The sequence below is a fragment of the Microbulbifer sp. SE14 genome, assembly GCF_059834885.1.
The window spans coordinates 173,015-261,826 of sequence record NZ_JCBAJA010000004.1; the positions used below are offsets into that span (position 1 = coordinate 173,015).

General features: G+C 61.6%; 57 protein-coding genes and 2 tRNA genes (1 of these 59 running past the window's edge). 27 read left to right on the top strand and 32 right to left on the bottom strand.

The genetic code is table 11. The features are described 5' to 3' along the window. A protein-coding gene (locus tag AC6R19_RS04775) for an ESPR-type extended signal peptide-containing protein (protein WP_500578521.1) crosses the window boundary here: on the bottom strand, positions 1-1,281 show its beginning. The gene continues 9,645 nt to the left of window position 1, outside the view; the window shows 1,281 of its 10,926 coding nt (coding positions 1-1,281); it begins with the start codon at positions 1,279-1,281; the stop codon falls past the left edge of the window. Between the two features lie 696 nt (positions 1,282-1,977). Here AC6R19_RS04775 and AC6R19_RS04780 point away from each other — a divergent pair. From AC6R19_RS04780 to AC6R19_RS04795, 4 genes are all read left to right on the top strand, one after another. Then, the gene (locus tag AC6R19_RS04780; protein ID WP_500578522.1) at positions 1,978-4,320 is read left to right on the top strand and encodes a thioredoxin domain-containing protein; all 2,343 of its coding nucleotides are present in this window, start codon (positions 1,978-1,980) and stop codon (positions 4,318-4,320) included. A 26-nt stretch (positions 4,321-4,346) separates the two neighbouring features. Next, the gene (locus tag AC6R19_RS04785) at positions 4,347-5,858 is read left to right on the top strand and encodes a tryptophan halogenase family protein (protein WP_500578523.1); all 1,512 of its coding nucleotides are present in this window, start codon (positions 4,347-4,349) and stop codon (positions 5,856-5,858) included. 984 nt (positions 5,859-6,842) lie between these two features. Next, positions 6,843-7,877, top strand: coding sequence for a rod shape-determining protein (locus tag AC6R19_RS04790; RefSeq protein ID WP_500578524.1), 1,035 nt, complete (start codon positions 6,843-6,845; stop codon positions 7,875-7,877). 528 nt (positions 7,878-8,405) lie between these two features. Beyond that, positions 8,406-9,134: a TetR/AcrR family transcriptional regulator gene (locus tag AC6R19_RS04795; protein WP_500578525.1), complete on the top strand. Its 729-nt coding sequence runs from the start codon at positions 8,406-8,408 to the stop codon at positions 9,132-9,134. A gap of 91 nt (positions 9,135-9,225) precedes the next feature. Here AC6R19_RS04795 and AC6R19_RS04800 read toward each other — a convergent pair whose 3' ends face one another. Both AC6R19_RS04800 and AC6R19_RS04805 read right to left on the bottom strand, forming a co-directional pair. Beyond that, positions 9,226-10,116, bottom strand: a complete 891-nt coding sequence (locus AC6R19_RS04800; protein ID WP_500578526.1) for a helix-turn-helix transcriptional regulator — start codon at positions 10,114-10,116, stop codon at positions 9,226-9,228. Between the two features lie 1,193 nt (positions 10,117-11,309). Next, entirely contained in the window at positions 11,310-12,491 is a 1,182-nt protein-coding gene (locus AC6R19_RS04805) for an AraC family transcriptional regulator (RefSeq protein WP_500578527.1), read from the bottom strand. A gap of 246 nt (positions 12,492-12,737) precedes the next feature. Here AC6R19_RS04805 and AC6R19_RS04810 point away from each other — a divergent pair, with 246 nt between their 5' ends. Both AC6R19_RS04810 and AC6R19_RS04815 read left to right on the top strand, forming a co-directional pair. After that, positions 12,738-13,526 (top strand): TonB-dependent receptor domain-containing protein, encoded by a 789-nt coding sequence (locus tag AC6R19_RS04810; protein WP_500578596.1) that lies wholly within the window; start codon positions 12,738-12,740, stop codon positions 13,524-13,526. A 109-nt stretch (positions 13,527-13,635) separates the two neighbouring features. Next, complete coding sequence (locus tag AC6R19_RS04815) at positions 13,636-15,096, top strand: M20 family peptidase (RefSeq protein WP_500578528.1); 1,461 nt, start codon at positions 13,636-13,638, stop codon at positions 15,094-15,096. A gap of 69 nt (positions 15,097-15,165) precedes the next feature. On the opposite strand, the gene AC6R19_RS04820 is transcribed toward AC6R19_RS04815, so the two are convergent. The 9 genes from AC6R19_RS04820 to AC6R19_RS04860 all read right to left on the bottom strand — a co-directional run bounded on the left by AC6R19_RS04820 (position 15,166) and on the right by AC6R19_RS04860 (position 26,335). Then, positions 15,166-15,711, bottom strand: a complete 546-nt coding sequence (locus tag AC6R19_RS04820) for a hypothetical protein (protein WP_500578529.1) — start codon at positions 15,709-15,711, stop codon at positions 15,166-15,168. Between the two features lie 441 nt (positions 15,712-16,152). After that, positions 16,153-16,806, bottom strand: a complete 654-nt coding sequence (locus AC6R19_RS04825; protein ID WP_500578530.1) for a hypothetical protein — start codon at positions 16,804-16,806, stop codon at positions 16,153-16,155. A 363-nt stretch (positions 16,807-17,169) separates the two neighbouring features. Then, positions 17,170-20,034, bottom strand: coding sequence for an ExeM/NucH family extracellular endonuclease (locus AC6R19_RS04830; RefSeq protein ID WP_500578531.1), 2,865 nt, complete (start codon positions 20,032-20,034; stop codon positions 17,170-17,172). A gap of 185 nt (positions 20,035-20,219) precedes the next feature. After that, positions 20,220-21,182, bottom strand: coding sequence for a low temperature requirement protein A (locus tag AC6R19_RS04835; protein ID WP_500578532.1), 963 nt, complete (start codon positions 21,180-21,182; stop codon positions 20,220-20,222). Continuing rightward, positions 21,110-21,394: a hypothetical protein gene (locus AC6R19_RS04840; RefSeq protein ID WP_500578533.1), complete on the bottom strand. Its 285-nt coding sequence runs from the start codon at positions 21,392-21,394 to the stop codon at positions 21,110-21,112. The genes AC6R19_RS04835 and AC6R19_RS04840 overlap by 73 nt, the downstream gene beginning before the upstream one ends. 88 nt (positions 21,395-21,482) lie before the next feature. Further along, positions 21,483-22,064: a peptide-methionine (S)-S-oxide reductase MsrA gene (msrA, locus tag AC6R19_RS04845; protein WP_500578534.1), complete on the bottom strand. Its 582-nt coding sequence runs from the start codon at positions 22,062-22,064 to the stop codon at positions 21,483-21,485. Between the two features lie 126 nt (positions 22,065-22,190). Beyond that, positions 22,191-23,354 carry an iron-containing alcohol dehydrogenase gene (locus AC6R19_RS04850; protein WP_500578535.1) on the bottom strand — a complete coding sequence of 388 codons (1,164 nt, stop codon included), beginning with the start codon at positions 23,352-23,354 and terminating at the stop codon, positions 22,191-22,193. A gap of 90 nt (positions 23,355-23,444) precedes the next feature. After that, positions 23,445-24,830, bottom strand: a complete 1,386-nt coding sequence (locus AC6R19_RS04855; RefSeq protein WP_500578536.1) for an aldehyde dehydrogenase family protein — start codon at positions 24,828-24,830, stop codon at positions 23,445-23,447. A gap of 134 nt (positions 24,831-24,964) precedes the next feature. Beyond that, positions 24,965-26,335 (bottom strand): glutamine synthetase family protein, encoded by a 1,371-nt coding sequence (locus tag AC6R19_RS04860; protein ID WP_500578537.1) that lies wholly within the window; start codon positions 26,333-26,335, stop codon positions 24,965-24,967. A 177-nt stretch (positions 26,336-26,512) separates the two neighbouring features. Here AC6R19_RS04860 and ppa point away from each other — a divergent pair, with 177 nt between their 5' ends. Further along, positions 26,513-27,049 carry an inorganic diphosphatase gene (ppa, locus tag AC6R19_RS04865; protein ID WP_500578538.1) on the top strand — a complete coding sequence of 179 codons (537 nt, stop codon included), beginning with the start codon at positions 26,513-26,515 and terminating at the stop codon, positions 27,047-27,049. 157 nt (positions 27,050-27,206) lie between these two features. Here the strand turns inward: ppa and AC6R19_RS04870 are convergent, their stop codons facing one another. After that, positions 27,207-28,802, bottom strand: coding sequence for a sodium:solute symporter (locus AC6R19_RS04870; RefSeq protein ID WP_500578539.1), 1,596 nt, complete (start codon positions 28,800-28,802; stop codon positions 27,207-27,209). A 260-nt stretch (positions 28,803-29,062) separates the two neighbouring features. Between AC6R19_RS04870 and AC6R19_RS04875 the strand changes: the two genes are divergently transcribed. The 4 genes from AC6R19_RS04875 to AC6R19_RS04890 all read left to right on the top strand — a co-directional run bounded on the left by AC6R19_RS04875 (position 29,063) and on the right by AC6R19_RS04890 (position 35,327). Next, a complete protein-coding gene (locus AC6R19_RS04875; RefSeq protein WP_500578540.1) occupies positions 29,063-30,277 on the top strand; it encodes an ROK family transcriptional regulator in 1,215 nt (404 codons plus the stop codon). 270 nt (positions 30,278-30,547) lie between these two features. Then, positions 30,548-31,525 carry a family 43 glycosylhydrolase gene (locus AC6R19_RS04880; RefSeq protein ID WP_500578541.1) on the top strand — a complete coding sequence of 326 codons (978 nt, stop codon included), beginning with the start codon at positions 30,548-30,550 and terminating at the stop codon, positions 31,523-31,525. Between the two features lie 289 nt (positions 31,526-31,814). After that, positions 31,815-34,256: a TonB-dependent receptor domain-containing protein gene (locus AC6R19_RS04885; RefSeq protein ID WP_500578542.1), complete on the top strand. Its 2,442-nt coding sequence runs from the start codon at positions 31,815-31,817 to the stop codon at positions 34,254-34,256. A 120-nt stretch (positions 34,257-34,376) separates the two neighbouring features. After that, positions 34,377-35,327, top strand: coding sequence for an ROK family protein (locus tag AC6R19_RS04890; protein ID WP_500578543.1), 951 nt, complete (start codon positions 34,377-34,379; stop codon positions 35,325-35,327). 82 nt (positions 35,328-35,409) lie between these two features. Here the strand turns inward: AC6R19_RS04890 and AC6R19_RS04895 are convergent, their stop codons facing one another. From AC6R19_RS04895 to AC6R19_RS04905, 3 genes are all read right to left on the bottom strand, one after another. Then, the gene (locus AC6R19_RS04895; protein ID WP_500578545.1) at positions 35,410-35,913 is read right to left on the bottom strand and encodes a hypothetical protein; all 504 of its coding nucleotides are present in this window, start codon (positions 35,911-35,913) and stop codon (positions 35,410-35,412) included. A 31-nt stretch (positions 35,914-35,944) separates the two neighbouring features. Next, entirely contained in the window at positions 35,945-36,703 is a 759-nt protein-coding gene (gene cysE, locus AC6R19_RS04900; RefSeq protein WP_500578547.1) for a serine O-acetyltransferase, read from the bottom strand. 92 nt (positions 36,704-36,795) lie between these two features. Then, positions 36,796-37,512, bottom strand: coding sequence for a M15 family metallopeptidase (locus AC6R19_RS04905; RefSeq protein ID WP_500578548.1), 717 nt, complete (start codon positions 37,510-37,512; stop codon positions 36,796-36,798). Positions 37,513-37,758: 246 nt separating this feature from the next. Between AC6R19_RS04905 and AC6R19_RS04910 the strand changes: the two genes are divergently transcribed. The 4 genes from AC6R19_RS04910 (at position 37,759) to AC6R19_RS04925 (ending at position 40,536) form a co-directional block, all read left to right on the top strand. Continuing rightward, entirely contained in the window at positions 37,759-38,043 is a 285-nt protein-coding gene (locus AC6R19_RS04910; protein WP_500578549.1) for a TfoX/Sxy family protein, read from the top strand. Between the two features lie 107 nt (positions 38,044-38,150). Continuing rightward, a complete protein-coding gene (gene htpX / locus AC6R19_RS04915; RefSeq protein WP_500578551.1) occupies positions 38,151-39,029 on the top strand; it encodes a protease HtpX in 879 nt (292 codons plus the stop codon). A 73-nt stretch (positions 39,030-39,102) separates the two neighbouring features. Next, the gene (locus tag AC6R19_RS04920) at positions 39,103-40,158 is read left to right on the top strand and encodes a S1C family serine protease (protein WP_500578552.1); all 1,056 of its coding nucleotides are present in this window, start codon (positions 39,103-39,105) and stop codon (positions 40,156-40,158) included. Positions 40,159-40,191: 33 nt separating this feature from the next. Next, positions 40,192-40,536, top strand: coding sequence for a Rieske (2Fe-2S) protein (locus AC6R19_RS04925; protein WP_500578553.1), 345 nt, complete (start codon positions 40,192-40,194; stop codon positions 40,534-40,536). A gap of 153 nt (positions 40,537-40,689) precedes the next feature. Here the strand turns inward: AC6R19_RS04925 and sfsA are convergent, their stop codons facing one another. Then, entirely contained in the window at positions 40,690-41,409 is a 720-nt protein-coding gene (sfsA, locus tag AC6R19_RS04930) for a DNA/RNA nuclease SfsA (RefSeq protein ID WP_500578554.1), read from the bottom strand. Positions 41,410-41,701: 292 nt separating this feature from the next. Here sfsA and dksA point away from each other — a divergent pair, with 292 nt between their 5' ends. The 10 genes from dksA (at position 41,702) to AC6R19_RS04980 (ending at position 53,481) form a co-directional block, all read left to right on the top strand. Beyond that, a complete protein-coding gene (gene dksA / locus AC6R19_RS04935; protein ID WP_500578556.1) occupies positions 41,702-42,139 on the top strand; it encodes an RNA polymerase-binding protein DksA in 438 nt (145 codons plus the stop codon). Positions 42,140-42,317: 178 nt separating this feature from the next. Beyond that, the gene (gene gluQRS, locus AC6R19_RS04940; RefSeq protein WP_500578557.1) at positions 42,318-43,184 is read left to right on the top strand and encodes a tRNA glutamyl-Q(34) synthetase GluQRS; all 867 of its coding nucleotides are present in this window, start codon (positions 42,318-42,320) and stop codon (positions 43,182-43,184) included. Between the two features lie 291 nt (positions 43,185-43,475). Continuing rightward, positions 43,476-43,652: a hypothetical protein gene (locus AC6R19_RS04945; protein WP_500578558.1), complete on the top strand. Its 177-nt coding sequence runs from the start codon at positions 43,476-43,478 to the stop codon at positions 43,650-43,652. Then, the gene (locus AC6R19_RS04950; protein WP_500578559.1) at positions 43,642-46,659 is read left to right on the top strand and encodes an ATP-binding protein; all 3,018 of its coding nucleotides are present in this window, start codon (positions 43,642-43,644) and stop codon (positions 46,657-46,659) included. The genes AC6R19_RS04945 and AC6R19_RS04950 overlap by 11 nt, the downstream gene beginning before the upstream one ends. A 206-nt stretch (positions 46,660-46,865) precedes the next feature. Continuing rightward, a complete protein-coding gene (locus tag AC6R19_RS04955) occupies positions 46,866-48,257 on the top strand; it encodes a sigma-54-dependent transcriptional regulator (protein ID WP_500578560.1) in 1,392 nt (463 codons plus the stop codon). Positions 48,258-49,172: 915 nt separating this feature from the next. Then, entirely contained in the window at positions 49,173-50,525 is a 1,353-nt protein-coding gene (gene pcnB / locus AC6R19_RS04960; RefSeq protein ID WP_500578561.1) for a polynucleotide adenylyltransferase PcnB, read from the top strand. After that, on the top strand, positions 50,526-51,002 hold the full coding sequence (gene folK / locus AC6R19_RS04965) for a 2-amino-4-hydroxy-6-hydroxymethyldihydropteridine diphosphokinase (RefSeq protein ID WP_500578562.1): 477 nt from the start codon (positions 50,526-50,528) through the stop codon (positions 51,000-51,002). Between the two features lie 149 nt (positions 51,003-51,151). Further along, a complete protein-coding gene (locus tag AC6R19_RS04970) occupies positions 51,152-51,838 on the top strand; it encodes a deoxynucleoside kinase (protein ID WP_500578564.1) in 687 nt (228 codons plus the stop codon). A gap of 4 nt (positions 51,839-51,842) precedes the next feature. Next, positions 51,843-52,655: a 3-methyl-2-oxobutanoate hydroxymethyltransferase gene (gene panB / locus AC6R19_RS04975; protein WP_500578566.1), complete on the top strand. Its 813-nt coding sequence runs from the start codon at positions 51,843-51,845 to the stop codon at positions 52,653-52,655. A gap of 34 nt (positions 52,656-52,689) precedes the next feature. After that, positions 52,690-53,481, top strand: a complete 792-nt coding sequence (locus AC6R19_RS04980; RefSeq protein WP_500578568.1) for an acyl-CoA thioesterase — start codon at positions 52,690-52,692, stop codon at positions 53,479-53,481. Positions 53,482-53,682: 201 nt separating this feature from the next. Here AC6R19_RS04980 and AC6R19_RS04985 read toward each other — a convergent pair whose 3' ends face one another. The 12 genes from AC6R19_RS04985 to AC6R19_RS05040 all read right to left on the bottom strand — a co-directional run bounded on the left by AC6R19_RS04985 (position 53,683) and on the right by AC6R19_RS05040 (position 65,928). Then, positions 53,683-54,135: a YqhA family protein gene (locus tag AC6R19_RS04985; protein ID WP_500578569.1), complete on the bottom strand. Its 453-nt coding sequence runs from the start codon at positions 54,133-54,135 to the stop codon at positions 53,683-53,685. A 68-nt stretch (positions 54,136-54,203) separates the two neighbouring features. Continuing rightward, positions 54,204-54,668 carry a DUF3291 domain-containing protein gene (locus tag AC6R19_RS04990; RefSeq protein ID WP_500578571.1) on the bottom strand — a complete coding sequence of 155 codons (465 nt, stop codon included), beginning with the start codon at positions 54,666-54,668 and terminating at the stop codon, positions 54,204-54,206. Between the two features lie 83 nt (positions 54,669-54,751). Next, positions 54,752-55,624 (bottom strand): D-hexose-6-phosphate mutarotase, encoded by an 873-nt coding sequence (locus tag AC6R19_RS04995; RefSeq protein WP_500578572.1) that lies wholly within the window; start codon positions 55,622-55,624, stop codon positions 54,752-54,754. Continuing rightward, entirely contained in the window at positions 55,617-56,279 is a 663-nt protein-coding gene (locus AC6R19_RS05000) for a hypothetical protein (protein ID WP_500578574.1), read from the bottom strand. The genes AC6R19_RS04995 and AC6R19_RS05000 overlap by 8 nt, the downstream gene beginning before the upstream one ends. 274 nt (positions 56,280-56,553) lie before the next feature. After that, a complete protein-coding gene (gene pnp / locus AC6R19_RS05005) occupies positions 56,554-58,680 on the bottom strand; it encodes a polyribonucleotide nucleotidyltransferase (RefSeq protein ID WP_500578576.1) in 2,127 nt (708 codons plus the stop codon). Positions 58,681-58,869: 189 nt separating this feature from the next. Beyond that, positions 58,870-59,139: a 30S ribosomal protein S15 gene (gene rpsO / locus AC6R19_RS05010; protein ID WP_500578578.1), complete on the bottom strand. Its 270-nt coding sequence runs from the start codon at positions 59,137-59,139 to the stop codon at positions 58,870-58,872. Between the two features lie 79 nt (positions 59,140-59,218). Next, positions 59,219-60,160, bottom strand: coding sequence for a tRNA pseudouridine(55) synthase TruB (truB, locus tag AC6R19_RS05015; RefSeq protein ID WP_500578579.1), 942 nt, complete (start codon positions 60,158-60,160; stop codon positions 59,219-59,221). 3 nt (positions 60,161-60,163) lie between these two features. After that, on the bottom strand, positions 60,164-60,553 hold the full coding sequence (gene rbfA / locus AC6R19_RS05020; protein ID WP_500578580.1) for a 30S ribosome-binding factor RbfA: 390 nt from the start codon (positions 60,551-60,553) through the stop codon (positions 60,164-60,166). A 101-nt stretch (positions 60,554-60,654) separates the two neighbouring features. Then, complete coding sequence (gene infB / locus AC6R19_RS05025) at positions 60,655-63,381, bottom strand: translation initiation factor IF-2 (RefSeq protein ID WP_500578582.1); 2,727 nt, start codon at positions 63,379-63,381, stop codon at positions 60,655-60,657. Positions 63,382-63,507: 126 nt separating this feature from the next. Further along, complete coding sequence (gene nusA / locus AC6R19_RS05030) at positions 63,508-65,013, bottom strand: transcription termination factor NusA (protein WP_500578584.1); 1,506 nt, start codon at positions 65,011-65,013, stop codon at positions 63,508-63,510. A gap of 41 nt (positions 65,014-65,054) precedes the next feature. Further along, positions 65,055-65,519 carry a ribosome maturation factor RimP gene (rimP, locus tag AC6R19_RS05035; RefSeq protein ID WP_500578585.1) on the bottom strand — a complete coding sequence of 155 codons (465 nt, stop codon included), beginning with the start codon at positions 65,517-65,519 and terminating at the stop codon, positions 65,055-65,057. 332 nt (positions 65,520-65,851) lie between these two features. After that, a tRNA-Met gene (locus AC6R19_RS05040) sits at positions 65,852-65,928 on the bottom strand. Between the two features lie 380 nt (positions 65,929-66,308). On the opposite strand from AC6R19_RS05040, the gene AC6R19_RS05045 reads away from it, so the two are divergent. Further along, positions 66,309-68,414 (top strand): TonB-dependent receptor, encoded by a 2,106-nt coding sequence (locus AC6R19_RS05045; RefSeq protein WP_500578586.1) that lies wholly within the window; start codon positions 66,309-66,311, stop codon positions 68,412-68,414. Positions 68,415-68,463: 49 nt separating this feature from the next. Then, positions 68,464-69,609 (top strand): PepSY-associated TM helix domain-containing protein, encoded by a 1,146-nt coding sequence (locus AC6R19_RS05050; RefSeq protein ID WP_500578588.1) that lies wholly within the window; start codon positions 68,464-68,466, stop codon positions 69,607-69,609. Between the two features lie 186 nt (positions 69,610-69,795). Here AC6R19_RS05050 and AC6R19_RS05055 read toward each other — a convergent pair. From AC6R19_RS05055 to AC6R19_RS05065, 3 genes are all read right to left on the bottom strand, one after another. After that, positions 69,796-69,872: transfer RNA gene (locus AC6R19_RS05055), tRNA-Met, on the bottom strand. A gap of 192 nt (positions 69,873-70,064) precedes the next feature. Then, entirely contained in the window at positions 70,065-75,275 is a 5,211-nt protein-coding gene (locus AC6R19_RS05060; protein WP_500578589.1) for an OmpA family protein, read from the bottom strand. A gap of 101 nt (positions 75,276-75,376) precedes the next feature. Beyond that, complete coding sequence (locus tag AC6R19_RS05065) at positions 75,377-88,324, bottom strand: isopeptide-forming domain-containing fimbrial protein (RefSeq protein ID WP_500578591.1); 12,948 nt, start codon at positions 88,322-88,324, stop codon at positions 75,377-75,379. Positions 88,325-88,812: the final 488 nt, after the last annotated feature.

The window sequence follows — 88,812 nt, forward strand, 5'->3', positions numbered from 1 at the left end:
GGAAGGCGCACCGGTGGTCGGATCATAGCCGGCGACGCCGCCGGCGGTGGAGGCCACCGAGCCGTTGCCCAGGGCCACACCGCCGGCCACAGTCACGTCGGCGCCGTTGCCGATTACGAAGGCGTCCGCCACATCCACATCGTTGCCGTTGCCGATCACGCGGCTGCCGGTAGCGGCGGCCTGCAGGATATTATTGTTGCCGAAGGCGCCGGCGCTGTCGGCATCGACGGTATTGTCGTTGCCCAGCACATAGGAGCCGGCGCCGTTGATGGTATTGGGATCACCGATGGCGCCCGAGCCAGCGCCGTTGACGATATTGCCGGTGCCGATACTGATGGAATCCAGCCCGTTCGCCTGGGCGCCGTTGCCCATGGCGATGGCATTGTCGCCGGCGGCGACAGCATTGGTGCCCTGCGCTATGGAATCGGCACCGCTGGCCTGGGCTGTGTTGCCGAAGGCCATGGCGTTGACGCCGCTGGCCGCGCTGTCGCTGCCGATGGCCACAGAGGTATCCCCGCTGGCATTGGAGCGCACACCCATGGCGAGGCTCTCCAGACCACTGGAGGTGGCCAATGAGCCGATGGCTACGCTGGAAAGGCCGCTGGCCTCGGTGCTGGTGCCAATCGCCAGGCTGGCGGTGCCTGAAGCCAGGGCGGCCACGCCGAAGGCCTGGGCGGCGCCGGCAAGGGCGGTGGCGTTGGCCCCGAAGGCCACCGAGTAGTTGCCCTCCGTATAGGAGCCGCAGCCGTAGGCGAAGGAATAGACCCCGTAGGTCTGTGGTCGCACGGTTGTGGCACCACCGGTGGTCGCGCCCTGATAGCCCACGCCACCACCTGTTGTCCCGTTACCGGTCCAGTTCACAGCCGAAGTCGAAGTGCCGTAGGGCTGCATCCCGCCCCAGACAGCGTTGTCCACGAAACGCTGGTACTCCTCCGCCGCGGTAATACCGGCTGCCAGTCCCCGACGGCCAATCACATTGTCGGCACCACAGTAATCGTTGTTGTCACCGGCGAATGAAACGCTGCCGTTACTGGCCTGAGCCACACCCTGCCCGGCTGCGCTGCTTGAGCCGTTAAAGCCGCCATGCCAGGCAACGTTGGCCCCATAGACCGGCGAACAGATCGCCGCGGCCAGCGCAATGCCGACGGCACTGCCTACACCGAGGGCTGGCCGCTTCTTCGCACCGCTGCCACCGCGGCACTTGCGCGTACTGGCCAGCTCGGAGGCCACCACCATCTGTCTGTGGGTGGGGCTCCAGATCAATCGATAAACCCTGTTCATAGCGATAACTCCTTGCTTGTTAAGGGGACAGAGCCTGTTTGCGGATAAAGCGCTGCCGCGGCTTCCTCGCGATCAGTGAAATTACTGGGATTCGGATATTGATTTCCCGGCCACTCACGGCACTACGTGTCAGGATTCTGGGCGGGCATCCACCCTCCCCAACCGGGTGGTGCAGTGCAGATGGCCGCTTCTCGGCTGGCAGATAAAATGATCCGCAAAGATTGAGGGGCAGTTTGCGCGGGCGTGCGCGAGATTTTGGCTGAGCGATTAAAACCGCCTTGCCCCAGGCCAGGTATAACTTCGACCATTAGTTCCTTACTCTTTACTTCAAGAGATTCCATCGACACTACTTTTGAGGACGCAGTTTTTCGGGATTATTTCGGGTTTTCCCGCGCGCAAATCATGGAACTCAATTGCACTCCAAACCCATCCATGCATCGGAGTATTTTCTCTGGATAATTTCACGATAGTGCAAGCAAATTACGCATCCAGACCGTGGCGGAAGTTGTATCCAAGTTGTCCAGATAGGCCACTAAGGAAAAACAAAATGAATTATTTTTAGCCGGGGAAATCGTCCGGATTGGAAGATAGATTACCGGCATAATCGGACAGTCTCTCTTCCTCTTGCGAGTGGAATTCTATTTTTTCTACTACGCTTTTTCAGCGTTACGAATTCTCTGTCAGGGACAATGCAAAATGCACAAGGAAGTTTTTCTCGGCATCTGCACACTGGTGCTCCTGTGTAGTATTGGTGCCGGTAACAGCGCTTTCGCATCGGCGGAGAGCGACCGGCCCCAATCCTCCGACGCCTACCAGCTCGCCCTGCCGGGCGCCGAACCTTATGCCCCGCCATTGCGGAAATTACTGGCGGCCGCCTATCAAGGGAAGGGCGAAGACTACCGGCCGGGCACCCGCTACCTGAATCGCGACGGATCACCGAAGTACACCAACCGCCTGATCCTGGAACCCAACCCCTTCCTGTCGCAGCATGCCCACGATCCGGTGAACTGGTATCCCTGGGGCGAGGAGGCTTTCGCCGCATCGCGAGAACTGAAGCGGCCGATTCTGCTCGTCCTGGGCTACTCCACCTGCCTCTGGTGCCAGGTGATGGCGAGCGAATCCTTCGAGGACGGGGAAATCGCCGAATTCATCAACCGCTACTATGTTCCGGTGTTGGTGGACCGCGAGACGCGGCCGGAACTGGATGCAATCTATATGAGTGCACTGCAGGCACTCACCGGCAGCGGCGGCTGGCCGGCGCTGCTGTGGCTGACCCCGGAGGGCAAGCCCTTCCACGGCACCACCTATCTCCCGCCGCGGGACGGCCAGCGCGGCGCCGCCAGCGGCCTTCTTTCCCAACTGCGACAGGTGGCGGAAATCTGCCGCGGACAGCCGGAAAAAGTGGCCCGGTCAGCCGAGAAGTTGACCCTTGCTGTGCGGAAGGTACTCGAGCCGAATAACGGCGGCGACCTGCCAGGCGCCGGGCTGTTGCAAACCGCGGTGGACAGCTACCGGCAAAGCTACGACCCACAAAATGGCGGCATCAGCGGTGCACCCAAATTTCCCGGCGGCCTGCCCGTGCGCCTACTGCTGAGGCATTACCGGCACAGCGGCGACGGGGATGTGCTGGAGATGGTCACCAATACCTTGGGCAAAATTGCCGGCGGTGGCGTGCGCGATCAACTGGGTGGCGGTTTCCACCGCTACGCCCAAGACTCGACCTGGCAGCGCCCCTATTTCGAGACGAGCCTCTACGACAACGCGCTGCTGGCAATGACCTACCTGGAGGCCTTCCAGGTCACCCGCGAACCGCAATTCCGCGCGGTGGTAGAGGGCATATTGAGCTACGTGCAGCGGGACCTGAAGGCCCCCAGGGGGGCCTTCTACTCCGCCACCGGCGCCGCCAGCCAGGCACCGGCGGGGCAGTTCGAAGAGGGCCGCTTCTATACCTGGACACCGGCGGAAATGGACGCAGTACTGGACGGAGAAGAGGCACAGCTGGCGAAGTTCTATTACCAGGTGACGGACAGAGGCGATTTCCGCAACCGCAATATTCTGCGCGCGCCGCTGCCGCTGCCGCAGGTGGCGCAGGCCCTGAAAATGCCCCCGCACCGGGCGCACCTGCTGCTCGCCTCCGCGCGGCATAAGCTCCAGCGCGCCCGCGCACAGCGCCCTGGGCCCGTCCGCGACGAGAAAATCCTGACCGCCTGGAACGGCCTGATGATTTCCGCCTTTGCCCGCGCTGGCCTGGTGCTGGACGAGCCCACCTATATCCACACTGCGCGTATGGCGGCCAACTTCATCGGCCGCCACCTGCGGCAAGACAATCGCCTCTACCGCAGCTCCACAAAAGGCCGCGCGCAGCACAACGCCTACCTGGACGACTACGCCTTCACCATCGCTGCGCTGCTCGACCTCTACGAGGCCAGCGGCGAAATCGGCTGGCTGCACGGAGCACTGCTGCTGGACAAGAGCCTGGAAGAACTCTACGAGGACCGGGAGCGGGGCGGTTTCTTTATGACCAGCCACGACCACGAAAAGCTGATCGCGCGGCAAAAGCCGGCCCACGATGGCGCCGAGCCCTCGGGCAACTCGGTAGCATTGCTCAATCTCCTGCGCCTGGAACAGTTCACTTCCGACAAGCGCTTCCGCATACGCGCGGAAAGGGGGCTGCGCGCTTTTGCGGGCAACCTGCAGGCCAATCCCAAATCCCTGCCGGAAATGCTGCTGGCGCTGGATTTCTATCACGACAGGGCGAAGGAAATCGTTATTGTCACCCCGGAGGGACAGAGGGAAGACGCCGAGCCGTTGCTCGTGCAATTGCGTCGCACCTTCCTGCCCAACCGGACCCTCACGGTCGTGGAGCGGGGCAAAGCACTGGCGCGCCACGCACAATTCATCCCCCTGCTGCAGGGCAAGCAGGCCGTGGGAGACAGGGCCACCGCCTACGTCTGCACAGGGAGCAACTGCGGCCCGCCGCTGCAGGACCCGGCAATTTTCGCCCAACAGATCAGTGCAACGGACTCCGCTTGGGAGTGAGGCTTCCGACAGGGAGGAGAGCAAACATGACCGCTGAGCGCATTCAAAGTATCACCATTGTCGGCGGTGGCACTGCCGGCTGGATGGCGGCGGCGATGTTGTCCCACCACTATCACGAGTACCAACCGCGTATCCGGCTGGTGGAGTCGGAGCAGATCGGCACTGTGGGTGTGGGCGAAGCGACTTTGCCCAGCCTGATCGATCTGCACCAGGAACTGGGAATCCGCGAGGCGGACCTGATTGCCGCAACCGGTGCCACCTACAAGCTGGGCATCGACTTTATCGACTGGTACAAACCGGGGGACCACTTCTTTCACGCCTTCGCCGGCTACGGCGCGCCGCTGGCCGGGCTGCCGTTCTTCCCCTGCTGGCAGAAGCTGCGCCGCCTGGCGCGGGCGGCGCCCCTGGCGGAATACAGTCTCGCTGCGGCCCTGGCCAGAAGCGGTCGCTTCACCCAGCCCCACCCGGACACCACCCACCCCCTGGCTCAGTACAACTATGCCTACCACTTCGATGCCAGCCGTTACTCACGTCTTTTGCGGAGCTACGCCGAGGCCCGCGGCGTAGAGCGTTTGGAGGGCAAGGTGACGGACGTACGTTTGAGCCCGGACAGCGGCCATATCGACTGTCTGCTGTTGGACGACGGACGGCTGTTGGGCGGCGATCTGTTCGTGGACTGCTCCGGCTTCCGGGGCCTGCTGATCGAGCAGGCCTTGGGCGCCGGTTTCGAGGACTGGAGCCACTGGCTGCCAGTGAACAGCGCTGTGGCGGTGCAGAGCAAACGTCGCGGCGCCCCCCCCCCTTATACCCGTTCGATCGCCATGCCCGCCGGCTGGCGCTGGCAGATACCGCTACAGCATCGCAACGGAAACGGTTATGTCTACTGCAGCATGCACATCGGCGACGAGCAGGCCCACGAGACCCTACTCGCAGCGATCGACGGCGACGTCCTCGGTGAACCCCGCCTGATCCGCTTCAGAACCGGAATGCGCAAGCAGTTCTGGTACCGCAACTGCGTGGCCCTGGGTTTGGCCTCGGGCTTTGTCGAACCGCTGGAGTCCACCAGTATCTCGCTGATTCAGACCGGACTGGAAAAATTGGTGCAACTTATGCCCGACCTGGTGCCGGATCCTGCCAAAGTGGCCGAGGCCAACCGTATCAACCGCCTCGAATACGAGCGCATTCGCGACTTCATCATCCTGCACTACAAACTCAACCAGCGCGACGACAGCGACTTCTGGAGAGAGCTTCGCACCATGCAGGTACCGGACAGCCTGCAGTTCAAGCTGGACGCCTTCGCCGAAGACGGCAGTCTGTATATCACGGAACGGGAGTCTTTCAGGGAATCCAGCTGGCAGGCGATTTGCGACGGCATGCATTTCCGTCCCCGGCGTTACTGGCCACCGGTGGACCTCCTGGACGTGGACTGGATAGCACAGGAAGCGGAGGCCATGCGACACGCTATCGCCACCGGGATTCGGCGCGCGCCGCTGCACGGGGACTATCTCGCGCGGATACCCGCATTAACCCATCAGTAAAGTCGAAATTGCGGGACATAGCGACAACCGCGGCAGGGCCAGCTACAACCTCAATCTATCATGGGATAGAGGAAAGACTACCTGATAAACAGGGGCATAGCCGCCAATCGGTTGACAGCAAAGGAATACGGAGATTCACAGCCGGTCACCAGCAACAGCACTCCGAATGGGCACGCACAAAACCGCAGTTGGAAATGCGCATTCTATGATTATATAAACTTGCTCCTGACAAAAAAGTGTCTCCTAGGCTGCAAGATACGATTTTTTTCGTATACCCCTGCAGTCTCCTTAGCCCAGATATTTCTGGGCTTTTTTTCATAAACCGCCAGAATCACCTTACTCCCAGACCTATTCCATTACGGAAGCATGAAAAGACCACTATAGAAACTCTATTAGACATCAAGACAATTACTTAAATATCTATCATGATTTATCTATGAAATTACAAAATGGCACAATCGGACAAAATGAAAGAAAAAGCTGCCGATATATGGAAAAAATTCACTTTTCACTATAAATTAAATGAAACAGAAATATTCAGATCAGATCAATTCTGACTGGTGAAAGAGATTCCAGGACCCGCAGTTAGAGTAGTAGTCCGGAATAGGATTGCGTAAATATACGCGATCCATTGTTTGAGCCGGGGTAGAGGAAAGAGCTGTCTTTGTATTACCTCTGTCCCGGCTCCCCTACAAGACAGTTCAAAGTACCATTCATTCCAATATGCCACTCTCCCACTATCGAACCTGGGATGAGAGAGCCAGCAAACACCAGGCAAAGAACACTCCCTATCCAGGGTGTCGCTGTAGCAGCTATTCTTCCCAAATAGTATTAACCGTGCTCTCACCTAAGCCTTCCGTAGATCATGGATTACCACCTTATAAGAGGGACGTAGACCAATTTTGTACCGCCTCATGCCAATCCCATGTAGCGGTAGCCCCGTGATGCGGAAAACATAGCCCTCTAAGATTGGAAAGGAATTCAATGTTTAAACGTTTTCGCGGCATGTTCTCCAGTGATCTTTCCATAGACTTAGGAACCGCCAATACCCTGATCTACATGCGCGAGTATGGCATAGTACTTGACGAACCCTCAGTAGTCGCTATTCGCCGTTACAACGGCCAGAAGATCGTCGAAGCTGTCGGCGTCGAGGCCAAGCGTATGCTCGGTCGCACTCCCGGTAACATCACAGCCATACGACCATTGAAGGATGGCGTGATTGCTGACTTCCAGGTTACTGAGAAGATGTTGCAGCACTTTATCAAGAAGGTACATGAGCACAGCTGGATTTATCCCAGCCCCCGGGTACTGGTATGCGTTCCCTGCCAATCCACCGAAGTAGAGCGCCGCGCGATCCGCGAATCCGCCATGGGCGCTGGCGCGCGCGAAGTATGGTTGATTGAAGAACCTATGGCTGCGGCGATTGGCGCTGGCCTGCGGGTCGAAGAGGCCAGCGGCTCCATGGTGGTGGATATTGGCGGTGGCACCACCGAGATCGCGATCATCTCCCTGAATGGCGTCGTCTATTCAGATTCCGTGCGTATTGGCGGTGACCGCTTCGACGAGGCCATCGTTAACTATGTTCGCCGCAACTACGGCAGCATGATCGGGGAAGCTACGGCACAGCGCATCAAGGAAGAGATCGGCTGTGCCTACCCTTGTAGTGAAATTCGAGAAACATCTGTCCATGGACTCAATCTGGCAGAAGGAGTACCTCGCAAATTTACCCTAAACAGCACCGAAGTCTTGGAAGCCTTGCAGGAACCCTTAAGCGGAATCATGCAATCAGTCAAGACCGCACTGGAGCAGTCACCACCCGAACTAGCTTCCGATATAGCCGAACACGGCATAATGCTAACGGGTGGCGGCGCCCTTCTGCGTGATCTGGACCAGTTGCTGATGGAAGAGACCGGTCTTAAGGTATCTATTGCCGATGACCCTCTCACTTGTGTGGCACGTGGAGGCGGTAAGGCGCTAAATATCATGGGCAGGAAGTGTCTATCCCCATTATCCCGCTAAGTATCGAATTTCCCATTACCCGGCAACGATAATCAATAAACATTCAAGAATCGCTGGATTCTATGCCAAGATCCAAAAATCAACAAAAACTGTGATGATAGTGCTCACAATATTTATCATCAGGAACCGACTTTACAGGATTTCAATAACGCCAAAAAATCACAGAACTTAGTTTGAAAAGGTCTCATAAATTACCGGGAAATTAACTCACGAACCGGATAGTATCCGCTATAATTACTAATGTGGTTCATGAATAATGCTCCTTCACTTAGCCCGGCCCAGCCGGGCTTTTTTCCACCAAAGAAAACTTACATAAAAATTTACAATAAATCGCATGAAATTGATATTTCTTATCAAAATTAATTCCAGAACCTCATTCAAAGACAACAGCATAATCGGACAATGTAAATTCAAAAAACGCCACCGACTACCGAATCAAACAAAATTTGTTACCATTAACTCAAGATACAAAGTTTATCCACTCACCTATGACACTTTACTTCAGAAAACAAGCACCGAGTTTATTTCATGTCTCCAACAAGAAACACTCAATCAGCCCTGGAATCTACCCAAAGTAACCATTTAAATAAATCATTCCGGAGACCAGACGACCAACGCAATCAAGCAAGGCCGAGAAAACCGCAGCGTAAAAATGGGCTAGAGAGATACGAAACTCTTCTAGATGCTTTTGAATCTCTGATCATTGATCAGGAACCTTGTGAGGTGTCCATTTCCGATCTAAGCCGTTCATCTGGCGTCCCGGCCGCCTCCATATATCATTTTTTTCCAAGCATAGATGCTGTGCTGACCGCTCTGGCTGAACGCCACAGTAAGTATTTTTTTAAATTCCTTAGCAAACAATCTCAGTCTGAAAATCATAAAACCTGGAGAGATTTGGTTATTGAATTACTAGATCACACACGGAATTACTATGAACTTAATATACCCGCAGCTAAAATTCATTTAGGGCCACAGACCAGTTGGCCATTACGCAATGTACAGATAAAAAACAACATTTACTTGGCAAAGCTCACCCTGAGAACCATTAAAACTGAATTTTATCTTCCCAATTCCAGAAATTTGCCAGAGAGATTTCTTCTTGCAACCACTCTGAACCATGCCTTTTGTTCCCTCTCATATGCTCGTCTAGGTCATGTTAGCGATAAAGCCGCGACAGAAGGTCAACGTGCCTCAACAGCCTACTTGAGAATGTATCTGGGAGAATTTCTGGAACCGCGAAAATCCAGCAATAGATGAACTGATGATAATTGAATACATTCCTTGACTGCACAGATCCCCAGCTCCTTATTACACTAATGCAAGCAGAACCTGAGAATCTCGCAAAGCTTCATACGACTTTCAAAACCTCTTCATCTCCGCCCTGCTTTATATTATTAATTCTATACTTCCTTGGCGTAACTCCCTCCATGTGGCGGAATATCCTGTAGAAATTGGCGGTATCCGCATAACCTACAAGCCCTGCAATTTCGTTGGCTGCCAGCTTGGTTTCCAATAGATAGCGCTTGGCCAAGGCTAACCTATGATCGATCAGCACTTGCTGGAAGGTGGTCCCTTCACGCTGTAAATGGCGGTGCAAAGTGCGAACACTCATACATAACCTTCCTGCCACCCCTTCCATACCAGGCATTGGGCCGACAGCGGTAGCGAGAAATCGATGTACTTTTGCCACCAGCCCGGAGTTCGATGCCAGTGTTTTCATTAGGTGCTCACACTGCATTCTGCAGTATTCGCCGATGACATTCGGCACGTATGTCAGTGGTCTATGCAATAGGTCAACGGCAAGAGTCACTCTCGTCACAGCACAGTCAAAGTGCACTTCACAACCCAACCGCCTGCGGTATTGCTCAACAGCCACCACTGACGGGGAAGCAAAACCCAGCTCCACACTTTCAAACAAAGGCCACCGGCCACCCATCACCGGACCCCAGCGATTCCAACTGGATATCCAGTGCTGTACGAAAAAGCGATATTGTCCCGAACCGGAATCCCCAGCACACACAGAGGGCTGAATAAGCAGGCTGGCTCTTGAACCAGCCAAATCCAGGAGGACCTGCAACTGGGGACAGATCAGAGATTGATAACGAAAGTAGCGCTGCAGGCACTCCCGGACGTCATAGCTGGACAGAAGCGCACGACCGATAACTCCTTGCTCTAGCAAGTTTGGACAGTTCTCAATCTCTCCATCTCGCCCCTCAGACCTGAAGGATCCAATATTCATAGGAAACCCCGTAAAAGCTGTTCAACGACGGCTCTGACATATTTGTTCAAGCGCACTGAACTCACCGCCATCGTGGTGACCGCGGTTCATGCGCTCTCGAAAAAGCAAGCAATTGGAGCAGCATCCCAACATTATGACATCGTGATACAGCTCAATACCTAAGCCGGAGCCGAACTTCATTACCAGTCCAGTATTGCCGTCCGATTTATAGAGCGGAGTCAGTTAACCTTCCCAATGACATAACATTGGAGACCAGCAGTGCTCCGCCTCGCCCTCCATCGAAAGGTGCAGGCACTCCTCGACAGATAAAATCTAGGACCTTTCCTGATAATTTTTTGGGGTGACTATGTCGCTAATACTAAAGTCATTAGAGCATTCCCTCGCATTTCATGTTGGCTGTAAGCATCGGATTTCCATTCCGAATGCACGTTGTTCCGGATCTGTGTACGCTCTACCAGAAAGAAACCAGCTCCTCCGCGCTCCTCTTCCCAGCTGTCTAGACTAAGAATTTTTATTTACCTGAATAATTAGACCAAATGGGACCTGCGTCCAGAACTCCCCCGTGTTTACCTTAAATTTGTCCGATCAGGCCATTCACGCGCACCAACTTTCACCGGTAAAGAGATTCGGACCGTAACGCCCCCAAACGACTGCTCGTAAAATGCAGAACTTGATCACAAAACACCAGAAAACTAAAAGAAAGCGGACAAAAATAAATTTTCAGTTCCGTTCTGACGGAGTCAATATCCCCATTTCCTCCCTCAATCTCCAAGCACATAGGGATCAATGCAAGCTATCATCACAGGGATATTTTCCGATTGCCACCGGAAACCAGGAAGAACATCTTTATTATCACCCGTTTAAAAAAAACCATTCTTAAATTATGCCTTGTGAAGCAATAAGCATCTTGCTACCAACCTCTATGACACCACAATCATGACCATCCGCTCACTTCAAGATTTTGTCTGAATAAGCCATTATTTGGCCAATTAAGCCACTTCCACACCACTTTCCGATTCAAGGTCTTCTTGATCTTGATATCGGCATCTATAGGAAAAATCGACGGCATACCGCTGCAAGATGTACAGATATACACCAAGAACAGAAATGATTCTTCCGAGTTTGCAAATCCATAAAACTCATAGAGCGAAATACTCCGGATTTGCAAAATCGAAATGATTAGTCCTGGAAAATTAGGAAATTAATATCTTAGTATTCCGCTGGCGGTATTGATGGGGTGTTAGCTGGCACCGATTCTTAAAGTGGGAAAAAAATGTGGAGTTTGAGTTGAATCCTGCCTGATGGCCGATGTCTGTGACTGATAGATGGCACAGACTTTCATCAACCAGCAGCTTCGCAGCTTCTTCCACCCGGTACTGATTGATGAACTCGTAAAACGACTGCTTCGCGAAACTATTGATGGTTTCGGATAGGTGATGCACCGGCACCTTCAGAACATCAGCCAGATCAGCGATCTTCAGCCTGGGCTCCAGATAGGGCTTGTCGCTCACCATTACCTGCTGCAGATTCTGCCAGATAACCAAGGCACCACTATCAGTAAGGCTACTAGTCTGGTACTTTCGTTCCATTCTGTCAGGTGATGTCAATACCGTATCGGCTATGGCTCCTCTCTGTGGAGAAATGCCGATCTGTATCTTACGCTGTTGCAAACCCAACCAGCCCAGTAGCAGACTCAAATATAACGGAGCCAAGGCCTGAACCAGGCCGGGGATCAAGTGAGATGGAGGAGAAAAGATGCGGTGCACTTCAACAACAATGGCTGTAGCCAGGATCAGCAAGACGCCGAAGATCAGGAGTTTTAACCAGCGCAAGCTGACGCCTTCGATAACTGAGTAATTTTCCTTCACCCGCTGAAGGTGCGGACGCAGCAGCCAGAGTGCGGCTATTGAGTAGCCAATTATCGATAAATAGGTGCAGACCCGGTGCACAAAGCGTGCACGGTAAACGAGGCTACAATCAGAGTTAATACAGGACAGGTTCAACCAGCTGTCAGAGGACAATGGCAATTGCAGCTGCCATACCAATGCAGAGACCAGAGCAGGAAGCAGATGCCATCCATGATGTCGCTTCCATATAAAATCCGGTTGGACAAGGATGTACGTGTAAAAGTAAAGCAGCGGCCCCAGAGTTAACTGAAAAGAAAAGATCGTTCTGTACTGCGGTGGCAGCGATTTCAATTCTATAAGAGCTACATGAGCGATGGCTACAGCACAACTCACGACTAGCAGTAGGCTCAGACATCGTTTGGATCTCTGCTTTTCCCGAGGAGACATCCAAAGTTGTAGCGCCAGGATCAAACCAATGGTGGCTCCAATCAGAATTACTAGACTAATCAAATGGAGAGTGATTTTCATAGAAGCTGCATGATGGTGTCGTTAAAGCCGTTATTTTAACGACTGCCACCACGACTCCAAGCGCCTAGTTCATCATCACCAAGCAAGATCCTTTGTTCCTTGAGACTGATGAGATAATGCTACTAACAATCACATCGATAGCATTACGACTTACTGGATACTTCCCTTTTTGAGTCTCGAATATTTCTCATTTCTTAAAAATATCGAAGAAGATGTTTTTTTGTAACAGTACGTATCAACTAAAAACTGGCCTTTTCGGACACCGGCACCGTCGTCGATAACCGCAGCGAAAGCAACTTCTCGCCCACGCTGAACCTCAACTACGCCTTCAGCCCGGACATCAACGGCTACGTGAAATACAGCAGCGGCTACAAGAGCGGCGGCTTCAATCTCGACTTCGTCAGCGACAACGACCTGGACGCGGGGCTGGAATTCGATACCGAGACGGTGGACGCCTACGAGATAGGCCTGAAGGGCAGCCTCTGGAACCGCAGCCTCGGCTTCAGCCTGGCCGCCTTCCGCGCCGACTACAGCGATTACCAGGTCAACCAGTTCGTCGACCTGGGCGGCGGCCGCACCTCCATCAGCATCCGCAACGCAGCTGAGGTGGAAACCCGGGGGCTGGAGGCGGAGTTCACCTACCGCCCCACGGACTACCTGACCCTCACTGCCGCGCTGGGGCTGCTGGATGCGGAGTTCGCCGCCTACCCCGGCGCCGGTGCCGGCGGCGCCGAGCTGCTGGCGCGGCTGGATTACGCCTACCGAGACGACTACTACAACACCGTCGACAACGAGTGGTCCCGCACCCTGCTCACCGGCGACACGGTGCAGTACGGCTGGGTGGACGGCTACGGGCTGGCCAATGCGCGGCTGGGGCTGCAGAGTGACAACGACACCTGGAGCACCGCCCTCTGGGTGCGCAACCTGACCGACGAAGAATATCTCACGCACACAACGCGCGACTTCTTCGGTACCCTGATCCACTTCGCCGGCACGCCGCGCACCTATGGTATCGACTTCAACTACCACTACTGATCCGGAATTGCCGCTGCCGACTGCGGTTACAATCGCAGCCGGCACCGGTAGTCTCGATAGGCAGATCCCGATGTACTGACAACGGATAAAAAAGATGAAAAAGCTTTTGATGGCAATCACGACCGCCGCCCTGCTACTGGCAGCCGTCGTCCTGGTGCGCACCGCCGGCTACAAGGCCGAGCCGCTCGCCGCAGTACCGCAGCAGAAGCGCAGCCTGGACGGCAGGCGCATAGCACAGCACCTGTCCGAGGCGATCCGCTTCCGCACCATCTCGTCGCAGCTGGAGCAGCCGCAGACCCGGGCCCAGTTCGAGGCCTTTATCGACTGGCTGGCCCGGACCTACCCGGAGGTGCACGGTGCCATGCCGCCGGAGCGCCTGGGCAAAAAAGGCGGGCAACAGTACACACTGCTGTTTACCTGGCCCGGCAGGCGCGCGGACCTGCCACCGGTGCTGCTGTCCGCCCACTACGACGTGGTGCCGGTGATTCCCGGCACCGAAAATGAATGGGAACACCCGCCCTACGAGGGCACAATCGACCAGACCCATATCTGGGGCCGCGGCGCCCTGGACGACAAGAGCGCGGCCATAGCCCTGATGGAAACCGCCACCGGCATGCTGGCGGAAAACATCCAGCCCGAGCGCACCGTCTATATCAGCCTGACCCACGACGAGGAGATCGGCGGTTACGACGGCACCGCCGCGGTGGTGGAAAAACTCAAGGATGACGGCGTGCAGCTGGCCTGGAGCCTGGACGAGGGCTCCTTCCTGCTGAGCGGCTTTATTCCCGGCGTCGACGAGACGATGGCCAGCATCAATGTGGCCGAGAAGGGCTATATGACCGTGGACCTGGTGGCCCGCGGCCAGGGCGGCCACTCGTCGATGCCGCCGCAAGAAACAGCCGTAGACATACTCGCGAAGGCCCTGGTCAAGCTGCGGCAGTCACCGCTGCCCGGCGGCCTGGAGGGCGTCAGCGGGAAACTGTTCGACGCCGTCGCCCCCCATATGCCTTTTTCCAAGCGCATGCTGTTCGCCAACCGCTGGCTGTTCGGCGGCCTGATCGAGTCGGCGCTGGAGAAAAACGCCGGCACCGCCGCCATGCTGCGCACCACCGTCGCGCCGACCATGCTGTCCGCCAGCGTCAAGGAAAACGTACTGCCGATAGAGGCCGTGGCCACGGTCAACCTGCGCGTCCACCCGCGGGACAGCATCGACGGCATCGCCGAACACCTGAAGGCGGCCATTGACGACGACCGGGTGGAACTGGTGCTGCGCCGCGGCCAGGCCCCATCGCGGGTCTCCAGCGCCGACGCGGAGGGCTTCGAACAGATTGCCACGGCCGCGCAACAGACCTACGGCCCGCTGATCGTGGCCCCGGGGCTCACCGTCGCCGGCACCGACAGCCGCCGCTACGAAACTGTCGCCGGCGACAGCTACCGCTTCAACCCGATGGTGGTCACCAGGGAGGACACCCACGGCTTCCACGGCACCAACGAGCGGATCAGTATCGAGAATATGGTGAATGCGACCAACTTCTACAATCTGCTGATCGCGGGGCACGACTCGGACTGAGAGATTGGTTGGCGACTGGCGTTTTATAGCGGCATCGCGGATTTGGACTCTTTTTAGCGTGCGGGTATTTCAGCCGAAAAAGAGCGTCGCCTTCTGCTTGTATTCATAGCCGAAGTCGGCGCTCGTCGTACCCGCAGCCTGGCCCCTCGCATCCGCCTCATCGCGGCGATTCCACGGGTAATCGAAATGGCCCAGCCTGACCATGGACTCAAACTGCGCCGCATCCTCCAGGGGGATACAGGTAAAGAAGAGCCCGTCCAGGGGAAAGCGCATCGCCCTGGGCAGCCTGGATTCCTGTCTCTTCAACTCGGGCAATATCTCTTTGTAATATTCCCTGATCGACGCACTCGCCTTGGAACCCCTGCGGTGCCGGCCCAGTGAATTGACCCCGATAAAGTGCTCGCCCAGCCTCTGCCTCATCGACCTCTCGTGCTTGCCGACATACATGGGGTAAAAATTGGTGGGGTAGCCAACGGCGTGCAGCCCGTAGGCCGTTGCCTGCCTGGCCATATAGGCGTCTTTTCGGAAGCCTATCTCATAAACGCCGCTTTTGGCCGGTGCGTCCAGGTAATCCTTCAGGGGGCGCAAAGGCTCCCAGGAAGGTCCGTTAACCATCTGTAACTCCTCCTTGTAAAAACTGGTAAATCCTATTCCGTTATCAATAACTAGGTTATGCAAATTTTTTCGGATAAAAAAACAACCCAGAGACGGCTTATTAAAACCCGGAATGCTGCTTGAGGGAAAGTTAAAGCTACAGCCTGACCACGAAATTGGCACAAAGGGGACGGATCTATTTTGCCATCAAGTTCAAACCACCCAACGGTCATTGCATTGTATGACTTTTTCGGCCCTCATATGTAACTACTCTCTCTGTAGGAACGGTCCTTGGCCGCGGTCGGATTCCACTACGAAGTGAATCCGACCGCGGCCAAGGACCGTTCCTACAGAGAGATATCGACACTCCAGTTACCACAGGGTGAGAAGTTACCTCCATATGGCCATTTTCTCAAAGGGAAAATACACGCCATAAATAGATCCGCCCTTTTCTATTTTTTTTCAGATCCGACGGGTCACATTCCTTAGATATATAACAGTGCCGCTGGCTCTCAGGTAACTCTGAGTATAAAACGCCCATGGTCTCCCCAGGTCGTGGAAGCCGAAAGTCGTGGATTTCAGTACCAGCGCACCATCATGATCGGTCATGTAATGTATGGGGTTGATAACATTCAGCTGATTCCCCAAAAGTACTCGTAGGCGGTTGGCCTGCTCATCTCGCTGGAACTGTCGAGCCCCATCCATACGAAACACACCCTCACGATTTGCGCCAAAACGGGCTTCGTTTGAGTGGGCGACGCGCACATTGCCACTGTTCTGTGAGCCAACGCCAAAGGAGCAGCCGTCCATGGTGGCCGTAAACATGAAGCGCGCACCGTTGCCCAACATGCAGCTTAGGGTTTGATTTTGATCGTAAGGACACCAGTAGGCAAAAAAACCCTCGGCGTCCGGGTCTCTTTCATTCTTTTTCCGAAGTATCCAAACCGGAATATCCGTGCCGTGCTGACGCCCGGTAGCTCCACCTCTGACCAGGCAAAATTCATGTATTCTGGCCGACCGCTGATCACGACCTATAGAATCGTGCGCGGGAACCACCAAGTTGGCATTCATAAACGCGATAGGATCTCTAAGAAAATCAGCTGTAGCGTAGGGCATAAAGATATCCTCCAGAAAGTTTTTTATCGCAAGGAGCGGTCCAAATCGAAATATCCTTTCATTCGCGATGCTTCTATTTTTGGCACTAACCGTTTATTGAACGGCGAATTCAGATATTAGGCTCTGAATCCACATCCAGACGCTTACCCCCAAATTTAGCCACGAATACCCAAATATGACCACATAAAGATGCCAACAGCTACCCGTTACCGAATTAGTACATAATTGCCATTCAATGGAAACAGCTTTATCGGCTGTCCGTCCTGTACTCAGGCATGGACATAGGCTGCCCGCTCTGACACCCATAAAAAACGAGCCCCAAAAGGGGCTCGCTTGCAAAGTGTTAACGCAGGAAATCCGGAGCTAGAACGACAACCACCAAAGCTTGCGAACCGAAACAGAGCGAGTAGCACTGTCCTCACGCCCCTCACTGTCGCTGACTATCAGGGAGATCTCGTAGTTGCCGCGCTGGTCGTAGCGGTGCCAGGCTCTCCGGCCCTGCATTTCCGTACCATCCCCGAATTTCCAGTGGAAACTGAGATTATCGTCATCGCCGTGGCGGCTGCGGTCCTGTACCCGAACCCAATTGAAGAAGCGCCGTACGGTGAAGCGCGCCTGGGGCCCGGCACCGCTATCCTGTACTACCAGTTCCCGCTCTGAACTCGCCTGCGCGCCGCCATCGTCCGCCACCTGCAGGGTCACGGTATAAGTGCCGGTCTTGCCGTAGCGGTGGCTGGGGTTCTGCTCGGTGCTGGTTTTGCCGTCACCGAAGTCCCAGTGCCAGCTGACGACAGTACCGTCGCTGTCGCTGCTGGTATCGGAGAACTGGATTTTCTTGCCCCTGCTCTCGGCAGAGAAACCCGCGACCGGGGCCGCGTTGCCGGCGGTCAGGTCCAGCTCCACCACCAGCGGGTCGTGGTCCGATGCGCGGTAGGGGTCGGCGCTGTAGAGGGAATCCAGCTGCGCTTCGCTCTTGTACTCGGTGTTGTAATCCAGTATCCGCGGCTCGTCGGCGTTGATATGCCAGTCGGCAACGCCGGTGACCAGCGGCGCCAGGGCGGCATTGGCGAGGGCGTGGTCCAGGTAGCCGGCCTGTGCCTGGTAGACATAGGAGTAGGCTTCGTCGCCGGCCAACTGCGTGACCAGGTTGGTATAGCCGGCGGATTCGAGGGCGCTGATGGGGTTTTCGCGCGCATAGCTGTTGAGGTCGCCCATGATCAGCACGCGCTCTACTCCGGTGCCGGCGGGATCGCTGGTGATCCAGTTGGTCAGGGCATCGGCGGCCTGGATGCGGGCCTGGTTCCAGCAGCCCTGGCCGTCGTCCTGGTCGTCGTTGAGGCTGCCATCGTTCGGGCAGCTGCCCTTGGCGCGGAAGTGGTTCATGGCGAGGGCGAGGGTTTCGCCGCTGGCGATCTCGGTAAAGGCCTGCAGCAGCGGCGGGCGGTTGCCGTAGTCGAAGGGAAATTCCTCGATGGTGGCGGCAGCGCCCAGGGGCTGGACCCTGTCACTGCGGTAGATGATGCCCACGGCGATGGCGTCGGTGCCGACCTGGTCCTGGCCGGGGTCGACAAAGGCGTAGGCCTGGCTGCCGGCGGCGGCATTGAGGCCGTTCACCAGGTCCTGGATGGCGCTGTCCGGGCCGTAGCCGTCATTTTCGATTTCCATCAGTCCGACGACATCCGCACCCAGGCCACTGATGGCGGCAATGACTTTGTCGCGCTGGCGCTGGAACTCCTCGAAAGTATCGGCGCCGCGGGAGGTGGGGAAGCCGCCGCCGTTGCCGTCGCCGTTGAAATAGTTGAGCACGTTGAAGCTGGCCACCCGCAGGCTGCCGGCGCCCGGCAGTGCCGGCGAGGCGGTGCGCTGGTTATCGCCGGCGAACTGCGGCGTTTCCACCGGGTGCACGCGATAGGCGCCGAAGCCGTAGCTGATGACGCCGCGCAGGCCGCTCAGGGTGTCGCCGGTGCGCAGGCTGTTGTCGGCGCTGAGGCCCGGGGCCGGATAGGGAACGATTTCCGGGTTCTGCACCCTGGAGCCGTCGTCGAGCAGTATGCGGTTGAGGTCGTTGGCGGCCTGCTGGGCCTGGGCCGCGGGGCCCGGCTCGGCGACGTGGGTGGGCTGGTAGAGGCGGCCGGCGGAGAGGCCCAGTTCGCCGTAGCGGCCCAGGTTGTAATTGTCGCTGACGGTCAGCGTCTGCGCGAAGTTCGCCAGCATGCCCTCGTAGCGCTCCGCGTATTCCGCGTCGGCAAACGGCAGGCTCACTTCCGCGGCGGTGACGCTGTGGCCGCTGCCGCACACGGCGACGCCATCCACTTGATTGAGTTCGGTGAAGTCGAAGTACTCGGTCACCACACCGCCGACACGCACAAGGTCGCCCACATTTACGTCCACGCCGAAGCCGTTGTCGTAGATGAAGAGGCCCTCGGAGCTGGTGTCAAGGCCGTCCTGGTCCGCGTCTTGCTCCTGCAGGAAGAAGCCGCCCAGGCCGCTGGCGGTATCCTGGAAATTAGCCACCACCACGGCTTCGATGACGTGGCGCTCGCCGGCGAGGGGACTGGCCGCGCCGCTGCCCTGCACGGCGCTGATCAGGGTGGCTGGGTCGCCGCACTGGCCGAGTTCGGCAGTGCCACCACCGCCGTTGTCACCGCCATCACCGCCACCACTGCCGTTGTGCAGGCCCAGGTCGGCAAAGCTGTCCTGGCCGGCGCTGGTCCATTCCAGGGACGGATCGAAGGCCCCGCTGCCGTCGGTGCGGCCGTCCGTCACATCGGCGTTGCGGATCAGCGTCTGGTTCGCGGTGCCGGTGGTGGCGTTGCCCCACTGGCTGCCCGGGTCCACGCCGATCTGGCCGATCACATCCACAGGGCCGGTGGGGCCGACGAGCGCCACCGCGTCGTCGCCATTGAACAGGCTGCCGCCGTAGAGCTGGTCGGCTACAGCCAGTATTGCGGCGTCGGCACTGGAGTGCGCCAGCACGAATACACCGCCGTCGGCCAGGCTGCCGCCCAGGGAAATATTGGTGCCGGGAGAAGTGGAGCCGTTGAAATAGACTTCCACCGCGTAATTGCCGAGGTCCACCGCAGCGCCGGTGCCGTTGTAGATTTCCACAGCCTTGTTGTAACTGCTGCCCTCGATATATTCGGAGATGATCAGGTCGCTGGCCTGGGCGGTGCCCGCCAGCAGAGACAGCCACAGCGACAGCTGCAGTGTTATTTTGCGTTTCGTCATTTTCTATCCCTGTCAGTTATTGGTGTTGTCGCGATTAACGCGGCGGATTCTGGACAGGGATTCCTAAGAATGAATGACGGAAAAATGAAGAATCCAAGTCAATTTTGTTGCAATGGCATAGGTGCGATTATCGTTGCGACCGACAGTGAGGTTAAACCCTAAAACCAGAAAATAATTCCAGCTTCTCACGAGACCTCGGTATTCAGCTGCTCATAAATTATCATACTGACCATCAATAGCGCCAACCCACCAATAATAAGCACAGGTGATAGATGACTGAATACCGTGGAGAACCCAAGAGAAAGTATCGCGACCATTATCCTTACCATCATTATTTTATCGAAGGGCATATTCCAGCTTAATCTGTTCACAAGACAGATTGAAACAAGATACAAGGGAACTGGAATAGCTATTAGATATTTCCCCACTGACTGAAGGTCAAAACCGTAAAGTGCGGAATTAGTTGCGATCTCACCTGCTGCGCCAAATGTCGCAACAGCAAAAAAAACAATACAATGCCCGTATCCAAAACAAAATGCATTAGATACTCTATCAAAATTTCGGATGTTGCTGAAATTCCAACTGAAATACGACCACCAAATGCAGCCAATAATAATATATGACAAGAGAGCCGTATAAAATGCTTCTGATTTTAGCGGTGGAGAAAAACCGACTTTTAGTGCAAACAAAGCCTCCCCGAGCATGATAATAGTGAATAAGCAGTAACGCTCCACCACGTGCCCCATATGGATAGGAATATCGGATGCTTTTGGTGCGTAAGCAAAATATGGAAGCACCGCGTGAACGGCCATTGCCACCCCCCATAGATAGTACTGTTGAGGGATGGGAAAAATCAGTGAAATGACAAATATAGCACTTGACAAAACCTTACCAAAGAAAAACTTAAAAGAAAAGGATTTCATATCCAGACTTGAGAAATATATCCGAAGCCATCCAGCGGCCAACAAAAGATTCAGCATCACGTACGCAAATACGAAGGAATAAGTAACCCCCTGTGCAATCCCCTTGAAAGATCCCGACAGGACCAAGATAAAAAGAACGGAACCAAGATATATTACTCGGTAGAAAACATCGTCGTTGTCAAAGAAAACTGCGTACCATGTAAGCTGATTCCACGCCCAGAACACCGCAAAAAATATAAGACAAAGCCACCAATGGAATGATCTTCCACCAGCATGACAGTAAGGCTTCGCATTGACACCACAAACGCCAGATCCAGAAAAAGCTCCAGCCAGGCCGCTTGGCGATGTCCTTCATCATTGCGAAGCACGACTGGTCGAAAAAGTTTATTCATTAAGCCCATAATTACCCACAAGCCCTGCTTCACGGCCAGGGACACAGCAAGGATTCTCCCGCAGGACTACTACCCTGTTTCCCGTACACTCTTTTTATTGGCGGCGCGCAGAACGCACCAGTTCCGGAGAAATCTAGCCGCCCCAGAGCTCTTCCAGACGCTGGTCACGCCCGCAGCGATAGCGGTAGAACTTGTAGCGAATCGGGTTGCGCTGGTAATAGTCCTGGTGATAGCGCTCGGCGGGATAGAAGGCACTGGCCGGAGTGATTTCGGTCACGATTTTCCCGCCCAGCTGTGCGGCCACCCGCTCCTTGCCGGCCTCGGCCAGTTTTTTCTCTTCGGCGTTTCCATAGAAAATGGCAGTGCGGTACTGGTCGCCGCGGTCGCAGAACTGGCCGCCGGCATCCAGCGGGTCCACATTGCGCCAGAAGACTTCCAGCAGTTCTGCGTAACTGGTCCTGTTCGCGTCGTATTTCACCTGCACCACTTCCGCGTGGCCGGTGCCACCGGCGGAGACCTGGTCGTAGCTGGGATCTTTTACGTGGCCACCACTGTAACCGGAGGTGGTCTCCAGCACGCCGTCGAGTCTGTCGTAGGGCGGCTCCATACACCAGAAACAGCCGCCGGCAAATATGGCGGTGCGGATATTCGGCGACTCCTGGGCGCCGGCCGCGGTCGCGGTCAGCAATAACAGTAAGGCGATCAATCCGCGCATGTTCGGTTCCTCTTTCTCTGGCTGTAACTACTCCCCCCTCTCCCTAGTCCTTTCCTCAAGGGGGAGAGGGGACTGTCGGGGTGAGTAGTTGCCTCAGGCTTGCTGTCGGGCAAGCGGATCGATTTGTTACAGGGCACCCTTGCACGCCCGCACAAAGATATCGCGGTAGCCCGTCGCATCGAAGGCTATCGGGTTGGTGCCGGCGGACGGATCGGACTCCGCCATGTGACCGACCTTTTCAGCCTGGGCGTCATCTATGCCGATTTCCTCCAGGCTATCGGGAATGCCGATCCGCTCGCGCAGTGCCAGCACCCAGTCGAGCACGCCGGTGAAGCCTGGTGCCGGCAGGTCCAGGTAGCGCGCCAGCCGCTCCATCGGTTCCTCGATGGCGCTGCGGTTGGCGAGCAGTACATAGGGCATCAGCACCGCGTTGAGCAGGCCGTGGTGGGCGTCGTAGAGGGCTCCCAGCGGGTGGGCCAGCGCGTGCATGGCACCGAGGCCGCGCTGGAAGGCGGTGGCACCCATGCTGGAGGCCACCAGCATCTGCTGGCGGGCTCCCAGGTCGCTGCCGTCTTCCACCGCACGCGGCAGGTATTCGTTGACCAGGCGCATGGCCTCCAGGGCGATACCCTCGGCCATCGGGTGGAAGAGCGGCGAGCAGAAGGCCTCCATGCTGTGGGACAGCGCATCCATACCGGTGGCGGCGGTGATCCTGGCCGGCAGGCCCAGGGTCAGTTCCGGATCGAGAATTACGATCGCCGGCAGCATTTTCGGGTGGAAGATGATGCGTTTGATCTGTGCATCCTCGTCGGTAATCACCGACGAGCGCCCCACCTCCGAGCCGGTGCCGGCGGTGGTGGGCACCGCGACCACCGGCACCATGCCGCTCTCGTCGACGCGCTTGTAGTAATCGCCGATATCCTCGAAATCCCAGATGGGCCGCTTCTGGCCGGCCATCAGCGCAATGGCCTTGCCGGCGTCCAGGGCCGACCCGCCGCCGAAGGCGATAACGCCGTCGTGCCCGCCCTCGCGCAGCACGGCCACGCCGTCGGCGATATTCCGGCCGTTGGGGTTGCCCTTGATCTGCGAGAAGACTTCGATCTTCAAGCCGGCGTCCCGGCAGATCTGTACCGCGCGCCCTGTTAACGGCAACTCCGCGAGGCCCGGGTCGGTGACCAGCAGGGGGTTGCGCATATTGAGTTCGCGGCAGGTGTCGGCGAGATCGGCGATGCGGCCGGGGCCTACGCGCATTGCGGTTGGATAGTTCCAGTTGTTGTGAAAGTTGGTCACGGTTTCCATTCCTGTTTTGGACTCTGTGGAGGTCGCTGCTGCCCCCTCCCCCAGCCCCTCCCCCGCAAGCGGGAGAGGGGAGCTTTCTTTTTAGACTTTTTTCAGGTGAAAGGACTTGGGCCGCGTCAGGTATTCGAAGCCTACGCCGGACAGGCTGCAGCCGCGGCCGGAATTCTTGACGCCGGTCCAGGCCAGGGCCGGGTCCAGGTAGTCGCAGCGGTTTAAAAATACGGTGCCGGTTTCGAGTCTGTCGCCCAAGGCCAGCGCGGCCTCTTCGTCGCGGCTGAAAATCGCCGCGGTGAGGCCGAAGTCGCTGTCGTTCATCAGCTCCAGCGCCTCGCCGTCGTCGCGCACCTTCTGCACCCCGACTACCGGGCCGAAGGATTCCTCGCGCATCAGGCGCATGCCGCCGTGCACACCGGTGAGCAGTTGCGGCGCCAGGTACTGGGTGCCGCGCCTGTCCAGTTCAAATTCACCCGCGTCGATATGCGCGGTTGCGCCCGCGGCCACCGCCTCGTCTACCTGCGCGCGCACGAAGTCGGCGGCCTCGGCGCGCACCAGTGGGCCCAGCGTGGTTTCGGGATCATCCGGGCGGCCGAGCCTGAATTGGCGCACCAGCTCGACCGCGCGCTGGACGAATTCATCGAACAGCTGCTCGTGCACATAAATGCGTTCGATACCGCAGCAGGACTGCCCGGAATTGAAATAGGCACCGTCGACAACCGTCTCCGCCGCGTGCTCCAGGTCCGCGTCGGCGCGTACATAGGCCGGGTCCTTGCCGCCCAGTTCCAGGCCGACGTGGATAAAACGGCCGGCGGCTGCGCGCTCGACCATCTCACCGCCGGCGACCGAGCCGGTAAAGGCGACGTGGTGGATTTCCGGCGCGCCGATCAGTCGCTCGGTATCGCCGTGGTCCAGGTGCAGGTACTGGAAGACGCCCTTCGGCAGGCCGGCTTCGCTGAAGGCCTCCACCATGCGCTCGGAACAGAGCGGCGTCTGCGCCGAGTGCTTGAGCAGCACCGCGTTGCCCGCCAGCAGTGCCGGCACCGCGGCGTTGACGGCGGTGAGGTAGGGGTAATTCCACGGCGCTATGACCAGGGAGACGCCGAGGGGTTCTCGGCGGATAAAGCGGGTGAAGCCGGGTTTGTCCGGCAGCTGGATATCGGCCAGGGCCCCTTCGGCGATGTCCGCCATGGTGCCGGCGCGCTCGGCGAAGCCGAGAATTTCCCCGGCGGCAAAGCGGATGGGGCGGCCCATCATCCAGCAGAGTTCCTCACCGAGTTTTTCCTTTCGGCCGGTGAAGAGGGCCACTGCCTGGCGGACTATCGCGATGCGCTCCGGGAGTGGGGTGCGGCGCCAGGCGGGTTGGGCTCCGGCGGCCCTGTCGAGGGCGGACTGGATTTCAGTTCCGGTTGCCAGGGGGCGTTCGACGTAAACGGAGTTGTCGATTGGGGAGATGCATCGCAATTTATTCATGATATTTCGTTAGGTAAAAGCATGGATTTGTAGGGGCGAACCTTGTGTTCGCCCTTGCGGGCCTGCAGCCCGTTGCCGAGCTGGAGCTCGGCGTTCCCAGAGCGGAGCTGGAGCTCCGCAGTCCCGAGTCCCGATCAAATGATTTCGAAATAGCGATCCAGCTCCCAGTCGCTGACGTGGCGGCGGTACTCGCGCTCCTCCCACTCGCGGCTGGCGGCGAAGTGCTCGACGAAGTCGCCACCGAACAGCTCCCGCGCCGCCTCCGACTCCCTGAGCCGCTGGGCCGACTCCCACAGGGTGCGCGGCAGGGCCAGTTCCTGCGGCTGCTTGAGCGCATAGGCGTTGCCGGCCACCGCCTCGCCCGGCTCCCACTGCTGCATCACGCCGTAGAGGCCGGAGCCCAGGGCCGCGGCCAGGGCCAGGTAGGGATTGGCGTCGGCGGCGCCGAGGCGGTACTCGGTGCGCTGGGAGTTGTCGCTGCCGGGAATCACCCGCAGCGCGGCGGTGCGGTTCTCCACCCCCCAGGTGGCGTCGGTGGGGGCCCAGAAGCCGGGCACCAGGCGGCGGTAGCTGTTGACCGTGGGCGCCATCATGCAGAGGAATTCCGGCATCAGCCGCTGCTGGCCGGCGAGGAAGTGGCGCTGCACGTCGCTCATATTCTGCGGCTGTTCGGGATCGTAGAAGGCGGACTTGCCCTCGCTGTCACGCAGGGACAGGTGGATATGGCCGCTCTGGCCCGGGTAGTCTCCGGACCACTTGGCCATAAAGGTGGCCATCAGGCCGCAGCGCTGGGCCAGCACCTTGAGAAAGGTCTTGAACAGCGCCGCCTTGTCCCCAGCCGCCTCGGCGCCGTCCACGGCGATGGCCGCCTCCAGCACGCCGGGACCCGTCTCCGTGTGCAGGCCCTCGAGAGGGAAGTCCATGCGCTGGCACAGGTCGAGGATCTCCCGGTACAGCTCCGCGTGCACCGAGTTGCGCAGCATCGAGTAGCCGAACCAGTCCGGGGTGAAGGGCTTGAGGTTGCGGAATCCCTTCTCGCGGGCGGAGTCCGGGGTCTCGTCGAACAGGAAGAACTCATACTCCAGCGCCGCCAGCGGCTCGAAACCGAGTCCCCGGCAGCGCTCGATCACCCTGCGCAGGGTCGCGCGCGGGCAGACCGCCTCGGCCGGGCCGTCGAACTCGGCCAGGAACAGCAGCATGTCGCCCTCGAAGGGCAGCTCGCGGCAGCTGTCGGGCAGTATGCGCACCGGGGCGTCCGGGTAGCCGGTGTGCCAGCCGGTGTAGCGGGCGTTGTCGTACAGCTGGTCCTTGACGTCCCAGCCCAGTACCACGTCGCAGAAGGAGAAGCCGTGTTCCAGGGAGGAGAGGAACTTGTCGCGGCTCATGTACTTGCCGCGCATGACGCCGTCGTTGTCGAACAGGCCCACCTTGACGTGACTGAGGTTGCGCTCCTCGACGATGGCGCGGGCATCCTCCGGGGTCTTGATGTCCCTTGGCTTGAGCATGGGGCCAGCCTCCCTGTTGTTATGGAGATGGTTGTTATGGCTGACTAACAGGATAGACCCGCCACGGCGATCTATGGCGCTAACCAATCCATCTAAGGGCGCCGCTTTCAGCGCCGCGGCCGAGCGTTTATAATCCGCGCTCCCAAATTTCCGATCACCCTTCAGTCAGGACCAGCAATGAGCTTCGACAAGATCCCCGCAGGTAAGGACCTGCCCAACGATATCAACGTGATCATCGAGATCCCGGCCAACCACGACCCGATCAAGTACGAAGTGGACAAGGACGCGGACGCGGTATTCGTGGATCGCTTCGTGGCCACCCCGATGTTCTACCCGGCCAACTACGGCTATGTGCCCCAGACCCTGTCCGAAGACGGCGACCCCCTGGACGTGCTGGTTGTGGCCCCCTACCCGGTGATGATCGGCTCCGTGATCCGCTCCCGCGTGATTGGCGTGCTGAACATGACCGATGAGTCCGGCGTGGATGCCAAGCTGCTGGCGGTACCCCACACCAAGCTGACCAAACTGTACGACCACGTACAGGAGATCTCCGACCTGCCGGAGCTGCTGATCAAGCAGATCGAGCACTACTTCGAGAACTACAAGGCGCTGGAGCCCGGCAAGTGGGTGAAGGTGGACGGCTGGGCCGACGCCGAAGCGGCGCGCGCCGAAGTATTGGCCTCCCGCGAGCGCTATCTGAAAGAGGAAGGCTGAGCTTTCCCAGCCCGATAAAAAACCGGCCTCGGCCGGTTTTTTTATGTCTTTTGTAGGGGCGAACCTTGTGTTCGCCCAGGGCGGGAACTGGCACCCGGGTCTGGCGAACACAAGGTTCGCCCCTTCGGATTCATTCCGGGGACAGCTTCCCGCCGGCCTACCAGAAAGCACCGACAATCCCGGCTGTCAGCACCAGCAGCAGCACCGACAGCACCCGGTAGTTTTTCCACACCGGCTGCCCCCGCAGCGCGCGGGTCTCCTCGGCGAAATCCTCCGGCTTCCAGGTAAACACCAGTGCCTCGGCCGAGGGCCGCTGCGCACTCATCCTGCTCGCCACCACCAGCACCAGGGCGCAGAATACGAACAGGGTCGGCGCCACATACAGGAAATGCAGGTTGAACCAGTCCCACACCTCGTTGGCCAGGAACAGACCGATACCCGCCAGGGTCCCCACCACCAGGGTCACTATCGCCCCATGCGCATTGGCGCCGCGCCAGAAGAAGCCCACCAGGAACAGCGCCAGCACCGGCGGCACCGCGTAGGAGAGAATTTTCTGCAGGTACTTGAACAGCGAGCCGAAGTTCTCGATCTGCGGCGCCCAGGCCACCGCCAGCAGCATGAAGATAAAGGTCACCACCTGGCCCACGCGCATCAGCTGGTGCGCGGTCAGCGACGGACGGAGCGGCTTGACGAAATCCATGGTGATCAGGGTGGAGGCCGAGTTGAGGGTGGAATCGATCTGCGACATCAGGGCGGCGGTAAAACCGGCCAGCACCAGCCCCAGCACCCCCACCGGCAGCAGGTCGAACATCAGCGTGGGATAGACCAGGTCGGCCCGGGGCAGCTCCGGGTAGAGCAGGATCGCGAAGGTGCCCGGCAGCACCATGATGAAGAGCACCGGCAGTTTCAGCAGGCCGGCGAAGAGCACGCCCCAGCGGCCGTGGTCCAGGTTCTTCGCCGAGAGCACCCGCTGCACCATGAACTGGTTGGTGCACCAGAAGTAGAAGCCCAGCAGCGCCACGCCGGTGACCAGCCCCGGCCAGGGCACGCCCGGATCGCCCGCGGGGCGGATCAGGCTGAGTTTGTCGGCGGAAACCTGGGCCAGCACACTCTCCCAGCCGCCGACCTTGTCCAGCGCAAAGAAGGTGATCACCACCGACCCGACCACCAGCAGTACCGCCTGGATGGTGTCGGTGTAGATCACTGCCGCCAGGCCGCCGCTGATGGTGTAGATGCCGGCCACTATCGCCAGCAGCGCGACTATCTGCCAGATGGGGAAATCGGGGAAGATCAGTTGCAGCACCAGGGCCCCGGCGTAGAGGCTGCCGGCGGTGTCCACGACGATATTGAGGAAGATGGTGAGCAGGGAAAAGTAGCGCCGCGCGCGGTAGTCGAAACGCCGCTCGAGCATTTCCGGCATGGTGTAGAGGCCGCTGCGCAGGATCACCGGCAGGAAAAATACCGCGAAAAACACCAGCACCACGGCCGCCATCCACTCGTAGTTGTAGACCGCGATGCCGCTGCTGTAGGCGTCGCCCGCCAGGCCGATCAGGGTGGTACTGGAGATGTTGGAGGCGAACAGCGACAGGCCGATGAACGGCCACAGCATGGAGCGGCCGGCGAGAAAATAGTCCTCGGCGCTGTCGTGCTTGCGGCTCAGGTAGAGGCCGATGGCAATGGTGGCGACGAGATAGACACCGAGAATGGCCAGGTCGATGCCGTGCAAACGCAGGTCCGCGGTACTCTCAATCATCTTGTTATCAACTCTTATGATTATTTCAATTGTGCAATCGAGCGGGCGTGCCACCGGCCGATCATTTTTATTGGACAATAATAATTCACAGTGGTTTAATAAATCAATGCCGTTCAAAAGTATTGAAAAATATCTTTAAAAACAGCCATTTAAAGATACAAAACCACTCATATCAAATATATTGAACGCACCCCTACCTGCCTTTAAACTGAATTTTTTACGCGCCGCATCACCGCGGCCGCAACCATCGGGAGACTGGCATGGGCAGGGGGAGCAATTCCAGCGGTTTGCGCCGCTACAACGAGCGGGTGCTGCTGGCGGCATTGCGGCAGCGGGGGGCGGCGTCCAAGTCGGACCTGGCCCGCTCCACCAACCTGACCGCCCAGGCGGTGACGCGCATCGTCGACGACCTGGAGCAGGCCGGGCTGGTGCGGCGGGAGGGCCGCCGCCTGGGCGGCAAGGGGCAGCCCTCCACCCTCTATGCCCTCAACCCGCACGGCGCCTACGCCATCGGCGCCAAAGTCGGGCGGCGCGGCGTCGAGCTGCTGCTGATGGATTTCGGCGGCCGCACACAGCACAAGCTGGAGTACGAACGGGAGATGCCGGAGCCGGCGTTTGTCCTGGAGCGCATCGAGAGCGGGATCGCGGAATTGGTCGCGAAGCTCAGCGCGCCGGAGGCGCGCAAGCTGATGGGCGTGGGTGTGGCCATGCCCTGGTTTATGGGGGCCTGGGGCCGCGAGTTGGAAGTGAACCCGGAGCGGGTGCGCGAGTGGGAGGAGATCAACTTCGCCGAAGAACTGCAGGCGCGCACCACACTGCCCGTGTTTTTTGAAAACGACTGCTCGGCGGCGGCGGCGGCGGAGCTGCAGTTCGGCGACGGAGAGGACAACTTCCTCTACATCTACCTGGGCACCTTCGTCGGCGGCGGGCTGATACTGAACGGCAACCTGGAGCCGGGCGTGCACGGCAACGCCGGCGCCCTGGCCTCCATGCCGGTTCCCGCCTCGGGCCTGGATTCGGTACCGGCGCCGGCCGGGCCCTTCGATGCGCTCTACAACCGCGCCTCCCTGTTCGGCCTGCGCCGCCACCTGAAGGCCCACGGCATCGAGCTGGTCTTTGCGTCGGAGCTGGAAACGGTGATGGACAGCGCCCGCCCCCTGGTGCAGGAGTGGATGGAAGACTGCGCCGACGCGCTGGTATTCGCCCTGCTGTCGGCGGTGGGCATCCTGGACCTGGAAGCCATAGTGATCGATGCGCCGCTGCCCCGCTTCCTGCTGGATGAGCTGGTGGACATGGTGTCGCGCCGCATCCGCCAGGCGGCGCCTCCGGAACTCTTCGTGCCGGCGATCCGGGCGGGGACGCTGGGGGCGGACGCCATCGCGGTGGGCGGCGCCATACTGCCGCTCTATTCGAATTTCGCGCCGGACAAGACGGTGCTGTTAAAAGGCGGGGTGCCGGAGCGCGTGTCCGTGTAGGAGGCTGCGAGCCTGCCTGCAGGGCCAAGCCGCGCGTTTACGAAGCGAAGCTTTGTGCGCGGTTTGGCGACCCGCCATGGATGGCGGGGCTGGGGCCGGAACGAACGCGCCTTCGTCTCGCCATGGATTGCGATTGGAGGTTCGTTGCCCGCACCGTTCGCCTGCAGGGCAGGCTCCTACAAGAGGGGGGTTGGGCCTGGCCCACCAGTAAAAAAATGCGTGGAAGCGAAGGCCCTGATGCCGGGGAAGCAGTTACCTGAGGAGAATACAATGGCGCTCGACCTGAAAGACAAGTGGATCTGGGACTTCTGGTTCGCCCGGGACGGCGATGACTATCACCTGTTCTACCTGCAGGCGGACCGCACCCTCGGCGATCCGGAACTGCGGCACTGGAACGTCAGCGTCGGCCACGCGGTATCGCAAGACCTGCGCAATTGGACGCCCCTGCCCGACGCCCTGGCGCCCTCCTCTCCCGAACCGGGAACGGCAGAGCCGGCGGACTCCCTCACCACCTGGACCGGCAGCGTCATCCGCGACGGCGACCAGTGGCTGATGTACTACACGGGCACCCGCCGCTCCGAGAAGGGGCTGATCCAGCGGATCTGCCTGGCCGCCTCGGACGACCTGGTGCACTGGCACAAACATCCCGGCCCGGTGCTGGAAACCGACCCGCGCTGGTACGACACCCTCAACCTCGACCACTGGCACGACCAGTCCTGGCGCGACCCCTGGGTGTTCAAGGACGCCGACCGCGAGCTCTACCACATGCTGCTCACCTGCCGCGCCAACAGCGGCGAGCCGGACGGGCGCGGGGCCGTGGGCTACGCCAGCTCCACCGACCTGTTGCACTGGCAGGCGGGGCCGCCGCTGCTGGCGCCCGGCTGGTACGGCGAGATGGAGGTGCCACAGATCGCCTGCATCGGCGGCCGCCACTATCTCTTCTGCTCTGTGTCGGTGAAGTACCACAGCCGGGCGTACCTGGCCGAAGGCGTCACCCCCATGACCGGGCTCAAGTACTTTCCCGGCGACGGCCCTCTCGGCCCCTTCCACACAGAGGGCGCGGGATTCCTCGGCGCCGACGCCCGCGGCAGCCTCTACGCCGGCCGGGTGGTTCAGGGACCGGACGAGTGCTGGTACCTGATGGCCTTCCACAACCTGGACGAAGACGGGCGCTTTGTGGGTGGGGTTAGCGATCCGCTGCCCATCGTCCAGGGGGCGGACGGGCGGCTGTCCGTGACAGGCGACTAACTAACTGTGGTGTTCTTGTAGGAGCCTGCTGTGACCGCCATGGATGGCGGAAATGCAGATTTTGCAGGAGCAAAAAACTGTCAGGCGAACGGCTACGGAATTCCGTTCCTGTTCGCCTGCAAGCAGGCTCCTACAGGGTGCCAAGCCTCGACTCAACAGCATTGAACGGGTGTATTGCACTTATTAAATAACAGTGATTTAATTAATTGAACCGGCACGCCACCGGTCCGTCCGCCACCAGCGCGGGCAAGGATTTACAACGATAAAAGATCCTTGAAGGAGAATAACGATGAGAGATCAAGAAGCAGTCCGCAGGAGCGGAAATGCCCGCGCCCGCAAACCCTTCGCCCCCCGCCTGCTGGCCCTGGCCGTCGCCGGTACGCTGGTGTCGCCGGCCCTGGCCGCCGATCCGCTGGAACTGGAAGAGGTGATGGTCACCGCCAGTCCCCGGCCCGTGTCCAAGATGGAGTCCAGCACCTCGGTCTCCTCCATGAACAGCGACGACATCGCCAACTACGCGCCCCGCTCCACCGCCGAGGTCTTCCGCAATATCCCCGGTATCCGCGCCGAGTCCTCCGGCGGCGAGGGCAACGCCAATATCGCCGTGCGCGGCCTGCCGGTGGCCTCCGGCGGCGCCAAGTTCCTGCAGCTGCAGGAGGACGGCCTGCCGGTGATGCAGTTCGGCGATATCGCCTTCGGCAACGCCGATATCTTCCTGCGCATCGACTCCACCGCACAGCGGGTGGAATCCATCCGTGGCGGCTCCGCCTCCACCTTTGCCTCCAACTCGCCGGGCGGCGTGATCAACGTGATCAGCAAGACCGGCGAGGAGGCCACCGGCAGTGCCGGCGCCACCGTCGGCCTGGACTACGGCAGCGTGCGCACCGATTTCGAATACGGCGGCTCCCTGACCGACGGCTGGCGCTATCACGTCGGCGGCTTCTACCGCGAGGGCGACGGTCCTCGCGACGCCGGCTACACCGGCAATTCCGGCGGCCAGATCAAGGCCAACCTGACCCGCGAGTTCGACAACGGCTATGCCCGGGTCTACTTCAAGCACCTGGACGACAGGGCGGTCAGCTACATGCCCATGCCCGCCAGGGCCAACGGCGGCTCCATCGCCGGCTACGACATTCTCGAGGACACTCTGCAGACGCCGCTGCTGAAAACCAATCTCGGCATCGGCGACAATGGTGAGCGGCGCAGGAGCGACATCACCGACGGCATGCACCCCGTCTACACCGCCGTGGGTACTGAACTGTCCTTCGACCTGGGCGACACCTGGACGGTGACCAACCGCTTCCGCCGGGCCTTCGTGGACGGCGGCTTCAACACCCCCTTCCCGGCGGAGATCGGCGACGCCCAGGCCATCGCCGAGTCCATCGGCGGCGCCGGCGCCGGCCTGGTCTACGTCAACGGCCCCCGGGCCGGCACCGCCATCGACGATCCGGGCGCGCTGAACGGCAACGGCCTGGCCATGCGCATGCACCTGTTCGACGTGGAGTTCAACGATCTCGGCAGCTACGCCAACGACCTCAAGATCAGCAAGGCCTTCGACAGCGCCACCCTGACCTTCGGTTACTACGCGGCCTCCCAGAGCATCGACATGTCCTGGCTGTGGAACTCCTACCTGATGGAGGTCAAGGGCGACGAGGCGGCGCTGCTGGACGTGGTGAACGCGGACGGCCAACCGCAAACCGACGGCGGCCTGCTCGCCTACGGCGTGCCCTTCTGGGGTAACTGCTGCACCCGCAACTACGACGCCGAGTACGATATCCGCGCCCCCTACGTCTCCCTCGAATGGCTGATCGGCGACCTGACCCTGGACGCCAGCCTGCGCCACGACAGCGGCAGCGCCAGCGGCTCCTACGCCGGCGCCGTGCAGGTGGACAATGTGGATGTGAACGGCGACGGCAGCATCTCGGTGCCGGAACAGAGCGTCTCCTTTGTCGACAACGCCAACGCTCTGCCGATCGACTATGACTGGAGCTACACCTCCTACTCCCTGGGCGCCAACTATCTGCTCACGGAAGACCTGGCGCTGTTCGCGCGCCTCAGCCACGGCGGCCGCGCCAACGCCGACCGCCTGCTGTTCGGCCCCAACCTGCTGCCCGACGGCGGACTGCTGGACGACGACGCCGCGGTGGACGAAGTGGACCAGGTGGAAACCGGGGTGAAATACCGGCGCGACAACCTGGGCCTCTTCGTCACCGCCTTCTACGCGGAAACCGAGGAGCAGAATTTCGAGGCCACCACCCAGACCTTCTTTGACCGCGACTACCAGGCGCAGGGCGTGGAGTTCGAGGGCTCCTACCAATGGGGCGACTTCAACCTCTCCGGCAGCGTGACCTGGACCGACGCAGAGATCGCCGGCGACAAGCTGAACCCGTCGCTGGTGGGCAACACCCCGCGCCGCCAGGCGGACTGGATCTATGCGCTGACGCCCTCCTATACCACCGACCGCTACAGCGCGGGCCTGAATATCATCGGCACCAGCGACGCCTATGCGCAGGACAACAACGACCTCAAGTTTGACGCCTACACCCAGGTCAACCTCTTCGCCAACTACTTCATCACGCCGGCACTCTCCGTCGGCCTGAACGTGAACAACCTCTTCGACGAGGAGGGCTTCACAGAAGCGGAGGAGGGTTCGCTGACCGACAACGGCATCATCCGCGCCCGTTCGATTAACGGCCGCACCAGTTCGGTGACCTTCAAATATGAATTCTGAACTGGATAGTCGGGGTACCTGATCCATCTTCCCCTTCCGGTCCGGGCAACCCACCTTGCGCCCGGGCCTTTTTTCTCCATTTCACGGTCTTTAACAGATTTTTTGAGGGCCTTTTTCACTATGTTACACGGGGCTCAAAATGCACCGCTGCTGGCCGGCCTGGAAGCGGGCGGAACCAAGTTCAATTGCGTGGTGGCCCGCGACCCGCAAACGATTCTCGCCTCCGCCCGCTTTTCCACCGGAAAGCCGCAAGACACCCTGGCGGAAGTGCTGGCATTTTTCCGCGACGCCAGCGCGCGGCTCGGTCCCCTGGGCGCAATGGGCATCGCCAGCTTCGGGCCCGTGGACAACAACCCGGCCTCGCCCGACTACGGCCGCATCCTGAAGACGCCCAAGTCCGACTGGATACAGGTCCCCCTGCTGGGCTGGTTTCGCGAAAACCTGGATATTCCGGTGTGCCTGGACACCGACGTCAACGGCGCCGCCCTGGCGGAACAGCGCCTGGGGGCCGCCCGGGGAATCGACAATTTCATCTACGTCACTGTGGGCACCGGCATAGGCGCCGGCATCGTGATGGGCGGACAGCTGGTCAACGGCTTCACACATACCGAAATAGGACATATGCGCATGTCCCGGGACGAAGAGCGGGACCCCTTCCCCGGCTGTTGTCCGTTCCACGGCGACTGCCTGGAGGGACTGGCCTGCGGCCCCGCCCTGGAACAGCGCTGGCAGCACCGCGGCGAGGAGCTGCCCCAGTCCCACCCGGCCTGGGAACTGCAGGCGGACTACCTGGCCCAGATGTGTTCCAACCTGACCTATTGCTATATGCCGGAGCGGATCATTCTCGGCGGCGGCGTGATGCAGAATCCCTTGCTGTTCCCGCTGATCCGCGAACGCTTGCGGCAGCGGCTGAACGGCTATGGGCCGACTCCGGCGCTGGCAGACCCGGAGTCCTACCTGGTGCCGCCGGCGCTGGGCGGCGAGTCCGGCCAGATGGGCGCACTGCTGTTGGCGCAACAGCAACTCGACGGGAACCCGCTGTCCACACAGAAAAGACTGTCCACGGCCTGAGGGCTGCGGATGGTCCGTGGCGAACACCGGGGTCGTTGAGAGGGGAAAGGCGCAGCGGCGCCGGTGCCGCCACTGCAGGGGATTAATTCAGCTTCCAGTCCGGCACCTGTACCGACACCGGCTGGCCGGATGAGCGCTCGCTCTCCTCGACCAGGTTGCCCTGGGCCGGCTTCAGGCTCAGGTGATCCACGGATACCTGCACGGCTTCCTTCTTCTCGCGCTCGTGGTCCTTGACCAGATTGCCCTCCATCGGCGCCAGGCTCCAGTCGGGCTGGGTTTGGGACTGCGCAGAGGCTTGCGGTGCCGGAGCTTCAGCTGCCCGGGGAACCGGCGTCGGCGCTGTCGCGACCTCGCCCTCGGCCTTTATCGCGGCCTGGGCGCCTATCTTGGCCAGGGTGGCCTGCAATTGCTCGGCCTGGGCCTTGGGCAGCCCTTTCTTGATCGCCAGTGGGCGGCCGCTGAAGAGTTTTTCGACGGTTTCCGGGCCTGCCTTGAACAGGCGCGCCAGGTTCGCCTTTACGTCACCGGCGGTGAATCCCGGCACCAGGTCGCCGCGGAAGATCAGGCTGTAAGTAGGTTCCGACATGCTTCTGCCTCTTCTTGTTGTTCTCGAGTTATTAGCCATCCGAGTCCAGCGTCTGGTCCATGGTATAGGCCGGCGCGGCTTCGGTCTTGCCGCCGACCTGGCGGGCCGGCACTCCGGCCACGGTGGTGTGTTCGGGCACGTCGGCCAGCACCAGGCTGCCGGCGGCGATTTTTACTCCCTCGCCGATCCTGACCGGGCCGAGGATCTTGGCACCGGCACCGATCATCACGCCGCGGCCGATTTTCGGGTGGCGGTCGCCACCGCCGCTGCCGCTGCCGCCGAGGGTCACCGAGTGCAGTATCGAGACATCGTCCTCCACCACGCTGGTCTCCCCCACCACCAGGCCGGTGGCGTGGTCGATCATGATGCCGCAGCCGAACCTGGCCGCCGGGTGGATGTCCACCGCGAACTGCTCCGACACCCGGCTCTGGAAATAGAGCGCCAGAGTGTGCCGCCCCTGCCGCCACAGCCAGTGGGCCACGCGGTGGGACTGCAGGGCGTGGAAGCCCTTGAAGTAGAGGAAAGGCATCAGGTACTGGTCGCAGGCGGGATCGCGGTCGTACCAGGCGCTGATATCGGCGCGCATGCAGCGGGAGATGGTGGAGTCGCTCTTCAGGGCCGCGGCGATCACCTCCTGCAGCGCCGTGGCGGTCAGCGCATTGTGGTTGAGCACCGAGGCCAGTTGGTAGGAGAGCGCGTCGTCGAGGGACTTGTGGCGCAGCACCGTGTTGTGGAAATAGCTCGCCAGCACCGGCTCGCCGGCCGCGGCCTCTGTGGCCTCGGCGCGCATTTGGGGCCAGATGTCCCTGTCTTCTTTGTTGCCGTTAATCGCCTAACTCCTCGACTCTATCAGGTAGGATGGGCAAAGCCCATCCTACTTTTTTACGCCTCTCCCGGCCCCGGGTAACAGTCTTCCGGCACATGCACGAAGCGGGCATAGATCTCGTCCATCCGCTCGCACACAGTGTCGCACAATTCCAGCTCACAGCTCTGCAGCTGTTCACAGAGCCGCTCCGGCGTCAGCAACTGCTGCAGCTCGTGGGCGCGCGGCGCGTAACTCAGGTGCCAGCGCTCCGGCGCCACACCGCCGCGGTCCTCGGCGTAGGGGCGGAAGAGGCCGTAGCTCTGTCCGCTGGCGATGCACTCATCCAGCCAGCAGTGGAAGGGACCAAAGATACCGTCGTCGGCCACTTCCTGGGGGGTCAACTGCAGGCGGTAGTCCGCCGGCATGGCCCCCGCGTCCACCACGTCGAAATCCGTGCCCCAGTGGTGGCGGGAGCCTCCCGGCAGGGCCGACCAGCGCAATATAGCGAATACCGTCTGGACGGGCGACAACTGCGCCACGTCCAGCGGGGCACCGCTGCTGTCCAGCACCGGGCGCAGGCCCGTGACCTTGCCGTTCCATATCGTGCACTGGCGTTCGAAGCTGCGGAAGCCGGACACCACCTTCGGATCGAAACCGGCGTCGCGGGCGTCGGCGCAGAGTCGTTCGAAGGCGACCAGCGCCTCCGGGTGCAGCAGTTGGCCGGATCGAGGTTCGAGAATGACGTGCTCGTCACCGAGACCGAAGAGCATGCGTTTGAGCGGCGCAGTTAACATCGCAGGATTACCAACAGGCAAAATATTCGTGACGAACTAAAGTGAACAACATCCAACTCTACCAAAAACGGGGGTCGTGACGGACCGAAACCAGAATTCATCGAAGGGCACCGGCCTCTCCGGCCATATTCATTAGCACAAATGCTAATGAATATTTGGCCTTTTATCGTTTTATGCTATGTTCCTTGCGCGGCCGCGGGACCTGGCCACGCAAACACGGATGTACAACCAGTTAGGGAAAACCCTATGCACCCGAGTCAATCAGAGCTTTTGAAACTGAAAAACCTGGGCCTCGCCTCTGTCAACATACTCCACTCCGTCGGCATTCGCTCCTGCGATGACCTGCGCCGGGTGGGCCCGGTGGAAGCCTTTATCAGTATTCGCAATCGCGGTATCAATGCCTCCCGGGTGATGCTCTACGCGCTGCAGGGTGCGCTGCTGGACGTGCATTGGAACGACCTGGATCCGGATCTCAAACGGCGCCTGGCGAGCGAGGCGGATCGCCTGCTGTCCGCACAGAATCCCGAGTAACCCTCTCTCTCAGATACTCCAAAAGATCGCGCCGCGAATCTTGAAAGCGGCGCCGCCGCCCCTATCTAAACTTTCCCAACCGAACTGATTTTTTGGAGAAAACACCGATGTTGCGCATTGGTCTCTTTCTACTGACCAACCTGGCCGTTCTGGTCCTGGTCGGCATTATCTTCAACCTGCTGGGTATCCAGGGCATCCTCGCCGCCAACGGCGTCGACCTGAACCTGGGCGCACTGCTGACGATGTGTGCCATATTCGGCTTCGGCGGTGCCTTTATCTCGCTGCTGCTGTCCAAGACCATCGCCCGCATGACCACCCGCACCCAGGTGATCGACCAGCCCCGCACCGCCGACGAGCAGTGGCTGGTGGAAACGGTGCGCGAGCTGTCGCAGAAGGCCGGCATCGGTATGCCGGACGTGGGTATCTTCCCGATGCCCCAGGCCAACGCCTTCGCCACCGGCTGGAACCGCAACAGCGCCCTGGTAGCGGTCAGCGCCGGCCTGCTGGAGCGCTTCAACCGCGACGAGGCGCGGGCGGTGATCGGTCACGAGATAGGCCATGTTGCCAACGGCGATATGGTCACCCTGGCACTGATCCAGGGGGTGCTGAATACCTTCGTGATGTTCTTCGCCCGGCTGGTGGGCTTCTTCGTCGACCGGGTACTGCTGAAGAACGAACAGGGCCTGGGTATCGGCTACTACGTGACCTCGATCATCATGGACATAGTCTTCGGCATCTTTGCGATGATGGTGGTGGCCTGGTTCAGCCGCCGGCGCGAGTTCCGCGCGGACGCGGCCGGTGCCAGTCTGGCCAGCCCCCAGTCCATGATCGCCGCCCTGCAGCGGATCAAGGCGGAGTCCGAGGCGGGCCGCGAGCAGCCGCTGCCGAGCAATATGAAAGCCTTCGGCATCTTCGGCAACATGGGCGCGCTGATGGCCAGCCACCCGCCGCTGGAAAACCGCATCCTCGCCCTGCAGTCCCGATAACTCACTGCGGTTAACCCGGCGCCCGCGCCGGGTTAACATTTTTCCCCGAATTCAAAACCGCATACTGCCGACCATGAACAAGCTCAAAACCTTGCTGCTGGCCGCGCCGCTGCTGTTGCTCGCCCCCTTCGCCTCCGCGACATCCCCGGTGCCGGCCTTCTCCACCGACGACGAGCAGAACACCATGCAGGTGTTCAACTTCGCCAGCCCCTCGGTGGTCTATGTGACCAACGAAACCCTGGTCCGCGACCGCTGGACCCTGCGCCTGCACACGGTGCCCAAGGGCGCCGGCAGTGGCTTTATCTGGGACGACCGGGGACATGTGGTCACCAACTTCCACGTGATCGAGGGCGCGCGCAAGGTCACCATCACCCTGCAGGACCGCAGCGAGTGGCCGGCGGAGCTGGTGGGCTCGGCGCCGGAGAAGGACCTGGCGGTCCTGAAGATCGACGCGCCCCCGGAACTGCTGAAGCCACTGGTGGCCGGCACCTCGAAGAGCCTTTCCGTCGGCCGCAAAGTACTCGCCATCGGCAACCCCTTCGGCCTCGACACCACCCTGACCACCGGCGTGGTCAGTGCCCTCGGGCGCGAGATACAGGCGGCCAACAACCGCACCATCCGCAACGTGATCCAGACGGACGCGGCCATCAATCCAGGCAATTCCGGCGGCCCGCTGCTGGACTCCAGCGGCCGCCTGATCGGCGTCAATACCGCGATCTACAGCCCCAGCGGCGCCAGCGTGGGTATCGGCTTTGCCATCCCGGTGGACACGGTGAAGAAGATAGTGCCGGAGCTGATCGCCCACGGCCGCCTGGTGCGCCCGGTACTGGGCATAGAGTCGGCACCGGACCAATGGGCCAGCCGCTACGGCTTCGAGGGCGTGGCCGTGCTACGCACCGCGCCGGGCATGCCGGCGGAAGAGGCCGGCCTGCGTGGCGTCTACCGCACCGAGCGCGGCGGCTGGCAGCTGGGCGATGTGATTGTGGAAGTGGACCACCAACCGGTGCGCAGTTACGACGACCTGCTGAACGTACTGGAAAACCACCGCGCCGGCGACGAGGTCAGCCTGGGCGTCGTGCGCGACGGGAAAAGGCGCGACACATCCGTTATACTCGCCGCTCCCGAGTGAGTGGTCAGTGATGAGTGGAGAGCGGCGAGTAGTATGCAGAAATATTTCCTGTGCCGTTACGACGAACTGACCGAGGGCCAGTCCAAAGGCTTTTCCCTGGGCGACACCGCCGCCGGAATGGACAATGTATTCGCGGTGATGAAGGACGGCGAGGTCTACGCCTACAAGAACAGTTGTCCGCACCGGGGTATCAACCTGGACTGGCAGGAAGACCAGTTTCTCGATCCGGACGGCGCGCTGATCCAGTGCGCCTCCCACGGCGCCCTCTTCCTGATTGAAACCGGCGAGTGCATCGCCGGGCCCTGCGCCGGCGACGCGCTGACGCCGGTGCCGATAGAGCATACTGCGGAAGGGCTCTACGTCCTGTTGGCGGATTAGCCGCGCAATCGGGGTCTGGGTTCTGGGCTCTGAAAAATCGTAGGGCCTAATCAGTAGGGTGCGCCGTGCGCACCGCCCGGTTCCATGGTGCGCGACCGCCATGGATGGCGGAAGTGCAGAAAATGCAGGAGCAATTTTCTGTCACGGCGCACCCTACAGTTGCCACACCCGATCACCGGCAAAGGGGATCGCCTCGGTGAGCACTATCTCCTGCGCGCTGATATTCGCCCGGTAAGCGAGTACTTGCACCCCCGCCGCCACCGCCGTCCCCAGCGCATCCGCATAGGCCGGATCTATCTCCCGCGCCGCTTCCACCGTCTCTATCCCGGTGTGCTGCACACAGTAGAAGAGCACCGCACGCACGCCGCTCCCGGCCAGCTTCTGCAGTTCGCGCAGATGCTTGGCGCCGCGGCTGCTGACAGCGTCGGGAAACAGGCCGCGGCCGCCCTCGGCCAGGGTCACATTCTTGACCTCCACATAGCAGTCGCCGGCGGCACCCCGTAGCAGCAGGTCGATGCGGCTGTTCTCTTCGCCGTAGCGCACTTCGCGGCGCAGACTGTCGTATCCCTGCAACTCCGCCACCACCCCACTGCTGATCGCCTCCTCCACCAGCGCATTGGCGCGCCCGGTATTCACGCCGGCCAGGGCGCCTTCCGGCGTGGTGGTCACCTCCAGGGTATGGCGGTACTTGCGCTTGGGATTGCCGGAGTCCGAATACCAGCAGGGGGTACTCTCCGCCCAGCAGTTCTTCATCGAGCCGGTGTTGGGACAGTGGATGGTGAAGGTATCGCCGGACGGGGTCTCGATATCGGCGAGGAAACGCTTGTAGCGGCGCAGCAGGGTGGCCTGCTGCAGGGGGGGATCGAGCTTCACGATACGACCTAAACTGACTATTCGGGCGCCACAAAATACTCAAGATCCCGGGCGAATGTCCACGGTCAACATTTTGTGGCGCTAACCGGAGAGATTTGGTAGCTTCTTCGCCCTCGGTCGCCAGGGCCATCTCATTTGGGACTGGGGCGACGAGAAGGGAATAGCCTGCCATCGCATCCCCGTTGCACGGGCCAAAAATGCATCACCCCGGACAATTCCGGACTAGGCTAGATTGAATTTGGTGGTATCGCCCCCATTATCGGGGGCCCGTAAAGAAAGAGAGGCAACGACCATGCCCAAAACTGCTGCGAGCACCGAATCTCTGCACGGCTTTGAGCCCTACAAGGAGAAAAAGGGCGAGGAGTACATGAATGAGAAGCAGCAGGAGCATTTCCGCAACTTGCTGCTGGCCTGGAAGGCCGAGCTGATGGCGGAAGTGGACCGCACCGTTTCCCACATGAAGGACGAGGCCGCCAACTTCCCGGACCCGGCCGACCGCGCCAGCCAGGAAGAGGAGTTCAGTCTGGAACTGCGCACCCGCGACCGCGAACGCAAGCTGATCAAGAAGATCGATGCGACTCTCGAACTGATCGACCAGGACGACTACGGTTTCTGCGAGGCCTGCGGCGTGGAAATCGGCATCCGCCGCCTGGAAGCCCGTCCCACCGCAACCCTGTGCGTGGACTGCAAGACCCTGGCGGAGATCAAGGAAAAACAGATCTCCGGCTGATCAGCAAAGAAAGACGGATGCGCTTAGCGCTTATCCGCCCTACGGCTCCGACCTGTAGGGTGGATACAAATCGGCAGGATTGCCGATTTGGACGCCGAAGGCGCCCGCGAAGCGGGCGAGCGCCATGGATGGGGCAAGTCAACCGCTAAGCACATCCACCCAGATTTCCGGCTTATCGTTGAACTCTCCCGCTTACATCGGCCGTTTCGCCCCCTCCCCCACCGGCCCTCTGCATTTCGGCTCCCTGGTCTGCGCCCTGGGCAGCTACCTGGACGCCATCGCCCACGGCGGCTTGTGGCTGGTGCGGATGGAGGACCTGGACCCGCCGCGGGAGGAGCCCGGCGCCGCCGAGCGCATATTGAAGTCCCTGGAGGTCCACGGCCTGCACTGGCACGGCCCTCTGGAGTGGCAGAGCCGCCGCCACACCCTCTACGAGGACACCCTCGCCGGACTGGCGGCGCGGGAACTGATCTACCCCTGCCACTGCTCCCGCAGCCAGATACGCCGCAACGGCGGCCACGACAATATCGCCTGCCGCGGAATTACCGCAGAGCAGGGTCCCAGCGCCCTGCGCCTTGTGTGCGCCGGCGGCGAGGAACACTTCGATGACCTGTGGCGCGGCGAGCAGCGCCAGCAGGTTCGCGAGGACACCATCCTCAAGCGCCGCGACGGCCTCTACGCCTATCAGCTGGCGGTGGTGGTGGACGATATCGACCAGGAGGTGACCCACGTGGTGCGCGGCGCCGACCTGCTCGACACCACCGGCGCGCAACAGCGGCTGTTCCGCCTGCTCGGCGCTGCGCCGCCCCGGTTCGGCCACCTGCCCCTGGTGATGGGCCCCGACGGACACCAGAAACTCAGCAAGCAGAACCACGCCCCGGCCATAGACGACCGCAGGCCATCCGAAAACCTGCACACCGCATTGGGCTTTCTCGGCTTCCATCTACCCGACGAACTGGAGCGGGAGGCGCCGGAGCATATTCTCAAATGGGCCGCAGCTCGCTGGCAGCGCCACCAGGTGGATATGCGGGACCGGCAGATCTAGTCGGGACTCGGGACTCGGGACTCGGGACTCGGGACTCGGGACTCGGGCAGGATGCACCCTGCTCAGCGGACGGCTCAACGGTGCGCGCGGCGCACCCTACTGAAATTGCCCGCTGAACCCGGCATACTTGCAGCCTGCAACAAATAGCGCGTCACCAATGGTAAACCCCGTGTCTTCACCCGAGTCCCGAGTGATTCGCGCCATCCCTGGCGCTCACCCGCTGCGCGGGCGCCTTCGGCGTCCAAATGGGCAATCCTGCCAATTTGTCCCGAGTCCCGAGTCCCGGCTTTCATGACCAACCGCACCCTCCTAATCCTGCTGGTCCTGGTGGGCTACGTCTTCTCACCGACCATCTTCACCTGGATGATCAACCCGTCGGGCGCCTGGTACCGGCCCTTTATACTCTGGCTCGTCCTGATACTGCTGGCGGTATTCGTGCAGATGAGGCGCAAGTCCGATGAGCTTTGAACTGACGCACATCGCCCTGATCGGCGTGGCCTATATCGCCACGCTGTTTTTCGTCGCCTTCGCCACCTCCAAGGGCTGGCTGCCGTCGCGCTGGGTGCGCCACCCGCTGATCTATGTGCTGTCGCTGGGCGTGTCCCTGTCCGCCTGGACCTTCTATGGCATCGTCGACCTGGCCTGGCAATACGGCTACGGTGTGCTCGCCTACTACCTGGGCACCGGCGCCATGTTCCTGTTCGCGCCGGTGGCCCTGGAACCGCTGGCGCGGCTGGCACAGCGCTATCAGTTGACCTCGCCGGCGGACCTGCTGGTGTTCCGTTACCACAGTCGCGAGGCCGGCACCCTGGCCACCCTGTTTATGCTGCTGGCACTGCTGCCGCTGATCGCGCTGCAGATACAGGCGGTGTCGGAGACACTGGCGCTGCTGTCCCGGGACAGTGTCGCCGCCCTGGCGCTGGCGGAGAGCGGCGTCACCAGCAAGAACCTGATCGCCTTCTTCTACTGCGTGCTGCTGGCGGTGTTCACCAGCATGTACGGCGCCAGCCGTGAGCGCCGCGCCGGCCTCGCCAGCGCCATGGCGCTGGAGTCGGTGGTCAAGCTGGTCGCGCTGCTGGCGGTGGGCGCCTACGCCATCTACGGTGTCTTCGGCGGTTTCGCCGGACTGGACCAATGGCTGGCACAGAACAGCGATATGCAGCAGCTGCTCTACACCCCCATCCAACAGGGTTCCTCCCACACGCTGCTGCTGGTGTTTATCGCCACCGCGGTGGCCATGCCGCACATCTTCTACCTGAGCGTGGCCGAGCGGCCGGCGGCGCAGACACTGCGCATCGCCAGTTGGGGCTTCCCGCTGTTCCTGCTGCTGATGGCCCTGCCGATATTCCCGATCATGTGGGCAGGCTTCGCCCTGGACGTCACCGAGCCGGTGCAGTACTTCTCCCTGGCGGTACCGCGGGCCAGCGGCTCGGCACTGCTGACGACGCTGGCCTTCATCGGCGGCCTGTCCGCCGCCACCGGCGCCCTGGTGATGATCACCCTGGCCCTGTCCACCATGGTGATGAACCACTGGCTCCTGCCCGGCACCCGCTGGCACTCCGAGGACAATATGTACCGCCAACTGGTGTGGCTGCGCCGCGCTTTGGTGGCGGCGCTCTTCCTGGCCGGCTTCGCCTTCTATCTGCTGCTGAACAACCGCCTGTCCCTGTCCGACCTGGCGCTGCTGGCGTTTATCGCCTCGCTGCAGTTCCTGCCCGGTATCTTCGCGGTCATCCACTGGCCGCGGGGCAACCGCCGCGGCTTTATCGGCGGCCTGCTGGCGGGCATGTCCATCTGGGCGCTCGGCCTGCTGCTGCCGTCCATCTTCGGTCTCAGCGGCGTCGCCCTGCCCGGCACCGACATACAGGTGCCGCTGGGCATGTCCATCTGGACCCAGGTCACCACCCTGTCCCTGGCGGTGAACGTGCTGCTGTTTGTCGGGCTGTCCGTCTTCACCCACAGCAGCAGCCTGGAGCAGTACGCGGCGGACCTGTGCAGCGACGACACCCTGAGCCAGGCCCTGCGCCTGGAGATGGACGTGGCATCGGCGGCGGATTTCCGCCTGCGCCTGGCGGAGAGCCTCGGCGCCGCCACCGCCACCCACGAGGTGAACCGCGCCCTGCGCCAGCTCGGCCTGCCCGACGACGAGCGCCGCCCCTACGCCCTGCGCCAGCTGCGCAACAAGCTGGAGGCCAACCTGTCCGGCCTGCTCGGCAGGGTGCTGGCCGGGCAGATCATCGACCGCCACTTCCCCTTCAAGGAGGGGGACCAGCCGGCGCACAAGGACATCAACCTGATCGAGACGCGGCTCAGTCGCTACAAGAACCAGCTCACCGGCCTGGCGGCGGAACTGAACAACCTGCGCCTCTACCACCGCCAGATGCTCGAGGAACTGCCCCTGGCCGCCTGCCGCCTGGGGCGCGACGGCGAGATACTGCTGTGGAACAACGCCATGGCCGACCTGACCGGAATCGCCTCCGGCGAGGTGATCGGCTCCAAGCTGGACTATCTGGCGGAACCCTGGCGCAGCCTGCTGCGGGAATTCACCGAATCCGAGGACAACAGCCGCTTCAAGCAGCAGGTGAGCCTGGGCGGCAACAACCACTGGCTGAACCTGCACAGGACCCGCATCGATACCAGTGGGCGCGGGCGCGGCCGCGACAGGCACGAGCGCGGCGACGCGCAGATGCTGCTGTTGGAGGACATCACCGAGACCCAGGTACTGGAGCAGGAGCTGATCCACAGCGAGCGCCTGGCATCGGTGGGCCGCCTCGCCGCCGGCGTGGCCCACGAGGTGGGCAACCCTGTCACCGGCATCGCCTGCCTGGCGCAGAACCTGCACTTCGAGTCCGACAGCCCCGAGGTGCGCGATACCGCCGACCAAATCCTCAGCCAGACCCAGCGCATCAGCCGCATAGTGCACTCGCTGGTGAACTTCTCCCACAGCGGCAGCCCTGACAAAGGCAGCGAGCGGGCGCCGGTGGACCTCTACGCCTGCGTGCAGGAGGCGGTGCAGCTGCTGTCCCTGCAGCGGGACAAGACCCAGGTGACCTTCGACAATGCGGTGCCGGAAAACCTGATCGCCCCCGGCGACAACCAGCGCCTGATCCAGGTGTTCATCAACCTGCTCAGCAACGCCCGCGACGCCAGCCCGGACGGCGGCCATATCCAGATAGACGGCTATGTCGCCAATGGCTGTGCCTGCGTCGCGGTCACCGACGACGGCCCGGGAATCCCCCCCGAACACCGCGAACGCATTCTCGAACCCTTCTTCACCACCAAGGAACCCGGCGAGGGTACAGGCCTCGGCCTGGCGATGGTGTACAGCATCGTCGAGGAACATAACGGGCAGTTGGAACTGGTGAGTCCGGCGCATCCCGAGAGCGGGCGGGGGGCGAAATTTATCGTGCAGCTGCCGCTGGAACAAACGGGACTCGGGACTCGGGACTCGGGACTCGGGCGCGCCCGCCCCTAGCAACAGCAGCTATGCCGTGCCCGCGAACCTGCTCCGACTTGTATTGGCAAGCAAATCGGATCTTCATTGCATCATACCCCGAGTCCCGAGTCCCGAGTCCCGAGTCCCGAGTCCCGAGTCCCGAGTCCCGACATTATGGGTTGCATCGAAACGCCCAAACCCTGAAACTAGGCGTTCCCTGAGCATTTTGTAACCAGGCGTAACACATGAGCCACATCCTGATCGTCGAAGATGAAGCCATTATTCGAGCGGCGCTGCGCAAACTGCTGGAGCGGCACCGGTACAAGGTCAGTGAGGCGGGCTCAGTGCGCGAGGCGACCACCAAGTACCGCCTCGGCGAAGTGGATCTGATCATCTCCGACCTGCGCCTGCCCGGCGCCCCCGGTACCGACCTGCTCAAACTCGCTGGCGACGTGCCGGTGCTGATCATGACCAGCTACGCCAGCCTGAGATCCGCGGTGGACTCGATGCGCATGGGCGCCGCCGACTATATCGCCAAGCCCTTCGACCACGACGAGATGATCGCCACGGTGCGCCGGGTGATCGGCAAGGCCGAACAGAGCCGCGCCCAGGCGCCCTCCGGCAAGGAGCCCGGCCGCGCCATCGCCGGCATGATCGGCGACAGCCCAGTGATGCGCGATCTCTACAACCGCATCCACAAGGTGGCCCCCACCGACGCCACGGTGCTGGTGCACGGCGAGACGGGCACCGGCAAGGAACTGGTGGCCCGCGCCATCCACGAGGAGAGCCGCCGCGCCGGCAAACCGCTGATCTCTGTCAACTGCGCGGCGATTCCGGAGACCCTGATCGAGGCCGAGCTGTTCGGTCACGAGAAGGGTGCCTTTACCGGCGCCCAGACCGCCCGCGAGGGCCTGGTGGCAGCCGCCGACGGCGGCACTCTGTTCCTGGACGAAATCGGCGAGCTGCCCCTGGAGGCCCAGGCGCGCCTGCTGCGGGTGCTGCAGGAGGGCGAGGTGCGCCCGATCGGCGCGGTGGAGTCCCGCAAGGTGGATGTGCGCCTGGTGGCGGCCACCCACCGCAACCTGCGCCAGCTGGCCGCCGAACGCAAGTTCCGCGAGGACCTCTACTACCGCATCAATGTGGTACAGATGACCCTGGCGCCGCTGCGGGAACGCGGCAAGGATGTGCTGGCGATCGCCGAGCACCTGCTGGAGAAGTTCTGCGCCAAGGTGGAGCGCGCGACGCTGAAGCTGTCGCCGGAGGCGATACAGGCGGTGACCACCTATACCTGGCCCGGCAATGTGCGGGAGCTGGAGAATGCGGTGCAGCGGGCGGTGATACTGACCGACGACAGGAGCGCGGAGATCGACCACCGCACCCTGGATATCGACCTGGACCTGGTGCCGATCGAGGAGGCGGATCCGGAGCGGCGCCCGCGCAGCCTGCACACGGACCCGCGCGAGGACCTGTCCCTGGAGGACTACTTCGCCCGTTTCGTGATAGAGCACCAGGACACCATGAGCGAGACGGAGCTGGCGAAGAAGCTGGGCGTCAGCCGCAAGTGCCTGTGGGAGCGCCGCCAGAAACTGGGCATCCCCCGCAAGAAGACCCGCCGCGCCGCGGGCGCCGAGGCCTGATTCCACCCGCCTTCTCACCCACTGGATTCCGATCGCAGGGGCGAACCTTGTGTTCGCCCTCCCCAGCTCGGACCCTCCAGCCAACTCCGGAAGCCCCTGATGCCGGGGGCCATTCGCTCAACAGCCTCATCGGCAAATGTCGAACGGCCCCCGGCATCAGGGCCTTCGCGTCAAGCTCACTGCCTTGTCAACCTGCAAGGGGAAGCTCTTCCACTCACCTGACGGTTACCCGACAGGTCCCACTTTGGTAACAACCGAAAGTGTTACCCCAGCCTCACCATGAGTAACAACTGTCGCGACATCAGTAACGCAAAATCCCTCCCCTGCGGCGTGAAAATTTTTGTAAATTTTCTAAGTTATTGATTTTAAAGAAAATTATGAAGTTGGCACACTAAATGCTTTCTTCCTAGTACAAACAAGAAGAACAGCCAAGAATAAAAATAAATGACTGTTTAAGCCCTAATAACAACTGACAATAAGCGGGCGAACACACAATAAGAATAACGGGGCGGTCGACAATAAAAGCAAACAGGGACCAAAACCGAAAAAAATAACAATAAACACAAAAACAACAATAAATAATAAAAATAAAGCAGAAGACAACAAAAATAACGACAAGCGCGTTACAAACTGACTGATTGTACCTGGGAGAGGGTGTTCGCTAGACAGCGAATTGATAGCGCAAGGAAGCCGCTGCCTTCATAGTTAATAAGAATAATTCCCATCTTTCCTTTCTTTGACTCCCAAACTGCCCTTTTCTCCACCCACCGCCACAACTCCGCTGCGGGCGCCCGCCTGTGTGCCTGTGGTAGAATGCGCCCTCGTTAGGACCTGTCAGCACCAGTTTGAATGCGAGATTGCGACGGGACCTCCCCAAGCCATATCCCGTTGGCAGCAGTCAAGACAGACAGCCGTATGCTCAATACCCTGATCAGTAGTATCAAGCGCTGGCGCAAGCCGGCAAACCCGGGCCCCAGGATCGTCGCCCGCAACGACCACAACATCTCCCGCCGCGACATCAGTCGCGCCGCCCTGACGGTGATGAAACGCCTGCAGGACGCCGGTTTCCAGGCCTATATCGTCGGCGGCGGTGTGCGCGACCTGATGCTGGGAGGCCATCCCAAGGACTTCGACGTGGCCACCGACGCCACCCCGGAGGAGGCCAAGGAGCTGTTCCGCGGCTCGCGCATCGTCGGCCGCCGCTTCCGCATACTGCACGCGCGCATCGGCCGCGAGGTCATCGAAGTCACCACTTTCCGCGGCCACCACAGCGATGGCGAGGAGCACGAGGCGCAGCAGTCGGAACACGGCATGCTGCTGCGCGACAACGTCTACGGCGACCTGGAGAGTGACGCCATCCGTCGCGACTTCACCGTCAACGCCCTCTACTACACCACCAACGGCTTTGAAATCCACGACTACACCGGCGGTGTGCGCGATATAGAGGAGCGCCTGATCCGCATGATCGGCGATCCCACCACCCGCTACAAAGAGGATCCGGTGCGAATGCTGCGGGCAGTCCGCTTCGCCGCCAAGCTGGATTTCACTATCGAGGAGAAGACGGCCGCACCGCTGAAACAGCTGGCGCCGCTGCTGCGCAATATCGCCCCGGCGCGGCTGTTCGATGAGGTGCTCAAGCTGCTGATGAGCGGCCACGGCGAGCGCACCTTCGAACTGATGCGCCAGTACCAGCTGTGGCACCACCTGTTCCCCGATAACGCCGCCCGGCTCGAGTATCCCGCCGCACTGGAGCTGACCCGCCTGGCCCTGCGCAACACCGACCAGCGCATCCGCAACGACCTGCGCGTTACGCCGGCCTTCCTCTACGCCGCACTGCTGTGGCCGGCGGTGAACGCCGAGCAGCAGCGCCTGGTGGAGAGGGGCACGCCGCCGGTGCCGGCCCTGGCCCAGGCCGCACAGAAGATCACCAGCTCGCAGCTGGCGCACACGGCGATCCCCAAGCGCTTCTCCCTACCGATGCGTGAGATCTGGGATCTGCAGCTGCGCCTTCCGCAGCGCAACGGCAGCCGCGCCCAGCGCCTGAGCGAACACCCTCGCTTCCGCGCCGCCTACGATTTCCTGTTGTTGCGCGAGGAGTGCGGCGAGATAGAACCGGGCCTCGGCCAGTGGTGGACCGAATTCCAGCAGGCCGATGAAGACCGGCGCGAGGAGATGGTGGGCAAGCTGCAGCGCAACGGCGGCAACCGGCGCGGCGGACGTGGATCCCGGGGCGGGCGCCGCCGGCGCCCGCCGAAGGCCGCCGAATAAATGGTCCGCGCCTATATCGGACTCGGCAGCAATCTCGCCGAACCGCAGAAGCAGCTGCGCAGTGCCCTGGAGTCGATGGCGGAAATTCCGCAGACGCGGCTGCTGCGCTGCTCCAGCTTCTACCGCAGTGCGCCGGTGGGCCCGGGCGAACAGCCGGACTACATCAACGCGGTGGCGGAACTGGAAACCGGACTGGCGCCGCTGGATCTGCTCGATCGACTGCAGGCGATCGAAAATGCCCACGGGCGCGAGCGCACTCTGCGCTGGGGTGCCCGCACCCTCGATTTGGATATACTACTGTTCGGTCGGCAGCGGATAGACGAGCCGCGCCTGCAGGTTCCGCATCCGCGCATGGCCGAGCGCAATTTTGTGTTGCTGCCGCTGGTGGAGCTGGAACCCGGACTGCAGCTGCCCACCGGGGAATCCATTCAGGCACTGCTGCAGCTGTGCCCGCAGAATCGCCTGGAGAAAATCTGATCCGGCCCAAGGCCACCCCGGGAATTCAGTTGTAGGAGCGGCCGTTGGCCGCGAACGGGCTTCCAGAAGTCCCCGAATCAATCGCGGCCGACGGCCGCTCCTACAGCACCTCCGACGGTGATAGGAGAAGGAATAAAGGAGTTAATTCAGTGGTCATCGACACCGGTGAAACCCATCCCCGCGAACCGGATCTCTCCGGCGCGACCCTGCCCAGATTTATCGCCGTGGAAGGCAATATCGGCGTGGGCAAGACCACCCTGGCAAAAAAACTCGCCGCCACTTTCAATTACGACACACTGCTCGAACTGCCGGAAGACAACCCCTTCCTCGAGCGCTTCTACCGGGACCCCAAGAGCGCCGCCCTGCCCACGCAGCTGCACTTTTTGCTGCAGCGCTCGCAGCAGATACAGGCACTGCGCCAGGACGATCTGTTCAAACCGGTGCGCGTGTCCGACTTCCTGATCGAGAAGGACCAGCTGTTCGCCGAAGTCACCCTGGACGCCGACGAGCTGGCGCTCTACCAGCAGGTCTACCAACACCTGACCCTGCAGGTCCCCAAGCCGGATCTCGTCATTTATTTGCAGGCGCCGCTCAATATACTGCAGGAGCGCATCCGCACCCGCGGCATCGCCGCCGAGCGCGCCATCAGCAACGAATACCTGGCCACCCTCAACGAGGCCTACACCAACTTTTTCCACTACTACGACGAGGCGCCGCTGTTGATCGTCAACAGCGAGGATATTGATATCGTCGACCGTCCAGGGGACTACCGCCAGTTGGTGGAGTATATGCTCACCATCACCAGCGGCCGCCACTATTACAATCCGGGAAGCTGAAGCTATGTATGCACCCACTGAATTGGAGAAACCGGTAACGGTACAGACGCTGCGCAAAATGAAGGCGGACGGTGAGAAGTTCATCACCGTGGCCCTCTACGACGCCCCCATGGCGGCCATGGCGCAGAAAAGCGGCGTGGAAGCGGTACTGGTGGGCGACTCCCTGGGCATGACGGTGCTCGGCTACGACAGCACCATACCGGTGACCATGGAGCAGATGATCTACCACGTGGAAGCGGTGGCGCGGGGCAACAAGAAATCCCTGATCATGGGCGACATGCCATTTATGACCTACGCCACGCCGGAGCAGGCACTCACCAACGCCACCCGCATCATGCAGGCCGGCGCCCATATGGTGAAAATCGAGGGCGGTGCCTGGCTGGCAGAGACGGTGAAAATGCTCACTGACCGCGGCATCCCGGTGTGCGCCCACCTGGGCCTGACACCGCAATCGGTGCACAAGCTGGGCGGCTACCGGGTGCAGGGCCGCGACGAGGACAAGGCAGGGGAGATACTCGACGACGCCGCGCAGCTGGACCAGGCAGGCGCGGACCTGCTTGTCCTCGAGTGTGTACCGGCGGCCCTGGCCAAACGCATTACCGACTCAGTCTCCATGCCCACCATCGGCATAGGCGCCGGGCGCGATACCGACGCCCAGGTGCTGGTGATCAACGACATCCTCGGCCTCACCGAGCAGCCGCCAAAGTTCTCGAAGAATTTCCTGCAGGAAGCGGGCAATATTCCCGGCGCGCTACGCAAATACGCCGAGGACGTCAAGAACGGTGTCTTCCCGGACGCAGAGCACACATTCAACTGATCCCTGTAGGAGCCTGTGCATAGGCGAAGACCCAATGACTTTTGATCAACTGCTCGACGAGTGGCGCGCGAACCAGGGCGCACAGCAGGTGCCCGGAGGCTGGACCCAGGGCCGCGCCACCTTCGGCGGCCTGGTGGCCGCAATGCTGTACGAAAGAGTGGCGGCAGAGGTGGCCCCGGGCGCGAGTCTGCGCTCGCTGACCGTCTCCTTTGTCGGCCCGGTGGCGGCCGGCGCCATCGACACCTCGGCCAGCACACTGCGCGCCGGGCGCTCGGTGACCCAGGTTGAAGGACGTATTTACCAGGAGGGCTCGGTGTTACTCGCCGGCCTCGCCAGCTTCGGCAGGGGGCGCGAGTCGGGTATCGAGGTCGCCACCGACAGGGCGCCCGAATTCAGGGCACCCGATGACAGCGAGGCCCTGCCCTATATTCCCGGCGTGGTGCCGGAGTTCACGCAGAAATTCGACTACCGCATAGCCCGGGGCCAGCTGCCCTTCAGCGGCAGCAGCGACAACCATCTTGGCGGCTGGGTGCGCTTCAGGGACGGCAGCGACAGCCCGGTGACCATCGCCCACCTGCTGGCCCTGATCGACGCCTGGCCACCGGCGATACTGCCGATGCTCAAGCAGCCGGCGCCGGCCAGCTCGCTGACCTGGACGGTGGAATTCATAGAGCCGCTGCCGCAGCTGGGCGCCGATCGGTGGTGGCAGTACCTGGCCGAAGTGGAGCAGGCAGCGGATGGCTACGGGGTGGTGCAGGCGCGATTGTGGGATGCCGGGGGCAGACTGGTCGCCTTTACGCGCCAGACGGTGACGGTATTCGACTGATTACTTTTTTCTGCCGTGACCACTCCCCCCTCCCCCCTGTGACACTAAGCCGAAGCCTGGGCGGCTCTGCTGTCGGTGGCCATTTGGGAAAAAGCCTCATCGGTCTGCTTATCAGCCGCAGGCGCTTTTCCCAAATGGCCCCCGACATCAGGGCCTTCGCATTGGAGTCCGCCATTCTTTTTCGAGTCCCGAGGTGAGTAGTCACCTTCTGCCGACAATATAGTTCAGGAACAACAGCACACCGGCGACAAAGGCAATGGAGGCACCTTCATAGAGCTGCTGCAGTGGGGGAAAGTCGCTCAGTACATGCTCCAGGAATTGTATCGCCATCACCATGATGATGACGCCGCTGAGCTGCCCCTTCATCTCACCCAGGTCCCTGGCGACCGGCAGAGACAGACCACCAATGAAGAGCTGGTAGATACTCACTGCAAAAAGGTAGAGCACGATGGAGATCAGGTAGGCATCGACCACCCGGATCAGATAGACCTCTATCTCGCGGCTCTCCCCCTTGCTGGTCAGGATCAGCTCGATCGCATGGAAAGCCTTGATCCCTCCCCAGATCACAGAAAAAAAGGCCACGATCAGCAGGACGGCTGTCGCAACAGTCATCATGTGCCGGGTCGCCTCGATCAGTGGCTTTAGGTGTAGCAATCTTCCACTCCCTCCAGTCCTGTCTCTGTATAGCACAGGGCTGGCCGGGGGAGCGGGAAGATCGGGCGTCAGGCCAGCAGGGCCTGCGGCGCCGGAAACGGCCGGGCGAAGGAAAAGGCCTCGGCGCTGGGCCCCAGGGTCTCAAGAGTATGCAGCGCCCGCTTGGCGTCATCGATGGTCGGGACGGTGCCGGCGGGAATCCACCAGAGCGCCAGAATCGGCCCGGGCATCTTCTCGAACCAACTCTTCTTGTTCTTCAGCACCTCCAGGTGTTCGCCGGAGTAGACATAGCTCTTCAGCGCCTGCAGTGATTCCCACACCGACATATTGACGATAACGCGCTCGTCGTCGAAGACCTGCAGCGAAGTCGCATCCCCCTCATCCGTCTGCAGCCGCCACACAAAGCCTGGACTGCGATCCGCCAGTGTGTTGATCCGGTCCAGCTGATCGACGAAGCCCTGCATGACCGGGCTGTCCATGGCCCCCCTGGCCCGCGCTATATTGACCTGCGCCAGGTGAAATTCCTTTCCCATAACAATTCTCCAGTTTTTATCCGCACAAGGCATCGACGCAATGCGCGGAGCCTATTGCACCGATGGAATATCAGGCATCTCCCTTACCGGAAGAGTACCAGCGACGCAGTCGCAATCTCGCCCGCTCCCAGCTGCCAGCTGTTGGCAAACGCATTACCGTGCTCCACGCAGACGTATTCGCGGTAGTGCTCACCCACATCCGCCAGGGTCGCGGCCAGTTCGGCCCCCGGGTTCCAGGCGATGACACTGTGGCAGTTCTCACTGCGCGTATCGATCGGCGCGCGGGTGACTATCTGCTGTTGCTCCGGCGCACTTTCGAAGACGCGGTCCACTTCACCGGGGAAAGTGAGCACTCCCTCCTGGGTAAAGCGCTGCAGGCCCTGGGTATTGTCCAGGTATTCGCAGCCCTCCAGCCCCCGCACCTCGATCGCGTTGACATCCTCCACCGGGAAGTAGCTGTGCCAGGCCCAGCTGAACTCCGCCCTCTCGTCGCCGCGGTTCTGCAGCTGCAGATGCAACTGCAGTTCGCGGCCGAGACGCATGGTGACTTCGCAGAAAAAAGGCGCGCTGAACAGCGCGCTGCCATCGTGAGGGTAAGTGAATACCAACTCGACCTCACCGCCCGGCAACGCTTTCGCGCCGGTCAGTAGCCAGGGTTCCGTGCGCACCAAGCCGTGCTTGGGTTTTGCGGGATCCCGGCGGTTGACGCCGAACCAGGGCAGGCACAGGGGAATACCGCCGCGCACGGATTTTCCCGGTTCGAACTGCGCCTTCGGGCTGAGCCACAGCAGCGGCTCGCGGCCGGCCGCCTGGAACTCCAGCAGTTGGGCGCCCTGGGTGGCGATCACCGCCCGGCACAGGGGCGTCTGCACCAGCAGCAGCTCCAGTCCCGGCTTGCCGTAGAGGGCGCCGCTGTCGGTGTAGCGGATCAAATCGCTTTGTATATGCTCACTCACTGATCTCTCCACGATCATCCTTTCCAGCGTCAAAAATGGGGCGGGCAGAAAGTAGCGTCAGCGCTCCCGCAGCGAGAAACAGGTGGAACCAGTTCATCCGCGCCAGGCCGAAGACCCGGGTCGCCTCGGTGCCGATAACGAGGCCGGCCGCAATTACCAGCAGGGCGCCGACGGCCACAGCCAGGGCCAGTGTCCGGGGGAGGACACGCGCCGTTGTCAGCTCCAGCAGCGCCACCAGCAACCAGAGTGCCAGACCCGCTGTGGAGTAGAGGCTGCTTACGATTTGCGGCGACAGGGGGGCGATTTCCGCCGCGCCCAGCGCCGAACCGGTCACCAGCGCGATGGCGCCATAGGCGGGCGCGCGGCTATCGCGGCCAAGCCGCAGTTGCAAGCGCGCCCACAGGATTCCCAGGCCGATCAACAGGAAAGATACATAGCCGGAAAGGTGCGACAGGGCCCGGTGCAATTCGGTAACGCCGGGATCTATGCCATAGCGGTAGGCGCCGACGGCGGCGGCCAGAGCCAGACAGGCCAGGCCGGCGACGACCAACAGGGCCGGCGACTGGCAGCGGCGGCGGGCGATAAGCCAGTACTGGTTGGCCACCAGCGTGGCGGCCAGGGCGAGGAGGATTTCCGCGAGCCAAAAGTTGTGCAAAACGATTCCCCTTATTCTTTTTGGGAATTCTAACGGGCGCGGTGGTTAGTGGCTAATGGCGACTGCAGATACCTGCTCCGAATCAAGCGCCTGTTCGCTCGTCATAACGGCGCAGAGCCTGTGCCGGTATGACGAAGCCTATTCTGTAGGAGCGACCCTTTTGTTCGCCCTTGCCTCAGCCTGCACTCTGGTTTGGGCCAGCACAAGGTTCGCCCCTACAAGTCGCGAACATAAAAAACCCGGCCTGCGCCGGGTTTTTTCGGGTTCAGGAGAATCAGGATTCGTCGGAGGCCTGCTTCGCCTCTTCAGCCTGCTCGGCCTGATCGAGTTTAGCTTCCTTGATGGACAGCTTGATACGGCCGCGCTGGTCCACGTCCAGCACCTTCACGAACACCTTCTGCCCCTCGCTCAGGTAGTCGGTGACCGCGTTGACGCGCTCCTCGGCGATCTGGGAGATGTGCACCAGACCGTCCTTGCCCGGCAGGAAGTTGACGAAAGCACCGAAGTCCACGATACGCACCACAGTGCCCTCGTAGATGGCGCCGATCTCGGCTTCCGCGGTAATCTCCTCGATGCGGGTAACCGCCGCCTCCAGGCTCTCGCCATCCTCGCCGAACACCTTGATGGTGCCGTCGTCCTCGATGTCGATGGACGCACCGGTTTCCTCGGTGATGGAGCGTATGGTGGCGCCGCCCTTGCCGATCACGTCGCGGATCTTGTCCGGGTGGATCTTCAGGGTCGCGTAGCGCGGGGCATTCTCATTGACGGTTTCGCGGGAAGCGCCGATCACCTTGTTCATTTCCGCGAGGATGTGCAGGCGCGCCTGCAGGGCCTGCTCCAGTGCGGTTTCCATGATCTCTTCGGTGATGCCCTCGATCTTGATGTCCATCTGCAGCGCGGTCACGCCAGAGGCGGTACCGGCCACCTTGAAGTCCATATCGCCGAGGTGGTCCTCGTCACCAAGGATGTCGGTCAGCACCGCGTAGCCGTCCTCTTCCTTCACCAAGCCCATGGCAATACCGGCCACCGGCGCCTTCAGCGGCACGCCGGCGTCCATCAGCGCCAGGCTGGAACCGCACACGGAAGCCATGGAACTGGAGCCGTTGGACTCGGTGATCTCGGAGACTACGCGAATGGTGTAGGGGAACTCGTCCGCCTTCGGCAGCACGGCGGCGATACCGCGGCGCGCCAGGCGGCCGTGGCCGATCTCGCGGCGGCCGGTGGCACCCACGCGACCCGCCTCACCTACTGAATAGGGCGGGAAGTTGTAGTGCAGCATGAAGTAGTCTTTACGCTCGCCTTCCAGGGCGTCGATGATCTGCGCATCGCCGGTGGAGCCGAGGGTGGCGACTACCAGGGCCTGGGTCTCACCGCGGGTGAACAGGGCAGCACCGTGGGCCTTGGGCAGTACGCCGACCTCGACGCTGATCGGGCGCACTGTCTTGGTGTCGCGACCGTCGATGCGGGGCTCGCCGCGCACGACGGCGCCGCGCACGATTTTCTTCTCCAGCTTGCCAAAGTAGCTCTTGACCTCGTCTTCGGCAATCTCGTCGCTGGCCAGGGCCTCGACGGCGGCACTGCGCACTTCGCCCAGGCGGGTGACGCGCTGCTGCTTGTTGGTGATCTTGTAGGCCTCTGCCACCTGGTCGGCGAACTGGCTTTCCAGGGCGGATTTCAGTTCTTCGTTCACCGCTGCCGGCTGCCAGTCCCACTGGGGTTTGCCGGCTTCGGCCTTCAGTTCGTCACAGACCTTGATGACCGCCTGCATTTCCTGGTGTGCGAACAACACCGCGCCCAGCATGATGTCTTCCGGCAGTTCCTGGGCTTCGGATTCCACCATCAGCACGGCGTCCTTGGTGCCGGCCACGACCATGTCCAGCTCGGATGTCTTCAGGGCCTTGTAGCCCGGGTTCAGCAGGTAGCCGTCTTCCTGGGTGTAGCCCACGCGCGCGGCGCCGATCGGGCCACCGAAGGGGATACCGGACACGGACAGGGCCGCAGAGGTGCCGATCATGGCGGCGATATCCGGGTCCATGTCCTTCTCGGCGGACAGCACGGTGATCATTACCTGCACTTCGTTCATGAAGCCCTTCGGGAACAGCGGGCGGATCGGGCGGTCGATCAGGCGGGAGGTCAGGGTCTCTTTCTCGGACGGGCGGCCTTCGCGCTTGAAGAAGCCACCGGGAATCTTGCCAGCCGCGTAGGCCTTCTCCTGGTAGTGTACGGACAGCGGGAAGAAGCCCTGATCCGGCTTGGCTTCCTTGGCGCCTACAACGGTACACAGAACCACGGTTTCGCCCATGGTAACCAGCGCCGCACCGGTGGCCTGACGCGCAACGCGGCCGGTCTCGATGGTGACCTGGTGTTGTCCGTACTGGAAAGTTTTGCTTACTGGATTCACTAGTATTTTCCTATTTCCTTACGGTTACTGGCCCATTCCAGCAACCCCTACAGTTTTCGCATATTGCGCGAAAATTTATTTGGACCCGAGGCGGCATGCGGGTGGCGGGTGCATTTTAGCTATCCGCGCTGCGGCCCCGAATCCCGAGTATAAAAAAGAATGCCCGCCAGTGGCGGGCATTCGAGGGTCTTAGCGACGCAGGCCGAGTTTGGCGATCAGCTGTGCGTAGCGGTTCAGATCCTTGCGCTTCAGGTAGTCCAGGAGCTTGCGGCGCTGGTTTACCATGCGGATCAGGCCACGGCGGGAGTGGTGATCCTGCTTGTGCGCAGAGAAGTGTCCCTGCAGTTTGTTGATGTTGGCGGTCAGCAGGGCCACCTGAACTTCCGGGGAACCGGTATCGCCTTCGGATTGGCCGTGCTCTTTCAGGATTGCTTCTTTTTCAGCGGCAGTCAGTGCCATAACGAATTACCTCGTCGTAATATGCTTTGAAGATTCGGCTGGCCCGTGCATATTTACAGACCAGCTAACACTTTTCCCCTTACGGGGTGCTTACCAGACGGCGCGGGGCGACCCGTCCGTCGTCGGTAATCTCTCCTACGCCCAGAAAATCGCCACTTTCCAGGAAGAGGCGCACCATATCACCTTCTGCACCTATGCGGTAGACCTGCAGATCCATTACCGGCTGCCCCTGACGTACATAGTAACCGGAGTCGTCCGGCAGTATCAGTTTGGGCAGTGACGCGGCGGGTGAATCCACCGGCAGCAGGTGGTGGTCCAGCACTTCCGCCCGGCCCTCGCCGCGCTCCTCGGCCAGCTCATCCAGGGTAGTGGCGTCCGCCTCGTCGAAGGGTCCCGCGGCGCTGCGGTGCAGCTGCTCCACATAGGCGCCCACACCCAGAATCCGGCCCAGGTCTTCCGCCAGGCTGCGCACATAGGTGCCCTTGGAGCAGTGGATCTCCACCTCGGCGCGCGGCTGGCTGCCGGGGGTAAAACCCAGCAGCTCGTACTCGTAGATCTCGACCTCGCGCGCCTCACGTTCCACTTCCACACCCTGGCGCGCCAGCTTATACAGGGGCTGCCCCTTGTGCTTCAGGGCCGAGTACATGGACGGCACCTGTTTTATGCGGCCGCGGAAGGGCTCCATGGCCCTCAGTACGTCCTTTTCGGTGAGGCCCGAGGCGTCCCTTGTCTCGAGTACATCGCCGTCGGCATCGCCGCTGGCGGTGGTCATGCCGAAACAGAAAGTGCTGCGGTAGCGTTTGTCCGCGTCCAGCAGGTACTGGGAAAATTTGGTTGCCTCGCCGAAACAGATCGGCAGCACGCCGGTGGCGAGCGGGTCCAGGGCGCCGGTGTGGCCGGCGCGGTTGGCAAAAAAGAGGCGCTTGGCTCTCTGCAGGGCGTCGTTGGCGGTGATGCCGGCGGGCTTGTTCAGCAACAGCACACCATTGACCGGCCGGCCCCATTTAGGTCTGCGGCCCATAAATCAATCTTCTTCGTCGTCCCGGTGGTGCTCTTTATCCGACTTGACGGCCTTGTCGATCAGCGCCGACAGCTGCTGGCCGCGCACGGAGGTCTCGTCGTAGCGGAACTGCAGGCGCGGAATGGTACGCATCTGGATGGCGCGCGCCAACTGGCTGCGCAGGAAACCGGCGGCCTTGTTCAGCACTTCCATGGAAGCGTTGATCTTCGCACGGTCGTCCTCGCCGACGAAGGTGACATACACCTTGGCCACGGCCAGGTCGCGACTCACTTCCACGTCGTTGACATTGACCATGCCGAGGCGCGGATCGCGCACTTCCTGCTGGATCAGCTGTGAAAGCTCGCGGCGCATGGCGTCGGCGACGCGGTCGGCGCGGTGGAATTCTCTTGCCATTGATCTCTTGGTAAATCTGTTTCGTTACATTGCAGGAACGGCGGGCGGGGCGGCCATGGGCCGCTCCTACAGGGCCCTCTCCTGAAGGAGAGGGAGCCACATTACAGCTCGCGGGCAACCTTGACGATGTCGTAGACCTCGATCTGGTCGCCGGGCTTGACGTCGTTGTAGTCCTTGACGCCGATACCGCACTCCATACCGTTGCGCACCTCCTGCACGTCGTCCTTGAAGCGACGCAGGGACTCCAGTTCACCCTGGTAGATCACCACGTTGTCGCGCAGCACGCGGATCGGCTTGTTGCGGTAGACAGTGCCCTCGGTGACCATGCAGCCGGCGATGGCGCCGAATTTGGGCGAGCGGAAGACGTCGCGCACCTCGGCGATACCGACGATGTCCTCGCGCACTTCCGGCTCCAGCATACCCGACAGGGCCTGCTTCACTTCGTCCAGCAGGTTGTAGATCACGCTGTAGTAGCGGATCTCCACCCCTTCCTGCTCCGCCAGCTTGCGCGCGGCGACATCGGCGCGGGTGTTGAAGCCGACCACGATGGCGCCGGAAGTCAGGGCCAGGTTGATATCGTTTTCGGCGATACCGCCCACACCGCTGGAGACCACGTTGACGGATACTTCCTCGTTGCCGATATCCGCCAGGGCGCCCAGGATGGCTTCCAGGGAACCGCGCACGTCGGCCTTGATCACCACCGGCAGCACCTTCTTCTCGCCGGCTTCCATATCCGCAAACATGTTTTCCAGCTTGGCCGCCTGCTGGCGCTGCTGTCGCTCGATGCGCTCCTTCTCGGCGCGCTGCTCGGCCACTTCGCGGGCCTTGCGCTCGTCCGCCACCACCAGGAACTCGTCACCGGCGTTGGGCGTGGTATCCAGGCCCAGCAGCTCCACCGGGGTGGACGGGCCGGCATCCTTCACCTGCTGACCCAGCTCGTTGGTCATGGCGCGCACGCGGCCATAGCTCTGGCCCGCCAGGACGATATCGCCGCGCTTCAGGTCACCGTTCTGCACCAGCAGGGTGGCGACCACACCGCGGCCCTTCTCCAGGCGCGATTCGATCACGACACCGGTGGCCGGCACGCCGATCTTGGCCTTCAGCTCCAGCATTTCCGCCTGCAGGGAAACCGCTTCCAGCAGCTCGTCGATGCCTTCGCCGGTGTGCGCGGACACATTGATAAACTGCGTATCGCCGCCCCAGTCTTCCGGGATGACGTCCTTGGCAGCCAGCTCGTTCTTGACCCTGTCCGGATCCGCCGCTTCCTTGTCGCACTTGTTGATGGCGACAACCAGCGGCACGCCGGCAGCGCGGGCGTGATTGATGGCTTCTTCGGTCTGCGGCATGACGCCGTCGTCCGCGGCCACCACAAGAATCACCACGTCGGTGGCCTGGGCGCCGCGGGCGCGCATGGCGGTAAAGGCGGCGTGGCCGGGGGTATCCAGGAAGGCGATCTCGCCCTGGCTGGTCTTCACCCGGTAGGCACCGATGTGCTGGGTGATACCGCCGGCCTCGCCGGAGGCCACCTTGGTCTTGCGGATATAGTCCAGCAGCGAGGTCTTGCCGTGGTCGACGTGGCCCATCACGGTCACTACCGGCGCACGGGAAACCTCTTCGCCCTCGGCCGCCTGGGCCTCGGCCACCAGGCTCTCTTCGAGCGCGGTCTCGGAGACCAGAACCACCTTGTGGCCCATCTCCTCAACGATCAGGGTAGCGGTGTCGCGGTCCAGGCTCTGGTTGATGGTGACCATCTCGCCCATTTTCATCAGGCGCTTGATCAGCTCGCCGGCCTTGACATTCATCTGCTTGGCCAGTTCGCCGACCGTAATGGTTTCACCCAACTGTACTTCGTACACCTGCTTTCCTGTCGGCCTCTTGAAGCCGTGTGTGGGTTTGATCTTCAGCGTCGGGCGGGACAGCGAGCGGGTGCTGCGTCTCTCCGCCTCGTCGCTCTCAAAGGCCTCCAGCGCCTGCTCGTAGAGCGCGGTCTTGCTGGACTTCTTCGGGCCGGCCTTGGCGCCGCGGCGGCCGCGGCGCTTGCGCGGCTCCTCTTCGTCCTTCTCTGCGACCACCGTCTCCAGCTTGCGGCGCAGGGACGGCTTGACCGCCTCTGTCTTGGCCTTCTCTTTCTTTTCCTCTTCGGCGCGCTGGCGATCCGCCTCGAGGCGGGCCTTCTTCTCCTCCAGCTCCTGCGCCTCCTGGGCAGCCTGCTGCTTGCGACGCTCCATTGCGGCGATACGCATCGCCTCTATGTCATCCACATAGCTGGTGCGGACCGGGGCCGCGGGCTTCTCTGCCGGCGCCTCCGGCTCAGCTTTTACTTCGGGCTCGGCGGCGACTTCCGCTTCGACCGGCTTCTCCACAGCGGCTTCGGCCGCTTGGCGGGCTGCTTCGGCCTCCGCCTCGGCACGGGCGCGCTCGGCCTCCGCCTGTTCGGCGCGGGCCTTCTCCAGCGCGGCCTGTTCGGCCAGGGCCTTCTCCAACTCGGCTTTGGCTGTCGCCTCCGCCGCCTCTACCTCCAGCTCCTCCGGCGGGCGCTTCACATAAGTGCGTTTCTTGCGCACTTCCACGTTCACGGTTTTACGGCCGGTGCCGGAGCCGGTTTTCAGCGTGGTGGTGGTCTTGCGCTTCAGGGTGATCTTGCGCGGTGCAGCGCCCTGCTCCCCGTGACTGCTTTTCAGGAAGTTGAGCAGGACCTGTTTTTCCTCGTCCGACACCACCGCATCCGCGCTGGTGTGGGGCAAACCCGCTTCCTTCATCTGCTTGAGCAGACGATCCTCGGTGGCACCAACCGATTTGGCGAGTTCGCTAACTGTTACTTCGGCCATTCTCTCTCCTAAAGGTCTCGATCGGCAGGGCGGTGCAATGCGCCCGGCTATTCTGAATTGGGCTTCGCGAGGGTTGGGCCTCGCGGGGCTAACCCCAGCCTTGGCCCAACCTACGCAATACCCGGATTACTCTTCTTCACTGTTTTCGTCGTCGGCAAACCAGGGCTCGCGCGCCTTCATGATCAACGCGGCGGCACGCTCCTGGTCCATACCTTCGATATCCAGCAGGTCGTCTACGGCCTGTTCCGCCAGGTCCTCCATGGTGGCGATGCCGCGGCTGGCCAGCAAATAAGCCAGGTGGCGGTCCATGCCGTCCATATTCAGCAGGTCTTCCTGGGGCTCGGAGGCGTCCAGCTGCTCCTCGGAGGCCAACGCCTGGGTCAGCAGGGCGTCCTTGGCGCGGGCGCGCAGCTCCTCGGCGATCTCTTCGTCGAAGCCTTCGATACCGAGCATTTCCTCGATGGGCACATAGGCCACTTCTTCCAGAGTGGTGAAGCCCTCTTCCACCAGCACGCCGGCGACATCTTCGTCGATATCCAGGCGCTCCATAAAGGTCTCCATAACACCGCTGGATTCGGCTTCCTGCTTGGCCTGCCACTCCTCGACGCTCATCACATTGATCTGCCACTGGGTCAGTTCGGACGCCAGGCGCACGTTCTGGCCGCTGCGACCGATGGCCATGGCCAGGTTCTCCTCGGCCACTGCCACGTCCATGGAGCCGGCGTCCTCGTCGACCACGATAGATTCGATTTCCGCCGGCGCCATGGCATTGATCACAAACTGGGCCGGATTGTCGTCCCACAGCACGATATCCACGCGCTCGCCGGACAGTTCGTTGGAAACCGCCTGCACACGTGCACCGCGCATGCCGACACAGGCACCCACCGGGTCGATGCGTCCATCGTTGGTGGTCACGGCGATCTTGGCGCGCAGGCCCGGGTCGCGGGCGGCGCCCTTGATCTCGATGACCTGCTCGGCGATCTCCGGCACCTCGATGCGGAACAGCTCGATGATCATCTCCGGGCAGGAGCGGCTCAGCATCAGCTGCGGGCCGCGGGCCTCCGGCTGGATTTCCAGCAGGATGGCGCGCACCCGGTCGCCCAGGCGAAAGATCTCGCGGCCCACCAACTGGTCGCGGGGCAGGCGCGCCTCGGCGTTGCCGCCCAGGTCAACGGCGATAAAGTCGCGGGTCACCTTCTTCACGGTGCCGCTGACCAGTTCGCCGACGCGATCGCGGTACTCGTCCACCACCTTCGCGCGCTCGGCCTCGCGCACCTTCTGTACGATGACCTGCTTGGCGGTCTGTGCGGCGATGCGGCCGAACTCCACATTCTCCACCTGCTCGCGGTAGACGTCACCGGCCTTCAGCTCGGGATCTTTCTCGTGCGCCTCTTCCAGGGTGAACTGGGTGCCCAGCTCTGCCAGGGTGTCGTCGTCCACGACTTCCCAGCTGCGGAAGGTCTCGTAGTCACCGGTCCTGCGATCGATGATGACTTCGATGGAGGAGTCCTCGTCGTAGCGCTTCTTGGTGGCCGTTGCCAGTGCCGCCTCGATGGCCTGGAAAATGATTTCCTGGTCAACGCCCTTCTCGTTGGATACCGCCTCGGCTACCAGCAAGATCTCTTTGTTCATGCAGCTGTGCCTCTAATCGCCTGGGTTCAGGCTCCTACAGATTACTTGGTAAATTGGGGAATTATGTTTGCCTTCTCGATACTGTCGATCGGCAGCAGGTATTCGTTCTCACTGTCCACGCGCAGCACCACCTCGTCGCCCTCGACACCGGCCAGCAGGCCGCGCCACTTGCGCTGGCCGTCCAGCGGCATGCGCAGGCGGACCTCTATCTGGGCGCCGACAAAACGTTGGTACTGGTCCAGCCTGTACAGCGGGCGGTCCAGGCCCGGCGAGGAGACCTCCAGGGTGTACTTGCCGCTGATGGGATCTTCCACGTCCAATACGGCGCTCGCCTGGCGACTGACCTTCTCACAGTCCTCCACGGTGATGCCGTCTTCGGAATCGATATAGATACGCAGCAGAGCATTGCGGCCGTGGGTCTGGTATTCGATACCCCACAGCTCACAGCCCAGGGATGCCACCACCGGCGCCAGAAGTTCTTCCAGCTGTTCGCGCTTGCTCGCCATTCAGTTTTCCAGTCGACACACAAATCGGCAGGGACAGCCGATTTGCACAGCCACCGGCTGCCCCGAAGGGGTGGGGTGCAGGGATGCACCCCCATAAAACAAAAAATGGGCCTGCGGCCCACTTCGAATAGTATCCGCCACATTTCCGGCAGATACGAAAAAGCCCCTGACGGGGCTTTGACCGCACATCCACGCAGCCAGTATGCGCAGACGCAAATTTGGTAGCGGGGGGCAGGATTTGAACCTGGGACCTTCGCCCGGCCATGCCGGCCAGAGGTGAAAAGCGAGCCCGACTCGTCGGGCATCCAGCTAGTACCACTGGTACCTGAATTTGGTAGCGGGGGCAGGATTTGAACCTACGACCTTCGGGTTATGAGCCCGACGAGCTACCAGGCTGCTCCACCCCGCAACAACTCTGAGAAACGAAGCCTGGTTGCTCTTCGTTTCCCTGCGGTGGGTTGCCCCAACCGCTCAAGAGGCTGCGCATTCTATGGGCGTCGCCCCGGTGAGTCAAGTCACATTTGGCATTTATTTTCACATAAGCCGGAAGTACTTCACCGGGCGTCCCTGGCCGGGCGCCCCTGAACACCTCGGAAAAGTATAGATAGAGAGGAGAGGAACCACTCACCGGATCCATCCTCCGCCCGACCGCAGCCCCCCCACATCACTTGATAACGCAATTGATACGGATTCTCATTTGGTTTAGTATCGCCAGCCTCTCGAGACCATCCGCGTCTAACCCCCAGGGTTCCTGCCCTGCACAGAATCAAAAGTATCAGGAGTACCAGCATGCGCCGCACGAAAACCACCCTGGCGCTGGCCATTTCCCTCGCCTCCACCGTCGCCCTGGCCGATGACCAGCGGATCAAAGAGGAAATCGTCGTCACCGCCAGCCGCACAGAGAAGCCGCTCTCCAGCATTCCCAACACCGTCACCCTGATCGACGGGGCGGAACTGGCCCGGCAGATCAGCATCAGCAGCGACCTTTCCACCGTGCTCGGCAATCTGATTCCCAGCTTCTCCCCGGCGCGCCAGAAAATGACCAATGCCGGCGAGAGCCTGCGCGGACGCAAACCCCTGTACCTGATCGACGGCGTGCCCCAGTCCAACCCATTGCGCAACGGCGGTCGCGACGGGCACACCATAGATCCGCTGATGCTGGAGCGGGTGGAAGTGATCCACGGCGCCAACGCCATCCACGGCATGGGAGCCTCCGGCGGTATCATTAACCTGGTGACCAGAAAGCCGGGCGAGGGACTGCAGCAGAGCCTGCGGGTCGGGTCCGGCTTCCAGCCCGAAGATGCCGGCGAGAGCCTCGGCTACAACGGCAGCTACAGCCTGTCCGGCCAGTTCGACGCCGTCGATGTGATCGGCAGCCTCAGCTACCGCCAGAGCGGCCTCGGCTACGACGCCGACGGCAAGGTAGTCGGCTTCGACAACACCCAGGGCGATACCATGGACAGCGACGCACTGAACGCCTTTATCAAGGTGGGCCACAGTTGGGGCGCGCAGCGGCTGCAGCTCACCGTCAACCGCTATGAAATCGAGGGCAGCAACGACTGGGTGTCCGTCGATGGCGACTGGGATATGGGTGTCCCCACCACCGCCGAGAAGGGCGTGATTCCCGGCGATGCGCCGTCCAACGAGGTCACCACCATCAACCTGCAGTACAGCAACGAGGTGCTCCTCGGCCAGAAGCTGCGCCTGCAGGCCTTCCGGCAGGACTTCGCCGGCACTTACGGCGGCGGTACCTACGGCACCTTCCAGGACCCGGCCTACGGCGAGGGGATCTTCGACCAGTCGCAGAACAACTCGGAAAAGCGCGGCATAAAGGCCACCCTGATTGCGGATCAGATCGCCGGTACGCCCCTGAACCTGGTGTACGGCGTCGACCTGTTCGAGGATGAGACTTGGCAGGCGCTGATACAGACCGGCCGCAAATGGGTACCGGAAACCCGCTATGAAAATATCGCGCCCTATGTGCAAGCGGAATTCACCGGCGTGGAGCAGCTGGTTGTCAGCGCCGGCCTGCGCCACGAGATCTCCGAACTGATCGTGGACGATTTCACCACACTGGCGGCCTACGGCAGCCAGTTCGTCGAGGGTGGCAACCCTGAGTTCAGTGAGACCCTGGCCAATATAGGCGCGACCTACCAGGTAAACGACGCCTGGCGGGTATTCGCCAACTACTCGGAGGGCTACTCCATGCCGGACGTGGGTCGCGTGCTGCGCGGCATCAACCAACCCGGGCAAACGGTGGAGAGCTTCCTGGATCTGAAGCCGATAGTCACCGAGAACGAAGAACTGGGTATCGAGTACAGCGGTGAGAAAATCGCCGCGCAGTTGGCCTACTACCGCTCCGACTCCGACTTCGGCCAGCGCCTGCAAGCCGGCGCCGACGGTATCTACAGCGTCAAGCGCGAGAAAACCGGGATCGACGGCCTGGAATTGCGCGGACAGTGGTTCGCCACCAATGTGGACACGCTGGAACTGCGCTACGCGAAGACCGATGGCCGCTACGATTCCGACGCCGACGGGCGCGTGGACAAAGACCTGGACGGTGCAAACATAGCCCCGGACCGCGTCAACCTGAGCTGGGCGCGCAGCTGGACCGAAAGCCTGAACACCCGCCTGCAGGCCAACCTGCTTCTGGACCGCGACTTCGAGGACGACAGCGGCGAAACCTACTCGGAATTCGACGGTTACACCACCATCGATGCGAGCGCGGACCTGAAGGCACTGGGCGGCGACTTGACGCTGGGCCTGCAGAACCTGACCAATGAGGACTACTTCACCTACTACTCGCAGACCAACACGGTTACCAGCAGCCAAGACGGCCGCAACTTCAAAGGCCTGGGCCGCAGCGTAAGCCTGTCTTACTCGCGGCTGTTCTGACCCACATTGATGGGCAAAGCGCAGCCATCAAATTTCCCGGCAACTACCAATGCGGCAATTTTTTCTCGTTCTGCACAAATACGCAGGCCTCACCCTGGGTCTGCTGCTGTCGCTGATCGGACTCACCGGCAGCCTGCTGGTGTTCGATCACGCGCTGGATGAAAAACTCGCGCCGCAGACCGTCGACTTTGCCTCCTCCGACACCCCCGCCACTTTCACCGAAATTGTCGCCGCCGCGCGCGCTGCCGTGCCCGGCAGCACGCCACAGCGCATCATGACAGCCCGCGCCGAGGGCAGTCCCCACGTGGTGCGCTTCCCCGGCCCGGAAGGCGCGCCGGGCCCTATAGAGGTCAGCGTATCCCCCACCGACGCGCAGGTACTGGCGGTACGCGGCTGGGGCACAGCCGACTACACCATGACCTGGATCTACCGGCTGCACTACACGCTGCTGGCCGGCAACACGGGCAAAACCGTGATCGGATTTATGGGCATAGCGCTGCTGCTCTTCTGCATCAGCGGCCTGGTAATCTGGTGGCCCAAGGGTAAAAGGAAAGGCCGCTGGAAGCGCGCCTTCACCATCGAGCGCGACGGCAACCGCTTCCGCTTCTATTTCGATATCCACAAGGTATTCGGCATCTACCTGCTGCCGGTGCTGCTGGTGATCGCCTTCTCAGGCGTCAGCATCGTGTTTCCGCTGCAGGTGGAAAAACTGGTGAGCTGGCTGATGCCGCTGGAACCGCGCGGCTCCTGGGGCCAATCTGAAATCACCGGCGCAGCGCCGCTGGATCCGGACAGCGCCGTCGCCATAGGCCGGGAAGTATTTCCACGGGGAGAGTTGAAGCGCATCTACCTGCCGCAGGATGCCAGCGACAGCTACGGACTGACTTTCAGGCAGGAAGGCGAACCCTGGACCAACCACGGTGCCAGCTTTGTGCGCCTGGACCAGTACAGCGGCGAAATACTGATGGTGCACGATGTTACCCGGATAGCCGCCGGCAATAAATTCCTCACCTGGCAGTTTCCGCTGCACAACGGCGATGCACTGGGGCTGGTCGGGCGCCTGTTGGTTTTGCTCACAGGCTTTGCGCCGGCACTGCTGTTCGGCACCGGCTTCTATCTGTGGCGGAAAAAACGGAGAGTGAAAACTCCCAGACGCCGCGATACCGCTGGATCACCGGGAACCCAAGCCATTTGAGCTGGAATCTTCAGGGGAGGATTTAAAACTGACAGTATTATTCCGGCACCGCCAGTTATTGATCAATAGGGATATCAATAGCGGGGCAAGATTTGAATCTACCACCGTCGCCCGGCCATACCGGCCTGAGGTAGAAAGGGAGCCCGACTCGTCGGGCATCGACCTAATACCAACTGAAAGGGAATTTGGTAGCGGGGGCAGGATTTGAACCTACGACCTTCGGGTTATGAGCCCGACGAGCTACCAGGCTGCTCCACCCCGCATCAACTCTGCACAATTGAATCCTGGTAAAGTTTCAACTGCCGGCGCTGAGCACCGAAGAGGCTGCGCATTCTAGTGATGCAGACCTGGCAAGTCCAGACCACCCGGCAATTTATTTTGATTTCCTGCTTTTAATTTCCGCGCAGTTTACAGAAATAGACAGGCCGCGACATCCATGTCGCTGCGCAGGGCAATCAAAGCTTGCCGATCACATTCAGGAAGACCCCCTGACTGTCGTAATCCAACTGCGTCAGGTCATCCGAAAAATCGGTGAAGTTGTACCCCACCCCCGCTTTCAGGTGCTTGCCCATATGGCGGTAAAGGCCGATCAGGGCGCCGCTCTTGCGGTCCTGGGCGTCGGGCAGGTCGAGCATGCGGCCCTCGATCAGCAGATCCCAGCGGTTGACGAAGTGCCAGTCGGCGCGCAATACATACAAGCTGGCGCGGCTGTCGAAGAACTCCGGGTCCCGGCGGTCGAGGCTCAGCTGGCCGAGGCGGTAGGCGTACTTGGCTCCCAGGGTCCAGCGGCGGCTGATGTCGTAGCTGCTGTCGACGGAGAAGATGTGGCTCTTCTGGATAAACTCCGCCGCGGTGTTCTGCACCGTGACCTGGTCCCGGGTCGGCACATTGTAGAAATAGGTGTATTTCAGCAGGGTGTTCCAGCGATCGTTGTCCACCGGGCGGTAGGCGTAACCCATCACCGCTTCGGTGAACTTGCCGTCATAGAACTCGCCCTGGGAGCTCTTGCTGTCGGAGTAATTCAATTTACCCACCAAGCGCCAGTCCGGGCTGACCTGGTAGCCGAGGGTGTTTTTCAGCAGCCAGGTCTTGCGCTCGTTTTCCATTACCGTGCTTTCGTCGACGGCGGTTTCCATATTGTCGGTGCGGTACTCCACTGCGGAAGCGAGACGGATATCGCCGTCGCTGAAGCCCATATTCACACCCACCGCGCGGCGGTCCGTCTGCGCACCGGTGCGCGGGTCCTCCAGAGTGCCCGCCTCCACCGATGTGCCGTAGCTCCAGCGGTCGTTCGGGGCCAGATCCATGCCCAACGCGTGGGTCAGGCCGGTGGAGACGTCGCCGTGGCTGTACTGCTCCTCGCCGTAGATACTCAGGCTGTCGGAGTAGCGGCTGCGGAAGCCGGTACTCATATTGCCCTTGCGCGCGCGAATGCCGGTATCAGTGCGCTCGTTGTCAAGGGTGTAATTCAGGTAGAGATTGGTGCGATCCGTCACCAGGTAGTCGGTGCCGAGGCGCGCGGCGGTGCCGGTGTCGCCGCCGGACAGCTCGCTGTCCAGGGTAAGGCGCTCGCTGACGCGGTAGGCACCGCCGAGACCGATGCGGTTGTTTTCCTCGCGGGTGCCGGTGACTTCCACCGTGCCCTGCACGAAGCCGAAGGCGCTCCAGTTCTCGCCGGAATCGTAGGCGGCCTCCACCGCCATGTCGGTCCTGTCACCCTGGGTCTGGGTGGCGGGCACCACCGGCGAGAAATCCTCGCGGGTATCGGCGCGGGCGCCGGTATTCACCCGCCAGTTGTCGTTGATGCGGTAACCCACCATCAGGTCCACGGCACTGGTCTGCAGGCCGAATTCCTGTTCCCTGCTGTCCGCCTTCAGGCCCACATCCAAGCGCTCGCCGATCGGCACATTGACGCTGGCGCCGTACTGGGTGGTGTCGCCGTTCACCAGCTGCCCCGGGGCGGAGAAACCGGCCTCGCGTTCCTGGTGGTAGAAGGTACTGGAGCCGCGCGCGCCCGCGAAGAAGTCGGACAGCTGCAGGCTGCCCTCCACTTTGGACGCGCCCGCCTTGGCATCCGGGTCCAGCGGCTGCTGCTGATTGAAACTGAAACCGCCGTCGTAGGAGTTGACGCTGTCCAGGTTGCCGCCCTGGCTGTCCGCCACTTCGATCTTCAGCCAGCTGCCGGCGTTCTTGCGCAGGGTCAGGTCCACACCATGCAGGGAGGTCTCGTTGTCCTCCTCGTCCTGCTGGGTGCCGCTGATGCCGAGTTTGACGTGATCGCCGAACCAGTAATGGGCCCGCCCGCCGACGGCGAGGGTGTCCATTTCCTCGAAGCCCGGGGTGTACTCGTAGCGCGCCACCAGGAACTGCGGATTGCCGTTGTAGGAGCCGTCCTGGATCAGCAGGTTGTCGTTGGCGAGTGCGGACAGCGGCTTGTTCAGCAGCACGCGGCCCTGGATATAGTCGATATCGTAGTCGACCACCGGGGTCAGGTTTTTCACCCCCAGCACCAGGCCGGAATCCTTGTCCCGCACCTCCACGCGCAGGCGCTCGGAGCCGCTCAACACATCCTGGTGGCGCAGGAAATAGAGGGAGCCGCCGGTGCCGCGGAACTCGTCGCGGCCGGCGATGGTGCCGGGTTCCGCGGCGAAACCGTCGACCTGGAAGCGCTTCTCGCCGAACTCCGTCACGGCGTCGCTCTCGAAGTGACCGTTGGCTCCGTAGAGGGCGCGGTCGACGTGGGCCAGTTCGTTGTCGGTGTAGCCGGCCTTGAAGTTGCCCCACAAACCGTAGTCGTCGTACTTGGACAACTTCACATAGAACTTGCCGGAGGTGGGCGCGTCCTCGACCACGGTGGAGTCGTCGCCGAAGGTCGGGTAGTAGAGGTCGCTGTCCAGGCGGCGGAAGAGCGCGTCCGGTGTCTTTTCCAGGAAGTTGGAAAAGAGTTCGCCCACCGGCCCCTCTTCGGTATCCGCGCTGGCGGACAGGCGCCAGCCCTCGCCAAAGCCGCCACTGGTGTAGAAGGCCAGGCGGCCATCGTAACTGACGGAATTGTCGTAGTGGGTCTCGTCGCCGGTGACCAGCGCCGCCGGGCCGTTGGTCTTGTCGTAGCCGATGGTCAGGTCGGCGATACCCACGGTAAACCAGTCGTCGCTGGCGAAGCGCAGGTCGCGCAGGAAGAGTTCGCCGTTGCCCTCCGGGTCCAGCACCGCCACTTCCACCGTGTGCAGGCCGCGATCGAAAATCTGCTCGGCGACGAACTGGCCCTGGCCGTTGACCGGCACCGGGTTGCCGGCCAGCCACACGGTGTGGTCCGCTGGAATCTGTGCGCCGTTCACCAGTACCGTGTTGCCGTCCAGGGGAATATTGCGGCGCGCCAGGCGGTTTTCGCCGTAGCCCACCAGCAGCTCCTGTTCCGCATCGACTTCTTCGGTCGGCTCATCCAGCCGATCCACCACCCACAGGGTCTGCGCCCGGGTCTCGTCGTAGCGGCCCCTGTCGTCGTAGACCCGCAGCAGGTACTGCAGTTTTTTCAGCGGCGCCTGGAAGCGGTCGAATTCCGCCTGCCACTCGCCCTCACCGTTTTCATCCAGCTCGACGATTGCCAGCGGCGTGTCGCGCAGGGACTGCTCTTCCTCGAACAGGCGCACCTCGGCGCGCTCGATAAACGTCGGGTAGTTGCTGTAGCTCCTGAACTGCACACTGCTGTCGGCGATCTCGGTTTCCGGGTCGTCGGCGTAGCGGATGGTACTGGGGAAAGCCGTGACGTTCAGGCGCGGCTGCATCTTCTTGTTGTCGAAGCGGAACTGGATATTGGCATTTTCCAGGGCCACGTCGGTACAGCGCTGCAGGTCGGCGGAGTTTTTGTAGGGGTCGTACTCCGGGCTGCCGTCCACGGTGATGCGCATCAGGTTCAGCGCATAGGGGTTGTGGGCCAGGGCCTCGCGATTGATGCGCTCGATTTCCAGGCGGTCCTTTTCCGCCAGCACCGCCAGCTCGTCGTAGAGCACCTGCACTTCCACCCGCGCGCCGTCCAGCTGGATAAAGCCGGTGGCCACCACATCGTCGGACTGCACATAGCCGCGGCCCTCGAACTCCACCTGTTCGGCCCTCAGGTTCAGTTGCTCCCGCACCTGTTCCATCGCGCGGCGCGCGCGGGCGGAGGAGAGGCCGACGTCGTCGCCGTAGACCATCGCCTCGCGGCGCTCCATGCGCTCGTTGTCGCTGTAGCCGACAAAACTGAGGCGCACATTGGCCTTGCCGGCCACTTCCGCCATGGCGCTTTTCATGCGCATCAGCTGCGACTGGGAGATCTGCGGATCGCCGTTTTCAAAACGTATCGGCTCTATATCGCCGTCCGGGGATTCGTGGGCAATGGTGATGGTTTCGGCCGCGGCCGCCTCGGGACAGGCCTGCACCCCGTCCACCGCAGTCTCCAGCGGATCGTCGTACCAGAACTCCACCTCCACGCGGCGGTTCAGGGCGCGGCCCTTGGGCGTGTCGTTGGCGGCGATGGGCTGGGTGGCGCCCACACCGCCGCTGGTGACCATGTAATCCGGCAGGTTCAACGCATCGCGCACCGCCAGCGCAACTCTCCTGGCCTCGGCGCGGGACAGGGCCATATGGTCGCTGTACAGCTTGGCCGGGCCCTCCGGCAGCGGCAGCGCATCGGTGTGGCCGACGAAGCGGATCACCAGGTTGTTCTTGTCCGCCAGGTTGGCGCGCACCTCGCGGATGCGGCGCACGAAGGCCTCCGGCAGGTCCACCTGCCCCGGCTGCCAGCGCAGCGGCGTGACCAGGTTTTTCAGCCGCGCGCGCTGCTCGCTGCCGCCGGTGTAGTGCAGGCGGCACACGGTTTCTTGGCGGCACACCTTGAACCGGTTCAGGGCCAGCGCCTGGGCGCGGGCCTGCTCCGCCATCGCGGCCTCGTCCAGTTCGTCGTAGCTGACCTGCACCTGCACGCGGCGGTTCTGTTCGCGCCCGGCGGTGGTGATATTGTCCGCGACCGGTCCAGCATCACCACGCCCCTCGAAGGAGACCATCTCCTCCGGCAGTTCCAGCGCCAGCTGGAAGAACTCCGCCACCTGCCGGGCACGGGCGCTGGTGAACTCCTGCTTGTCCAGGTATTCCGCCAGCTGCTGCTGGCTCAGCGGATCGCTGTCGGTATGGCCGATAAAGGTCACTTTTAGATTGGGCTTTTCGCCCAGCTCGGCGAGTTTTTCCTTCAGTGCCTCGACGGAGTCGGCTGGGATTTCATCGTCCATCGACTGGAACAGCAGCGGATCGATAAAGTTTTCCTCGATCACCGGCTCCGCCGGCTCGACGAATAGCGTTGCGTCCTGTACCCACTGGCGGCGCGGCTGGCCGAGGATGGTTGTTTCGGTGTTGCTGCCGAGTTCGGCTTCCCGGTATTCCGCTGTCGGTTCTTCTACTTCGGGTTGCAGGCCGGGGACTTTTTTCCACACCTGCCACCAGGCAACTCCTTCCGGCTGGGGCTGTTCGGTTTCCTGGGCGAAGACGGGCAGTGCCAGGAACAGGGCCAGTGCCGCGGCGAGACATTGATCGCGGCCATGGGCCGCTCCTACAGGGGTAGATACCTCGTAGGATGGGCAAAGCGCAGCGTGCCCATCAACTGGCGTCTGTTGGGCACGCTGCGCTTTGCCCATCCTACGGAATTTCCCGGGTCCAGATTCTTCCCCGAGTCCCGAGTCCCGAGTCCCGAGCCCCGTTTTTTTCACATTCATCATTCCGCATTCACAAGAGGACATCACTCCAATCCTCCCTCGCTCGGCGGCGCGCCGCGCCGCCAGAAGATTTCGGTTTCAATCGTCAATTCGTAATCACCGTACTGCTCGGCCCACTCTTCGGCGATCTGCGCCTTGATGGATTGCAGGCGCTCGTCCACCAGGCCCGGCGCCTCGTTTTCCGCCAGGTAGGCCAGGCGCAGCACCGACGGTGCCTCGCTCAGTTTTTCCAGCAGCAGCTCTGTGCGCGAGTGCCACTGCGGGCGCAGCTCGGTGGTGCCGGGTTCGAACACCGCCTCGGCCATATCCAGGCGCACCACCCTGTGCAGGCTGGCCCCGAAGTTGACCTTGATCGCCTTACCGCGCGTGGCGCGCACCACCCGCGGGTTTTCGCTGGTGAGGCGGTAGCCGCTGGGCAGGCTGCGGTCGTCCAGCTTCATGATGAAGTTGGAGCCGCGGTCCCGATCCGGCACCACCGCACAGGTGATATGGAAACGGCCGTGGGCGTCGGTGGTGGCGTTGAGGCCGGTGGCGGTCACCACCCGCGCGCCGGGCACGCCGCCCTCACCGGCATCCTGGTAGCCGTTCATATTCCTGTCGTCGTACACCTTGCCGATCACATCGGTACAGTCGAAGGTCGGGTCGGGCACCACGCGCACCGTGGCCGAGGCCTCGCCGGAAGCCTGCTGGCCGGACAGCTGGTTGAACATGCGCGCGCGGTTCACATACTTGCCCTCGCCCACACCGGAGCCGACGACCAGCAGCAGTTTCACCTCGCGGGTCTGGTCCGGATCCACACGCAAGTCCGGCCACTGCAGCTGCAGGCCGTCCACGGTGGGCTCCACCGCCTCTCCATCGAGGCGTGCGGAACCGGCCACGTACTTGAAGCCGGCGGGGAAGAAATCCACCAGCTGCAGGTCCGCCAGCGGCACCGGCAGGGTATTGCCGAAGGTGATGGTGTAGGGCACCAGTTGCGAGCGGGTCACGTTCAGCAGCGCCGCGGTCTTGGTGATCGACAGGGCGCCGTCCAGCTGCGGATCCAGTGGGATATGGTTGTTGAACAACTGGCTCTCGCCCGGGATCAGGTTGTCGTCCAGGGTCAGGCGCAGGTAGTAGTCGGTACCCGCATCCCGCGCGTCCACATCCACCGGCGGCGGCAGTTCGGACAGCTGCACCTCACAGTGTTGCGCCGTGCCCGGAACCAGGTCCTCGCCACTGCCCAGGCAGGCGCCCACATCGAAGCCCGCCGTCTCCTCATTGGTCTGCGGCGGAATGATCTTGGACTCGCCGGCGACATAGTCGTCGCCCTGCAGCTGTACCCGGATCAGGTAATCCGCGTTGGCCGGGCAGGCGGCATCGCTGAAGTTGATATCGAACTTGTAGTAGCCGCCGGCCTGGGTCACCTGGTCCTGCTGTTTCTCGTCGTCGAAACAGCGATCCGGCAGCGCCTGGCCACTGGAGGCGCGCAGCATGGTCAGGGTGGCGCCGGCGATCGGCTGGCGCAGCACCGAATCGTAGACGGTGCCGTTGGGCGTGATCGGCAGGTTCAGGTTCTGCGGATTCGCACCGGAGCCCACGTAGATCTCGGTGATCTGCTGCGGGCCGTTGGTGAAGTCCGAGCTGGTGTTGCCGAGGGACGCGGTGCTCTCGCCGGCGTCCGGCGCCGTGTATCTCAATTCGTAGCTGGCACCGCCCGTATAGTTGGGCACCAGGCCGTCGAACTGGAAGTAGCCGTTTTCATCGCTCTGCACCGTCTCCATCAGCGCATTGTTGAAATACAGATCCACGGTCCAGTTCAACAGCAGCCGCTCCTCGGCATCCAGCTGCTCGTTGAAATTCACATCGTGCCAGAGGTAGCCGTTCAGGTTGGCGATACCCGGTGTGCCGCCCACGTCGATGGCGACGCTGGCCTGATTGGTAGCGGGCGGATCATTCCATTGCACTTCCGCGGTATTCAGCACCCGGTAGCCGATTTCCAGATTTTCCGAGAGCCTGGCCTGGAAGCGCAGGGTCGCGGTGTCGTCCGGTTGCAGTTCACCGAAGGTTCCGGTGAAGTCCGCGGTGATCACCGAGCCATTTACCGTAATACCGCCCGCCTGTCCGTTCAGCATTGCGGAATCCGCCACATAGGTGAGTACATTCTCACCTGCCACCAGCAGGTCGTCGGTAATGGTTACATAGGTGGCGGGTACGGCGCTGATATTGGTGACCGTCACCAGGTATTCCAGGGTCGCGCCAGCCTCGGCCGCGCCGCCGCCGACAACCGCCACTTCCTTGGTGATCGACAGCTGCTGCGCATCGCCGACCACCACTTCGGTGGGCTGGGCGCCGTTGGATGGATTGCCGTCGGCGTCGGTCAGAGTCAGCGGCAGCTCAGCAGTGGAGACGCTGCCCTGGTTGCTGATCACAGTGCCGGTGGGCGTAGCCGCATTGACGGTTACGTCGAAGGTCACGGTCGCCGTCTGGGCGGAAGTGATCACGCCCTCGTCGGCGCCGGGCAGCGGCGGCGTCAGGTCGTCGGAGGAAATCGGCAGGCCGGCGTCGAGCCGCGAAGTGCCGCCGCCATTATCCGCCACCGCAATACCGTTCAGGGTGGTGCTGCCGGCCACGTAGGTGGTGTTGGCCGGCACCTGGTCGGTGAGTGCAACCTGGGTCGCATCCACGCCGCCCATATTGGTGACCGCGATGGTGTAGCGCAGTACATCGCCCGGATCGACGATTCCCGGGGACACATTGTCCACGGCGATTTCCACCGTCTTGTGGGCGATCAGCAGTGGCACGTCGCCGACGATATCGATCGTCGGGTCGTTGGGCGTATCGGTGCCCGGATCGTCGGACGGCACCTCCTCGAAGGCACCGCTGCCGGCGCCGGCACCGTTGACGAAGCCCTGGTTGGAAATGATGGTGCCGTCGTTCACGTCGTTGATGGTCACATCGAAAGTGACCACGACCGCTCCGGCGCCGCCCGCCGTCGCGCCGACAAAACCCTCCGCTTCGCCGGGAGAATTAATGGGCAAACCGGAAGCCAGCGGCGTGCTGCCGCCGACATCGCCGACCGCAGTGCCGTTCAGGGTGGTGGAGCCGGCCACATAGGTGGTGTTCGCCGGCACCTGGTCGCGCAGCACTGTATCGACGATATTCTCGTCGCCGGTATTTTCCACGCGGATGGTGTAGCGCAGGGTGTCGCCGGGCATCAGCAGTTCGGTATCGCCGGTGATATCCGCGGAGGTCTTTTCCACTACCAGGTGCGGTGCGGATTCGATAATCACCCTGGTCGGGTCCTCGTCGCCGGCCACATCCAGATCGTCGGCGCCATTGATATTCGGATCGTCACTGTCCTGCAGCAGCTGGCCGGGCAGCTGCACCTGGGCCTGGTTCAGCACCGCGGTGCCGCTGTCGATCACGGCCGCCAGGGCCACTTCGTAGCTGACTTCCAGGCTGCCACCGGCCGCCAGGCTCAGGTCACCCAGGTCCAGCAAACCACTGCCGTGGGTGCCGCCGTTCGGATCGGAATTATCGGTTCCGCCACTCACGACGATATTGGCCAGGGATCCCTGCTCGAACAGCGGCAGACTGTTCAGTCGGCCCAGGTCGTCGGTGATCTGGATACCGTTTACGTCGACGCTGCTCAGGTTGGTCAATGTCAGCGTATAGCGCAGCAGATCGCCGGGGCTGGCGACACTGGCCGGGTTCTGGCCGGCGGTGACATTTTCCACTGTCTTGTAGAAGGACACGCTCGGCACTGCGGCACTGATGGTATAGGCGTCCTCGTGGTCGAGGGTACCCGGGGTGCCGTCGGTGGGCGCCGGGCGGTTGTACTGGCGCGCATCCGGGCCGGTGCTGTCCCAGCTGTGCCAGAGTTCCACACCGGCGATATTGGTGAGAGAGCTGCCGTCGGCGGTATCCGCATCCAGGTAGGCGTCGTAGCTGAACAGCAGGCGATGGTCCGCGGGAATGGCCGCGGTGGCACCGACCGTGGTTACGGTCAGGGTGCAACTGGCCGCATCGAAGGCAGTATTGAAGTGTTCGCCGGCGTTCAGGGTGGCGACGGTATTGCCGGCGCCGTCGGCGATAACCGCGACAAAGTTTTCCGGCGGCGTCTCGCACATGCCACCCGGATCATTGTCCGGCAGGATATCGGTAACGGTGATATCCCAGGCCGGGCCGGTGCCGATATTGTGCACATCCAGGGTGAAGCGACCCGGCAGGCCGGACTGCACGCTGGCGGGGCCGGATTTGGTCATGGTCAGGTCGGTGGGCTCGACCACCGTCATATCCGCGGTGGTATTGCCGGCACCGGCGCCCTGCCCCGCGGCCGCGTTGTCGTTTTCGTAGCTGTAGCTATAAGTCGCGCTGTTACTGAACCCCAGGCCGTCCACATTGGGCGGATTGCTGTCGCGCAGGCGCACCGTCACGTCGATCACCACCTGCTCGCCCGGCGGCACATCTATGCCGTTGGCGGTGTCCTCGATCACCAGATCGGTGCCGGAGCCACTATTTACCGGGGTAAACACCTGGCTGCCGGAAACCTTGGCCGCCTCGACGAATACCAGGTCCGCGGCGGAGGCATCCAGGTTCAACAGAATGCGTACGTCGTGCAGCGCGGTGGTCTGCGCGGTTTCCGGAATGGTGACCCGGTAGCGGAAGGGCTCGCCGATGGACGCGGTGGGCTGGGTGTTCTCGATCAGCAGCGGCGCCGCATTTGGGGTATTGAACTGCACGCTCTCGGTCGCGCTGGGGCCGTAGTCCTCGCGCATATCCACGGTCGCGGTGGCATCGCCCAGCGAAGGCAGGTTGTCGTCGTCCAGCGAGTAATACACTTCGACGAAAGCGGCGTTCTGCAGGTTCAGGCCGGCACCCAGGTTGCTGTCCGCCTGCACGCGGTAGGTCATTTCCAGGCTCTGGCCGGGATCGATCGCGTAGGCGGTGCCCGCGCCGAAATTCCACACCGCCTCACCGGTGGAGGCGTCAAAGGCCGGCGCCAGGTTTGCAACTGCGGCGCCGTTCACCGTTGTGGACTGCACAGTGACACCGCCCTGGCGCAGGCCGTTGGGAATGGTGTCGCGGAACACAGGATCGTAGGCCGGAGCCGAACCGTTGTTGGTAATGGTCACCGTGTAGTCGACGGTGTCGTTGGGCGCGAGGGTGCTGCCGTCCGCAGGATTGGAGCTGATCGCCAGCGCCAGGTTCGGCTGCAGCAGGTCCAGGGTTTCGCCGTCGTTGCGACTCTCCGGACCGGTGGCGGCATCGAAGCTGAAGTCCACATTGTTGGTCAGCGGCGTATTATTGGCCGGCCAGGGGTGCACGTCCTGGTTCAGCACCCGCGCGCGGTAGCGGATAACGAATTCGTCGTTGGCCGCGCTGTTGTCGCCGGCGTTGACCAGGTCGGCGATATTCCAGGTCAGGGTCGTCGCGCCCGCGGCCGGATCGCCGGCCTGCACAGGCTCGGTGATATCGCCGTGGCTGAAGGGCGCCACCGCAGTGAAGGGCGCACTGTTGTCGCCATTGATCGCCAGGGTGCGATCGAACACCATGCCCTGCGGCAGGGTATCGGTAATTGCCGCATTGGGGGCACTGCCCTCCGGCAGGCTCAGGCGCAGCTCGTATTCGACGAAATCACCAATACGCAGCAGCGCATCGCCGGTGCCGTAGCTGTCGTCCAGGCGGGTCTTGGTGATGGTGCTGTCGTTGGCGGCAGTGAGCTGGGCTATTTCGTCTTTAATGACGTAATCATTCAGCGCCGGCGACTCGCTGCCGTTGCGTTCGTAAATGCTGGTGTTGTCTTCATCCAGGCTGGTCCACTCGATGCGGCTGGTACCGGAGAGATCGGTGGCCGCCAGCACGCTGTCGATCACCACGGCGTCGAACACCAGCGGGCTGTTGCCGCCGGCGGCGATATCCAGGTCGCTATTGCTGCGGTTCCAGTCCAGGGTCTGCGCGCTATTGATGCCGTCGCCGGCCAGCGCCGGATCGCCGATCGCAGCGCCGCCGAAGGTGGCGCTGCCCGGAACGAATTCCAGCCCCAGGGACAGCTGCTCGCTGACGATCAGGTCGTAGGCGTCGGAGTTTTCCGGATTGCCCGCGGCGGTCAGGTCCAGGGTAAAGCGCAGCACATCGCCGGCGTCCGGGGCGTTGCCGGGGCTGGTGATATTTTCAAGGGTTTTGGCCAGGGTGAGATCCGGCTCGACGATGGTCAGGGTTTCCGCGGTATCGCTGCCGCCGTTCTGCGCACTGCCACCATCGAACTCCGCGTAGGTATAGCTGGCCAGGTTGTCGAAGTTGTGTCCGGCCTGGGCCGTCGTATTGTTCGCGACCCGCGCCCTGACTTCAAAGATGGCCACCTGACCCGCGGGAATAATATCCACCGCAAAACTCAGGTTGTTGCCACTGCTATTGTCGGTGACGTCGAGGCCGTTGCCGCTGACTTCCTGGGCTTGAATCAGCTCCAGGCTGGAATCGAGAACATCCTCGACAACAACGTCGTAGATCGCCGAGGTGGTGGCACTGCCGGGCACCTGGATGCGATAGAGCACTTCCTCGCCCACTGCGGCGGTGCTGTCGGATTGCAGTGTTTTTGCCGGCGGTGTGACGCTGGTGGCCGCGGTGCCCATCGGATATGGAGACTGCAACGCCACCGGTCCGTACTGCTGGCCGGACTCCGCAGGCAGGGACCAGTAGTCATTTACAGTGAAGGTATTTTCCCAGGTCTCACCGCCGCCGATATCGGTGTAAAAACCGATCTCGTAGTAGATATCCAGGCAAGCCCCGGCAGCGATCGCGGTGCTGAACTCGAACAGCATATCGCCGTCGCGGGCGGCAGGCGCAGTGTAGGTGTAATCGGTGCCCTCAGTCAGCGGATTGCCGTCGACAGAGACCTGCATATTCGCGATGGAGGTTTCATCCATCTGCGGGGCCAGGTCGTCGGTCAGCGACAGGTCGTAGGCCGGCGCCAGGCCGGAGTTACAGGCGTGCAGGGTGAACTGCATCACGTCGTTGGCCGGGTCCACATTCATATGGGAGGCGGGCCAGGTGGCGTCGGTCTTGGTCAGGCCATCGATCACCGGCTGCAGCACAGTGATGCTGGCATCGTCCTGCGGCGGCGACGCCGCGCCGGTGTAATTGAGAATCGCAGTGTTGGTCAGGGTCGCGCTGGGTGCGCTGATGCCGGAGTCCTCGGTCACCCGCGCCGTATACTCGATCACAAACGCGTTGGTATTGCCGAACTCGCTGGTGATATCCCCCAGGTCCCAGGTCACAGTGCCGGTGGCGCCGGTTGCCGGCACACTGTTGGCGCTGTAGGTAAAGCCGTTCAGGCTGTCGCTGTAGGGCGCAGTGGTGTCCCCATTGACGCTGATCACGGACTCGAAGGTCAGGCCGGCCGGCAGCTGGTCGTCCACGGTAACCGCCGGTGTGGTACCGGACTGCAGGTTCAGCTCCAGACGGTAGTTGGCGGTATCGCCCAGGCGCATTTCGCCGACGGGGGTGTCCGTATCGGTATCGGCGACAACGCTCTTGGCGATATCGGTGTTGTCAACGGTGTTGATACTGGCCTCGGCGGGGCCCACGCAATAGTCGTCCGGTGCCGAGATAGTCGGGCAGCCCTCGCCATCCCGCTCGTAGGCGGTATCGTTGATGCTGCTGTCGTCCAGGGAGGTCCAGTCCAGTATTACGCTGTTGTTGATCGGCTGGCCGAAGACGCCGGTCACCTCTGCGTGATAGGTCAGCACCAGGGTGCTGCCGAGAGGTAGGTCGAGGCTGTTGTCGCCGTTCTCGCGGCCCCAGATCAGCGGACCGGACGGTGCACCGTCCGGCGTGGTAACAAAACCAACAACTGGCGTGCCGTTTACTTCTGCCGTCGGGGTAAAGCTGTTGTCGAACTGAAGCTCCGGCGGCAGCGTATCCACCAGATTCAGGTCGAATGCATCGGCGGTGGAAACACCAACGTGCTGGACGGTGATCACGTATTCGAGTACATCGCCACCCACCGGAAGGTTGCCCGGGTTGCTGGCATTGCTGACCGCCTTGTCGATGATCAGCTGCGGCTCGACCACGGTTACCGCGGCGGTGTTGTCGTTCAGGTTTTCCGTAGCGTCACTCTCGCCGTTACTGTAGCTCAGGTTGACGCCGTTCTGGCGCGAGTCGCCGGCATCGGTGGCCAGGTCGTTCTCCACCCGTGCGAAATAGTTGATGCGGATAACCGGGTCAATGGCACTGCCGGCGGTGTCGTTCTCGCTTTCGGTATCGACGGTGCCGATATCCCAGGTGGCATTGCCTGCGGTGTTGTCTGCCGGGAAGCTGTTGAACGACGCCTCCCCAACGGCGCCAGCGTTGATGGACTCGATACCGATAAATTCGTAGGTAATGTCGTAGTCGGCGTTGTGGCTCAGTACATAGCCTTCCAGGCTGCCGAGTTGGTCGGTGACGACGACATTCTGGCTGACGCCTTCCGGCAGCTGTATCTCGACCTGGAAATTCTTGTGGGCGCCGATGGTCGGCACCACGGCCGGGTCCAGGTCCGTCTTGGCGACGACCAGCGGCGGCACTTCGGTCTGCGCGGAGGCGTTGGTCTCGTAATCGTTGATCGCGTCGCCGGCATTGGGTAGCACGCCGATGCGCATACCGTCGGCGGCGCCGTCCACGCCTATCTCACCGCCGCTGTTCAGGGCCACATCCCGCCCAGGCAGGGACTGCCAGCGGGCCTCGATGGTGTTGTCGAGAATCTCGTGGGGCTCTACGCCCTGCTCCACCTGCACGTCGAAGGTGAAGGACTTGGTCTCACCCGGCGCGATGGTATAGTCGGCGTTGGCGCGGTTCCAGCTGAATATCGGCGCATTGGGGCCGATGGTGGTGGTGTCGTCGTTCTGGGGCGGATCGGTGCCGCCGATATTGCCCAGGTAAACCAGTTTGGTGCCGGTCAGGTCGTCCAGCACCCGCAGGTTGTAGGCGTCGGCGCTGCCGGTATTTTCCGCGGTCACGGTGACCGTGAGGATATCGTCCGCATCGCTGTTGGCGACGGCGAAAGACTTGGTGAGGACGATATTCGGTTCCTGCACCGTGACTTCGTGGGAGTCGAAGGGCACCACTACGGTATTGCCGCCCTCGTCCACATAGCTGACCTGGGCCGTGGTGTAGCTTCCACCGTTGCCGATCACATCGCCATCGTTGGTATTGGCGCTGTTCTCGATACGCGCAATAAATTCCACCGGGAATTCGAAAAGACTGCCGGAAACCGTGGTCAGCTCCTGGTCGCCGAAATCCCACTCGATATAGTCGTTGCTGCCGGTGCTGGTACAGGTGGGCGTGAAAGAACCGCCGGGGACAAAACCGGCCGCATCGTAGGGCGCCGCATCTAGGTTGACTTCCTGCCCCTCGATACAGCGCATGCCCGCCGGCAGTTCATCGCGAATCACGAAGTTGCGCAGCTTGGCCGCCGGAATCTGCGCGGTCAGCTGGTAGCGGATCTCCTCGCCGACCACCACATTGTCGCTGCTGGTGCCGCTGGCGCTGCCATTGGACAGCTCCAGCGCCGCCTTGGGTTCCGCCTGCACCTCGATAATCTGCATCTGCGCGGTAGCGTCGGCGGACTGGTAGTGGCGCGCGCGGCCCTGCGGGTCGTTCTGCGGAGAACAGCTGGCCTCGTCCGTATCGTTAAAGGCGCACCCCAGTCCATCGTTGTCCGCATCGCTGTCGATCTGCGGCGCATTCTGGTTGCCGAAATCCCCCTCCAGGCTGTCGTAGCGCACGAAGAAGGTATTGGTAAAGGTCTGCAGCGGCGCCACCGACTGGTGCGGCTTGACGCGGTAGTAAAGGGTTACCGATTCGCCCGGATTCAAGCGCTCCAGTGCCGCCGAATGCTCGTAGGAGAAGGTCACGATGGCCGGCGTGCCGCCATCGGCGCAGTGGGTCGCCTCATCGTAGTCGTCGGCGCCGGCGGTGGTGCCCACCCAGCCGTCGTCACCCTGCGCGGTTTCGGACGAGCCGTCGGCGTCGTTGTCGATGAGGTCCTCGTGCAGCGGCTGCACGCACATCTGGCCGGACGGGTCCAGGGTGTCGGTAATCACCAGATCGTAGGCCGGTGCGCGACCTACGCCGCTGTCGGCGGCGCGGTTGCTTACGGTCAGCCGGAAGATATAGGTCTGGTCGCGGTGACCGTCGTCCGTCAGGTCCTCCCAGGTGTCACAGCTAACACCTGTCCCGTGAAGGTTTTCGTTACAGACCTTTTTATCCACCTCGATATGCGGTTCCGTGATCGTCAGGTCTTCGCGCCACTCGGACTCCGCCGGGTAGCCGGGGATATTGCTGGGTACACCGCTGTAGTTGTCGACGATCACTTCTTCATCGTCGAAGACCGCGGTGAACTGGGAGCGGCCGTAGTCGGTGCTCGGATTAGCATGCTGATTCGGGTCGGCGACGGCGTCCACCGGATCGTTCAGCAGGCGGGTGGTCATATTCCACAGGAACCAGCGGTCCCGCTCGGAGACGGGGTCCAGCAGGTCCCATTCCAGGTCCAGCTCGCTCAGCGGATTGTTGAGTCCGCCCAGCTCGCTGATGTTTGAGCCGATATCCTTACAGTTTGTGTTCGAGTCCGGATCGGGCAGGGTCACCTCGGCACAGGACAACTGCTGATCGGCGATGTAACCCTGACCATCGGGTATATCATCCTTCATGGTGATATCTTTCACCTTGATCAGGCTGTAGCCGGGGGTATCGAAACCGAACCAGCCGCCGGCGTAGATATCGAAACCGCAGTCCTCGCCGATAATGATCTGGTCGTTGGGAAATGCCGCTTCAGAAGTCAGCTCGGTACACTCGTCGGCGCGCTCCTTGATCAGGTTGAAGCCCAGCGCCTTGGCCCGGATGGCGTCGAGGGTGTAGTTGTTGGCCTGCTGCTGGTCGGGGAAGGTGCCGGCAACGCTGGCCGGTGCCGGGAAGTCCAGCGGCGTGCCGTCGTGCAGGGTGATCTCCCCCACCACGTCGGCGCGGAAGGTCAGGTCGTCGTCAGTCGCAGAGTGGTTCCGCTCCACATCGAAATTCAGCGTGACCACCTGCCCGGGCTGTATAGTGCCCAGGCTGTCGCAGAGGTAGACACTGGCGCTGTTGGGCAGGAAGACTGGGTCCTCCCACAGCGGGTGGATATTGCTGGAGATTGGATAGTTATGCGGATCAGTGACCGGGCTACAGCTGCCGGGATTCACCACCGACATCGCCTCGCCGAAGGTCACATAGACATAGTGGTCATTGGCCTCGTGACCGCCGTTGTTGATCACCTCCACGGTCATGGTGGTTGTGCCGCTGTCGCGCACGATGTAGAGCGGCGGCTGGGCGAGAAAATCCAGGTCCTCCGGGTCCGGTTCGACCGGTGTATTGACCACTTGGGTCGGCGGATCGTTGAGGGAGCAGAAGTCCTCGAAATCTATGCTCAGGACATTGTCCGCCAGGGGAATATTGCTGTTGGGATCGTCGGCACCCGCCAACTCCTCCGGCACATCGAGATCTGCGACCTTGTCGTAAAAGCTTGACTCCGTAGTCACGATACGGAAACGGATCTGGATTTGGTCCCCATGCCGCATCATGTTTTCCTGATCCGGATAATCCGGATGCACGGTGCTGCTCAGGAGGCGAAATTCCGGCTGGTTGTTGGCGAGGGGGTCGGAGTCCCACTGATTCCAGGTGGAGCCGACGCGCCACTCAAGGGTATCCGCCATACCCGGATAACTAGCAGCATAATTAGCGCCGTGACCACCGTCGTAGTTGCGACCGGTATTGCTGCTGATAATTCTCGGATCGTAAGTTGTGTCCACCACATATTCGTTGGGCAGGTCGTTGGTAAACACGATGTCCTTGACCGAACCACCGCTCTGGTTGTTGAGCGTGATGGTCACATAGCCGGCAGCACCCAGTGGCTGGGCGGTGTTGGTGCCGGTGATGTCCACGGTGACATCAAGGCTGTTATCGGAAAGGGCGATCAGGTCCTCGGTTTCCGGTTGGTTGCCGACGGAACCGCCGCTGGGGCTGGAAATACCACCGGGGCCATTGCCAGTGACATCGCAACCCCACTGCAGGTCATCGACTATGTTGGTGCTGTCCTCGCAGGAACTTGTGACCTTGCCCACCAGATAGAGCACATTGTAACCGCCGACGGGCACGTCCGGCGTTCCGGAGGCGCCGAAGGGAGAATTGATCTCGAAATCCTCCAGCGTCTGGCCGGCTGAAATACAGGGTGAACCACCGGGAGCTACGCCGTCGTTGTTCGCCACCGCCAGTGCAGACGACTCCGAGGGACAGGCGTAGTCGATATCCGTATTGGGATCGGGCACTATCATATCCAAGCGCACGTCCTGCATGGCCACGTCGCCGCTGTTGTTGATGCGCACCCGCCAGACTACGTCGTCGTTGATATTGCCGTAGACGTCGTTGCTCCAGTTGGTCTGCTCCGCGTCGACGTTGCGCCCCTGATTCTGAATGGCCGGCTGCGGCTCGCGCAGGTACAGGTCTAGGCTGTCGCTATCCGTCTCTCTGGGGAAATTGCAGTAGTCGAAAGAGGCTGTCGCATCGAGTATGCGGCTGTTGCTGACGATGTCCTCTTCCTCCCCGGAAACACTACGCACGCCGAAGGTGATGGTCATGGTGCTGCCTTCGGGCCGGGACGCCAGGGCGGAGAGCTCTGACGAGGTCCAGGTAAGCGTGGTACCGTTGATACTGGGGTCCGCGGAGGAGCCCGCACTCGCCACCGTGGAGCCGGGGATATACTCGAGCTCCGAACTGCCGAGATCCTCGGTAACCACGATATTGTCGATATGCTGGTTGGGACCGTGAATACCACTGGGGACACTGATCTCAATAGTGACTTGGCCGTTGCCACAGAGGGTGCACCAGCTATCGCTATAGCGGTGGTCCAGGATATCGAAGGAACTGGGGTCATTTGGGTTATTCGGGCAGTTGTGATCCGCCAGCGCTTCCGGCGCAGACAACAGAAACCCACAGCAGGCAAGCAAAAAGCCAACAAGCGCATTCTTCAAAGATTTCCGTCCAGTTACTTCCGACATCATCGTCACTTATCAGCCGCCGCTCTCAATTGAAACTCATAACCCCGGCACCCAACGGCACCGCCACCGGACAGGCACTCCCCGGTGGGCGAACTTTAGTCAGAAGGCGAGTTTGCAGCCGTGAAGCAGGTCATAAATAGCGGTTTGGCAGGGAACTTTTTTAAGGTTTGCCAAGTGGTTCTCAGGGGAACTTGAGGTGGATTCTTAAGTGGTGGGTAGGAGGTATCGGGGCGGGGGTTGGGCCGCTCTTGGGTTGTTGGTTGGTTCCTTGCCGTAACGGCAAGTTGTATTGCCGGCCGCGGGATCGATCGCGGCCATGGGCCGCTTCTCTAAAGCGGCTCCTGATGTCAACCACTAATCTGGTTTCCGCTGTCCAACCATTACTGAGTTTCAGGCTTCTCTACGTGGTCGCT

Coding starts and splice junctions, on each gene's coding strand:
- AC6R19_RS05045 (WP_500578586.1), top strand. CDS start 66,309: ATGCGCCGCACGAAAACCACCCTGGCGCTGGCCATTTCCCTCGCCTCC.
- AC6R19_RS05050 (WP_500578588.1), top strand. CDS start 68,464: ATGCGGCAATTTTTTCTCGTTCTGCACAAATACGCAGGCCTCACCCTG.
- nusA (WP_500578584.1), bottom strand. CDS start 65,013: ATGAACAAAGAGATCTTGCTGGTAGCCGAGGCGGTATCCAACGAGAAG.
- AC6R19_RS04830 (WP_500578531.1), bottom strand. CDS start 20,034: ATGACGAAACGCAAAATAACACTGCAGCTGTCGCTGTGGCTGTCTCTG.
- AC6R19_RS04905 (WP_500578548.1), bottom strand. CDS start 37,512: ATGTTAACTGCGCCGCTCAAACGCATGCTCTTCGGTCTCGGTGACGAG.
- pcnB (WP_500578561.1), top strand. CDS start 49,173: ATGCTCAATACCCTGATCAGTAGTATCAAGCGCTGGCGCAAGCCGGCA.
- AC6R19_RS04980 (WP_500578568.1), top strand. CDS start 52,690: ATGACTTTTGATCAACTGCTCGACGAGTGGCGCGCGAACCAGGGCGCA.
- AC6R19_RS04895 (WP_500578545.1), bottom strand. CDS start 35,913: ATGTCGGAACCTACTTACAGCCTGATCTTCCGCGGCGACCTGGTGCCG.
- AC6R19_RS04870 (WP_500578539.1), bottom strand. CDS start 28,802: ATGATTGAGAGTACCGCGGACCTGCGTTTGCACGGCATCGACCTGGCC.
- AC6R19_RS04855 (WP_500578536.1), bottom strand. CDS start 24,830: ATGAATAAATTGCGATGCATCTCCCCAATCGACAACTCCGTTTACGTC.
- AC6R19_RS04880 (WP_500578541.1), top strand. CDS start 30,548: ATGGCGCTCGACCTGAAAGACAAGTGGATCTGGGACTTCTGGTTCGCC.
- truB (WP_500578579.1), bottom strand. CDS start 60,160: ATGGGCCGCAGACCTAAATGGGGCCGGCCGGTCAATGGTGTGCTGTTG.
- AC6R19_RS04815 (WP_500578528.1), top strand. CDS start 13,636: ATGGCAATCACGACCGCCGCCCTGCTACTGGCAGCCGTCGTCCTGGTG.
- AC6R19_RS04825 (WP_500578530.1), bottom strand. CDS start 16,806: ATGCCCTACGCTACAGCTGATTTTCTTAGAGATCCTATCGCGTTTATG.
- AC6R19_RS04890 (WP_500578543.1), top strand. CDS start 34,377: ATGTTACACGGGGCTCAAAATGCACCGCTGCTGGCCGGCCTGGAAGCG.
- rbfA (WP_500578580.1), bottom strand. CDS start 60,553: ATGGCAAGAGAATTCCACCGCGCCGACCGCGTCGCCGACGCCATGCGC.
- AC6R19_RS04990 (WP_500578571.1), bottom strand. CDS start 54,668: ATGGGAAAGGAATTTCACCTGGCGCAGGTCAATATAGCGCGGGCCAGG.
- AC6R19_RS04805 (WP_500578527.1), bottom strand. CDS start 12,491: ATGAAAATCACTCTCCATTTGATTAGTCTAGTAATTCTGATTGGAGCC.
- AC6R19_RS04860 (WP_500578537.1), bottom strand. CDS start 26,335: ATGCTCAAGCCAAGGGACATCAAGACCCCGGAGGATGCCCGCGCCATC.
- AC6R19_RS04955 (WP_500578560.1), top strand. CDS start 46,866: ATGAGCCACATCCTGATCGTCGAAGATGAAGCCATTATTCGAGCGGCG.
- folK (WP_500578562.1), top strand. CDS start 50,526: ATGGTCCGCGCCTATATCGGACTCGGCAGCAATCTCGCCGAACCGCAG.
- AC6R19_RS04945 (WP_500578558.1), top strand. CDS start 43,476: ATGACCAACCGCACCCTCCTAATCCTGCTGGTCCTGGTGGGCTACGTC.
- AC6R19_RS04790 (WP_500578524.1), top strand. CDS start 6,843: ATGTTTAAACGTTTTCGCGGCATGTTCTCCAGTGATCTTTCCATAGAC.
- ppa (WP_500578538.1), top strand. CDS start 26,513: ATGAGCTTCGACAAGATCCCCGCAGGTAAGGACCTGCCCAACGATATC.
- dksA (WP_500578556.1), top strand. CDS start 41,702: ATGCCCAAAACTGCTGCGAGCACCGAATCTCTGCACGGCTTTGAGCCC.
- AC6R19_RS04820 (WP_500578529.1), bottom strand. CDS start 15,711: ATGGTTAACGGACCTTCCTGGGAGCCTTTGCGCCCCCTGAAGGATTAC.
- panB (WP_500578566.1), top strand. CDS start 51,843: ATGTATGCACCCACTGAATTGGAGAAACCGGTAACGGTACAGACGCTG.
- AC6R19_RS05060 (WP_500578589.1), bottom strand. CDS start 75,275: ATGGGCAAAGCGCAGCGTGCCCAACAGACGCCAGTTGATGGGCACGCT.
- AC6R19_RS04910 (WP_500578549.1), top strand. CDS start 37,759: ATGCACCCGAGTCAATCAGAGCTTTTGAAACTGAAAAACCTGGGCCTC.
- AC6R19_RS04780 (WP_500578522.1), top strand. CDS start 1,978: ATGCACAAGGAAGTTTTTCTCGGCATCTGCACACTGGTGCTCCTGTGT.
- rpsO (WP_500578578.1), bottom strand. CDS start 59,139: ATGGCACTGACTGCCGCTGAAAAAGAAGCAATCCTGAAAGAGCACGGC.
- htpX (WP_500578551.1), top strand. CDS start 38,151: ATGTTGCGCATTGGTCTCTTTCTACTGACCAACCTGGCCGTTCTGGTC.
- AC6R19_RS04875 (WP_500578540.1), top strand. CDS start 29,063: ATGGGCAGGGGGAGCAATTCCAGCGGTTTGCGCCGCTACAACGAGCGG.
- AC6R19_RS04795 (WP_500578525.1), top strand. CDS start 8,406: ATGTCTCCAACAAGAAACACTCAATCAGCCCTGGAATCTACCCAAAGT.
- AC6R19_RS04785 (WP_500578523.1), top strand. CDS start 4,347: ATGACCGCTGAGCGCATTCAAAGTATCACCATTGTCGGCGGTGGCACT.
- AC6R19_RS04950 (WP_500578559.1), top strand. CDS start 43,642: ATGAGCTTTGAACTGACGCACATCGCCCTGATCGGCGTGGCCTATATC.
- infB (WP_500578582.1), bottom strand. CDS start 63,381: ATGGCCGAAGTAACAGTTAGCGAACTCGCCAAATCGGTTGGTGCCACC.
- AC6R19_RS04800 (WP_500578526.1), bottom strand. CDS start 10,116: ATGAATATTGGATCCTTCAGGTCTGAGGGGCGAGATGGAGAGATTGAG.
- rimP (WP_500578585.1), bottom strand. CDS start 65,519: ATGGCGAGCAAGCGCGAACAGCTGGAAGAACTTCTGGCGCCGGTGGTG.
- msrA (WP_500578534.1), bottom strand. CDS start 22,064: ATGCGCGGATTGATCGCCTTACTGTTATTGCTGACCGCGACCGCGGCC.
- AC6R19_RS04925 (WP_500578553.1), top strand. CDS start 40,192: ATGCAGAAATATTTCCTGTGCCGTTACGACGAACTGACCGAGGGCCAG.
- AC6R19_RS04885 (WP_500578542.1), top strand. CDS start 31,815: ATGAGAGATCAAGAAGCAGTCCGCAGGAGCGGAAATGCCCGCGCCCGC.
- cysE (WP_500578547.1), bottom strand. CDS start 36,703: ATGCGCGCCGAGGCCACAGAGGCCGCGGCCGGCGAGCCGGTGCTGGCG.
- AC6R19_RS04920 (WP_500578552.1), top strand. CDS start 39,103: ATGAACAAGCTCAAAACCTTGCTGCTGGCCGCGCCGCTGCTGTTGCTC.